A 109,377-nucleotide genomic window follows, 5' to 3' on the forward strand; every position below is an offset into this window, starting at 1 on the left:
TAAAGCCGTTGGTACTTACGTTCGCGAGGTTGTTGGAGATGACGTCCATGTTGGTTTGCTGAGCGTCAAGACCGGTTTTGGCGATCCATAAAGAACGAATCATGGTGTTTTCCTTACGCCTTAGCTGCTCATGTTGAGCAAGCTGTTAGCTTTTTGTTCGTTTTCATCGACGTTGGAGATCACTTTCATCTGCATCTCAAAACGTCGGGCGTTGGCGATCATATCGACCATGGTTTCCACCGGCTTGACGTTACTGCCTTCCAGCACGCCAGGCATCACCGTCATGGTGGCATCATTTGCCAGCGCAGCGCCGCGCGTCGCCTGGGTTTGCTGATTAGGACGGAACATGCCGTCATCACCGCGCTGCATCTCTTTACCGGTGGCGCGCACCAGCTTCAGGCGACCAATCTGCACCGTGGCATTGGGTGCATCACCGGCGTTACGCGAGGTGATGGTCCCGTCTGCCGCGATGGTCAATTCAGCGCCTTGCGGGATGGCGATCGGACCTCCATCGCCCATTACGGGATTGCCCTGAATAGTCAAAATACCGGTCGCGCTGATCTGCATGTTGCCGTTGCGGGTATAAGCTTCAGTACCGTCAGCGGCACGCACCGCCAACCAGCCGTCCTGCGCGACGCCCACATCCAGCGTGCGGCCGGTGTTGTCCATCGAGCCCGGTGACATATCGGCGCCCGGCGTGGAAGCGGCAACCAGCGTACGCGTCGGCAGCGACCAGCCGCTGACCGGCACCGCGCGCAACGCGTTGAGCTGAGCACGAAAGCCCGGCGTTGAGGCGTTGGCGAGGTTGCTGGCCGTTACCGACTGCTGATCCAACGTCTGACTGGCCGCGCCCATGGCGGTATAAATTGCGTGATCCATAAAGCAATCCCGTTAGCGAATTAACGTAAGTTAACCAGGGTGTTAAGAATCTGGTCCTGAGTTTTGATGGTCTGGCTGTTGGCCTGATAGTTACGCTGCGCAACGATCATGTTCACCAGCTCTTTGCTCATATCGACGTTGGACGCTTCCAGCGCACCTGAAGTCAGGTTGCCGTAAGTACCGGTGCCTGCCAGACCAATAGCTGCCTGACCTGATGAGCTGGTGGCAGACCAGACGTTGTCACCTTCAGACTTTAGACCTTCCGGGTTAGAGAAACTCGACAAGACAATTTGTCCCAGAAGTTGGGTTTTTTGGTTGGAGTAAGTGCCGGTAATGGTGCCGTCATCATTGATGGTGTAGCTGGTCAGATCGCCAGGCTGATAACCGTCTTGCGTTGGGTTACCAAAAGTGGTCGCACCAGTGTTTTGCTGCAGGCTACCCAACATGCTCAGGCTGATGTTCATGCCATTCGCCCCGTTGGTGCCGTCCACAACCAGGTTTGCCAGGGAAGCGCTGGTGTCAGCAACACCCGTTGCAGTGATTTTCCCCACCTGCGTCAGCTTACCGTTAGCATCAAATTGCATCTGATAACCCAGGTTGTCACCGCCCGCAGTATTACCAACTTCATTACCGGTGGTGGAGTCAACCATATGCACGGTCCAGGTGTTATCCGCCGTTTTGATGTAGTACATGTCTAACTGGTGATCGTTACCCTGCGTGTCATACACCGTCATGGTGGTTTTCGCGTTGTAGCTATCAACGTTGGACTTATCAAACGGGGTGACTGTCGGGGTGGTGCTGGTGGAGTTCAGGTTGGCAACCTGGGTAGCAGTTGTTGTTGCACGTGCCCCCATCTGCGTGGTTGGAATACTCAGCGCCACTGGGTTGGCACCGGTCTGAATGGTTGGCGGTGTGCCGCTGGCCGGATAGCCGGTGACGTTCAGACCCTGGGTGTTCACCAGGTTACGGTTGGCATCCAGCGTGAACTGGCCGTTACGGGAATAGAACACGCCGCCGCTGGCGTCGGTCATGCGGAAGAAACCGTTGCCGCTCAGTGCCACATCCAGTCCACGACTGGTTGACGTTGTACTTCCATCACCAAAGTCCTGAATGACGGCGGCAACTTTGGTACCTAAACCCACGTTAGAGCCGGCAAACATATCGGCAAAAGCAATGGTGCTGGATTTAAAACCGGCTGTGGCGGAGTTGGCGATGTTGTTACCAATCACATCCAGATTGCTGGAGGCAGCATTGAGGCCGCTCACCGCTTGTGAAAAAGACATGTAATCTCTCCTGCTAAAAGGTTAATCAGAGAATCTGACGAATTTCATCGAGGGTTGCGGAGCCCATGGTGCCGAGATCCAGTTTTGTGGTGCCATCAGTGGTGCTGACGCCATTGACGTAGGCATAGTTCAGCGGCTGCGCCACCAGTTGCGTGCTGCCATTGCTGGCGGCCAGCGAAACAGAATATTTGCCATCCGCGGCGGTAGAACCGTCATCCAGCTTGCCGTCCCACGAGAAGGTGTGGACGCCAGAGCTCAGTTTGCCGAGGTCAATGGTGCGGACCGTGGCGCCGTTACTGTCTTTAATCGTGACACTGGTGGCCGTGGACGCTGTCGCCAGCTCAATGCCAAACGGCGTAGTCGTACCGCTGCCCACCAATACCTGCGAACCATTGACCATCACACCGTGACCAATCAGCGTTGAACTCTGCAGCGACTGGCTGGTAGTGATCTGGCCGGAGATGGATCCCAGCGTGGTATTCAGCTTTTCAATACCGCTTAGGGTGTTGATCTGTGCCAACTGCGTGGTGAGCTGGCTGTTATCCATAGGATTAGTGGGATCCTGGTTTTTCAGCTGCGCCACCAGCATGTTCAGGAACTGATTCTGCAGGTCGGCGGAAGAGTTACCGCTCGAAGCGCTACTGGAGGTCAGTACCGTTGGGTCCAGACTGTCTTTAATTCCTACTGCTACGCTCATATTCGTTCTCCGTTACTGACCGATAGTGAGAGTTTTCATCATCATTGACTTCACCGTGTTCAGCACTTCAACGTTGGCCTGGTAGCTGCGCGACGCGGACATGGTGTTAACGGTTTCGGACACCACATCAACGTTTGGCATCTTGACGTAGCCCTTCTGATCCGCCAGCGGATTGCCTGGGTCATACACCAGTTTTGCCGGGGTAGGATCGTTCACCACGCCAGCGACCTTCACGCCGCCGGTTGCTGCACCTTGTGCGGCGTCGGTCTGGAAAATCACCTGCTTCGCCACGTAAGGCTGGCCATCTGGGCCGGTCACGCTGTCGGCGTTGGCCAGGTTACTGGCGCTGACGTTGAGGCGCTGTGATTGCGCTGTCATCGCAGAACCGGCGATATCAAAGATATTCAGCAATGCCATGCTTATTGCCCCTGCAGAACGCTCATCATGCCTTTGATCTGGCTACTGATGAGGGTGAGATCGGTTTGGTATTTCAGGCTGTTATCAGCAAACTGCGTACGTTCGCGATCCATATCCACGGTGTTGCCATCCGCGGCGGGTTGATCGGGAATGCGGTACAGCAGATCCAGTGACGGCTGAGAGTTGGTTTGCGCTTCAATGTGGCGTGAGGACGTCACATTCAGCGCCAGACTGCTGCCTTCGGCGCGACCGTTTTGCATCACCTTGCTCAGCTGGCTGGCAAAGTCGATATCCCGCGCCTGGTAGCCCGGGGTATCGGCGTTGGCAATGTTTGACGCCAGGATTTCCTGACGCTGAGCACGTAGGTTTAACGCTTCAGTACCAAATCGCAGCGCGGCATCGAGTTTGTCGAGCATGCTTCCTCCGCGAATGAGAATTTCGAGCTGACAGCTTAAGTGGACAAATGCAAGGGTGATCGTCTGAATAGCAGCAAAAATGACGGCTATTTTTGACATTGATTTTTTTGCGCGAGGCGTAGACTCAGTGCCATCTTCTCGTCCGGAGGCGTTATGCGCAGATATTCCACCTTGCTAGCCACACTTTTGCTGGCACTGGCGCTACCCAGTTCTGCTGCGGACCTTACTGCGCAGTTGACCCAATTTTTTAAAGCACGCGACCCGCAACATGCCGCAGGCATGACGGTGGTGGTGCGTACGCCACAGGCGCAGTGGCCAAACTGCGAAACCCCTGAACTGCAGCTGCCGGGCAATAGCCGTCAGTGGGGCAACATCAGCATCGCCGCCAACTGCGATCAAAATCGTCGTTTTCTGCAAGTCCAGGTGCAGGTTACCGGGCAATATCTGGTGGCGAGCCGTCAGGTGGCGCGCGGCAGCAATCTCAGCCCGACGGACGTGCGTCTGGCAACCGGACGCCTGGATGAACTGCCAGCACGCGCATTGATGGATAGCAGCGGCGTCATCGATGCGATCGCGCTACGCGATATCCCGCCAGGACAGCCGGTTACCGCCACCATGGTACGTCAGCCGTGGCGCGTAAAAGCCGGTCAAAATGTGATGGTAGTCGCCAGTGGAAACGGGTTTAATGCCAGCAGCGAAGGACGTGCGCTGAACAACGCCAGCGCGGCACAAATGGTGCGCGTGAGGATGGGAAATGGTCAGGTTGTCAGTGGTCGCGTCGACGCGGATGGGAATATTCTGATATCGCTATAAAGCGTTAAAGAACCCTGTTGTTCTGCCGATAGAGATATCAACAAAGACATTACCCTATGCTGATTCAGTTGGCTGACCCCCAACTGACCTTACAGGAGCCTTACCATGAGCATCGACAGAACGCAGCCTACGAATCCGGTTAGCACTGTTCAAACACGCGACAATAACGATAACAGCAGCAAAGTGCGTCAGAGCGCGACGCCCGCAGCCAGCACCACCAGCGAAAGCGGTGCGGAAGTGAAGTTGAGTACCGCGCAGGCGCAACTGATGCAGCCTGGCAGCAAAGATATTAATACAGCGCGCGTTGAGCAGCTGAAGACGGCCATTCGTAATGGCGAATTGAAAATGGATACCGGTAAGATCGCCGACGCGCTGATCGCCGATACCAAGGCGTATTTAGAGGGTAACTAATCCCAATGGACCATCTGCTGATCACCTTAGACAAAATGCAGGACGTGCTGACATCCCTTGCGGTGGTAATGGATGAAGAACAACAGCAACTTTCTGCCGGCCAGATCAATGGCAACCTGCTGCAGCGTATTTCTGAAGATAAAAGCGCGCTGCTGACGACGTTGAATTATCTGGACGAGATGCGCCGCACCACCGAGAAAACGCTCGGCACGCAGGCGCCCTATGGTGATCACAGCGTTCGCGAAAGCCGCTGGATGCGTATTCAGCAGCACACGCGCCGCTTGCGCGATGCCAATACGCATAACGGGATTTTGTTGCAGCATCAAATTGGCTACACCAATGAAGCATTGGCGGTGTTGCGACCCCACCAAACCCAGGCGTTTTATGGCCCGGATGGTTTGGGTAAAGGTCAGGCGACGCTAAGTCGTAAAGGGTAGAAAATGTGGGTTTGAAGAGGCTGCTATCTTTTGGGATGGCGGCCTTTTTGTTGTGCTTTTAAGCACAGCGCACCAGTGATAAGCAGCAGACGGAAGTTTGTTTTGGGCAGGCATCCGCAGCGCTGAACGGAGAAAGGAAGCCAGGATTTGCCCGCAGGACGCGGGCGAAAGGCTCAGCCGGGACAAGGAAGTCCCGTCTGAGCCGGTCCGTCAGGCTGACGTACGCAGTGAAGGTACCGCGAAGCGGCGCGAGGACCGCCGGACCAAAACAAACTTCCGTCTGCGTGGGAGCATAATTTTATACCAGCGTGCGGCGCGCGAAGTCGCGCGGACGGAAGCCGAGCAGACCAAGCATCACAAAGTATGCGCCGCCGCCAATGGCGCAAACCGCCGCCAGACGAATCAGGCGCCACCACATCTGCCCCTCTTCCCAAGCCGGCATCACCTGCAGAATGCCAAACAGTGCTGCGGCCATTACCACTACGGCAATCAGCAAACGGGTCAGGAAACTGAACCAGCCAGGCTGCGGCTGGAAGATATCCTGCTTACGCAGTTGCCAGTACAGCAGCGCAGCATTCAGGCAAGCGGCCAGACCGATCGACAGCGACAAACCGGCATGTTTGAGCGGGCCGATAAACGCCAGGTTCATCAGCTGCGTCACAATCAGCGTCACGATGGCAATTTTCACCGGAGTTTTGATGTCCTGACGAGAATAGAAGCCGGGTGCCAGCACTTTCACCACGATCAGCCCCATCAAACCCACTGAATAGGCAATCAGCGCGCGCTGCGTCATCAGGGCATCAAACGCGGTGAATTTTCCGTACTGGAACAGCGCGACCGTCAGCGGCCCGGACAAAATGCCCAACGCCACCGCGCTCGGCAGCGCCAGCAGGAAACAGAGGCGCAGGCCCCAATCCATCAACCGTGAATACTCTTCCTGATTGCCGCTGGCAAAACTCTTTGCCAGCGAGGGCAGCAAAATGGTGCCCAGCGCCACGCCCAGCACGCCGGACGGAAACTCCATCAGGCGATCGGCGTAATACATCCACGAAACCGAACCGGAAACCAGAAAGGAGGCGAAAATGGTGTTGATGATCAGTGAAATCTGGCTCACCGACACGCCAAGGATCGCCGGCCCCATTTGACGCATTACGCGCCATACGCCCGCATCGCGCAGATTCAGGCGCGGCAAAACCAGCATGCCAATCTTTTTCAGGTGCGGCAGCTGATAGAACAGCTGCAACACGCCGCCCACCACCACGGCCCACGCCAGCGCCATCACCGGCGGATTGAAATGCGGCGCAGCGAAGACGGCAAAACCAATCATGCTGATGTTCAGCAGCGTCGGCGCAAACGCCGGCACGGAAAACCGGTTCCAGGTATTGAGGATCGCGCCCGCCAGCGAGGCCAGCGAGATCAGCAGAATATAGGGAAAGGTGACGCGCAGCAGTGCGCTGGTTAAGGCAAATTTATCGGCGGTATCGGCAAAGCCTGGCGCCGTCACCACAATCACCCAGGGCGCGGCGATCATCCCCAACACGGTTACCACCGCCAGCACCAGCGTCAGTAATCCGGAGACGTAAGCGACAAACACGCGCGTGGCATCTTCGCCCTGCTTGCTTTTATATTCCGCGAGGATCGGCACGAACGCCTGAGAAAACGCGCCTTCAGCGAAGATACGGCGCAGCAGGTTAGGCAGTTTGAAGGCAACAAAGAAGGCATCGGTTGCCATTCCTGCGCCGAAAACGCGCGCCACAATGGCATCGCGAGCAAAGCCCAGCACGCGGGAAAACAAGGTCATCGAACTGACCGCAGCCAGCGATTTCAACAAATTCATATTGAGTGGCGCATCCTGAAAAGTGTCGGAGAAATGAGCGACTTAGCGCGGACATCCCGTGATGTCCGGCGATAGTCTACTGCCACGGCGGGAAATGACCAGCATTGAGTGTTACAAGGAATTATTCACGTTCGGCGTCGCGCCACAATTTTTCCACCAGACGCTGCGCCGCCAGCGCCTGTTCGCCACTGGTTTCAGGCATCGTCTGATTTTCAACACACTGAATGAAATGGTGCGCTGCGCCGCTAAAACCGCGCTGGGTAAGATGGCTTTGCCACGCGGGCGGCACATCACGCACCATGCCGCCGCGGTTTTCCTGCTGCCAGTCGCGCATCTCGTTAATTTCGATGTAATCACCGTCGCAGATGGCGCTGACGACTTCGCGTTGCGTCCCGGCGCGACGATGCATGCTGGTGGTGATTTGCAGCGATCCAGCGGAGAAATGGTGTTCGGCGTACAGCATCGCGCCATCATCATTGGTCTCGATATGTCCCAGCTCGCGCGTCAGGCTGCCGCCCGCCAGCCACAGCGCGGTGTCCACCACGTGCAGATAATCGTCCAGCAGGGTAAAACGCAAATCCTGTGGACCCACGCTATCCGCGCGGTGCTTTTCAATGCGCAGCGAGGCGGCGCGTGGCATGTCACTTTTCAGCTGCTGATAACGCGGCGCAAAGCGGCGGTTAAATGCCACCATCAGCTTGCGCTTCTGCTTGTCCGCCAGCGCCACCAGCGCTTCGGCCTGTTGCAGCGTTTCGGCTAACGGTTTATCGACGCACACATCTTTGCCCGCCAGCAGCAGCGCTTTAACCACTTCGTAATGGCTGGCGGTGCTGCTGTGAACAAACACCGCATCACTGGCGGCGGCCAGCGCATCCAGTTGACCAAAATAAGGTATGCGATAGCTATCGCAGATCGGTTGCGCCTTTGCCTGATTGGGCGAAAACGCGCCAGCCAATTGCCAGCCGCTGGCCTGCGATAACACCGGCAGCCACGCTTTCTGCGCGATACCGCCTAATCCTACAATACCAATACGCAGCGTCATTTCAGTGGTCCTTTTGCAGCAGCTGTTGCAGTAGCGACTGCAACTCAGCAACCGTTTCTTCAAGTTGCGCGACACGCGCGGTTAAATCGCCGTTGTCACTGGCGGTTTCTGCGCTGGCCGCGTCTTCCACTACTTCGCCACCAAACAGATGCATATAGCGGCTTTCACGTTTGCCCGGTTCGCGCGCCAGTCGCACCACCATTGGGCCATCCTCGCGCGTGCTTAAACCGTTAAGCGTCTGCTCGACTTCATTCATATCGCTGAATTCATGCAGACGACCGCTGCGAGTGCGCAGTTCGCCCGGCGTCTGTGCACCGCGCAGGAACAGCAGCGTCAGCACGGCGACTTCAGCGCTGCTCAGTTGCAGATTGCCGAAAGCGGAATTGCAGAAGCGCTGTTCATACTTGCTGACGCGTTGACCGAAGCCGTTATTGGCGGTCACCAGATGCTTTTTCACCAGCTCATCAAGCTGCGCTTGCACCTCCATCTCGCTGAGATTGAGCACCGGTTCGCGGTTAGATTTCTGATTACAGGCGGTGACAACGCCATTAAGGGAGAGCGGATATTGATCCGGCGTGGTGACCTGCTTCTCCAGCAGGCATCCAATCACGCGCAATGCCTGCGCGGATAAGGCCATTTTCATTGAGGTGATCCTTTATTATTGTCCACGACGATCCGGGGTCCACTCCCGACAGGTCAACGCGGTGAGTACATGATCCTGCCAGCGCCCATCGATCAACAAGTAATCTTTGGCGTAACCCTCTTTTTCAAATCCGAGGCGCGCCAGCAGATCGCCACTACGCTGATTGTGCGGCATATAATTAGCCATAATGCGGTGAATACGTTGCTGGCGTTGCATATAGCGAAGGGTGGTAGTGAGCGCTTCAAACATCAGTCCCTGACCTTGCCACTTCTCGCCCAGTGAATAGCCGAGATAGCAGGCGTGAAACGAGCCGCGCAGCACGTTGCTGTAATTCGCCACACCACGCACTTCGGTCTCTTCCGGGTCCATCAGCACAAAATAGTAGGCTGAGCCCTGTTTATGCATGTCGGCGATCAGTCCGAGGCGCGCTTGCCAACCCGAAGGATAACAATGGCTCTCGTCGCGCACCGGTTCCCACGGCTTAAGAAACGCACGATTTTCAGCGTAATAATCCGCTAATCGCCAGGCATCGCGTTCATGTACTAAACGCACCACTAAGCGATCGGTAGTGAGGCGCACGCGTGGGCCAGCAGAACGATAGCCAAACATCATGACTCCTGAAATCCATAACTTAAGAAAGATGTACGCCAGCGGCGATACTTCTCACTATAACCGTCACCCCGCTTGCGGTAAAACCCTTGAACGCGTTCCTCAGGATTCATCCTGATTTAGGATTAATATTTCTGCGGATTCGATGAAAAAATATCATCCTGAGAAAGCTGTTTTTCGCCGCTGAGCAGGCGGAAAATAGACCAATTGGTCTCTTATCTCCTCTTATTTGCTCAGGAATTAGCATGTCTCGGGTTGCGCAGGCACGACGCCTCGGTAAAACATTTCTTTTAGTGGATAACATGCTGGTTGTGATGGGCTTTTTCGTGGTGTTTCCCCTCATTTCCATCCATTTTGTCGAACAGCTGGGCTGGGCCGCGTTGATGGTCGGTATTGCGCTTGGCTTGCGCCAGTTCGTCCAGCAGGGATTCGGCATCTTCGGCGGTGCGATTGCCGACCGTTTTGGCGCGCGTCCGCTGATCGTCACCGGCATGCTGATGCGCGCGGCGGGTTTTGCCTGCATGGCGCTGGCGCATGAACCCTGGCTGCTGTGGTTTGCCTGTTTGCTTTCCGGTCTTGGCGGCACGCTGTTTGACCCGCCACGCAGCGCGCTGGTGATGAAACTGGTACGCGCACGCGATCGCGGCCGCTTCTTCTCCCTGCTGATGATGCAAGACAGCGCCGGTGCGGTGCTGGGCGCACTGATTGGTAGCTGGCTGCTGGCGTGGGATTTCCGTCTGGTGTGCTGGGTTGGCGCGGCGGTGTTTGTCACTGCTGCGCTGTTTAACGCCGTTTGGTTACCGGCGTGGCGCATCTCGACCGAACGCATTGCGATGCGTGAAGGGATGCAACGCGTCTGGCAGGACAAGCGTTTTCGCCTGTACGTGCTGACATTGACCGGCTACTACATTCTCGCCGTGCAGGTGATGTTGATGCTGCCGGTGATGGTGAATCAGGTAGCCGGGGCACCTGCTGCGGTGAAATGGATGTACGCGATTGAAGCGCTGCTGTCATTAAGCCTGCTCTATCCGCTGGCGCGCTGGAGCGAAAAACGCTTCCGCCTCGAAACGCGTTTGATGGCCGGCTTGTTCCTGATGACGTTCAGCCTGCTGCCGGTTGGCATGACCGATTCGCTGCCGTCGCTGTTTATGCTGATCGCCCTCTTTTATCTGGGCTCAATCATCGCGGAACCGGCGCGAGAAACGCTCAGCGCTTCGCTGGCCAGTTCGCGTGCGCGCGGCAGCTATATGGGCTTCAGCCGACTCGGCCTCGCGATTGGCGGTTTGATCGGCTACTCCGGCGGCGGCTGGATGTTCGATATGGGCCAGCAATGGGCGCTGCCGGAACTGCCGTGGATGCTGCTGAGCAGCGTTGGCATGATTACCCTTTTGGCGCTTTGGTGGCAGTTCCAGCCGCGTTCGGTGGCGCCAGCGATTTTCAGCAGCTAATTTGCCCCCGCCAAAGATCTCTTCCATACTTCCCGCACGTCCGAAAAAAGGGTGACCTCCGCCACCCTTAGAACCACAGGAGAAACGGGATGAAACTCTACATCTACGATCACTGCCCTTTCTGCGTCAAAGCACGCATGATTTTCGGCTTAAAAAATCTGCCATTAGAACTCATCGTTATGCTAAATGACGACGAGCAAACGCCGAAAAAATTGATCGGCCAGAAAATGGCGCCGATTCTGCAAAAGGCCGATGGCAGCGCTGTACCGGAAAGTATGGATATTGTGCGGCTGGTAGATAAACACGATCACCAACCGCTGCTCAATGGCAAAAGCAATCCTGCGATCAGCGACTGGCTGCGCCACGTGAATGGCTACGTCAATAAGCTGCTGCTGCCGCGCATCGCCGATGCCTCCTTCGCCGAATTCGCCACGCCGGAAGCGCGTAGCTACTTCAGCGAGAAGAAGCAAGCCAGCGTGGGCGATTTCAGCGAGTTGCGTAAACACGCGCCAGGCTTAATCAAAAACATCAGCGACGATCTGCGTCAGCTCGACAAGCTGATCGTCAAACCCAATGCGGTGAATGGCGAACTGTCGGAAGATGATATTCATCTGTTCCCGCTGCTGCGCTCCTTAACGCTGGTCAACGGCATTGAATGGCCAAGCCGCGTTGCCGATTATCGCGACAACATGGCGAAACAAACCCAGGTTAATCTGCTCTCCTCCATCGCCGCATAATCTTCATCCCTGAGAGGCGCTGCGGCGCTTCTCATCTCTCTCCTGGTGACACATGCCGCTGATTCAGGCAGGCTATCGCTGTTTTGCCGTTTCGATCAGGATGAGGACAATATGAAAAAGGCGTTTACCGGGCTTTTCGCCCTGCTTTTTGCCGTGCTACTCAGCGGCTGTAACCAATTGACGCAATACACCATCAGCGAACAGGAAGTGAATCAGGCGCTGCAAAAGCGCAATAACTTCGAAAAAGATATCGGCGTTTCCGGGCTGGTGAATGCGCACATTGTGCTGAGCGATCTCAACAGCCAGATTGGCCGTGAAGAACCCGGCAAAATAACGCTCTCGGGTAAAGCCAACATCAATGTCAGCTCGCTGTTTGGTCCGCAGCAGGCCGAAATGCTGCTGAAGATGAAGGCGCAGCCGGTTTACAACGCACAGGAAGGCGCGATTTATCTGCATGACATGGAGATTGTCGATGCGCAGGTGCAGCCAGAGAAAATGGCGTCGATTATGAAAACCCTCACGCCGTATCTCAATGAGTCGCTGAAGCGCTACTTTAATGAGAGACCTGCTTATGTGCTGAGTGCAGACCGCAGCAAAGGCGAAGCGCTGGCGAAGAAACTTGCTAAAGGAATTGAAGTGAAACCGGGCCAATTGGTGATTCCGTTTACAGATTAATCCGCGCAACCGCACCTTCCGGTGCGGTTTTTGTTTGTCACAATAAAATCCCGTGCAAACGGTTGCCCACATCCTTATGATTACTCCCCGGCCTAAACGTGCCTCTCGTTTTCTTCTCAGCCGGAGTCTTTTTGAATGACAGCCCAACCTCAGCACATTACCATCCGCCGCCCTGACGACTGGCACATCCATCTGCGCGATGGCGCGATGCTTAACGCCGTACTGCCTTATACCAGCGCAGTAAATGGTCGTGCGATTGTCATGCCAAACCTGGTTCCACCGGTTATCAGCGTGGCCGCTGCCGTGGCGTATCGCGAGCGCATCATGGCTGCGTTACCTGCTGAGCACGCTTTTACTCCGCTGATGACCTGCTATCTCACCGATTCACTTGATCCCGATGAGATCGAGCGCGGCTTCCGTGACGGCACTTTTACCGCCGCCAAACTCTATCCTGCGCACGCCACCACCAACTCCAGCCACGGCGTGACCAACATCGCCGCCATCGCTAAGGTGCTGGATCGCATGCAGCAGATCGGCATGCCAATGCTGGTGCACGGCGAAGTAACCGATTCTCACATCGATATATTTGATCGCGAAGCGCGCTTTATTGAAACCGTGTTGGAACCGCTGCGTAAACAGTTCCCGGCGCTGAAAGTGGTGATGGAGCACATCACCACGAAAGAAGCGGCGGAGTATCTGGCAGCCGGTAATGATCTGCTGGGCGCCACCATTACGCCACAGCACCTGATGTTCAACCGTAACCACATGCTGGTGGGCGGCGTGCGTCCGCATCTTTACTGCCTGCCGATTCTGAAGCGCAATATCCATCAGGAAGCGCTGCGCAAGCTGGTCGCCAGCGGGAATCGTCGCGTATTCCTCGGTACCGATACCGCGCCACATCTGCGTCACCTCAAGGAAGCCAGCTGTGGCTGCGCCGGCGTGTTCAATGCGCCGACCTCATTGCCGGCGTACGCCACCGTGTTTGAGGAGCTGAATGCGCTGGACCATTTCGAAGCCTTCTGCTCGGAGAACGGCGCGAACTTCTACGGTCTGCCGCTGAATGAAGGCACGCTGACGCTGGTGCGAGAATCCTGGCAGGTTGAAGAGAGCATTGCGCTGGCGGATGACACGCTGGTGCCTTTCCTTGCCGGTGAAACGCTGAACTGGCGCATCAAAGAATAATGATCTGCTGCTTGCCTTCGGGAAATTTATACTGTACAAATAAACAGTATATTATCCCGGAGGCTTCTATGCGTGTTGAAATTACCGTAGCAAAAACTTCGCCCCTTCCTGCGGGTGCACTGGATGCACTCAGCGTCGAACTGGTTCGTCGCATTACGCAGGATTTCCCCGACGATGATCATCACGTCAAAGTGCGTTATGCCGGCGGCAACCAACTCAGCGTGTTTGGTGGCTGTAAAGAGTCACGCGAACGCATCAGCGAACTGTTACAAGAAACCTGGGAAAGCGCTGACGACTGGTTTAATAACGATTAACTGCCACTGTGCCGTTTTTGCCGGGTATCGCTATCCGGCTTTTTTGTTTTTATTTCCCTCTCGCCAGAAAAACTTCCTGCATCTAGACTCATGTTAAACGATCCCCTATTCTTGCCTCGTCATGCTTACAGGAGGTGTTTTACATGACTACTGAAAAACCAGAAGAGGCGATGACCTTCGGAGAATTGCTGGCATTTATTGCTGAGCAACAGCGCCGCTTAACCGTATTAGAAAATGCGTTTGCCACCTTGACCTTCTGTCTCGACGATCGCGCCAATCAGTTGCTGGTCCACAACCTGACGCTGGAAGCGCAAAACCAGAACCATGACGAGCAGTTACAGCAGCATTTTACCCGGCTGGCGGAAGAGATTCAGAAACGTCACGGCCTGCTGCCGGTCGAGCCACACTCATAAAAGTGCCCCCTTTTTCGGCCTAAAGTTTTCCCTTATAAAAGCCGATAACTTCGTCAGTGTTGCCAGTAATAATTCCAATAAAATGCCTGACGCTGCGGGCATTTTATTATTCGATTAAACGGCAATGTTAACCGCGTTTATTTTTACTCTGTTTAGGTTCGTCATACCTTTTAACTATTGTACCCGCTATTTCATGTTATAATTGTTTCGCTAGTGCACGATACAGCCGCATTGAACCTCAAGAAGCACTTCGTTTAACGAGTAATACGGAGGTTATAATGGACAGAAATAAAGACGTCATCCAGACTCATCCGTTGGTAGGATGGGACATCAGCACCGTAGACAGTTATGACGCCATGATGATTCGCCTGCACTCGCTCTCCTCGCAGGGGCAGAAAGAAGAAGAAGCTGACGTGGGTCCGACCTACTGGCTGACTACCGACGTAGCCAGACAGTTCATCTCTCTACTCGAAGCTGGCATTGCAAAAATAGAGTCTACCGAGCAGTACCTACGCGACAATCAAAAGCATTAATTTCTACTATCGCGTGAAAGGGCACCCAACAGGGTGCCTTTTTCATGGGCGCTCTCTTTTGATATGCTGTTGAAAAATTTAACCGTTTTGCTGGAGTGATGTCGTTATGGTTTATGATCTGATTGTGGTGGGAAGCGGTTCGGTCGGCGCAGCAGCCGGTTTTTACGCCACGCAGGCTGGCTTATCGGTGCTGATGATTGATAGCGCCCATCCGCCGCACAGCCAGGGCACACATCATGGGGAAACCCGCCTGATTCGCCATGCGTATGGTGAAGGTGAACGCTACGTGCCGCTGGTGCTACGCGCACAGACACTCTGGGATGAGCTGGAACGCCAGAGCGGCGAGCGCATCATGCATCGCAGCGGCATCCTCAACTTAGCGCCCATCACCTCCTCCTTTATTCAAAATGTTATCGATAGCGCGAAAGCGTGGCAGCTGGATGTGAAAATCCTGCAAGCCGATGAAGTGCGCGCGCGCTGGCCGCAGTTCACAGTGCCGGATGGCTACATCGGCGTGTACGAACCCAACTCCGGCTTCCTCAAATGTGAGCAAGCGGTGCGCAGCTGGGTGCAGCTGGCGGAACAGGCCGGTTGCGCGCAGCTGTTTAACTGTCCGGTGACAGAGATAGGTCGTGACGGCGATCTGCAGCAAGTCACCACCAGCGATGGCATTTTCCGCGCGCGTAAACTGTTGGTCAGCGCCGGTACCTGGGTGAGCCAGTTGGTCGCCGATCTGCCGGTTGCGCCCGTGCGCAAAGTTTTCGCCTGGTATCAGGCAGATGGTCGCTACAGCGAGAACAATAAATTCCCCGGTTTTACCGTGGAGATGAGCGATGGCAGCCACTTTTACGGCTTCCCGGCGGATAACAACGCGCTGAAAGTGGGACGTCACGATGGCGGACAGCTGATGCAAACGCCGGCCGATCGCAAACCTTTTGGCAGCATCGCGGTAGACGGCAACGAATCTTTTAACTTCCTGCGTAAATTCCTGCCGGGCGTGGGCGTCTGTTTGCATGGTGAAGCCTGCAGCTACGACAATACGCCGGACGAAGATTTCATTATCGATACGCTGCCGGGCGAGCCTAATCGTCTGATCATCACCGGCTTAAGCGGACACGGTTTCAAATTCGCCAGCGTGCTGGGTGAACTTGCCAGTGAATTTGCGCAGAACAAACCGTTCTCTTTCGATATTGCGCCTTTCTCCCTCGCGCGATTTAACTAAACCATACTTGCCGGTACTAATCCTGTGCCGGCGAAATTGACACAAACTGACAGTTAATTACCTATATCAACATTCAGCGCAGCGCTATGCCGCATTTGGTGTAGTGAATATGCAATACTTCGCAATAAGCCCCGCCTTTTAAGCTATCCCTTCAATTATTCTGACTGAGTTTTAATTAAATCCTCATTTATTCCGAAGATGATTTTCAACTTTATAGAAAAGTAAGGTTAATTGATCTTTCATTGCAAAATGTAGATGCTCATTACCACTTATTTCATTCCAGGTGATTTTAATGTGGCGTAATTCCACACAGCATTTCGGCGCTGTCTCGATTTTATTGCATTGGCTTATGGCGCTGGTTATTTACGGCATGTTCGCGCTGGGTTTGTGGATGGTCGGATTGGGCTATTACGATGGCTGGTATCACGATGCGCCCGAAATTCATAAAGGCATCGGCATTCTGCTGTTCACTGCGCTGCTGCTGCGCCTCGGCTGGCGTTTTATTTCACCGCCGCCCAAACCGTTGGCGAGTTATTCGCCCGCCGTACGACGCAGCGCTACCGCCGCGCACTGGCTGTTATACGGCTTGCTATTGGTGCTGCTGTTCACCGGTTATCTCATCTCCACCGCCGATGGCAAACCGATATCCGTATTTGGCTGGTTCGCGGTTCCCGCCCTGTTCAGCGGTGCCGCGCAACAAGCGGATCTGGCGGGTGACATTCATCTTTGGTTGGCATGGGGTTTGGTGCTGATCTCTGCACTGCACGCGCTGGCAGCCCTGAAGCACCATTTTATCGACCGTGATGTGACACTGAAAAGGATGTTGGGTTACCGCATCCCGTTAACCTCTGAAAAGGAAAAGTAACATGCTAAAGAAGACATTATTGGCAGTAGCAGCGGCCGGATTATTGAGCGCCAGCCTGACGGCCAGCGCGGCTGATTACAAATTTGATAAGGAAGGCCAGCACGCGTTTGTGCAGTTCCGCATTCAGCATCTGGGCTACAGCTGGTTGTACGGCACCTTTAAAGACTTTGATGGCAGCTTCACTTTTGATGAAGCCAATCCTGCGGCAGATAAAGTCAACGTGACCATCAACACCAACAGCCTCGATACCAACCATGCTGAGCGTGATAAACACCTGCGCAGCGCGGATTTCCTCAACACCGGTAAGTTCCCGCAGGCAACCTTTGCTTCTACCGCCGTGAAGAAAGAGGGTAAAGATTACAAGATCACCGGTGACCTGACGCTGAATGGCGTGACCAAGCCTGTCACGCTGGATGCAAAATTGATCGGTGAAGGCAAAGATCCGTGGGGCGGCTACCGTGCAGGATTTGAAGCCAGCGGTGAGATCGTGCTGAAAGAGTTCAACATCAGCAAAGATCTTGGCCCGGCATCGCAGAAAGCTGAACTGATTATTTCAGTGGAAGGCGTGCGTAAGTAAACGAAATACAGCCTGAAGTCCGCAGACCTCAGGCTGTTTTACGCTTATTTTTTATCTGGCGCCGGAATCGCCATCGTCATGTTCAGCAAACCACGTGATTTGTTGAACACTTTGTTGCCATTTTCACGGCCCGCACGGCGTGCGCGCTGCTCCTCTGGCGACAACGTTGACTCTTCCATGCAGATTGGGCTGCAGCAGTTGTTGTACTTTTCAGCGCAGCTTGGGCACTGAATAAACAGCAAATGACAGCCATCATTGATGCAGTTGGTGTGGCTATCGCAAGGCGTGCCGCACTGATGACAGCTGGAAAGAATATCGTCGGAAATACGCTCGCCCATGCGCTCGTCAAAGACAAAGTTTTTGCCCTTGAAACGCACCGGTAAGCCCTGTTCGCGCGCCCGACGGGTGTATTCAATAATCCCGCCTTCGATGTGATAAACATCTTTGAAGCCGTTGTGCTTCATCCAGGCGCTGGCCTTTTCACAACGAATGCCACCGGTACAGTACATGACAATCTTTTTGTCTTTCTGATCCTGCAGCATATCAACGGCCATCGGCAGTTGATCGCGGAAGGTATCGGCCGGCACTTCCATGGCGTTATCGAAGCGCCCCACTTCATATTCGTAGTGGTTACGCATATCCACAAACAGCGCATCCGGATCATCGAGCATTGCATTAACGTCCGCGGCTTTCAGGTAAGCACCCACATCGCTGGCATCAAAGCTGTTGTCTTCAATCCCATCCGCTACAATGCGTTCACGCACTTTCAGGCGCAGCACCCAAAAAGATTTACCGTCATCATCCAGCGCAATGTTCATGCGCAAGTTATTTAGCGCCGCATCAAAGGCATACAAAGCGGCCTTCATCTTTTCGTAGCGGCTGGCGGGCACACTGATTTGTGCGTTGATGCCTTCATGCGCAACATAGACGCGACCAAACACCTTGAGTTTGGTTAACTCAACGTAGAGGGCATCACGGAAGGCTTTAGGATCGACAATCTGGAAGTATTTATAAAAAGAGACTGTGGTACGTGGTTCGGTTTCCGCCAACATACGTTCCTTCAGCTCTTTATTGGAAACAAGGTTATGTAACACTGGCATGGTGTTCGTCCTGTTAGCAATCAGAGAAATTTAGCGCGCGTATGATACCCGAATTCTGCCTGATACAAAAATTTTGGTTTGATAAGCCTGCCGGCTGAAATTACACACGCATTTGTGCGCCACAATTGCGTTTTCGTGCGCATACCTGCTGTCGGAAAGCCGTCCTCGGTCTATGCTTGATTTCAGCCAGAATGAAAAAATGGCATAATGACAAAAAATTACAGAAACCGGACTCTCTGGCATAAGACGCAGGATACTGACATTTCCATGACTCAACTTCCCCAACTCACCCGTGAACTCTTCTATCCACGCTATTGGCTGACCTGGCTCGGCATTGGCTTTCTTTATCTGCTGGTGCTGTTGCCCTATCCGGTACTGCATGCAATTGGCTGCGGATTGGGTCGCGTTGCCATGCGCTTTATGAAGCGGCGCGTTGAAGTGGCGCAGCGTAATCTTGAAGTGTGCTTCCCCACTATGCCGACCAATGAACGCGACGCGATGGTAAAGCACAACTTCGAATCGGTAGGCATGGGGCTGATTGAAACCGGGATGGCGTGGTTCTGGCCGGACTGGCGTATTCGTAAATGGGTCACCACCAGCGGGCTGGAGCACGTGACTAACGCGCTGGCAGAGAAGCGCGGCATATTATTAATTGGTATGCACTTTCTGACTCTGGAGTTGGGAGCGCGGGTATTTGGTATGCACAACCCAGGCATTGGCGTGTATCGTCCCAACGACAACAAGTTGATCGACTGGCTGCAAACCTGGGGCCGGATGCGCTCCAATAAAAGCATGCTGGACCGCAAAGATCTGAAAGGCATGATTCGCGCCATGAAGAACAACGACATTATCTGGTATGCACCGGATCATGATTATGGCCCGCGCAGCAGCGTGTTTGCGCCATTCTTCGCGGTTCAGGATGCGGCGACCACCACCGGCACTCATATGCTGATTCGACTGGCAAACCCAAGCGTAGTGCCGTTCCTGGCGCGACGTCTGCCGAACGCGCGCGGCTATGAGCTGAAAATGATGCCAGATATCCGCGACAAATTTACGCTGGAATCTGAACTTGATACCGCTGTGGTGATGAATAAAGTGGTGGAAGAGACGGTGCTGCTGGCTCCAGAGCAATACATGTGGCTGCATCGCCGCTTTAAAACGCGTCCGCAAGGCGAACCATCAGTTTATTAATATTGGTCGGGGCACCCTGTGTGCTCCACGGTTTATATGCACTAATTTGCCTTTTGGCGCGATCACATGCGGTAATTTATTAGTGAGCCGTGCCAGCCTGAACTTAGGCTGATAGTTGGCTTAGCGCCGCATTTAATCAGACATCACTTTTCTTCAGCACGCAATGTTGACGTAAAATTAACCTTTCCTTGCGCCATAGCAGCCAAATTCTGCGTTGATGCAGGATTACCGGAATTGTCACTCATTAATATTTATTCACCAAAGTTTAGCGTTTCGGACCTGATTTCTACAACTTCCAGGGCTATTCCTATTTAATATTGCTAAATCCTTCGGCATCACTTATCAATGAAGTAAAATTAACTTACTAAACAAGGTATTGTCTGATTAAAAAACCCCATATTCCTTTTCATTAAAATAATCGCTTCGCTTATAACTTTATGGAATTGGTTCGTAAAATCGAATCCAGTTAATTTCGATTACAGCACTTAGCTTCATCCGTTCACTTTTAAAAAATATAAAAAGATTACACACAGCAAATATATCTCAGGACAATATAATATGAATAAAGGTATCTACTACTACGTGACGATCAGTACCGATCAGGAAGGTTATCATCTTCTGCATCGGAAAGAGTGCAAACGCTTACCCGTAAAGGAGGACATGGTATTTATTGGCACTCTATATAATTTAAATCAGGCATTATCAACCGCGCGTATTAATTTTAAAAAGGTTAAGCCCTGTATTAAATGTTGTATTCGTTACTCTGCTCCAATTATTCACGAATCAGTACGCCCGGTATTGCATTTCCCGCAGAAAATAGCCTGACCGGTTGGGCGGTTGAATTTCACGCAACCGCCCAACTGATATTTCCTCTCTGCCCTGCACTTCACGATTTTTCGTCTATCCTTCTGTGAAATCCCTTTTTTACAGACATGGAGTTGATGATGAGCCTGTTTACCACCCTTGAAGAAGCCATTGAAGCCGCTCGTGAAGAGTTTCTCGCCAGCCAACCAGAGATCGCTGAAGAAGATGCCAGCGTGAGCCAGTTCGCCCTGCAGAAGTACGTGATGCAGGATGGCGACATTATGTGGCAGGCCGAATTTTTCGCGGAAGAGGACGGTCAGGGTGAATGCCTGCCAATCTCAAGCGGAGACGCCGCACAAGCCATCTTTGATGGCGATTTTGATGAAGTCGAACTGCGTCAGGAGTGGCAGGCGGAAAATACGCTGCACGAATGGGATGACGGCGAGTTCCAGCTGGAACCACCGCGTGACCTTGAAGAGGGCGAAGCGGCGGCACAAGAGTGGGAAGACGACAACAGCCCTTCTGACAACCTGTAATAACGTTTATTCGTACGGACCGTGACTGGCATCGACGGGCAGTAACAGCGTGTCCATCACCAGCGACAGCGGCAAATCGATAATGGTTAGCACGCGCCACGGTCCGTCACGAACGTCCCACTGCACGCCGGGATAATATTGGTTGCCGTGACCTTGTCCGGGAAAGGTGCGGCTGATGATACTGCCACAACCGGTGAGCAGAAGAATGGCGGCGCTAAGCGCGGTTATTTTCAGGAAATAATTCACAACATTTACTCACAATGAACTGGCGTTAGTTTAACCATCTCGCAGGGACGATGACCACTCCTTAACACGTAAAGATTGCGTCATATTTCTGGCGAAAAAAAAGCGGCATTTCTGCCGCTTTCTACTTTCTCATCCTCAGCGCTGTGGCAGCGCCTCTGGATTGAGCTTCAGCTTCTGATAGCTTTCCACCCACTGATGATATTTGTCTGCGCTTTCCCACAGGCGTGAGTGCACACGAGCCAGCACCACCGGATCGCTAATAAGCTGCAAACGCTGCTCGCGATTCAGTTTCTCTGGCGCATCGCTCAGTGCCTGATCGACACGACGGTCACGCGCATGATCCAGTAAATCGCTCTGCTTGTGACGCGATGTTGCCATTGCCGTCGCCAGCGCGTTAAACGCCGGGTTAAACAGTGCATGCATAAAGCCATTTTTCAGCGCGCGTTGACGATTGATCTGCAGATAGTGATCGGTATCAACCAGCTCTTTAGGTGGCTCATACTCTTCCGGAATCAGGAACAGTTTGGCGTTCTTACTCTTCTGCCCTACCGTTGCACGGCTCGACATCACCGACACAAACGGCGACAGGATCAGTGAGACGACGATCGGCGACAGCCACCACAGGAAGTTCAGATCGAGGAAGCCCATACCGCCCGCCCACACCAGACCCAACAGCATCTGTGAACCATGACGACGGAAAGCTTCGCTCCACGGCGTCGCATCATCATCACGCTGCGGCGAGTTCCACACCACTTCCCAGCCAAGGAACGCGCTGACCACAAACACGGTGTGGAACAGCATGCGCACCGGCGCCAGCAGCACTGAGAACAGCATCTCCAGAATCAGCGAGAAGAACAAGCGGATGGCGCCACCATAAGGTTTCGCTCCCTTGAACCAAATCAGCACCACGCTCAACAGTTTCGGCAGGAACAGCAGCACCAGCGTAGTTGAGAACAAGGCTATCGCCAAGTCGGGACGCCACTGCGGCCACACCGGGAACAGCTGGCGTGGTTGCAGGAAGTAGGTCGGTTCCATCAGCGTGTGCACCACCTGCAAGGCAGTAGAAAGCGCGAGGAACATGAACCACAACGGCGCAGAAAGATAGGACATTACGCCCGTCAGGAACACCGCACGGTGAACCGGATGCATCCCTTTTACCAGGAACAAACGGAAGTTCATCAGGTTACCGTGGCACCAGCGACGGTCACGCTTCAGCTCATCCAGCAGGTTCGGCGGCAGTTCTTCATAGGAGCCTGGCAGATCGTAGGCGATCCACACCCCCCAACCGGCACGACGCATCAGCGCGGCTTCAACGAAGTCATGCGACAGGATCGAACCCGCGAAGGAACCTTCACCCGGCAGCGGTGCCAGCGCACAGTGCTCGATAAACGGTTGCACACGAATGATGGCGTTATGGCCCCAATAGTGTGATTCACCCAACTGCCAGAAGTGCAAACCAGCGGTGAACAGCGGACCGTACACACGGGTAGCAAACTGCTGGCAACGCGCATACAGCGTATCCATGCCTGACGCTTTCGGCGAAGACTGGATAATACCGGCGTTCGGGTTAGCATCCATCATGCGCACTAAACCGGTAAGACACTCACCGCTCATTACGCTGTCGGCGTCCAGCACCACCATGTAGCTGTAGTTGCTGCCCCAGCGACGGCAGAAGTCATCGATGTTGCCGCTTTTACGCTTCACACGACGACGACGACGACGATAGAAAATCTTGCCGGCGCCACCGACATCACGCACCAGCTCCATCCAGGCTTTCTGCTCGGCGATGGCAATATCGGCATCATAGCTGTCGCTCAGAATGTAGACGTCGAAGTGTTCGGCATTGCCAGTACGTTTGACCGATTCCCAGGTCGCACGCAGGCCAGCAAACACGCGTTCTACATCTTCATTACAGATCGGCATGATCAGCGCAGTACGGTGTTCCGGATTCAGCGGCTCATCGCCGGTAGTCGAATACGAAATGCTGTATTTATCGCGACCGATCAGCAGCTGCAGGAAGCCCATTAGCGCAGTCCAGAAACCGGCAGAAACCCAGCAGAACAGAATGGCGAACAGGAACAGAATCCCGGTCTGCAGGATGTACGGCAGGATCAGCTCAACCGACTGCAGCCAGTTCTGGTTGAACATTTCGATCGGATCAATCAGCGTCCAGCCCTGATACGGCAGAATGGTTTTCATGTACCAGGTTGCCACCACGGTCTGCAGAATCGTCAGAATCAGCAGTACGTAACGACGCATGGAGCCAACGTGGCGCCACTTGTCCTCGTTTTTCTGCTCTTCAACGGTGGCATAGCGTGGAGTGGATTTCTGGCCGCGCAGGGAATCCCAGGCGCGCGCAATTGGGTTGGTGCGCCAGATCTCCGGGAACATCAGCGAACGCTTCACTTTCGGCATCGCCTTCAGTGTGGTGCGATCGAGATAATCCTTGCTGAGCTGCTGACCATCCGCCAGTGAGTCCGGCCAGGCCATTTGCACACGGGATGACACCGATTTCAGCGGTGCATCATCCGGGCGCTCGCTGGCGGCGTTATCTTGCCCCAGCGACGTATGAATAGCGTGGAACGCCTGCGCATTCTGCAGCGAATCGCTGAGACGGGCGCGCCCTGCCGCATCAAGCGGCAGAGCCTCCACGTAAGATTGAGGTAGAAATATCGATTTATTCATTGGCAGGTAGCTGATAGCTCCAGGTTTCCGTCAATGTCTTGTCGCCGCTCACCAGCGCCGCACGCATCTCAGTCGGCTGCTTGTTATCTTTCACTCGCAGACGCAACACCAGACGCCAGCCTTTGGTCACCGGGTTGTAGCGCACACTCTGCTCAACCACGTCAGCGTTGTTACCCACGCTCACCTGCGGCGCCACTTGCGTATCTTCCGGCAGCTTGCTCATCGCTTTGCCAACGAAATCCACGGTGAAGGCGATAGAACCATCCGGCTGACGCACCAGATTCGACTGTTTCACATCACCGGCAGAGCGCAGCGTGTCTTTTACCCAGGCGATGTCGTCTGAGTGCAGCTGATTCTCGTCACGGGTGAAGTGCAGACGATACTGGAAGTTCATCTCTTTGCCCGGCTCTGGCAGTTTTTCCGGCGTCCAGAACGCAACGATGTTGTCGTTGGTTTCATCGGCAGTTGGAATCTCTACCAGTTCAACGCGGCCTTTACCCCAATCACCCTGCGGCTCAACCCAACCACTTGGGCGCAGGTCGTAGCGATCGTCGAGATCCTGGAAACGGCTGAAATCACGCGTGCGCTGCAGCAGACCAAAACCTTTCGGGTTCTCAACGGTAAAAGTGCTAACCGCCAGATGTTTCGGGTTATTCAGCGGACGCCAAATCCACTCACCGTTACCGGCATGAATCGAAAGACCATTCGAATCGTGCAGCTCTGAACGGAAGTTGGTCACCGGCGAAGGCTGGTTAGCACCAAACAGGAACATACTGGTCAGCGGCGCAACGCCCAGTTTGCCGACGTTATCACGCAGATAAACTTTGGATTGCACATCAACCGTCGATTCTTTGCCCGGTTTGATGATGAAACGATAGGCACCGGACGCGCGTGGCGAATCCAGCAGCGCATAGATCACCAGCTGTTTGTCCTGCGGTTTTGGACGCTCAATCCAGAACTCTTTAAAGCGCGGGAACTCTTCGCCCGACGGCAAGGCGGTATCAATCGCCAGTCCACGTGCCGAAAGACCGTACACCTGGCCTTCGCCAATCACACGGAAATAGCTGGCGCCGAGGAAGCTGGTGATCTCGTCGTCTTTGCCCTTTTTATTTAAAGGATACAACACCTTAAACCCAGCAAAGCCGAGGTTTTTGACTGCATCAGCATCGTGTTTTACGTTGCCGAAATTGAAGTAGTCAGGGTTATATTTAATTTCACGTACTGAAGACGCCGTCACTTCGTTGATTTTCACCGGCGTATCGAAATACATGCCCTGATGATAGAACTCAAGCTTAAATGGCGTGCGCAGTTTGCCCCAATAAGCTTTGTCGTGGTTAAACTGGATCTGCTGATAGTCAGCAAACTTCATTTCACGAAACTGAGAGGGTAAATTGCTTTTTGGCGCTTCGAAACTTTTCCCTGCCAACGCCTTGGCTTGTTTTGCAACATCATCAATGTTAAACGCCCAACTATTGTTGGCATACATAGCCAGCAGAACTGCCGCGCCTACCCAGCGCATCTTTACCAGTCCCACTTTATTATTCACATTATTCAGCACATCCCCCCCTTTCGTGTGCTTAGATCAAACCCGATTATCTTAAAGGATTATTCGGTTTTCCGACAGCGTATGTAATAGATTGTTCCGCTGATTTGTAAGCTGAAAATGTGCTTTTAGGATAATTAAACCCCGCAAAATCACATACAGATTCACCTGATAGTATACCCTGTTTACAGCCGGTAGAATTTTCCTTCGGCATAATCCGGTTTCAGGGCGAAACCGGCAAGTAAACTGACTATTGGAAGATTATGAGTTCAGCTAAACCCGAACGTGAATATTTCCTCGATTCGATTCGCGCGTATTTAATGTTATTGGGCGTACCTTTTCACGTCTCTCTGATTTACTCCACGCAGAAATGGGCCGTGAACAGTCATGACGCCTCAATGTGGTTGACGGTGCTGAACGACTTTATTCACGCCTTCCGCATGCAGGTTTTCTTTGTTATCTCAGGCTATTTTTCCTACATGCTCTACTTACGCTACCAGCCGCAGCACTGGTTGAAAGTGCGTCTGGAGCGTGTCGGCATCCCGATGTTGACTGCCGTGCCGCTGATTACCTTGCCGCAGTTTTTCATCACCAAAAATCTCACCGATAAAATCGGCGACTGGAACAGTTTCTCGCTGTACGACAAGTACAACACGCTGGCGTGGGAGCTGATATCTCATCTGTGGTTTTTATTGGTACTGGTGATTCTGACGACGTTCGGTATGGTGGCGTTTCGCTGGCTGAATAAGCAGCAGCGCAGCATCGATTATCAGCAAATTGGCTGGGGTAAATTGACGCTGGCGCTACTGACTTATGCCATAATTTGGTGTGCGTTCCGCCGCGTGCTGTTTTATTTCGTTCCGGCCGTGTTTGCCGATGGCCTGTTCAGCATTGCCGTGATGCAAACGCTGATGTTCCTGCCGTTCTTTATGCTGGGTGCGTTGAGCTGGAAGCATCAGGCGCTGAAAGCGTTGTTTGTGCGCTTTAATCCGGTGATGTGCTTTGGCGCTATCGCAGTATTCATCGCCTATAGCCTGAATCAGCGTTACAGCAGCGGTGAAGGTTGGCTGTACGAGATCGATATGATTATTTCGACACTGATGGGTTTGTGCATGCTAAACGTCTGTTTTAGCTTCGGCCATAAGCTGCTGAACAGCCATTCGCCGCGCATCATGTATCTGGTGAATGCCTCGCTGTTTATCTATCTGGTACACCATCCGCTGACCATTTTGTACGGCATCTACATCACGCCGCACATCGGCAATAACACGCTCGGCTTCTTCGTCGGCTTACTGATGGTATTTGGCGTGGCGTTTACGCTGTATGAAATCCATCTGCGCATTCCGCTGCTGCGCTTCCTGTTCTCCGGTAAGCCGCAACGCAAATGAAAAAAAAGGGCCCGCTACGCTGGCCCTTTTTATCTAAAGCAACCACTCAACCGGCAAGCGCCACACCAGCCGCACCAGCAAGCGCTGCAGCAGCGTGCATTGCGGTTCGTGTTTGTGCACCACTTCGCCCTGCTCGTTAGCAAACTCGACCCAATTGACGCGTCCCCACTTATCCAGACGCAGCGTCCAGGCGCGATCGCGCATCCCGGCAATAAAGCGCTGATGCGTTTGCTGCGCCAGGGTTTCACTCTCAATCACCAACCCCATTTCGGTGTTCAGCATGGCGGAACGCGGATCGAAATTGAACGAGCCGATAAATACTTTGCGATTGTCCACGGTGAAGGTTTTGGCATGCAAACTGGAGCCTGAATTACCGGTGATACCGCGATCGTGTGGCGCGGTATGCGGATTGTCCTGCGGCTTCAGTTCATACAGCGCGATGCCGTGGCGCAGAAGTTTTTTGCGCCAGCGCGCATAACCGGCGTGCACCACCGTGACGTCATTGGCCGCCAGCGAATTGGTAAGGATGGCAATCTTCACCCCGCGCCGCTTCAACGCCAGCAGCTGCGCCACGCCAGATCGCGTCGGGACAAAATAGGCCGAGATAATATCGAACTGCTGCTGCGGCGTGCCGATGACCTCCAGCATGCGCTGCGGCAGCAAACTGCGGCGTTTTGCTTTGCCGAGCCCTTTACGCGGATCATCACTCAGCAGGCGCGATTCCGCCCACGTCATCTCCAACTCGCCCTGCTCCATCTGGCTGATAAACGACGAGTGCTCCAACCGTGCCAGATAGCGCTCCACCGCTTCACTCTGCTGCCACTCTTGTGGCAAGCGCACTGCCTGATGCGCATCGCCGCTCACATCAACCACTTTGCGCAGCGGCGATACCGCTTTACTGCGCCAGTAGCGTTCGAAATCCTGCGTCACTTCGTCGACCACCGGACCAATCGCCAGGACATCGAGATCGGTAAACAGTGGTTCATCGCCGGTGCCAAAATATTCGTCGCCGATATTGCGCCCGCCCACCAGCGTCGCCGCGCCATCCACTGTCAGACTCTTATTGTGCATACGTCGATTGAGGCGGGAAAAATCGGTGAGATAACCGAGCGCGCGCAGCGTGCGGAACGAGAACGGATTAAACAGGCGCACCGCGATATTAGCGTGGCGATCGAGTTCCGCCAGCGTCTCATCCAAACCCGGCGTGTTATTGTCATCCAGCAGCAATCGCACTTTCACCCCGCGCTCGGCGGCGTCCAGCAGCGCGCTGAACAGCAAGCGGCCGGACATGTCGTTGTGCCAAATGTAGTACTGCACATCAATGGTGTGCTGCGCCATGCTCATCAACTGATAGCGCGCAGCAAAAGCGTCCAATCCATCGTTAAGCGGATGGATGCCGCTCATGCCCGGATGTCGCGCGCAACGCGCCTCAACACTCGGTTTCAGCCGGTTGCCCGAATGTTCCTCAGGCGGCAAAGAGGTTGCTGCTTCACTCATAGTGAATCCCTGAAAGCTGTGGACCTATTATTGTTGGTATCAATGCGCTAAGAAGCAATCGGAGGCTTCCTTTTCTGCCCGATGGCGCACCGTCAATTTAGTCTAGACTTAGCCAGGCGTTCTGCATTCTGCATCCGGCGTTCACCGTGAGGAGAGGATTATGACTCAGCAATCCCTGCGCCATCACCCTCAGCTGTTCCGCAGTTTCTTTCAGGGCAGTTTTCCCTGTTCAACCGCCCGTCGCGCAGGCGGACGTCGGCTCGATATGGTGATCAGTAGCGGCCACGACATGCTGCTGGAGAAAGATTATGCCGCACTGGCGCAGGAAGGTTTGCACACCGCGCGCGATGGCGCTCGCTGGCATCTGATTGAAGCCGTGCCCAATGAATATGACTGGCGCACCTTTCTGCCGATGGTGCACGCCGCGGCGCGTCACGATATGCAGATTATCTGGGAGCTGGCGCACTTTGGCTATCCCGATCACTTAGATATCTGGAAAGCCAGCTTTGTCGATCACTTTGAACGCTTCGCCCGCGCAATGGCACAACTGATGCGCGATGAAGGTATCGAAAAGCCCTTTTTCACGCCGATCAATCAGATCTCATTCTGGTCGTGGGCCGGCGCGGACGTTTCCTGGCTCGATCCCTACGCCAGCGATCGTGGTCGCGAGCTGAAGCGCCAGCTGGTACGCGCCTCGCTGGCGGCGATGCACGCCATTCGCGAGGTTTATCCCGATGCCCGCTTTGTGCTGACCGATCCGCTGGTGCAGGTGGCGACGCATCCCGATAATCCTGACAGCAAACCCTACGCCGACGCGCAGCATCAGGCGCAGTTTGAAGCCTGGGATTGGATTGGCGGACGCGATGCACCGGAACTGGGTGGCCGCGCGGATTTCCTCGATATTCTGGGGCTCAATTACTATCCCGACAATCACTGGTTTTTCTCAGGCGAAACCATTCCGTTCGACCATCCGACGCGGCTACCGCTGCACCGTTTGTTAATGCAGTGCTGGCAACGTTATCAGCGCCCGATGATTCTGGCCGAAACCGGTGCCGAAGGTGATGCGCGTGCGCCCTGGCTACGGCAGATCAGTGAAGAAGCGCGTCTGGCGCTGGATCACGGCGTGGCGCTGGAAGGAATTTCGCTCTATCCGGTGGTGGAGTATCCGGCGTGGGCCGACGATCGGCGTTCACCGGGTGCGCTGTTTGGCCTCGGCGATCCCAATGGCAATCGCACCCTGCATGAGGCGCTGGCGCTGGAGTTGCGCAGTCAACAGATTAAGTGGCAGAACTGGCAGACAAAAAGCTAAGACTGTTGCGTAGTGGCGGGTTTTTGCGGGCAGGTTTGCACATCGAGTGAAGGATCCGCGGGGTGGCGCACGTCGGTGAGCCAGGTCATGGTGAAGAGAAACACCACGCCAATTAAACAGGCGGAGAGCAGGCCAATTATGGCGATCAGTTTGTCATCGCTGGATTCCATCGACATCTCCTTACAGGCTTCCTTTTCCCGGTGCTGACCTTAACTCATCCACAGCGTAATCATCAGGACGAAGATTATAAGCGTAACCGAAGTGACTGCAAGCACCACAATGGCGAAGAGCGCGTCGTCGAGCGGCTGCCGATAAGGTTCGTCGTGGTCGTCTGGTGGTGCAGGTGAACTCATGATGACTCAAAAATAAAGGCGAGTTTTCGCGCAGGATTGCCGCACAGAGTGTAATGCAATGCGCCCTAAGTTACAGGAAAATTTCTGGCGGAGAAATAATGGGGCGCAGGCGCGCCCCATTGGAGAGCAGATTAGAAATCGTAGCTGAGTGAAACCTTCACCGTGCGTGGTTCACCCTGCGACAAATAGGTGCCGCTGTCATCAACATTGGCCCAATATTTCTCATTGGTGACGTTATCCACGCCCACGCGCCACACCATATCGTTCTGGTTAACCTTCATGCGGTAACGCAGTCCCAAATCCAGCGTGGTGTAATCATCCAGCTTCATGTTGTTTGCCAGGTCGGCATATTGTGAACCGGTGTAGTTCAGCAATGCTGTGGCGGTCAAACCGTCCACCGGCTTGATGTCATACTCCGCACCCAGCGCCGCAGTGAAGCGCGGTACGCCGATGGCGTTTTTGCCATCCTGATCGCTGTCACCGGTTTTGGTCATATCCGGATCGATCCAGGTGGCGCTGCTGTTAAGACGCAGGCCCAGCACCGGCTCACCGAATACGTTCAACTCCACGCCACGGTTGCGCTGCTCGCCATTCAGCTGGTAGACCGAATTGTTCAGCACGCCAACCGGCTGTTTGATTTCAAACAGCGCCAGCGATCCGCCGACGCGACCAAAGTCCGCTTTGACACCCACTTCGTTTTGCTTAGCATGTACGATGCCGGTCACGCTACCGTAGTTGGTGGCGGTAAACGGCGCGGCGGTGCCCGGCGTCAGCGATTCAGTATGGTTGGCATACAGCGAGATATTTTGCGTGGCTTTATACAGCAAACCGTACGCCGGCAACCAACGGCTGCTGTCGAAACGTGTCGCGGTATCTTCAACGCCGTCATAACCGTAGTTACGCACCACCACTTTTTGATGACGCGCGCCGACGGTTGCCAGCAAGGTGTCATCAAAGAAGCCCAGCGTATCGCTCAGCAGGTAGCCTTGCGAACGTGAACGGTAAGTGGTCAGCGGATCGCTGAACTTAGCGCCACCGGCGAACACGCTATCCGGTTCAGCCACATCCTGCGGGTGATAAATATTTACGTTGGCATCGTTGCCCGACGACATGCGATAGCTGTTTTTCGCATTCGTGGTCATCGCCGAATAACCGAAATTCACTTTATGCGTCACCGGACCGGTGGTGAAATCACCACGCAGGCCAACCATGCCGCTCATGTTGTCCTGCACGCGATTGGTGCGGAAGCGACCAATGGTGGCGTTGCCGGCGCTGTCGAGGATCTTCGGAATGCCGTAGTTGCCCACTTCATGTGTGTGCTGCGCGCCGAGGCCCGCATAGGCGGTCCACTGATTGGTCAGATCGTATTCGGCTTTCGCCAGACCAAACTCCGACTCGATATCGCTGAACACCCACTTCTGGCTGTAGTTTTTCGCGTTGGACGGCACATCAGGAATGAAATCGATGCCGCTGATGTTGACGCCGTTACGCGCATCGTGGAAGGTCTTTTTCTGGTAGCCAACGTCGAGCGACGTACGCAGACGATCGCCACGATAATCCAGGCCGAGTGACGCAGCGGTGGTGCGTTTTTTCTCGCCATCTACCTCGGTGCCGCCTTCGCGGTTAACCGCATTCAGACGCACGCCAAACTGATTATCGTCGCCAAAACGACGACCAATATCGGCGGTGCCGCCCACCTGGGAACCGGACGTGTAATCCACCCCGATGCGCGTCAGCGGCGTATCATCAGCGTGCTTCGGCTCGAGGTTAATCATGCCGCCGACGCCGCTCTCCGCCGAACCGTTCAGCAAGGCGTTAGCCCCTTTAAAGATCTCCACGCGATCAATCAGCGAGGCATCCATCACCTGACGCGGCACGATACCCGCCAGGCCGCCGTAGGTCATGGCATCGCCGTCCAGCTTGAAGCCACGAATGCGATAGCTCTCGGCAAAGTTGCCGTAGCCTTTCAGATTCTGCACGCCAGCATCGTTGCGCACCACGTCACCGATGGTTTGCGCCTGCTGATCCTGAATCATTTTCGAGGTAAAACCAATGACGTTAAACGGCACGTCCATGGCGTTTTGCTCACCCAGCATGCCAAGGCGGCCGCCGTGTGCAACCTGGCCATCGAGGAAAGCCGGTACCAGATCGTTGCCGCCTGGTTTGAAATCGGTTTGCGGTGTCGCGGTCACGGTCAGCGTCTGCTGCTCGTTTTTCGCGTCAGTGGAGGTTGTGGTGTTGGTGGTAGCAGCCATCACTGGCAAACAACCGGCGCTGACCATTACGGCCAACAGCGTCGGTTTCAGTCCGGGATTGAAAGGCATAGCGCGCATGGGATCCCCTAATGCAAACGAAGTGATAATCATTATTATTGCGGTTTGCGATTATGCGCAGTCGTTGCCCGAAAGCAAGAAAAATCCCACTTTTTGCGTTCATATCATGGAGGAGTGGTGCAATAGGTACCCTGCCCGGTCTTGTAGGGTCACCATTCATGGCGACCAATGCTTATCACTGAAGAAAGGGTTTTGCTTTGACTAGGTAGCGGGCTCTGACACATCTGCTGCGTCACGGGCCGTCCTCGCGCCGCTAGCGCGGTGCCTCTGGCAACTGTGCCCTTTTCAACAACATGTACCGAAGCTTACGAGCAGGCCGGGTGCGCTTTTGGTCAGGCAATCCGCAGCGCTGAACGAAGCGAGGAAGCCAGGAGAGCCCGCAGGACGCGGGCGAAAGGCGGAGCCGGGACAAGGAAGTCCCGTCTCCGCCGGTCCGTCAGGCAAACGAGCTAAGTGAAGGTACCGCGTAAGCGGCGCGAGGACCGCCGGACCAAAAGCGCATCCGGCATGCGTTCGTCGCGGACTTAACTAACAAGCGCCATTCATGGCGACCTGCTATCAGCCTTCGCGCCAGCGTTTAAACACCAGCGAAGTGTTAATCCCGCCAAAGGCAAAGTTATTGGATTGGATGTAATCTGTCTCAATCTGGCGCGCTTCACCGATGATGTAATCAAGTTCACCGCATTCAGCGGCCGGTTGCGACAAATTCAACGTCGGCGCAAACCAGCCTTCACGCATCATCTCAATGCTCATCCAGGCTTCCAGCGCCCCGCACGCGCCCAGCGTATGGCCAAAGTAGCTTTTCAGCGAAGAGATTGGCGTGCTGTTGCCATAGATCGCTGCGGTGGCCTGACTCTCGGCGATATCGCCGCGATCGGTGGCGGTGCCGTGGGCATTGATATAGCCAATCTGCTCCGCCGTGACGCCGGCGGTTTTCAGCGCGCGCTCGATACAAATCTGCATGGTTTCACGCTGCGGCTGGGTGATATGCGCGGCATCGCAGTTGGTATGGAAACCCACCAGCTCGGCATAAATGGTGGCTCCGCGCGCCTGCGCATGTTCCAGCGATTCGAGGATCAAGGTGCCTGCACCTTCGCCAATCACTAAACCGTCGCGCTGCTGGTCGAACGGCGCGGGCGACGTGTGCGGCGCGTCGTTGCGCTGGCTGGTGGCGAACAGCGTGTCAAACACCGCCGCTTCAGACGGGCACAACTCTTCCGCGCCACCCGCCACCATCACGGTTTGATAACCGTGACGAATCGCTTCCCACGCATAACCGATCGCCTGGCTGCCCGACGTACAGGCGCTGGACGTCGGGATCACCCGGCCGCGCAGGCCAAAGAACAGGCCCGCATTGACGGCGGTGGTGTGCGGCATCATCTGCACGTAAGTGGTGCCGGTGATGTTGTTGGTGTGCTTTTCCGTCAGCATGGTGGCGAATTCACTCACCGGTCCGGTGCTGCCGGTTGAGGAGCCATAAGCAATGCCGGTTTCACCGCTGGTTAGCACCGGATGATCGATCAAACCGGCCTGCTCTAACGCGAGTTCGGTGGCGCGCGTCGCCATCAGCGAGACGCGCCCCATCGAACGAATGCGTTTGCGCGTGTAATGCGCTGGCGGCGTAAAGTTGTCCACTGGCGCGCCGAGCAGCGTGTGCAAGCCGTCGTACACCTGCCATTCCGGCATATGGCGCACCGCATTTTTGCCCTGTTTGATCCGCTCAGCCACCGCGCTCCAGCGCTCACCAAAAGCGGTCACGCCGCCCATGCCGGTTACCACTACGCGCTGAATCACAGCATACCTCCATTGATTGAAATCACCTGACGCGTGACGTAGCCCGCGATGTCCGACATTAAGTAGCTGGCCAGTCCGGCGACTTCATCCGCCGCGCCCATGCGCTTCATTGGGATCAGCTTCATTGCCTCGTCAATCACCAGCGGCTCAAGATCGGTCATGCCGGTATCAATCAAGCCAGGTGCGATGCAGTTCACGGTAATTTTGCGTTTCGCCAGCTCAATCGCCAGCGCTTTGGTGGCACCGATAATGCCGGCTTTGGCCGCGCTGTAGTTGACCTGGCCACGATTGCCCATGATCCCCGAGACCGAGGAGAGCGTAATAATGCGTCCGCCCTTGCGCAGGCCAATCATCGGCATCACGCACGGATGAATCACGTTGTAGAAGCTGTCGAGATTGGTGTGGATCACGCTGTCCCACTCATCATCGGTCAGCGCCGGAAACGCCGCATCGCGCGTGATGCCCGCATTGCTCACCACGCCGTAATAGGCGCCATGCGCGGCGATATCCTGTTCCAGTGCGCTGCGTGTGGCATCGCGCTGCGCCACGTCATACTGCAAGGTGCGCCCACATCCGCCCGCCGCCTCAATCTCAGCCAGCGTCTGCGCGGCACCGGCGCTGTCGCGGTGATAATGCACCACTATCTCAAAGCCATCCTGCGCCAGACGCAGTGCGATGGCGCGGCCAATACCTTTACTTGCGCCGGTCACTAAAACGCTGCGTGTCATGGCTGAACTCCCTGTTGCAATTGAATTAACTCGTGTTCATTGGGCTGATAGGTATTCAGCCGCCCGCTGGCGATGATCGCCTCGCCGCAGCGGATCTCCCCTTCGAAGCTGCCCAATCGGTCGTCACGCATCAGCAGGCGCATCTCAACGCGCAGCGTGCTGTTGGCGGCGAAAGCGGCGCGGCTGGCACGATAACCGCGTCCGCCAAGCAGCATGCCGGGACGAATCTCACTGTCGCCGCGCTGACGCGCATGAAAGCCCGACCAGACGCCAACGGTCTGCGCCATGATTTCCACACCGTACCACGCCGGTAAATCGCCCTGTGCGGTGAGAAAAGGGGCCAGCACGCCTGTCGCGTTGATACTGACTTCGCAGATCACGCTGTCGTCGCTAACCTGGATGACGCGATCCAGCAGCAGCATCGGTGCACGATGCGGCAGATAAGCATCTACCGGCAGAAAATCACTCATGAGGCTTTCCTACAATCAGGCAGGTATTGTTCCCGCCAAAAGCAAACGAATTTGAGGCAATCACCGGGCGCGCCAAAGGCTGCGGCGTGGTGATCAAACCGCACGCCGGCAGCGAAGTATCGTGTGCCGCCAGCGAGAAATCCTGCGGCGGCAGCGGCAGCTGCTGCTGCAGAATCAGTGCGGCTAAAGCCGCTTCGGTCGCGCCCGCCGCGCCCAGCGTGTGGCCGGTCAGGTGTTTGGTTGAGCTGCACGGCACGCGTTCGCCAAACAGGCGATGAATCACCGCAGATTCCACCTGATCGTTCAGCGGCGTGGCGGTACCGTGCAGGTTGATGTAACCGACATCCTGCGGCTGTAAACCCGCCTGTTGCAGCGCCATCAGCATAGCGCGCTCAGCGCCGACGCCTTCAGGATGCGGTGCCGACATGTGCCACGCGTCCGACGATTCACCGCAGCCGAGCAGCGCCAGCGGCTGCTTTTCGCGCGTCAGCAGCAGCAGCGCGGCAGCTTCACCAATCGAAATGCCGTCGCGATCGGCGCTAAACGGCGCGCAGTGACGTTCAGAAAGCGAATCCAGGCTGGCGAAGCCGTTAATCGGCATGCGACTCAGCGAATCCGCGCCGCCCACCAGCGCCACGTCCGCTAAACCAGCATCAATCAAACGTTGGCCGCTAATTATGGCGCGCGCACTGGATGAGCAGGCAGTCGAAATGGTGTAAGCCGGACCGTCCAGCGCTAAAAAATGCGCCAGGAAGCGTGATGGATCGCCAAGCTCCTGCATGCGGTAATCGTAGCCCGACAAGGCGTCATCCACCTGACGATCGCCTTCATCAACGCCGGAGGTGCTGGTGCCAAGCACAATCGCCACGCGATCGCGCCCATATTGCGCGATCGCCGCATCCACTACCGGGCGTATCTGCGCCAGCGCGGCCAGCAGCAGCTGATTGTTGCGGGTGTTATGCGCCGCCAGCGCGGCAGGAATCAGCGGCAACGCGCCCTGCACTTCACCCAGCCAGCAGCGTTTGCCGTCTTGCAGCCAGCCGTCGCGCGGTTGCATGCCGGGCGCGTGGCCCGCTTGCAACTGCGCGGCAATTTGCGCCAGGTTGTTGCCCAGCGCATTCACCATGCCAAAGGCGGAGATGTAAATCATGATGAGGCATCCAGATGTTGGATTTGAATCTGATAGCCAAAAGCGCGTTGATCGATGCTGATCGGCTCACGCAACTCGCCACGCTGCAGATAACGAATCAGTGTCACTACTTTGCCAGACGCATCGCGCAGCTCGCGGCGATCGTCGATGTCGGTCAGCGTCCAGCCGCGCGGCAGCTGCGGCTGCCATGCGCTGATTGGCCAGTGGCTCAGCATCACATCCGCCAACACCTGGCTGGCGGGCGGCATTTCCGGCAGCGCCATCATCTGCTGCGTGTGAATGCCGTTCTTATCATAGGTGACGCGGAACAGGCGAATGCCAAGCGATGACAAACCGGCGAGGCTCAGCTGCTGTGAATCCGCGCTCAGCAGCACCAGCAGCGACTGGGTTTTGCCTTTGGCGTGGCCGGTCAGCAACTGCTGCTGCTGAAACGCCGGCGAGATGCCCGGCGCCGGCAGCATGACGCGCACGCCCGGCTTCAACCAGGCGGTTGGCCGATTGAGGTCCCTCTGATGCTGCGCGCAGCCGCTTACCAGCAGGCTCAACAGCAGCAAAATGCCCATTTTCATCGTCGCTTCCTTTTTCCCGGGGCCAGCGCCAGCGGCGCCAGCAAGAATGCACAAAAAATCCCGCTGCACAGCACGGTGCCAAAACCGCTGATGGCGGCGGTGCTGCTGAACACCAGCATGCCGAGCGTTAACAGCGTGGTCATCATCGCCAGCGTCACCGCCAGCATGGAGGTTAACGGCGTGCCGCGCGGATTGCTGAAGAACAGCGTGTAGTTGATGCCGATGCCCAGCACCAGAATCAGCGCCAGTAAGGCAAACAGATTGAGGCTCGCGCCGATCCAGCCCAGCGTCGCCAGCGCCGCCGCCAGCGACAGCCACGACGGCAGCGCGCTGCGCATCCCGGCTTTCACGCCCAACCGTAGCATGTAGCTGCCGGTAATCAGCAATAATGCCAGCGCCAGCAATCCGCTCAGCAGCGTGCGCCAGAAGCGGAACAGTTCATCATAGCTGGCCTTGCGATCAACCCAACTGACACCCGCCTGCTGGGATGCCAGCTGCTGCAACGCGGCGCTGTTCTTAACGCCGCCGATCGGCACCAGCACGCTGCTGCGTCCGTCCGGCAGCGACAGCCACAGCAGCCGCCAGCCTTCACTCAGCGGGCTCGCCAGCCAGTCGGCGGCGGTCACCGGCATGGCGCTGAGATTAGCATCCGCTACAGTAATGCCCGCCTGCTTCAATCGATCCAGAATGGTTGGTGCAGCCTGCTGTAGGAGCGCTACATCCTGCTGCTGCTGCGCCAGCGAACTGAGCGGCAGCACGCGATAACTTTTGAACCAGCCTTGCTGCTGCGCCTGCTGCAGCTTCGGTGTTAGCGCGCTCAGCCGTTGCAGTGCTTGCTGTTCATCATCGCCCCACACCACAAACCAGGTTTGATCGGCCTGCTGACCGGTGAGCTGCGCCAGCTGACGATCCTGCGCTAACAGTTGCGCCGGCGCACTTTGCAGATGGGCAATATCATCATCGACCTTGAGTTGCAGCATGCCGCTTAGCGCATAGATCGCCACCAGCGCCGGTAAGCCGCGCTTCAGCCCGTTATTGCGTCGCCACGCGGCCAGCCAGCGCGCCAGCCATACCATCGCCGGAATCGGCCGCACCGGTAAACCGCGTACCAGCCACGGATAAAAACAGATCACCGTCAGGCAGGATGCGCTTAATCCGCTGGCGGCAAATACCGCCAGCTGGCGCAAGCCGGGGAACGGTGCCAGCAGCATCAACAGCCAGGCAATCGCCGTGGTGCCGAGCGCCAGCAGCAGCGTGCCGCGCACCTTATGCAAACTTTGCCACGGCGTGGCTTGCTCGCCGTGCACCATGCGTTCCGTCAGATAGTAGAGCGTATAATCGGCCGAAATACCGACAATGCTGAGGCTCATCACTAAGGTGGTGAGATGCAGCTCACCAAAACAGAGCAACGTCAGCACCGTGCCCGCCATCGCACCTATCGCCACCGACAATGCACAGAGCGCCAGCGGCCGTAATGAACGGAACACCAGCCACACCAGCAGCAGCAATCCCGCTAACGTTGCGCTGCCGAGGGTTTCGACATCATGCTGCGCGCGCTGACTGGCATCGTCGCTAAACAGCACCGTGCCACGCGTCAGCAGTTGCGCATCCGGCCAGCGGGTTTTCAGCTGTTGCTCCAGCTGATTAAGCGCGGTCACCAGCTGATGGCTCTCTTTGATACTGAAAGCATTGCTCGCCAGCTCGCCGTGCAGGAAATACCAGCGGCGCTGCTGCGCATCCTTGACCGTCAGCCAGCCGTTATGCAGCAGCATTTTATTGGCGTTCTGCTGCATCGCCAGCTGTGCGCCGCGCACCAGAAGCAGCGGATCGTGGCCGATCTCTTTGCTGCCGACGCCCGCGAAAGCCGAGAACAGCTGCGCCAGAATCCAGTCGGCCTGCGCGTCACCGCCGTTCTGCAAGCGCGCGCGCGTGGCCGGATCGATCAAGCCGTTGCGATGTTGAAACGCATAGGCGCCCCAGCGCTGCATCTGATCGTCATCCAGCGCGCCGCTTACCTGTGTCAGCATCGGCAAGGCTTGCAGCTGCGCTTGCCACCAGGCCGCAACCGCATCGCCGTGGTGATCGTTGGCACTTACCAGCCACACCAGCTGACGATCGAGGCGCTGCATAAAGCCGTGCTGGATCTCCGCTGGTGCCTGGCCGAGGTTTTGCTGCGGCAATAACGCCAGCACGCTGCTGTTCAGCTGGCTGCGCGGCAGCAAAACCGCCAGCGCCAGCGCTAACGTCAGGCACACCGCCAGCCACAGCAGCGCAACGGTTTTTTCACTGCGCTGGGGCAAAACGGGCTCGCTCTTCATCGGTTAACTGTTTCGGTTCGGTGCGGGTAGCGCTAAGGGTGATCTCGGTTTTATCGCCCTGCTTATCATCCAGCGTGATGCGATTAAGAAACGCCTCGCCTTGCAGATCGATACGGTTAAAGATCTTATTCAGCGGCGCGGCTTTCGGCGTCAAACCAAGTTGCCAGCGGTTGTTGCCCAGATCGTGGAAATCGAGCGCAAAATTCTCACGCAGCACCTTTTCATCTGCCTGGAACAGCGCGCGCAACAGATGGTTGAACTGGAACATCTGCGGATTGCTGTCGGCGGTGATCACCTGCGGCGGCTGGCCGCTCATGCTCTGCACCATGCGCTTGTCATCAAGGATCAACATCAGCGGGAACGGCGTGGCTTGCTGCCACCACAAACCCTGCTGCTGGGCGATCAATAGCTGACCGCGTGACACCAGCGGCTGCGCCATGCCAGCAATGGTGCGCACCTGAACAAAATTGGCGCGGATCACCGGTTGGCTGGCGAAGCGCTGTTGCAACTGCTCGAGCGTAACCGCGCTGGCGTTGGCGCAGATCACCAGCAGCAGCAGACAAAGGGTTCTGATCACGGTTTCACTCCCAGGCGTTCAAACAGAATATCGGGCGAGACAAAACACATCTCTTGGGTCGCTGCATTGACCGCCACCTGCAGCGTGTGTGCTTTGGTGGTCACCTGACCCGCCGCGTTGCGGATCACATAATCAATGCGTAAACGGTTTTCGTATTCGCTGATACTGGCGATGACGCGCACCACCTCTTCGCAGCGCAGCGGCTGGCGGTATTTCACATGGGTATCGACCACCGGCCAGACGTAGCCGCTGGCGGCCATTTCGCCGTAGCTGTAATTGACGCTGCGCAGCAAGGCTTCGCGCGCCACTTCAAAAAAGCGGAAATAGTTGCCGTGCCATACCACGCCCATCGGGTCGCAGTCGTGAAACGACACGGTTATGTCCACCTCAGCGCGGTAGTTGCTTTCACTCATCGCGGCTTTTCTCCTCGGGCAACGTCCAGAAATCGTAAAAGTTAAACCAATCCAGCGGCGCCATCAGCGCGTGCTGTTGTAACCGTTCGGCGTAGCGATCGACGGTGGCCTGTAACGCCTGCTGGCGCTGGGCGCGCGGCAGCGAGAGCGGATCGGCAAAGGCTTCGCAGTGCACCCGCAATCGCCCCTGTTCGCGCAGGGCAAACATCAGCAGCACCGGACAGCGCAACGCCGCCGCCAGCACAAAAGGTCCCTGGGGAAACGGTGCAGGATGGCCCATAAATTCACTCCACACCACGCGACGCTCGCCGCCGCGCTGGCGATGCACGGCGGTACGATCGCCAACAATCGCCACCCATTCACCGGCATCGAGTTTTTGCTGCAGCAGAATGGCGGTGTCCGGACCGATATCGGTGACCGGCAGCAGATTGACGCCCGCCTGCGGTGCAATGCTCTCCAGCACCTCGCGGAAGCGTTGCGCATTGTCAGTAAACACCAGCGCATTAATCACCAATCCGCTGACCTGTTTGGCCATCGCGCGGCAGGCTTCGATATCACCGAGATGCGAGGCCAGAATCAGATGGCCTTTGCCCTCGGCGGCGCGAATGGTGGCTTCCGCACCCGGCGCGAAATCAATGTCGCGTCCCCATTGCAGATCGCCGCGCCAGCTAGCGACTTTATCCAGCATGCTGTAGCCGAAACGCAAAAAGTGACGATAGCTGCTGAGCGGCGCAGGCAGCGCGATGTTCTGCCGCTGCGCCATCGCCCGCACTCGCGTCAGCCACTGCTGCGAGGCGGCGCGCGCGGTGCGTCCGGTTAGCCAGTAAACCGCCACCACCGGCCACAGCAGCAAGATAAAAGGCAAGCGTCCGGCGCGGCGATAGAGCCACAGCATAAAGCGCAAACCGCTCTGCCCGCGTCGTTCCGGCTTTGCAGACCAGTGTTGCGCATCACTACGCTGACGCAGCAACTGCGGGATGCGTGGCAACATGCCGAAGAACAGCCGCGTGTGCATCCATGAGATGCGCAGGTTGTCCCGCAGCGCATCAAAGTGCGATACGCCGCTGGCCGGATAGGTCACGCGCGTGGTGATAAAACGGCTCGGCGTGCCCTGCCAATAGAGGCGCACCATGATTTCGGTGTCGAAATCCATGCGCTGACCAATTGGATGGCGATCGCACAACGCCAGCGATGGCGCGAGCGGATAGACGCGGAAGCCGCACATGCTGTCTTTCAGCGAGAACGACAGCGTTTCCACCCACACCCAGAAATGGGTGATGTAGCGGCCATAGAGGCGCGATTTGGGAATCGAGGCGTCGTAAAGCGGCTGACCGGAGATCAGACAGTGCGGATAACGCTGCGCTTCGGCCAGCATACGCGGCGTGTCTTCCACCTGATGCTGGCCATCGGCATCGAGTTGCAGCGCGTGGCTGTAACCCGCCGCCGCCGCCGCGCGCATCCCGGCAATCACCGCCGCGCCTTTGCCCTGATTGTGGGGTAGCGTCAGTACCCGCAACTGCGGTGCCTCCAGCGCCGCAATCTGCTGTTTGGTGGTGGCATCGCTGCCGTCATCCACCAGAATCACCGGCAAGTTGAACGGTGCCAGCCGCGCCAGCACCGACGCCAGCATCGCGCCGTGGTTATAGCAGGGAATCAGCACACAAGGCGTGAAGTGAGAACTCAACACAGGCGGATCTTCCCGCTGCTGGCCACCGTCGCCACGTCGCCGTTGATCAGGCTGTAGCTGAAACTGAGCAGCGATTTTTCTGCCTGCCACTGCAGCTGTAAGGCCAGCTCGGCATCCGGCGGCACCGGCTGCTGGAACTTGATATTGTCAATCGCAGCGAAAGATTTACCGATGGCTAAACGCGTCAGGCCGTAATGCAGCGCCCAGTCGAGCTGCGCCACGCCGGGCAGGATTGGCAGCGTCGGGAAATGGCCGCGAAACCAAAACAGATCGGCAACAACGTGCAGGCGCAATGTCAGTGCATCGCCCTGCTGTTCGGCATGCAGTTCAACCGGCAGCATCAAATAACTCCTCAATTTGTGGCCAGGCGCGTTTACTTTGTGCGGTGACAGGAATCGATGTCACCACGCGCCAATAGCGCGGAATCGCCACCGGCTCCAGCCAGGGTTGCAGCGCGCGTTTCCACTCAATTTTTAGCTGATGCAGCGTCGCCGCATCCAGCATCTCAGGCAGCGCCAGTACCACGCCAATCGCATGACGACCGTGACGCTGAATCGCCAGCGCGGCGGCATCATCCACGCCGGGCAACGCCAGCAGGCGGCGTTCAATTTCACTCAGCGAGACGCGCTTGTCTTCAATCTTCACCACGCGATCCTGACGCCCTGCCAGCTGAAACTGGCCGGACGGCTGCTGCACAATACGATCGTCGAGCGCGCAACCGGCATCGGTTTCCAGCAAAGCGGAAAACACCCGCCAGCGTCCGGCGTCCTGCTCACGCAGGGTAATCTGCGGGAAACAGTGCCACAGCGCGTTCTCCTCGCGTGCGCAGCGCCAGCCAATCACGCCGGTTTCGGTGCTGCCATAGATTTCATCAACCGTGCAGCTCAGCGTCTGTTGCGCATGCTGCGCCGCCGTCCACGGCAACGCGCCACCGGCGGACACGATCAGCTCGCAGCGCGGCCCGGCCAACGCAGGATCGAGACGCCGCAGAAACGCCGGACTGCTGATAAACGCGTAGCGACGATCGGGTGATTGATCGGCCAGCTGTTCACTGTAGAAAATTTGCTGCGCGGCAAAGGGTAAACCCAACGCCATCGGTAGCACGATGCGAAAACTCAGGCCATACAGATGTTGATGGCTGACGGAGGCAATCACATGGCAATCACGTAAGCGTGGGCCCCACAAGCTGGAGAGCCAGCGGGCTTCAAGATCCAGCGCGCGCAGCGATTTCACTACGCGACGCGGCGTGCCGGTCGAACCAGAGGTGAACAACACCAGCGTGGCGTCGGCGGCGATTGGCGGTAACGCGCCGCTCGCCAGTGCGTCGTCCCAGCGCAGCTGCGGCAGCGCGAATGCCAGCGGCATATCGCTGATCACGCCATCCAGGCTGTCGGCCATCTCTTCCAGCTGGGCCGCGCGACAGTGTCCGGGGATCACCGGCGTTTTACCGGCGTGCCACAGCGCCAGCAGCGCGGCGGTAAACGCATAGCTGTTATCAAAGCACAGCGCCCAATATTGGCCGGGCTGGTTTTGCAGCCGATCGGCCAGCGCCCGTACCTGCTGACGCAAGGTGTGCAGCGTATGTTGCTGTTGGCCGTGCCAGGCCACCATGCGATCCGGCGCGCTGAGCCAGTCGCGGAGGCTATGTAGGTTCATGCCTGTTTCCTTATGCGCTGACGCAGCAGCCATTCGCCGCCCATCAGCGTGCCCATCAGCAGATAGCTGATGCACCCATTCCAGAGTGTCCAAAGCGTGACATCATTGAGCAGGCAGGTGAGCAACGCCACGCTGCCGTTGAAGATGAAAAAGCCGCACCACACTTGCGTCACGCGGCGAGTATAACGCACCGCGCGCGGTGGCAGATCCGGTTCGCGCAGCCGTGCCAGCCGCTCTACCAGCGGCATGGGGCTCCACAGCGACGCGCCAAACAGCAGCAGCATCGATGCATTGACCACCAGCGGATACCACAGCAGCAGATGTTGCGATCGCAGCAGCAGGCTGGCGAGGCATAACGCGCTGCCCACCAGCGCCAGCAGTAGCATCACGCGCGCCATCGGCCCGGCGGCGCGGCGCAGCGTCCAGACGCGCAGCACAAACATCAGCGCCAGCAGGCCCGTCACGCCGCGCCACTGTGGCTGGGTGAGGGTTAACCACACCAGAAACGGCCACGCCAGCAGCGCCGCTCCGTTTAGCAGCCGCAGCAGCATGCGATCAGGCTTCGTCGCGCATCAGTTGATCGACGGCATCCACCACATCCTGCACGGTACGCACCGCGCGGAAGGTTTCCGGTTTGATCTTACGGCCAGTACGCTTTTGCAGATGCACCACCATATCGACCGCATCGATGCTATCCAGCTCGAGGTCTTCATACAGGCGGGCGTCCGGACGAATATCATCCGGCTCAATTTCAAACAGCGAGGTGAGCAGCGAAGCCACTTCCTGGTAAATTTCGTTTTTGTTGATCATGTTGACTGTTCTCAGGCTTGCTGTTGTTCAACAAACGCGGCCAGTGTAGCCACGGAAAAAAAGTGCGCGCGCAGCGTTTCGCTCTCGGCGGAGAGCTGTACGCCGAAGCGATTTTTCACCGCCAGTCCCAGCTCCAGCGCATCGATTGAATCGAGGCCCAGCCCCTCGCCAAACAGCGGTGCGTCGGTTTCGATGTCGTCAGGGCTGATATCTTCCAGATTCAGCGTGTCGATAATCATCTGTTTGATGTCGTTAATCAGTACTTGCATAACTTAGTTGGTCTCGTCAGGCACCAGCGCCTGTTGCAGATGACGCGTCAGACGACGTGCGGCCAGCGGCTGCGCATCCTCTTCGGCTTCACAAAAGGCGTGGCTGGCAATACGCGATTGTACGCGTACAGTAAAAATCGGTTTAACCAGCGGAATCTGATACCAGCGGCTTTGCTTATCGAGCATGCGCTCGGTGCAGCTGATGTGCACCACACGCAAATCGCAGCCCGCGCGCACCGCAATGTTGGCGGCACCGCGCTGCAGCTTCAGCGGCTCGCCATAACGTGTGCGCGTGCCTTCCGGGAAAATCAGAATGGTATCGCCGCGCGCCAGTCGCTGCTGGCTGTCTGGCAGCAGCGTATCGGCTTCGCTGTTAATCAGGTAATCGGCGGCGCGAATCACGCCACGGAAGAAAATGTTGTGCTGCAGCTCGGCTTTCACCAGGCAATCCATCTCCGGCAGCACCGAAGCGATCATCACGTAATCGATCAGTGACGGATGGTTGGCGACGATCAGGCAGCCGCGATCCTGACGCAGCTGTTCTGCGCCGATGATTTGGTAATCGTAAACCCCGACAAAGCGGCAGAAACGCAGGAAGCAGCGGAAGCTCCAGGCGATGCTGCTGCGGGCGATATGGCGACGGCGCAGGCCATCACGCTGCACCAGTAACAGCAGATTGAACCAAATCAGCGACAGTAGCAGGCCGCCCACGCTGAACAGCGTAAAGCTGACGGCGGTCATCACCAGCCGCCAGTAATAGTTGAAACCGGGACGCGCCTCGGTCAGCGAATTATCCACCATGCAGACGCTCCCAGTGCCACTGATGGCGCTCGCCGGCCACGCTAAAACGTGGCGTGTTGTGCAGCATCGCCGCCAGAAATTGCAGACTTTGCGGCAGAGGGTTGTGCAGCTCAGCGGGTTTGCCGGCCTGCGCTTCGCAACGCCATGCCTCGCCTGCGCGTAGCAGCAGCGCTAGCGCGTACGGCGCATTAAAGCGATCGATTTCCGGTAGCCACGGACGGTAGTAATCCGGCACCACGCCGTCAAAATCCACCAGCAGCACCTGCGCATAACCCGCCTGATGCAGCGCCGCCACTTCTATCAATCCTTGCTGGAAGCTATCAATACCGGCCGAAACCGAGGATGAAACCAGCGGCTGACGCGCGGCGATGGTCAAACTGCCCACCGCTGAGTTGTGAACCGACATGGCGAAATCGGTGGGCGACAGCGCTTGCTGTTCCGCCAGCGCGGTGAGAATGCGCAGATTACGCTCCAGTTCGCCGTGGCGACTGGTGAAGACGATGGCGTCCACGCTTTGCCGCGCCAATAACGCCAGCCCGCATTCAACCGCAGCACGGCTGCCGGCGCTGAGACGACGCGCGGTCATCATCGGCAAAAATTGGGGTTTCGCGATAGGTTGCGTGGCCTCTAACACCGGTGCCTGTTGCGCCCAGCGTTGCCACTCTTCTGCGGTGCTGTTGCCCGGCGCGATGGCGTGCCAGTCAACAAGGGAGTAAGCGAGTTTCATACCTGTATTCTTTCTTCAGCCTCAGGGATGGTCCGGTTTTCGCTGCGCGGCATCCCTTCCTTGCTCTCTATACCCGTCATCCCATGCGGATGTCGCCGATTAACAAGGCGGGCACATGGCCCGCCTGTTTCTATTTCGGCAGCGTTACGGCTAACTTTACAACATTATGTCAGCAATCACGCTTCGCGCTTATTTAGCGGCTTCGACCGCCAGACGCGTCTGGATGCCCTGGCTCAGGTTCTGAATCCAGCGGTTATAGTTGCGGTGAATCTGACCGCTGCCTGCTTTCAGATTCTGGCTGCTGACATACTGGATTTGATAGCTGTTCGCGGTGTAGTTCACGCGAATATCTGCGGTATGTCCGCGCTCGGCCAGGTGACCATTCATCACGCCCGGACCGGCTGGCGTCATCACCCAATGGTTAGCGGCACCCGCCTGGACGATAGCTTGTTTCATTTGCTCATCCGAGTAGCTCTGACCCACGGTCTGGCTCACATTCTGGATCGGCGCAGTACGCGGCGCACAGCCGGTTAACAGGACCGCAGTAACTAACAACGCAAAACCGATTTTTTTATTCATCATTTCCTTTTCTTCCCCTGTCTTTGCAAGCCGCCTGGATGAGCGACCGCGCTGGTAAACTTACCAACACTGTTCCGTTCAGACTGTGTAAAGCGGGCGGATAATAACATTATTTGTAAAGACAAGTAAAAAGAAGCATGAATGACTTTAGAATCGTTTACTGCCGATTTAAAACCAGACGCAGGCCGTTTTACGGCGGAATTTCTACCGAAAAATGGCCTTGCGACATGATGTTTAACCCTGCCAGCCGCCGCCGAGCGAACGATATAGATCGATTTGCGCTAACAGCAGCGTATTTTTTACTGACACGATATTCAGCTGAGTGCTGAACAGCGTGCGCTGGGCGTCCAGCTCATCCAGATAAGAGGCGTAACCATTTTGGTAACGGTTGTGGGCAATGCGATACGCTTCCGCCACATAACTCTCCTGTTTCTGCAACTCCGCCAGCTGCTCCTCGCTACGGCGAATGGCATCCAGCGCGTTATCCACGTCGGAGAAGGCGTTACGCACCACTTTTTCATAACCGTACAGCGCCTGATTACGCGTCGCCATCGCCACATCCACCTGAGCAGTTAGCGCTTCGCGATTCAGCAGCGGAGCCAGAATGCTGCCGCCAATGCTCCACAGACGGAACGGATTATCCAGCAGCTGATGCAGTTCGCTGCTTTGCAAGGTGCCGCTGGCGGTGAGATTGAGCGACGGCAACAGTTTGGCATGGGTTGACGCCAGTGACGCGTCGGCGGCCAGCAGCTGGCGCTGCGCCTGCACAATATCGGGACGGCGATTCAGCAGCTGCGACGGCAGCAGCGATGGCAAGATTTGCGGCTTGATGTGGTCGAACTGGCTGCTGCGCGCAATTTGGCGCGGGTTCATGCCCACCAGGACGCTAAGCGCGTTCTCCTGCTGCTCGATCTGATGCTGCAACTGCGGAATCTGCACTTTGGCGGTTTGATATTCCGAGGCGGCCTGCATCCATTCAAGCCGCGAGGTGTAGCCGGTTTCAAACTGGCGCTGCGCCAGGTTGAGCGAGTTTTTACGCGTCGCCAGCGTTGCCTGGGTTACGCGCAGCTGTTCATCCAGCGCACACAAGCTGAGGTAGCCCGAGGCCACCGAACTGGCGACGGTGAGCTCAGCGGCAGAAGCGGCAGCACGCTGCGCATCCAGCGAAGCTTCTGCGGCGCGAATGCTGTTGCTGCGGCTGCCCCATAAATCCACCTCGTAGTTAGCCTGCAGCAATCCCTGAAATACCGCGTTTTCATACGGCTGACCGGTGGCCGCCGACAGCGCACGCTGATGCGTAGCCGCCACGCCCGCCGACAGCGTTGGAAAATTATCGCCCTGCGCGGCACGCAACTCGGCACGGTATTGATCCACGCGCGAACGCGCGGTGAGGACATCGCTGTTGTGCTGCAGCGCCTGCGTGACGAGGCGATTAAGATTGGCATCGCCGAAATTCTGCCACCATTGCGCCTCCGGCAGCGCATGCGGGCCCACCTGCTGACGCCAGCTCTCAGGAATCGGCAACGATGAGGGCGCTTTTTCCACTTGCGTTGCACAGCCGCTCACCATCAATGCCACACAGGTGGCTAGCAATAAGCGCCTCATGGCGTATCCTTGTGCGGCTCTGCGGCGGTATCAATGCTCACTTCCACTGACATGCCCGGACGCAGTGCTTGCAGATCGTCATTCAAAATTTTGATGCGCACCGGAATGCGCTGGGCAATTTTCACAAAGTTGCCGGTGGCGTTATCCGGCGAGATAGCACTGAATTCGGATCCGGCGGCAGGCGAAATAAACTCGACGCGGCCATCGTAATGCTTACCGTCCAGCGCATCGACGCGGATGTTCACCGGCAAGCCGGGACGCACGCGCGCCAGTTGAGTTTCCTTGAAATTCGCGATGATCCATTTGTTTTCTGGCACCACCGAGGTCAAACGCGTGCCGGCGGTCACATAGCTGCCTTTGCGCACCGACAGCTGACCGAGCTGGCCGCTGTCTGGCGCGATGATGCGTGTATTCGCCAGGTCGATATTTGCCAACTCCAGCGCCGCCTGCGCACTGGCAACATCGCCTTGCAGTGACGCGCGATTCACCACCACGGTTTGCAGATTCTGTTGTGAAACGGCCACCTGCGCATCCGCCTGTCGCAACTGCGCCTGCGCCTGGGCATTCGCCGCGCGTGCGGCGTCGCGCTCACGCACCGACAGCGAGCCATCAGCCGCCAGATTCTCGACGCGCTTGAGATCGAGGCTGCTTTTCAGCGCCTGCGCTTTAGCATTTTCCAGCGCCGCTTTGTTGCTGAGAATGTTGGCTTCGGCACTTTTACGCTGCTGCTGGTTGTTGTTCTGCGCGGCGATTTTCATATCCAGCTGCGCCTGCGCCTGATGCACGCGCTGACGATAGATACGATCGTCGATGGTCATCAGCAGCTGGCCTTTGGTCACTGGCTGCAAATCCACCACGTTCACTTCGGTCAGATAGCCATTCACCTGCGGGCTGATAAAGGTTACCTGGCCACGCACGTAGGCGTTTTCCGTGGACTGAACGGTGCTGGTGAACGGCCACAGCTGCCAGGCATAGAGGATCACCAGCACGCCGACGATGACAATGCCGCTGCCAGCGGCGATAGAAAGAATGCGTCGGCGGTTGGTGCGCTCGCGCTCCGCCGCCTGAATGTCGTCCTGTTGGCTCATGAATTCTCCGTCGGGGTTACTGGTTGTGCCGCATTCATTTTAGTCTGACGCCAGTTGATATAGCGTAAGCGCGTCAGGCGATACAGCACCCAGATTAAGGTGATGAAAGCCAGCGCGGCGGTAAGAAGATAAGTATCGTTATAGGCCAGCACGTTGGCTTGCAGCGTCGCCACCGTTTGCAGCTGGCTGCTGCTTTGCGCGCTGAGCAGCACGCTATCCGGCAACTGGCTGCTAAACAGCGAGCTGTACTGGCTAAGGCGTTCGGTCACGTTGGGATCCAGCTGCGACAGCTGATCGCCCAGCAGGCTGGAGTGGTATTTTTCGCGCCACGTCTGGAACGTGCCGAGAATGGCCGCGCCGATCAGGCCGCCTAAGTTCTGGCTCATACCGAACAGCACCGAGAAGCTGACCAGGTTTTTCGGCTGCGTCACCACGCCGCCAATCCCCAGCAGCATAGCGGGCCCGAGGAAGAAGGCGCTGCCGAAACCGAGCAGAAACTGGCTAAAGTAGAGATTGTGGGCGCGCGTCAGCGGGTTGGATTGCGCATCCATCAGCGAGGCGACGATCATCACCACCAGCGACACGACAATTGGCCAGCTCAGATGCGTGGGTTTGATGGTTAATGCGCTGGCGATCATGCCGCAAATCACCCCGGCAATGATCGCTAACGCCAGACCGCGCATCTGATCGTTGAGTAAGCCAAGCTGCTGCAGGAAACCCACCGCGCCGGTGTTTTGCTCGGCCAGCAGAATACGCATCATGATCATCACAATGCCCAGCCGCACAATCGTGCCGTTGCTGAGCCAGCGGGTATTCAGCAACGGATTCTTACGGTTGTGCTCGACGACAATCGCCGCCACGATCAACACCAGCGCCAGCGCTAATGCCACACCGAGCCACGGCGTGCTGAACCACCATTCGATGCGGCCCAGCGACAGCACCGCGCACAGCAGCGCCATGCCCGGCGCCATCAGCATAAAGGTGAGGAAATCCATCTTTTCAAAGGCTTTGATGCGGTCGCCGGGCGGCAGTTTCACCACCAGCACGCAGCCCAGCGAGATCATCGCCAGACCGAGTTCAAACAGGTATAAACCGCGCCACTCTTGCAGCTGCAGCAGTTCGGTGGAGAACAATCGTGCCAGCGGAATCGCCAGCTGCGACGCGGTGATGCCAATCACCAGGGCTTTAAGCCGATGCTTCGCCGGCCAGGCCTGAATCTGGTAATAGATGCCGAGCGAACTGAGCGCCGCGCCGACCATGCCGTGCGCGGTGCGGACAATGATCGCCGAGCTGAGATCGTTAGCCAGCAGGTGGAAAAATGCCACGATCACATACAGCACTAGAAACGCTTCGGTGAACAGCCGCAGACCAAACTGCTGGCGGAACTTCACCAGCAGCAGGTTGATGGAGATGTTGCCCATCACATATACCGCGGGCAGCCAGGCGATCTCATTGCTGTAAGCGCCGAAGGTGCCTTGCAGATTGGTGAGGTTGGCAGAGACCAGCGCGTTACTCAGCGCGCCGGTAATCGAGATCAATAAGCCAATGATGCCAAATGCGATGCGCTTCGAAGGCGAATGCAGCGGCGTTGAGGGCGAACCCGGCAGCATCGGCTTTTCATGCGGCAGCCATTCGCGCGGGGCATAAGGATTACGTTTTGCCACGGTTAAACGCTTCCCAGACGCGCGAGCAGCTGTTGCAGCACCTGTTCCGTTATCGCCAACGATGCAGGATCGATATCCGCCAACAACTGTGCACGTAGCGCATCGGCCTGCGTTTTCACTTCGGCAAAGGCCACGCTGCCCTGCTCAGTCAGAATCAGCAGGCGTTTGCGACGATCTTCCGGCGGCTGCACGCGCGCTAATAGCTGCTGCTTCACCAGACGATCCACCAGCGGCACGACGCTGGCCTCTTCCAGACCAAGCAACTGCGCCAGCGCTTTTTGCGTTGGCGGCTCGGCGGCGGTGGCAACGCTGGCAATCGCCATCCAGCTGCTCATGCTCAATCCGCTCTCTTTGAGGCGACGATCAACAGCCAAACGCCATGCGTGCGCGGTGAGATGCAGCAAACGAGAAAAGGGTTGGGGATAGTCGCTCAAAACGTAGTGGCCTAATGGTTAGGTATCTAACTAAACGGGAGCGTTATTATAAGGTAAGCCGCTCGCCAATGAAAATTTTGCTTACACCTGCAAACGTAGTTGGCAGGACAAAAAATCTCCAGCTTTCCTTATCAGTTGTACAACTCACCGAAAATTTGGCGGTTTTCGCCCATTCTTGTATAGCTTTTAGAAAACATTACAAATCATAACTAACTGTTAAATAAGGACTAGCACAAATTGCTTAAAATCAAGCTTGTACAAGTTGTGCCGGATTGTATAAGTTTACGTCCCGTGAGCCAGCTGACGGCTCCGTAACGAATGATGCACTTTGCGTCGCCTCTGAAGGTGTTGTGGATTTCCACCTTCAGAGGTGTCTTTTTGCGTTGGTTGATGAGTTGGGTGTTGCGCGCCTGTCCGCGTGCAAATTTTTTCATCATGGAGCTGAAGGCACATTGCCATCAGGCCGATCTTAAGGGCTTCACATATGCAAAACGCCGCAAACAGTAGCGCTGCCATCGCTGACTATTTCAAACTGGCCGGTAATAGCGACAGCAGTGAAATGGAAGTTTTCGGGCAGATCATCGCCGAAATCCTGCAAGCCGGTATGCCGGTTTCTAATAAAGCGATTATTGCTTCGCTGATTAACCGTCTTGAGATGGAAAGCGATGTGATTCAGCTGGATATTTATCGCCATCTGCTTGAATTAGTTGTGAATAAAACACCTGACGATCTCGCGGTCTAAAGCCGGATTCCAGGGATGGAATCACCCTCACCTGCCCCAACGCGCTAGCGTCTCACCTTATTGCCCGGTAACATCCCTTCTCGGAAAATCCTAACTGGTTACTGCCATACCGCGACGGTATGCGCACAATAATAAAAGAGCCTGCACAATCTATGAGTCAACCAACTGAGCGCACCACTGCGGTGGAGAGCGATATCACTGTGGGGCGCGTTTTACGTTCGCCTGCCCTGCTAACCCGCGAGTGTCTGGCCGGCATTATTACCGCGCTGGCGCTGATCCCGGAAGTTATCTCCTTCTCCGTGATTGCCGGTGTCGATCCTAAAGTCAGCCTTGTGGCCTCGGTGGTGCTGTGCCTGACGCTGTCGATTCTGGGCGGTCGTCCGGCAATGGTCACTGCAGCGGCCGGTTCGGTGGCGCTGGTGATCGGCCCAATGGTGCATGCGCACGGCGTTGAATACATTCTGCCGGCGGTGGTTATGGGCGGCATTATCCAGATTATCTTTGGGCTCGCTGGGTTGTCGCGCATGATGCGCTATATCCCGCGTTCGGTGATGATCGGCTTCGTTAACGCCCTCGGCATCCTGATCTTCTTTGCGCAGGTCCCGCACGTTTGGGGACAATCCGCGTTGGTGTGGGTGCTGTTCGCCGTTACGCTGGCCATCGTGCTGCTGCTACCGAAAGTCTTTAAAAGCGTCCCTTCACCGCTGGTGGCGATTGTGGTAGTGACGGCGGTGGCGTTGCTGCTTGGCTATCGCGTACCGAACGTGGGCGATGAAGGGCCAATGACCGCCGGTCTGCCAGGCTTCACGACGTTGCTGGTGCCAATCAATCTGCACACGCTGCAAATCATCTGGCCCACCGCCTTGAGCATCGCCTTTGTGGGTTTGATGGAGTCGCTGCTGACCGCCAAACTGGTGGATGACATTACCGATACGCCTTCCGCTAAACGCCGCGAATCCTGGGCGCTGGGCGTCGGCAATATTCTTGCGGGCTTCTATGGCGGCATCGCCGGTTGCGCGATGATTGGCCAAACCATCGTTAACGTCGAGCTGGGCAAAGCACGTACGCGTGTTTCGACGGTCGCGGCGGGTATCGTGCTGCTGTTATTAGTGACCGGACTGAGCCAGATTATGGCACAGATCCCGATGGTAGTACTGGCGGGCATTATGATGGTGGTAGCGGTGAAAACCGTGAACTGGCACAGCCTGCATCCGGCTACGCTGAAACGCATGCCGTGGTCGGAAACCTTTGTGATGGTGCTGACGGTTGCTGTCACCGTGTGGACCGGCAACCTGGCGATTGGCGTGCTGGTTGGTGTGATTCTGGCGATGATGCTGTTCGCACGCCGCATCGCTCACGTCATTCACGCTGAACGCCAGCTGAGCGAGGATGGCCAACAGGTCAATTACACCGTGCGCGGCCCGCTGTTCTTTGGTAGCAGCAATGATTTGTTTGAACACTTCAATTACGGCCACGATCCAAAAACTGTCACCATCGATTTGACGCATGCGCAGATTTGGGACGCTTCCAGCGTGGCGGCCCTTGATGCTATCGAATATCGCTATCAGCGCCATGGAGCGAACGTCACCTTTATCGGGCTGGATAACCGCAGCAGCGATTTCCGCGAGCGGCTGAGTGGCAATCTGGGATAGAAATATTAGGATTGAGACGAAAAACGCCGGAAATCCGGCGTTTTTTATGGTTACTGCCGCGCTTCGCTTGCGAAATTTGCTGTCACTGACTTTGCTTAGCTCATGGTCAATCCTTTGATCTCTTTGGGATTGGTTACTCAATCACTTAATTATAAGGAGCAGCAGATGAACGTTTTAACAAAAGCAGCATTGGTGACGTTAACCTTGGTATCGCTGTCGGGTTGTATGCACAAGAGTGATGCGGTCGGCAACGATGGGCGCCCACATGCGCCAAGTAACCAACCGGTGCCAGGCGCCAGCGAAGGAGCAGGTCCGGTGGGACAACCGCAATCGTAATGACTTGCCCGGCTTTGCCGGGTTTTTATTGGCGATGAGGTAAGGACAAAAACAAAAAAACCGCCCTTAGGCGGTTACGACATTACTGCTTATTGCTTTATTTTATTCGTTTTATCGACTGCAAATATGGTGCCCGGGGCGGGACTTGAACCCGCACAGCCATAAGCCGAGGGATTTTAAAGACTTTTCACAGACTTTTAAAATCATGCACTTACAGTAAATCAAAGAGTTATAGACGGTAAAAATGGGTTAACTTGGGTTTAACCGTCTGCTGGTAGTCACAACAAATTGACCTGCCCACACCTAAAAAGAGATTGTTAAGTTGGCGTTTTTAACGATCAATCGCTTATGGTTGATGATAAGTAATGATGTGTCTCCCACGCCAGTAAATAGCACATCGCCATAGAAGAAAGATTGCCCACTGTTACCTGTCAAATGCCTTGCCATTTCTAAATCGTTATCTTTTAACAAAAACGTGGCGTCATTTTTCTTAACTCCGATAACTCCCATAGCAGAATCATTTAAAATTTCGCCCATACCGGAAAAAAGTAAAAAGATAAAAACCATAAATCCGACAAATGCGACAGTCATTTTTCTCTTTTTCTCTCTGGTTAACAATTTTTCAAAATTCACATTTGCAATTAACAGAATCCCTACCGCAACCAATAAAAAAGAGGAAATAACCGGAAGTACCTGAAGTTTTCCATATAAGACTAACTTAGCTACAAAAATCCCAATTAAAATGGACACCATGATCAATGCGAACATAGGTTCAAATAAACCCATTTTTCTTGCAGTTCTATAAGAACCTTTAGCGTTTCTATAGAATTTACTTTTTGTTCTCTTGGTGAATCGGCAAATAAACAATGAAATCTTAAGAAAAACCCAAACCAGAATACACGAAACTGAGTACCAACCGGTAAAAGTGAAAGCCATTAGAAGTGAAAATGAAAATATTACAAGCAGGAAAAATATTGCATCAGACAGTGACATCCCCGTTGGAAAAAAATTTATTCTCAGACAGTAGAAAAGGAATACAACTACGCCTGCGGCAGTTACGCATAGATAAAAGTTCTTAGCCGCATTCATGTTGAAATATTGCCTAAAAGAAATCAATTTACGTTCTCCTTTCCTAATCGATCGAATGGGTTAAGATTGATTGCTGCTTCTAAATGTTCTGGTGAAAAGTGGCTATAACGCATCGTCATCTGAATGGTTGAGTGTCCTAGTATTTGTTGCAACACTAGTATATTTCCACCATTCATCATGAAGTGACTTGCAAACGTATGTCTCAAAACATGGGTGCGTTGGCCGTCTGGCAATTCAATGTTCGCACTTTCAATCGCAAACCCGAAAGCATCATAAGCATTGTCAAATAGTCGACCACGACTTTTAGGAATTAATGCATGAAGTTCTTTCGATATTGGAATAGTGCGATTCTTTTTACTTTTCGTATTGGTATATGTGATTCGAAATGGCATAACTTGAGATTGCCTCAACTGCTCGGCTTCACTCCAACGGGCGCCGGTTGCGAGGCAAATACGCACAATAATGCCAAGATCTTTATTTGATGATGCGTCACACTCTTTGAGTAATCTTTTAATATCTTCATCGTATAAGAATGACAGTTCGTTTTCACTCTCGCGAAAGAGCCGCATACCATCGAGTGGATTATCACCTTTCCAACGTCCCAGCCTTTTTAGTTCATTAAACACTGCACGTAAGTAAGCGTGTTCACGGTTTACTGTGGCTTCTTTCGGTAGTTTCTTGATGCCATGCTTTGGATTAGCGGTGAAGTCCCCCGCCAACCGCTGCTTACGATAGCCCGCAAACATTTCTTGGTTAAGTGTGAAAGCATCTGGATCACCCAAGTTATGACAGAGTGATTTCAATTTTTGCAGCCTTGCATCGCCATCGGTCAAAGACCTTCCATGTAATTCATACCAATCATTAACTAACTCACTAAGGCGAACCGCGCGGGCTTCCGCCTCAATCGTGTTTATGCTGGATTCGCTGCTTTTAGCGAGCTGCTCTCGCTCGTAACGTAAAGCCTCGCCGCGAGTTGCAAAGCTTTTGCGAATTCGCTTACTTCCTCTGCCAGCCGAGTAAAAATCACAAACCCACTTTCCGTTTTCGGCTTTTCTAACAGACATACAATTTCCTCAAAAAACAAATGAGGACTTTTTACTGTATATAAAAACAGTGGTCAATGTTTGATTTCTGGCTTTTAAACATGACCACATAATGAGCATCAAGCAGAATGCTGACGCCAATGTTCTTCGCCTATGATTTTTAAAGAGTGTCCCTTTTCACGGTACTCGATGGCTTTTTCTATTTTTCGGCCATAGCTTTGATAGCGCCAATCTCTTGAACTCAACGTCCCTATAATTAGGTAGTCTAATTTTTGAGTGATGTCATCGATTACAATTCCGCCTGCCGCTTCAATTTCAGCGGCACATGAGGAACGCGATCCGCAAAGAAACTTTCCTGTAAGACAAATCACAGAGCCTTTGATTTTTAACTCATCCACATGTTCAAGCGGTGAACGAATTGAAAGACCATCAACAGCTCCAGTGGCTAAATCGCATCCCGTAAAGGCTATCATGGCCTCTTTCAATTCTTCTCTTTCATCAGGTGTTACAAAACCATCAGCCAAGATGCTCTCAATCAGAAGATAAAGATCTTTACCGGGGAAGTTAGTTTTTAACAAACCATTATTGGATAACCACCAACGAAGATAGCGGATCTCATCTTCTGTAAGCTCATGATTGGCTAGCATGCCTTTACACAGACCTTCAAGAAGGTGTTTATCAGATTCGGTCGAATAGAAGTCAACATCAGGGATATCGAGAAGGTTTTGTTGAATATTTAGTAAGTCATCTTTGAATTGCTTCAATTCAACTTCTTCGATGACGCCATCTTCTAAAATGGCTGCAATTTTATCCCGAATAACTTGGACGCAATAATTTTCGCTGGTTGCTTCTGCTTCCAATAACCAAGTATCAAGGTAAAGTAATTCTTTGGCATCAACCTGCCCGTCACATGTCATACCCTCTATGATATTGACAAGATTTGCCAGTAACTTATCTCTGTTGCGTGTGTAGTTATAAACACTGAGTTTTCTATCCATAGCGCCCCCAATTAAATTTTATGTTTGATACTTCCTATAACCTTCGCGATTAATTTAACTTCATCAACAGGCCAATCCACACCTTCGATACGCCAGTGATTGCCCGGCGTTCTCTGCAACGTTTCACATCGCACAACATCAGCGCGCTGAGTGATCCATATTCCATCGGTCGGTTTGGCAAAATCTTTATCGACCAAATAGAACGTACTGACTTCCGCCACCTGAATCACTTCAACTTTTTTATGACCTGAAGGCAGCAAAGAAGCTTGAATTGAAACCGGCTCTCGCAGCTGCAGATGCCCAGAATCGATAGAACTAAATGGCAGGTTTTCAACTTTAGAGGACTGTTGTTCACTTTCGCGAACAACAGCGATTGCTGGCTCACCTTTTCCCGTGGCAAGCCATTTAAGTGAAACTCCAGTATCTAAGGCGCATTGCACTACGGCTTCACCGGCAAAGTATTCACGGCGAATCCATGTACTGACCGTGCCATGACCGACACCAATCTTTTCGACTAATTCTCTCTGCGTGGAAAAACCGTAGGCTTTCAATAACCTATCAACTAAAGCTTGCCCGCCTGAAAATTCCATTCAACTTTTCCACCATGTGAACGTTGACTGATTCAAATTTGAAATGTAACGTAGTCAATATTGAATCAACGAACGCAATTACCCGCATTTACCTTTACGAACAAGGATGCACGATGAATTCTCCACTTTCAATTACCTTGAGCAGCCCTTATTTGTCGCTGCCGGAATTCGCAAAAGTGACCGGTATACCTTACGAAACCTGCCGCCTGATGGTGAAAGATGGTCGCCTACCAATCAGGTCAAAAGCTCGCAAGATGGAAAAAGTGCTCATCAACATGATCGCTTTAACGAAAGAAGCTGACTTTCAGTCACGTTAACATTCAACTTTGCCAATGATTGTGTTCGGCAGTGAGGAATTTGACTATGTTTGATTTCAAAGCTTCTACCCATAACTATTACGACGATGCATGCCGCAAGTTCGCGCTAACGCACAACATGGAAGACGTTGCGCAGCAGGCAGGCATGCGAGCACAAACGCTGCGTAACAAGCTGAATCCCGATCAGCCTCATCAGCTCACCGTACAAGAAGTGTTAGTGCTTACCGATGTCACCGAAGATGCGACGCTCATTGATGGCTTACTTGCGCAAATCCAGTGCTTGCCATGCGTGCCGGTCAACGAAGTTGCCAACGACAAACTGCCGCTGTATGTGATGAAAGCCACCGCTGAGGTTGGGCAGTTAGCTGCTGGCGCGATCTCCACAGAGCAATTAAGCGCTAGCTGCAAACGTAGCCTGCTACAAAACGTTAACAGCGGTATTCGTTGTTTAACCCTCGCCGCACTGGCCGTTCAAGCGCGCATACAGGCTAACCCGGCTTTGTCTTCAACTGTCGATGCGATCAGCGGTCTTGGCGCGTCATTTGGCGTGGTCTGAGGTGCAGTCATGATTTCATTTGCTGCACAGCTCAAAAGACGCAGCCCATCAATGTCTTACGGACATGGCTGGATTTTAGGTGACAACGGTAAGCGCTGGCATCCGGTTAAAGAGGTTTCAAGCGCACCACGAACTCAAGCAACACCCAAGAGAGGAAAATCATGGCTATCGAAGGCGATTCAATGCTTGTCGAACTGAGCGCCGGTCAACGTGTCGCGGCACTCAATCACGTTGCGTTGTTGCGATCGCAATTTAAGGGCCGCGACAGTGAACAGGATTTATCGCGATTCTTCGACTCAATGCGTGATGTTAGAGACAACAATTATCAGGACAATAAGCGCGCACTGAGCGCCATCTTTTTCCTGGCAAATATTGGCAAAGACCGACACAGCGCCAATTTTAGCGAATTAAGCACTGATGAAAAAACCGCCGTAATACGTGCAATGAACCAATTAAAAGCCGTCGTGAGTTTATTCCCCAAGCGAATGACGCTTTCTAACTAAATAACCCAATGCAATTAACTGGCGTAAACCCGCCGGGATTCACTTTGCCCAAAAACAGGAAATTACATGCAACGCAAATTATTGGAAGCCACACAAACTGCGTCGTACATCGAACTCGACATGATGCTCAATGACGCGCGAAGAGAGGAGCGTCACAACCGAGCAGAATTAATGATCTCACGCCTCAATGTGCTTGCCTGGACTATTCGCCGTGAGGAAATGTCATGTGTTGAGGCTGCTGAGTTGTTACAGCAAGAAGTTGAAAAACTGCAGACACAAATCGCGGAGGCGCACTAATGGCCGATTCAATGGATATAGTGCAGCAGCGTACCGAGGAAATGCTCGAACGTAACATCGCGCTCATCGTTAACCGCGCCCCTGCGATTAGCGCTTCTTTCTGCGAAGACTGTGACGCCCCAATTCCGGAATTGCGTCGGCGAGCCTATCTTGGCGTTACTCGCTGCGTTTCTTGTCAGGAGATTGAAGAGCTGCGCGGAAAACATCTGCAGGCAAAAGCCTGATGACCGAGACATATGCTTACCCGTGGAATGCTCCACGGGAAGCCATTGCCAGCCCCTATCCTACTTATAAGGAACTGCGAAGCCGCGATCAGTTGATTGCAGCTTTGGCGCATGCTGAGCAGTTACTCGCTCAGCAGCCGACGCTGATTCAGATCGATGTCAGGCGGCGCATCGCCGAACTGGAAAAATCACAGGGCATTGCCCGTGCCAATGCGTACTTAACAAAGACTTTTGTTGAGCGCACATTGCCACGCGTCGAATGTGTGAATGCAAAATATCGGCTCGACGAAATGAAGGCCGGCACGTTTAATGTGCTGACAGAAAACGCCACTAAGGATATCGGTGCGGCGAGAGTGTGCGGCGCGCTATGGGAGTTAATGCGTCGTTTTAACCGCTTGCCGGATATGGCTCGCGCCGATGTTGATTTGCTGGCTGGCGACATTGCCAACTTTGCCCTGGCTGAATTAGTGCAGGCGCATGCTCAATCTGACAACGAATCAGATTATAAATACACGCACCGCATTTACATGACCGCCGCCACCATCACTCGCGAGTTTAATCAGACACCGCCATTGTGGGAAAAAGTTACATCACGCCTATTCGATCCGGAAGAAGTCACCCCCGCGATCATGCGCATGCAAACCGAGAAATGGTGGAAAGGCCGCCTGCGTCGTATCGCAGCATCATGGCGTGAACATCTGCAAATCGCCCTCGCCAACGTCAGCAAAAAACATACGCCCTATGCCAGCAATATGACGGTGTCGGAATGGCGCGAGCAAAAGCGCCGCACGCGTGAGTTTCTTAAAGGGCTTGAGCTGGAGAATGAGGAAACCGGCGAGAGGATCAGCTTAATCGACAAGTTTGATTCCAGCGTGTCGAATCCCGCCATTAAACGCTGCGAGTTGATGAATCGCATTCGCGGATTTGAAAATATCTGCAACGAGATGGGTTTTGTCGGCGAGTTTTACACGGTCACTGCCCCTTCTCGCTACCACGCCACTATCAAGACCGGTCATCGTAACCGCAAGTGGAATGGTGCCAGCCCGGCAGATACGCAGCGTTATCTGTGCAACGTGTGGCAGAAAATTCGCGCCAAGCTGCATCGCGAAGAAATCCGCATCTTTGGCATCCGTGTTGCCGAACCCCATCACGATGCAACTCCACATTGGCACATGCTGATGTTTATGCTGCCTGAAAATGTTGATCGGGTGCGTGAGGTGATCAGCGACTATGCATGGCGCGAAGATGGCACTGAACTAACCACCGAAAAGACCCGCAGAGCGCGCTTTCATGCTGAAGCCATCGATCCCGATAAAGGCAGTGCCACCGGCTACGTGGCGAAATACATCTCAAAAAATATCGATGGCTATGCGCTCGACGGCGAGCTGGACGACGAGAGCGGCAAAGAGCTGAAAGAAACTGCCTCAGCCGTTTCAGCATGGGCGGCACGTTGGCACATTCGCCAGTTCCAGTTCATTGGCGGCGCACCAGTTACTGTCTATCGCGAGTTGCGCCGCATGGCAGACAGCGAAACCGCGCACGGACTCAGCATCGAGTTCGCTGCTGCACATGACGCAGCAGATGCTGGCGATTGGGCTGGCTACGTTAACGCACAAGGCGGCGCATTTGTTCGTCGTGATGAACTGGCCGTACGTACATGGTATCAACCGAGTGAAGACCTAAATGCGTATGGCGAGGAAACCATGCGCATCAAAGGCGTGTATGCAACAGACGCTGGCGCCGATACGCCGATTCTAACCAGACTGACGCAATGGAAGATTGTGCCGAAGCGTGCCGTTGATTTGGCTGTTGACGTTAAGGGCGCGTCCGCGTCCTCTTGGAGTTCTGTCAATAACTGTACGGCCCCGCCGGATGATGATCCCCCTATCGACTTCACGCGCTCGCCGACCCGTGCCGAGAGAAGACGTATTTTGAAAAGATTTCATGAAAGCACGCCTGCAAAACCGCGAAAAAAACGACAGGCGCCGGTTTCTGATAAATATCGCGATCAACGTAAGCAGCTCAAAGACAGTTTTTATGATGTCTCACGTCTTACCCTTTCCGAAGGCGAAGTTACACGCATGATGATGGGGCACAAGCTCAAAGTTGGCGCGCAAATATTCTGGAGTGGAACAAGCGGCCATCTTTTCGTTGAGCGTAGAAGACCTTCAACAGCCCTGCAGCGGTTTGAGACATTGGCCGCTCAACATCGTAAAAGCCGTAATGTTCAATAATCCATCGGTCGGACAAATCCGAGCCATACGATTGTTTACGATTCCTTAACGCCATGATACTGTTTATACATACAGTGTATTTTATTGATAAGGAGTTAATTATCTGATGGATATCGATAAACTGAGCGAGACCGTTGCCAGAATCCAATTTGTAGCCGACGTATCACTCATCGCACACTGCAAGGAAGATGAATTGAAAATGGCACTGTCGATGATCAGTGACATGGCCGGTTCGATTGACACCTCATTTTACCAGGACGCTATCTACTGCCAGGCAGAATGATCGCCAGTAGTTTCAGCACTGCGACTAAGCCACCGTTTCGGTGGCTTTTTTGATGCTGCAGCAAAACGCATGTAGGTGCGTGATTTCGCATGATCCAAACAGGATCGCTTATCGCCCTTCTCCCCACGGCTGGCGCGGTATGAGGTGAGGCATGCAGATGCATTAAAAACGATGCACGAAGCGGGCTGGCGTGGCGGGGAAAGCATTGCGCGCCAGGGGTGTAAACATGTATGCGGAGGCTGAGCCAGTCGCACGGTGGCGAGCGCTCGTGATGGCAGTGAGTTGGCAAAACCCCGCAAACTCATCTGAGAGCGTCTGAAGATGTCGGAGCGATGCTTGAAATCTGAATGGGTATGAAGTGGTAGGATTTTAGCGCTCAAGAAGCTAACTTTGTGAGCGAGATTATTGATTTTGAGGTGTCAATGAATTTATTGTTTAAACACCCAAATAGTAGTTTTAAATCATTTGATTGAATTTTAGGCCTGATGCTCTTAGTTCCTCTTATCTAACTCTTAGCTGAATTGTAAGGAAGCATATGAGATTCCCTAGATATCAAAGAGATTTTTTTCAAGCAGCATCGATGATTAAAGCGCTCAAAGCTGATCCTGACAACATGGAGCTGATATTAGAGTTACATCGTTTCCTGATTAGAAAGATAGTTAGTGAAGAAAAAAGGATTAAAAGGCTTAAGCGCATTAAGAGTCGCTTCACCAGAATTAAAAAGGGTGGAAGGCTTACTAAGGATGATTCAATTAAAATTAAAGGCTTGTTGAATATGATAGAGCCTAGATTAAAAGCCAGGAGAGTAATGATATATACATGGAAGTTTTTTGGTGATGGAATTGCTAATATTTATCAGCCAACGTGCAATCTCAAGCATCTTTACTATGATTCCAACTATAATGTGAAGGAGGATGCCGGTTTTATTTCTGGAAAGGAAGGATTCAAAAATGAGTGGAAAATATTTCGAATGGGGCTTGATAAAAAGGTGCCTGTTATACTCTCCGATATTACGAATGTTATCCGGCATGGGGATGTATGTGCTATGGGGTGGAGTGATCCTGTACCCATTGAAGTTAAAAAAACGAAACATGCAAACCCAGGTGGACGCGTTAATAGACAGCTTAGGGATCTTAAAAAACTGGCTCTTTTTTACGGAAACGATTATGCACCAAACTTCAGGAACGGCTTTGATGCATACCGTGTTGCTAAAAAAGGCAGAGATGTTGCCTATTACAATGAAATAAATCTAGTTATTCGGAATGCTCTAGAGGATGGGTATAGCAGTATGGAAGTTGAGCGCGGCTTAACTTATTTTTGCTCCCGTATCACCAGAGGTGGTGACGTTGATGTTAACGTGGTTAATTACCTCGAGAGCGTTTGCGGTTTGAATAATTCAGTTATGGTTCATGAGTTGACACCTGAAGAGGATTGGGGCGTAGCATATCCTTTTACACTTTCACTTGAGAATGAATGTTTGGTCGCGTTCATTCAAAATGAAATTTCTATTCTGATACTTACTAATTTAGAAGAAGTGCGTAGAGAGTTTTTTAAGCATGGTGTTTTTGCAAAGTTCATCATGGATGGTCAGTCAGCTATACAGATTAGCCTTGATGAAAATGACCTTATGAAAGGTGCTTATAGAATCGGGGAGCAATATTTCAACAGGGAGGTTATAGGGTTTAATTCTGTGAAGGCTTTCGTTGAAAGTAGCTGCGTGTTGCTCAAGGAATTGCCTGAATTTAAAGTAAAGGATGCTGATTTTATTGAACGGGCAATAAGTTTTGACGAGGCATTGATGGAAGAATGGAAAAATGCGAAAGATGTATTGATTGATGCAAGGCTAGAAATATTTAATACAAAGGAGAGCTAAATGTCAGACGAAATCAGAAAAAGATTTAACATTCCTGAGGGGCATGTTTTAGAGCAGGTCTCGATGGACTGGAAGGGTTTACGTAAAGGCAGGGATAACGATGAGTATGTCTTTAACCAGTTAGATGAGAGTGGAAATGTTGTCGCTACCTATGACGAGATCCACTCAACATCAGCCTATCCACCTTTCGCGACAAGTATAACTGTCAATAAAAGATAAAGACTTGCCTAATTTAGAGATGAGTCTTTTAGGGTTCCAGTTCATAGGGCCGGAACCCAATAACCTTCTCACCAATCCAGTAGTTGATCTCCTTCATGCGCTCCTGCAGCGGTGTCAATTCGTTGCGCACAAACACCTGTGACGCCTTCACCGCATCCCCAAACCCGCCCGTGTTATCCGGGATAATCCCCATCATCTGCGGCGGTACGCGGTGCGCGCTTAGCAGATCGTCACGACTCGCCTTCTTGATGTTGAAAAAATCATCCCGCGTTGCCACTTCGCTGAGCGGTAAAATCTTTATTCCGTCCGGCTTGCCGTTGGGTGCGTACATGAAGAGGTTGCGAAAGTTGCCGATCCCTTTGGTGTCACGCATTGCCTGCCGCATGCGCTCAATGTCACTGCTGCTCTGTGCCGCATCGGTCATATACAGGATGTACCCGGCGTGCGCGCCGTTCTGGTAATACTTGCGGCGGAACAGCGTAGCCGACTCATTCAGCCAGGCGGAATTTAACGCGCTGAGATATTCAGGCAGGCCGTATAACTCCTGATTAATATCCGGTTCGATAAGGTGGAACACCTGATCCGTATCGAACTGGTGCGCCTCCTTCCATTCCCCCACAAACCAATACACGCCCTCCTCCACCCCTCGCCGCGTATATTTAGCCGGTGACATTTCAAGGCGCAGCGGCTGACCAAGCGTGTTGCGACGCAGCTCGGCGAAGGCGTTTCCAAACACCAGATAATCCAGCGCAAACTTGCTGAACTCCTGCTGGCTCAGCAGCGGGTGCGGGATAAACGTTGAGGCCAGAATGTTGCGCTTAACGTACAGCGGCGAGCTGTGGTGCACCGCCGAGCGCAGGCTTTTGGCGAGGCCGTGAAAGCTAACTGGCGGCTCGTACCAGCGCCCGTTATGGATGCATTCGGTGTAATCCATAATATCGCGCTTATCGAGTACTGCCGTTGGCTCGCCGAAGCTGAACGCCTCGAACGGCTGATGCGCTGCCGGTGATGGCTGGGATTGGGCGGTGAATGCCCTGCGGTCTTTGCGTTTGCTCATTAATAAAATTCCATAAATGAAGGGTTATCGCCGCCGCTGGCAGCGGTAAGCGGTTCGTTTAAGAGTGCGTGCATGATTGCCCAGGCGACGTCGGCGTGGCTGGCTTCCTCGCTGCGGCTGGCTTCGTAGGTTGAACGGTTGCCGCTGGCGGTCATGGTTTTGCGGATCGCCATAAATGACTGTGTGATATCGGTCTGGCCCGCGTCGTATTCGAGTCGCCCGCTGCTGATGGTGTCTTTCGCTTTCAGCACCATCGCGGTTTTTACTTCGGGCGAATATTTGATTTCGCGCGCCGCCGGGAAGAACTGGCGCACAAGCTGGAACACCCCCTGCCCGATGCCGGTGGCATCCACGCCGATGTATTCGACGGTGTATTTTTCGGTGAGCTGCTTTATCGACTGCGCCTGCGCGGCGAAGTCCATACCGCGCCACTGATGACGCTCCAGCACGCGGAATTTGCCGCCCTTCACCAGCGGCGGCGCGATAACGGCACATCCGGCGCTGTCGCCGGTATGCGAGGGATCGTACCCAATCCACACCGGGCGATAGTCGAACGGGCGCAGCGCGTAAGGGTTAAAGTCTGTCCATTCCTCCAGACTGTCGACCATGCAGGTCTGCAGTTCGGCGAACGGGAACACGCTGGCCTCGTCGTCGACAAATTCACACATCAGCAGGTTTTGATACTCCGACGGGCTGTATTCGAGCTGCAGCTGATCGATATCGAACAGGTTGCAGCCGCCGGTCAGCGCATCCTCAACCGTGACAATCTGCCGCCACTGGCCGTCGCCGCAAAGCGCGCCTTTCGCCAGGTATGAATGCGAGAGATCCAGCTCGATGCGGTCATCTTTGTTACGGCGCCCTTTGTTAAACAGCTCGCCAGACCAGAACGGATAAGCGCTGTGCGACAGGCTCGACGGCGTGGAAAAATAGGTCGTGCGCCACTTCTTGTGCAGTGACATGCCGCTGGCGACTTTGCGCAGCTCCTGAAACTTCGGTATCCAGAAATATTCATCCAGGTACAGATTGCCGGTGTAGCTCTGCGCAGTGCGCACGTTGGTACCGAGGAAAATCAGGCGCGCGCCGTTGGGCAGCACAATCGGATCGCCTTTCAGGTCAACGTCCACCTGACGGGCAAAGTCGAGGATGTAGTTTTTGAAAACGTGCGCCTGCGCCTTGCTGGCTGACAGGAAAATCTGGTTGCGCCCGGTGGTCAGCGCATCGATCAGCGCCTCGCGGGCAAAGTAGAACGTCGCGCCAATCTGGCGGGATTTGAGGATATTGCGAATGCGGTGCGCGAGTCCGGCCTGATGCCAGCCGAGCTGGTACGCAAAGCAGCCCTCCATAAACAGGCCGGTAAGTTTGTCGGTCTGCTCGTCGCTGAATACGTTTTTGATCACCGGCTGGCGCTCGCCTTTATTTCGGTTGCGCACGTTGGGATTGAGATCCGCCTCGTTGCCGCTGCTGCGGTAGCGCTCGACGCGCGCAAGCCGTTCAATCTGGCGACCGAGCGCGTCTATCTCCTTGTAATCACCATTCCCCTTGACCTCTTTCATGATGAGCTGAATCAACCGTGCTTCCATGCTGGCTTCCACGCGACTGATGGGCGCGATGCTGTCCCACTCGTCGCGCAGCTTCCAGCTCTGCACGGTCGGCGTTTTCTGTCCGAGCGTCTCCGCAATCTGGCGCACGGAAAATCCCTGCCAGTAAAGCAGCGCGGCCTGACGGCGCGGATCGCTGATGATGGTGCCGGGTGTCATGTTCATGCCGGTAAGGCTACCGGTGGCAAATTGGGCGCGCCTGCACTCGCTGTTTGCTGATACATGAGCGGGCGGGCATGCATTGAGGGATTAGGTGGCGGCGGGGAAACTGGCCCCGAACCGAACCAACCCACTGACCGGAGCCTGATTAATGGCAACTAAAGCAAAGCGTTTCCGCATCGCTGTGCAGGGCGCAACCACCGACGGCCGCGAGATTTCCCGCGACTGGATTTCGCAGATGGCGAAAAACTATGACCCCACTGTGTACGGCGCACGCGTCAACATGGAGCACATCAAAGGCTATGCCGCCGACAGCACGTTCCGCCGCTTTGGCGACGTAACGAAGGTGGAAGCCGAGGAAATCACCGAAGGCCCGCTGGCGGGTAAACTGGCGCTGTTTGGCTACATCGATCCCACCCCTGAGCTGGTCGAGCTGACTAAAGCACGCCAGAAGGTTTACACCTCGATTGAAGTGAACCCGAAATTCTCCGACACCGGCGAAGCCTATCTGATTGGTCTGGCCGTGACCGACGATCCGGCAAGCCTTGGCACGGAATACCTGAGCTTTAGCGCCACCGCCAAAGCCAGCCCGCTGGCCTCACGCAAGCAGGACAAAGAAAACCTGTTTACCGCCGCCGAAGAAACCCTGATCGAGTTTTACGACGAAGCCGACGCAGGCCCGTCGCTGCTGTCCCGCGTGAAAGAGCTGTTTACCCGCAAAGAAAAAACCGACGACGAGCGCTTTAGCGACGTGAGCGCAGCGGTAACGGCCGTCGCGGAGCAGGTGCAGAAGAACGGCGAAACCCATTCGCAGCAGGTGGCAGCGCTGGAAAAAACCTTTTCCGATCGCATCGCGGCGCTGGAGCTGGAAGCCGGTAAAGACCGCGAAGCACTGAGCACCCTGCAGGAGACGCTGGCGAAAACTGACGGCGGCTTTAACCGTCGCCCGCCTGCAACCGGCGGCGACAACAAAGGCAGCGTGCAGACCGACTGCTAATACACCGGATTGAGTAAACCCGAATACCGATTAACAGGAGCGCCAATGCGCAAGAATACCCGCTTTAAATTTAACGCCTACATGTCCCGCGTCGCCGAGCTGAACGGCGTAGAAATCGACGATATGAACAAAAAATTCAGCGTCGAACCGTCTGTCACGCAAAAGCTGATGACCCGCGTGCAGGAGTCATCTGCGTTTCTGACCCGCATCAACATCGTGCCGGTGCCGGAAATGAAGGGTGAGAAAATCGGCGTCGGCGTGTCCGGCTCAATTGCCAGCACCACCGATACCGCTGGCGGCGATGAACGTGAAACCGCTGATTTCTCTTCGCTCGACAGCCAGGGCTATGAGTGCGCGCAGGTCAACTTCGATTTCCACATTCGCTATAACACGCTCGACCTGTGGGCGCGCTATGACGATTTCCAGACCCGCTTACGCGATTCCATCATCCAGCGCCAGGCGCTGGACCGCATCATGATTGGCTTTAACGGCACGCACCGCGCTAAAACCTCTAACCGCGCCGCCAACCCGATGCTGCAGGACGTGGCGGTGGGCTGGCTGCAGAAGTACCGCAACGAAGCGCCGAGCCGCGTGATGAGCAAAATCACGGAGGAAGACGGCACGGTGATTTCACCCAAAATCCGCGTGGGCAAAGACGGCGACTACGCCAACCTCGACGCGCTGGTAATGGACGCCACCAACAACCTGATCGAGCCGTGGTATCAGGAAGACCCGGAGCTGGTCGTCATCGTTGGCCGTCAGCTACTGGCCGACAAGTATTTCCCGATTGTGAACAAAGACCAGGCGAACACCGAGCAGCTTGCCGCTGACGTGATTATCAGCCAGAAGCGCATCGGCAACCTGCCAGCGGTGCGCGTGCCGTACTTCCCGGCCAACGCCATGATGATCACCCGCACCGACAACCTGTCGATTTACTGGCAGGAAGGCACGCAGCGCCGCCACATCGAAGAGGTGCCGAAGCGCGACCGCATCGAAAACTACGAGTCGGCAAATGAAGACTACGTGGTGGAAGACTACGCGGCGGGCTGCGTGATTGAAAACATCGAACTCGGTGATTTCAGCGAACCGGCTGAAGCCAAAACTGAAACCCCGGCAGCGGGAGAGTAACGCATGCTGAGTCCCGCCCGCCGTCACCGGATGCGCGTCCAGGCCGAAACCGAATCGCAGCGGGATGCGAACCCGCTGCGCCACGCCACCGGCTATGAGCAGATGCTCGTGAAACTCAACGAGGACAAGCGCCGCCTGAAGAAAGTCCACTCGGTAGAGCGCAAGGCTGAGCTAAAGCGCCAGCTCCTGCCCGACTACCTGCCGTGGATTGCAGGCGTGATGAACAGCGGGCGCGGCGCGCAGGATGCCATCGTGATGACCGTCATGATCTGGCGGCTGGACACCGGCGACGTAACCGGCGCGCTCGAAATCGCCCGTTACGCATTAACGCACGGTCTGGTGCCGCCCGACGGATTTAAACGAGACAGCCTGCCGTATCTGCTGGCCGAAGAAGTGGCCAGCGCCGCGACACGCGCCTGGACGGCAAAAGAGGCGGTCGATATCGCGCCGCTGCTTGAAACCATCCGGCTGACCGACGCCGAAGACATGCCCGATCAGGTGCGCGCCAAGCTGCACAAAATCGCCGGGTATGTGTATCGCGATTCGGGCGGGACTCTGGAAGCCATGCATCACCTGAAACGCGCGCTGCAGCTGCACGAGGGCTGCGGCGTGAAAAAAGACATAGAGCGGCTGGCGACTGCCATGAAAAAGCAGGCGCAGGCCAGCCGCTGACCGGACGCGACCCCGCGCAGGGCGGCAGGACGGCAACGCACTTTCAGTGTCTGCGCCGTCCTCCACCGCCCACCTATTTCTGAGGCCAACTATGAGCACGCTGGTAATTGCAGCACAGCGACCGGCAGAGACTGCCGAGCCGCCGGTAAAGAACACCTTTTTCTGGCCTGATATCGACCTGCAGCAGCTGCGCGAGTCACTGCGCTACGAGGGAACCGTCACCGCGCAGCGCCTGCGGCTGGCGGTGAAAACGGCGATTAGCGAAGTGAACGCCGAGCTGTACGACTGGCGCGCCGACCAGATGGCGGCGGGTTTTAAAACGCTCGCTGACGTCCCGGCGGAAGCGCTGGACGGCGTGAGCGAAAAAATCACGCACTACCTCGCCGCCGTCGAGGCGATCACCGCCGCCACCATCGCCGAGCGCTATCGCGGCTATGACGCCAGCGGCACGAAGAAGGCCGGAGACGTTGAAGCCAGCGCCGACGAATACTGGCGCGACGCGCGGTTCAGCATCAGCCGCGTCGGTGAGCGCCCTAACTGCATCGTGAGCCTGCTGTGACGCGGGTTTACGCGCTGCAGGGCGATACCGTCGACGATATCTGCTACCGCCATTACGGGCGCACGGAGCAGGTAATGGAGTCGGTCTTTGATGCCAACCCCGGCCTCGCCGACGCCGGGCCGATACTGCCGCACGGCTGGCCGGTCGATCTGCCTGAGCTGCCGGAATCGTCAACGGGTGAGACCGTTAACCTTTGGGACTGAATCATGAACATCACGATGGAGCGCATCAGCGCCTTTATCACCTACAGCATTGCCGTGGTGATGGGCTGGCTCGGTAAATGGGATTTGCAGGATGTGGCGACCATTCTCGGCATGGTGCTCGGCGTCGGCATGTTTCTGGTGAGCTGGTATTACCGGCGCAAAACCTACCAGCTCTTTGCAACGGGCCGCATCAGCCGGAGTGACTATGAATCTGCAAACCGTTAAGCGCTGCTCGATTGGCGTGGTGCTGGCGATTGCCGCCACGCTGCCGGGCTTTCAGCAGCTGCACACCTCGGTAGAGGGACTGAAACTTATCGCCGATTACGAGGGCTGTCGCCTGAGTCCCTACAAGTGCGACGCGGACAAATGGACGGATGGCATCGGCAATACGGTTGGCGTGGTGCCGGGCAAAGCTATCACCGAGCGGCAGGCGGCGGGCACGTTTATCGCTAACGTGCTCCGCACGGAAAAGGCGTTAACGCGTTGCCTGTTCGTGAAGGTGCCGCAAAAGGTTTACGACGCCGTGGTGTCGCTGGCCTTCAACGTCGGCACGGGCAATGCCTGCAGCTCAACGATGGTGAAGCTGTTGAACCAGAGCCGCTGGCGCGAAGCCTGCTATCAGTTGCCGCGCTGGGTGTACGTGAAAGGCGTGTTTAATCAGGGGCTGGATAACCGTCGCGTGCGAGAGCTGGCATGGTGCCTTAAGGGGGCGTTGTGATCCGCATTACGGGAACCCTTTTAGCCGTGGCGCTGCTGGCGCTGGCACTAACCGGCTGGCGATGGTCGGTTGCCAGCGATGAGCTGGCGAGTGCGCAGCGGGTTATCGGCACACTGTCCGCCGGTATCGAGAGCCGGGATAAAGCCATCACCCGGCTTAAAACTGAAAACAACGAAGGGCAGAAACGCGAAGCCACGCTGCGGCTGATGCAGGGTAAAGCCAGCGCCGGAGCGCTGACGCGAGAGGCACACATACAGAGGGAAACCGATGCAAACCCGATACTCCGTGACTGGTCTGTTACTGCTTTGCCTGATGATGTTATTAGGCTGCACACCCGCCCCGCCTTCACCAGCGCCAGAGATTATCTGGATTGGCTGTCCGCGCGTGACAAGCTGCCCGGTGCCGGGAAATAGCCTGAGAACGGCGGGCGATCTGGCGGCGGATAACCGCCAGCTTGATGCTGCGCTCGCCTCCTGCGGGCTGCAGGTCGAAATCATTAAAGAGTGCCAGGAGCAACACGATGCTGAAACCCCAACAACTCCGTAAGGCGCTGACCGCCAGTGTGCCGCTGCTGCAGCGCAACCCTGACAGCCTGAATGTGTTCATCGATAGCGGGCGTATCGTGTCAACGCTCGCCACCTCGCTGTCGTTTGAGTATCAGTACCGGCTGAACATGGTGATCACTGATTACACTGGCGATATCGATTTGCTGATCGTGCCTATGCTGGAATGGCTGCGGATGAATGAACCTGACATCATGGCGACCAAAGACAGGCAGCAGAACGGCTTCACGTTCAAGGCGGACGTGATCAGCGATACCGCGAGCGACATCAGTATTGACCTGCAATTAAGCGAGCGGGTGATCGTCAAGCGCGTGGGTGATGAACTGCACGTTAAACACGTTGGCGAAAATCCATTGCCGGAGAACGATACGCGGCCCGTGCAGCTCTATGCTGGCGGTGATTTGGTTAGCGAGTGGCGAACATGAGTGACTTACAACTGGTCAATGACCGGCTGAATGCGTTGATTGGCAACCTTTCGCCGTCTTCACGTAAAGCGATGGCGCGCAACATCGCGAAGAAACTGCGTGCCAGCCAGCAGCAGAATATCAAACGCCAGCAGGCACCGGACGGCACTCCCTTCAAGCCGCGCAAGGCACAACCCATACGCAGCAAAAAGGGCCGGGTTAAGCGTGAGATGTTCGCCAAACTCCGTACCGCGAAATACATGAAAGCGCAGGCAACTTCAAATGAGGCGGTAATTGAGTTTACCGGACGCGTGCAGCGCATGGTGTGGGTACATCATTATGGCCTGCTAGACAGTCCAACATTAAATTCTAAAAAAATAAGGTATCCTCAAAGACCACTAATAGGCCTAAACTTAGAAATCACGAAAGAAATTCACAAAATTATTATCGAAGGGCTAAATAAATAGCCCTCTTAAATTTAAGCACTAGCTTTATGTTGAGTGACTACAGTAGTAGTATATTTATCCAAGTAATGAGAAGGAATTACGGGCCAGTGCTGGAAAGCATAGTAATATGAAAAGTCATTATTAATTATTTCATCCATTAATCGTCTTGCGGGGACTTCTTCACCAAGTAAGATATGCGCAGCAACACTCGCCGGACCTTTTTTATCTTTTCCAATCACATTTTGTATATCTACTCTGTTAATTTTAATACCTAATCGCTGATTAGCCAACTCCCTGTTAATTATCAAAGCATCTTTATCAGTTCCTGCTGGAAGTTGGCCAATGCCAGTAGTAAGTAGGTTGACAACTTTTTGATTTGCGCCTTCATGTAAGTAAATGAAGGACTGGTTAACAAGGTAACTTGCATAATCCAAGGTGGAGCCTAATGATTGCTCCATTAATCGACTTGCAGTTTCATAATCCTTAGCGCTTAAAGAAATTTGCGCCTTCATAAATAAATAGCTACAGTCCTCAATATCTGGCTTGCATTTTTCCAGCATTCTGCTGGCATTGTATAAATCAGGTTCGCCATGTAACAGTATATCAAGAGCTGACTGTGAGCACTTACAAATACCTTGTAATTCAATCGCCTTAACGATTACTTCTTTTGCTTGCTTTAAATCCCGGTCAAATACAATCATACTTTCTGCTTTAAAAATACTTGGTAAAGCAAATTCTGATTCTTCAAACTCTTTAACATAGACTTCTTGTGTTCGCTGGCTACTTACTAGAGCTTTATCACGGCATTTAAAAGATGGCAGCTTTCTATTAATCGCAATAATAAGACTAAATATAGATTTTTTCTTCTTCTGCGATGAAGACAAATAAATTGAATCCAACTCACTCAAGAGAGCTAGCGCTAGTTCAATATCCACATCAATCAAACTGAGTTCCATTTTCACCTTTAGTGTATTAAGGTGAATAGGACTCATTTCGCTCATTTTGTCAATTAACTTAATTAAGGCCTCTTTATATTCTTTAGGATTATCCTTAACATTTTTTATTACACCTAATGTTTTTTGCATCAAGATCCAAGCATGATTGTCCAAGCTTGGATTCAACTTGAGGCTTTCCTCTAGCTTTTCAATTATAAACTCCAACTTTACATCATTTTTAAACTGCTTTGATTCTCTATATCTTAGAGCTTCACTAGCATAACGGTTTCTGATGTCAGGGCTATATTTAAACTTTTCCAATAATTGAGAAATAAAATCTATTTTTTGAATTGGATTTTTGTAAAGTGATAATTTCCTCAAATTATTATTAATGCTATACTCATCCATATCAAGTATTTTATCAGCTTGTTCTAAAGCAAGTTCATATTGTTCTTGCTGCTGATAAACACCGGTAAGCCTAGATAGATAAGCTTGCTTAAGGTTATTATCTTTACATGTTGACAAGAGTTTTTGCGCTTCCTTTTCGGCCTCATCATATTTTTTGTTTTTAATTAGTGAATCCAGAGATAGTAAGTTTCTAAAATCAACTTCCGTGAACGACTTATCATCAGTATAATTTTCACCTGAAAGTTCATTTATAAGATTTGATATGTCCAGCTTATTTGTGTGCGTTTTTAACCTTTTAATATCCTGAGCAATAAATGAGTTTGCCGCAAGCTGGTATTTATCCTCTGTAAAACTTGCCAGCATGCTCTCTCTCTTAGTAGATTTAAAGTTTGCTTCAAGTGAGAGGCCTTCCCCGTTTATATGGTAATGTAGCTCCGCTAAAGCCTGATCAAACCCATCAATCTTGACATAATAAACCCTTTCTTTTTTTAGAATTTTATGAAGATCAGGATTTATTTCATCACCATCCCTCAAGCACCAATAGATACCATTTCCTAAAAATTCGTCCTGTCGAAGAAGATAGTTAATCACATCGATGATTGATCTATCATTCCCTGCATACCCCATGAAAACCAAACCATATTTTTTAGTAAACTCTATAAGCTTTTCTCTGGTATTGGTTTCAAGAGATTCTGTTTCATTCAACGTACTTTTAATACTATCAAAAAGATAATCACCATGTACCTTGATTATTTTTGGTCGAGATGAATTTACTGAAACCCCTTTTATAGATGAATCATGTGCGCACAGTGTTGGCCTTTCTCTCGAGAACTGATAAAAAGCCTCGTTAATTAAGTCATCAAAATTTGTTGTGAACACCGTATCAAAATATCCGCTTTGAAATAAGCTAACCATATATGAATAACCTATTGACGGGAGCTTTGAATCCACTTGTTTTTCTACAAATCTTCTTCTTTGAGATGGCAAGTCAAATTTCTTTTGAAATAAAGATGAGTATTCATTTGAAGGATCGAACCAGGATGACTCTTTATCAATGAGATATTGCCTTGCGGTTTTCACATCCTCGTAAGGCAGCCCCGATAGAAGCTCAAATATTTCCTTTCTCCATTCATCAACCAATTGGGCACCTGAACTAATACCTGAAGTAACAGATGCTCCTGCGCCAAGAAAGAGACTGTAATTTGGGCTATTACCTGATTTCGTTTTTATGTAGGTAGCTAGATCTTTGATAGTGCGCTGTTTATTTGGCATTAGTTCAGAGAGGTCTGCAATATTCATCATCATTTTCCATTGATTGATAAGTCAAGCTTTAGTTTTTACAACCTAGACAAGTTTTGATCAATAGTATTTTTAAGAATACTCCCAAAAAAAACATTCTTAGTAATCAACAGACAAACACTAGCTAGTTGAGGATTGCACTGGTCTTGTTGATTCTATTGATATGAACTCGAAACTTAATGAAATCCTGCGCTTGCTGCGCAATCTGATCCGCATTGGCACCGTGTCCGCTGTAAAACTGGACGACGGGTTATGCCGCGTGGATACAGGAAACAACACAACCGGCTGGCTTCACTGGCTGTCTGCGCGTGCGGGTAAAACCCGTTCGTGGAATGCGCCGTCGGTGGGTGAGCAGGTGCTCGTTTTATGCCTCGGCGGTGAACTCGATACGGGGTTTGTACTGCCGGGCATTTTCTCCGATGACAACCCCGCCCCATCCGCATCGGCTGATGCGTTGCACTGGTCATTCCCTGACGGCGCCGTAATTGAGTACGAACCGGAAACCGGTGAGCTAAAAGCAACCGGCATACAAACCGCCACCATAGAGGCGGCTGTCAAAATCCTGCTGAGTACACCAGAGGTTGAATGCTCTGCTCACCTGAAAGCCAAAACGTTTGAGTTTTCAGAGGGCGGAAAGATGACCGGCAACGTCGAGCACAGCGGCGGGAAATTCGACTCGAACGGCGTTGTTGTGGATGACCACGATCACGGTGGCGTCCAGCGCGGCGGAAGCAGAACGGATGGCCCTCAATGACGACAGCAAAATACATCGGCATGAACCGGGAGACCGGCGAGGCGCTTAACGACCTCGACCATGTCCGCCAGTCAGTGCGCGACATTCTATTAACGCCGCTCGGCTCCAGGGTGATGCGGCGCAAATATGGCTCACTGCTGTCTGCGCTTATTGACCAGCCGCAAAACGAATCGCTTCGCCTGCAGATTATGTCGGCCTGCTACATGGCGATCCTGCAGTGGGAGCCGCGGATAAAACTCACCGGCATCAATTTCGATTCTGATTTTAACGGCGGCATGGTGGTCGAACTGACCGGCAACCGCGCCGACACGACACAGCCTTTTTCCTTAACCGTTCCTGTGAGCTGAGAACATGGCAACTATCGACCTGAGCCAGCTTCCCGCCCCCGACGTGGTGGAAACGCTGGACTATGAAATCCTGCTGGCCGAGCGCAAAGCCACGCTGATTTCGCTCTACCCGGAAGAACAGCAGGCCGCTATCGCCCGCACGCTGGCGCTTGAATCTGAACCCATCGTGAAACTGCTGCAGGAAAATGCCTATCGCGAAGTGATTCTGCGACAGCGCATTAACGAAGCGGCTAAGGCGGTCATGGTGGCTTACGCACTTGACGACGACCTCGACCAACTCGGTGCGAATAACGGCGTTGAACGCCTGACCATTACAGCGGCAGATGAAACGACTATCCCGCCCACGGCGGCGGTGATGGAAAGTAATGATGATTTTCGCGCCCGTATCGCCGCTGCATTCGAAGGCTTAAGCGTTGCCGGGCCAACTGGCGCATATGAGTACCACGCCCGAAGCGCCGACGGCAGAGTGGCGGATGCGTCCGCCATCAGCCCATCGCCCGCCGTTGTTACGGTAACTGTGCTGGCGCGCGAGGGTAATGGCACCGCTGCCGACGACCTGCTGGCCGTGGTGGATGCCGCGCTGAACGATGAGAACGTGCGCCCGGTAGCTGATCGCGTAGGCGTGCAGTCGGCGCAGATCGTTGATTACGCCATCGAAGCTGAGCTTTATCTCTATCCGGGGCCGGAGGCTGAACCCATCCGCGCGGCATCAGAGGCAAAGCTCGCGGCCTACGTGACGGCACAAAAACGGCTGGGGCGCGATATTCGCCTGTCGGCATTATATGCGGCTATCCATGTTGAAGGTGTGCAGCGAGTAAACCTGATTCAGCCTGTCGCTGACATGGTGCTCGACAAAACGCAGGCGGCATATTGCACCGGCTACACGCTGACCGTGGGAGGCTCGGATGAATGATCGACTGTTGCCCACTGGCTCGTCGTCACTGGAAGTTGCAGCCGCTGAAGCGCTGGCAACTCTCAGCACGATGAATGTGCCACTGCGCCAGCTATGGAACCCGCAAACCTGCCCGGTGCAGTTATTGCCCTATCTGGCGTGGGCATGGTCTGTTGACCGCTGGGATTCTGGCTGGAGTGAATCAACCAAGCGCGCAGTTGTGGCGGCAGCGCGATACGTGCATCGCCATAAAGGAACCATCGGCGCAATCCGTCGCGTGGTTGAGCCGCTGGGCTATCTGGTCCGCGTCATCGAATGGTGGAAGACTAACGAAACGCCAGGCACATTCCGGCTTGATGTGGGTGTGCTGGATACCGGCATTACCGAAGAAATGTACAACGAGCTGGAACGGTTAATTACGGATGCAAAGCCGTGCAGCCGCCATCTGATCGGGCTGTCTATCAATCTCGATGCAAACGGCGCAATCCCGGTTGCTGTCGCCAGCTACAGCGGCGACGAGTTGACCGTTTATCCCTACACCCCAGAACTAATCAGCGTCGGCGGGCCGGTGTATTCCGGTGCGGCGGTGCATCTTATCGACCTGACGGAAGTGAGCGCATGACGACAAAATATTTTGCCCTGCTGACCAATCAGGGCGCGGCTAAGCTGGCGAACGCTGCCGCGCTCGGCACTAAAGTAGACCTTAAGGAAATGGCTGTTGGTGACGGCGGCGGCACGCTGCCGACGCCAGACCCGGCGCAGACGAAACTTATCGGCGAGAAACGCCGCGCACAGCTTAACTCACTGTCGGTTGACGCGGCGAACAACAGCCAGATTATTGCCGAGCAGATAATCCCGGAGAGCGAGGGCGGTTTCTGGATTCGTGAGATTGGGCTGTATGACGCAGACGGCGTGCTGATTGCGGTGGCGAACTGCGCCGAGACCTACAAGCCGCAGCTTGCCGAGGGCAGCGGGCGCACGCAGACGGTACGCATGATTATCATCGTCAACAGCTCCAGTGCAGTGACGTTGAAAATCGATCCCGCCGTGGTGCTGGCGACGCGCAAATATGTAGATGACGCGGTAATTTTGGTCAAAGCGTATTCCGATAAGCTTCTGAAAGAACACGTAGATGATTCAGATCCACACACGCAGTATCTGAAAAAAATTCAGCTCAGTAATGCGACAGATAGTGACAGCGAAACGCAGGCAGCAACCTCTAAAGCTGTTAAATCCGTGGTGACAGAAGTCAGCAAAAAAGCACTACTTAACGGAAATGCAAACGAGCAGTTTGCAGCTAAAGATGCAAGTGCTGATGCACACGTCGTCAACCGGGGGCAGATGAACACGGGACTTGGCAAGCGGGCATGGTATGGCGGGGACTCTAATCAGGACTTCGCCGTGCTGGGTGGCACGACAGAGCACAGCGCCGTGGCTAACTGGCAGCTTGTTCAGGCACTTTCCAAGTATGCGGCTCTGACAGGAAATGCCAGTCAAAAGTTCTGGGTACTTAGCGCACCAGGCGACGGCAATGCAGCAGTACCTGTTTCACTTCTCAATAGTGGGCTTGCGGGCAAAGCCAACCTTGCAGGAAATCAATATCAAAACTTTGATATCGCTCAGGCTTCATCATGGGCGCATGCCGTGCGGCTTGATCAATTTCAGTCTGGCTCAAATGGTAATGGTGCCTGGAACAAGCTTCCCGGCGGAGGACAGTGGTGCCGAACAAATATGACTATTGGGGCAAAATCCAATGCCACCTGGACGTTTCCTGCAGGTTTTTCAGCTGCACCCTGCGTACTTATAGGGGCAATAAATGGCGCTCCTTCCGTGTGGCTGACCGGTGTTGGGCCAAATAATTGCGGCATCTATAACAATAATGACGGGCCTTTAAACATTAACTTATTAGCATTCTGGTGATAATTATGAACGATGAAAATGAAGTAATCACTGATACAGCAACGCAGCTGCCGCACGCATACGAGAACCGCTACTTTATCGCTTTAAACGACCAAAAATACATAGTCGGGATGCTAATCGCCTTCACTCCTGAACAAGCTGACGCATATTCGGAGAGCAAACTCGCAGAGATTACGCAGCAGGAATTTGAATCTATCGGGCCAGACTGTCAGTACGTTAAAAGCAAAATAGTTCATGGTAAGCCAATGGTGGCTGTTCTGTCGGCTGAGGCCAGCAAAGCGATTTTATCTGCGCGTCTGAAAGATGCAGGCGAAAAAATTCAGACATTACAGGATGCAATTGAGTTTGGTATGGAAAAAGACGGAGATAATGAGATGTTAACCGCGATGAAGAAATATCGTGTGTTGCTGAGCCAGTCCGATATTACACAGCCTTTAGAAAACTGGCCAGCAGACCCCAGCGCTTTTGATGCTGAATAACTTATTAATACCCCTTGTGAGGGTTTCCTTTTCTGTCCGATAGTTGGCCAGCAAACCGCAACGACATGCACCGTCCCGCCTGAGCTGACATCCTGAGCACACCTTTAACCAGGAGTGTAACAGATGGCAGATTATCATCACGGTGTGCGCGTCGTCGAAATCAACGACGGCACGCGCACCATCTCCACCGTATCAACCGCAATTGTCGGCATGGTCTGCACGGCGCAGGACGCGGATGCGGCAACGTTCCCGCTTAATACGCCGGTACTAGTCACCAACGTGCAGGGCGCAGTTGGCAAGGCTGGCGTGAAAGGCACGCTCTCTGCCTCGCTACAGGCTATCGCCGATCAGTCAAAGCCCGTCACCGTGGTGGTGCGCGTGGCAGAAGGCGCGGACGAAGCTGAAACCATTTCCAATATCATCGGCGGCACTGACCAAAACGGCCAGTACACCGGCATGAAAGCGCTGCTTGCCGCACAGACGCAGCTCGACGTTAAGCCGCGTATTCTCGGCGTGCCGGGCCTCGACTCGCTGGAAGTTGCCACCGCGCTAGCCAGTATCGCGCAGCAACTGCGCGCCTTCGCTTATGTGTCGGCGTGGGAGTGCAAAACCATTTCCGAAGCCCGCCTGTATCGCGAAAACTTCAGCCAGCGTGAGCTGATGGTGATCTGGCCGGATTTCCTCGCATGGAATACCACCGCAAATAAATCTGATGTGGCTTACGCCACCGCCCGCGCGCTGGGCCTGCGCGCCAAAATCGACAACGATACCGGCTGGCATAAAACCCTGTCGAACGTTGGCGTAAACGGCGTGACCGGTATCTCCGCGTCGGTATTCTGGGATCTGCAGCAGACCGGCACCGATGCCGACCTGCTCAACGAGGCGGACGTCACCACGCTAATTCGCAAAGATGGTTTCCGCTTCTGGGGCAACCGTACCTGCAGCGACGATCCACTGTTCCAGTTTGAGAACTACACCCGAACCGCACAGGTGCTGGCTGACACGATGGCCGAGGCGCATATGTGGGCGGTAGATAAGCCGCTGACGCCGGTACTGGTGCGCGAAATTATTGCGGGCATCAACGCGAAATTTCGCGAGCTGGTCAACGCCGGTTATCTGCTGGGCGCGTCCGCCTGGTACGACGAAAGCGCCAATGATAAAGACACGCTGAAAGCGGGCAAGCTCTTTATCGATTACGACTACACGCCGGTGCCGCCGCTGGAAGACCTGACTTTACGCCAGCGTATCACCGACACCTATCTGGCGAACTTCGCCGCATCCGTTAACAGCTAAGGAGCCGGATAAATGGCACTGCCACGCAAACTAAAGGCGATGAACCTTTTCAATGATGCAAACAGCTATCAGGGCATCGTTACCGCCGTCACGCTGCCGAAGCTGGCGCGCAAGCTCGATCCATACCGCGCGGGCGGCATGAGCGGCGCGGCGCACATCGACAACGGTCTGGAAGATGACGCGCTTGATGTTGAATGGAGCATAGGCGGGCTTGATGAACTAGTGCTCACGCAGTGGGGCGCATCCGCCGTGCCGCTGCGTTTCACCGGTTCTTATCAGCGCGACGATACCGGCGAAGAGATCGCGGTAGAGGTTGAGGTGCGCGGTAAGCACCAGAGCTTTGACTTTGGTGAAGCCAAACAGGGCGAGGATACCGAGACCAAAATCACCTCGAAGTGCACCTACTACAAACTGACGTGGAACGGCAAAGAGCTGATCGAGATCGACACCATCAACATGGTGGAGAAGGTTAACGGCGTTGATCGCCTTGAACAGCGCCGTAAAAACATCGGCCTGGTATAAACCTGCAACCAGCGCCAGCGCGGCGCTGGCTTAATTAAAGAGATAACCTAGATGGAACAGAACGAAAACACCGTGGTATTTGAAACCCCGCTTAAGCGTGGTGAAAGCGAAATCAAACAGGTTGAACTGATTAAACCAACGGCTGGAAGTCTGCGAGGCGTGCGCCTGGCCGACCTGTGTCAGTCAGACGTTGACGCGTTGCTGACCGTTTTACCGCGCATCACCCTGCCCTCGTTAACGAAAGCTGAGTGCAATGCCCTCGACCCGATTGACCTGATCTCGCTCGGCGGAAAGGTGATCGGTTTTTTGCAGACGAAGTCGGACGAATAGAGTGGCCGCCCGGCCTGACGGTTAATGATCTGATGGCAGATGTGGCAACGATATTCCACTGGCCTCCTTCTGAAATGTACGACATGCCGCTAGCCGAGCTAATGGGCTGGCGGCATAAAGCCTTTATCCGCAGCGGAGCAACCCCGGATGAGCAATAACCTCAGAGTGCAGGTGCTGCTAAACGCGGTAGACAAAGCATCTCGCCCCTTCAAAGCCGTCGAGCGTGCCACTAAAGGGCTTGCCACTGAGATCCGCCAGACGCAGAACAACATCAAAGCCCTCGATGCGCAGGCGGGTAAAATCGAGGGGTTCCGCAAGACCAGCGCACAGCTTGCTATCACCCAGCAGAAACTCAAAGATGCCAAGGCCGAAGCGGCAGCGCTTGCGGTGGCATTCAGAAGCACCGAGCGCCCAACGGCACAGCAGGCGCGTGCGCTTGAGAAAGCTAAGCAGGCAGCGGCAGAGCTACAAACCAAGTCGAATTCTTTGCGCCTGTCAGTTCAGCAGCAGCGCGAGGCATTAAAATCTGCAGGTATTTCTACGCGCAATCTTAGTAGTGAACAGCAGCGCCTCAAGAGCGCTTCGGCACAGGCTACGCTCGCGATGAACCGGCAGAAACAGGAACTGCAACGGCTCAACGCGCAGCAGGAACGCTTAAACCGAACCAGCGAACGCTACCGCCGTGGGCAGGAGCTATCAGCGAAAGTGCGCAATATCGGCGCGGCAGGCTTTGCCGGTGGCAGCGCTGAACTCTATGCAGAAGGCAGGCTGATTGCACCGGGTATGGAGTTCGACAAGCAGATGTCAGAAACGCAGGCGTTGCTCGATACCGGTAAAAACGATCCTAAGCTGGCAGCTATCCGCAAACAGGCGCGAGACATTGGCGGCAGTACGGCATTTTCTCCAACGGATGTGGCGCGTACGCAAAGCACGCTGGCCCGTTCCGGCTACGATGCCGATGCCATACTGGCGTCAACGGAATCGACGGTAAACCTGTCACTGGCGTCTAAGGTCGATATTGCCGAGGCGGCTGACATCGTTACCAACATGCAGACCGCTTTCAAAATCCCGATGGCGGAGATTCAGCGCGTTTCCGACGTAATGACGAAGGGTTTCACCAAGTCCAATACCAACCTGCTTGAACTGGGCGAGGCAATGAAATATGTCGCGCCGGTTGCGCGCGCAGCTGGTGCCAGCATCGAAGACACCACCGCCATGCTTGGTGTGATGGCAGATAACGGTATCAAAGGTTCGATGGCGGGAACCGGTGGCAGCGTCATATTTACCCGATTACAGGCACCGACCGGCAGAACTTCCGCTGCCTTGGGCGAGTTGGGAGTTGAAACCCGTGACAGCAAAGGCAACATGCTGCCGGTGTTTGGCATCCTCAAAAGCATTGATGCCTCATTCAAAAAGAACCGGCTCGGCACGGCGCAGCAGGCGGAATACATCAAAACCATTTTTGGCGAAGAAGCGATGAAAGGTGCCATCAACCTTATCGACGCAGCCGGGAACGGTAAGCTTGATGAAAAGCGCGGCTACCTGATGAGCGCAGGCGGAGCCGCCAAGCAGGTGGCAAACGTTCAGGTTGATAATCTGGATGGCGATCTGCTCAACCTGTCATCTGCATGGGAAGACGTGCGCATTGAGGTATTTGAACAGCAGGATAAATCTCTTCGCAAGCTGACGACCACCGCCAATAAATGGCTTGTCACCGCTGGTAACTGGGTGAAAGCCAATCCTGAACTGACAACCAAAATCGTCGTGCTCACCGGCGCGGCGACTGCACTTGTCGCGGGGCTGGGATTGATTGGTCTGGTTGCATGGCCGGTCGTCGCGGGAATTAACGCACTGATCGCAGGCGCGGCATTTCTTGGCACAGCATTCAGCATCGCTGGCGGTGCAATAACAGCGGCGCTTGGTTTAATCACGCTGCCGGTCGTCGCTGTCGTGGCGGCCGTCGTGGCGGGTGCATTAATGATCCGTAAATATTGGGAACCTATCTACGCATTTATGGCTGGCGTTGCTGAGGGATTTACCGCCGCGATGGGGCCAATCAGCGAGTCATTTGGCACGCTAAAGCCGCCGTTTGAATGGCTGGGCAGCAAGGTCAAGGAGCTTTGGGGCTGGTTTGGCAAGCTGCTGGAGCCGGTGAAATCCACGCAAACAGAGCTGGCCTCAGCGGGTGAGATGGGTAAGAAGTTCGGCAACATGCTGGCGGAGGCTTTGAAGATACCAGGAGAAGCGCTTGATCAGCTGCGCGGTGGCATTGATTGGGTGCTGGAAAAACTCGGCATCATCGACACCAAATCTGATGGTCTGAAAAACAAAGTCCCTTCACCTGATCCGATAGCAACGGGCGGCGCTGGCGTAAATACGGACGGGTTGCAATACAGCCTGGCAACGGGTGGTGCGCCTTATCGACCTGTGTCGGCACCGTCCGCAGGCGGCGGATTTACCGACCGCAGTCAGAACAGTTACCAGTATGAAATCAACATGCATGAAGGAATGAGCAAAGACGATGCGCTGGCACTCATGGCGCAGCATCAGGCGCGTGAGCAGCGTAACCGACAGGCGCAGAATCGCAGCAAAATGAGCTGGGAGGATTAAGCGATGATGATGATCTACGGCATGATGCCGTTTATGCGACAGACGCTGCCTTATGGCGAACTGCAACAGAATATTGATTACCGTTGGCCGACTAACAACCGCGTAGGTCAGCGACCGGCGGCGCAGTTCATTGGGCCGGGTGATGAGAAAATTACGCTGTCGGGAGAGCTTCGACCGGAGATTACTGGCGGCGCCATTTCTCTGATGACGATTCGGCTGTTGGCCGATCAGGGCATGGCATGGCCGCTAATTGGCGGCAGCGGCATGATTTATGGCATGTACGTTATCGAGAGCATTTCAAATACCCACAGCGAATTTTTCCCTAACGGTACAGCCAGCAAAATCATGTTTACGCTGAGCCTCTTGCGTGTGGATGAGTCTCTTACGTCAATGTTTGGCGATCTGAAAAAACAGGCTGATGGGCTTATCAGCGGTGCGGGAAATCTGCCAGAGCAAATCACATCGGCCATAGGCAGCGTTAAGTCAGCGGCCGGTAATCTCATTTCACAGGCGGGAGGATTGATCGGATGACCGGTATCAGTGGCCTGCCGGTGCAGATGGGCGCGCGATTAACACCTGATTTTATGCTGACGGTCAATTCAAAGGATGTCACAGCAAACATACGGGATCGCCTGATATCGCTCACGCTGACCGACAACCGCGGCTTTGAGGCTGACCAGCTCGACGTCGAGCTGGATGATGCAGACGGCCAACTGGCAATGCCGGTACGCGGTGCTGTGGTAACGCTGTTTCTCGGCTGGAAAGGACAGGCGCTTATCGGGAAAGGAAGTTTTACCGTCGATGAGGTCGAGCACCATGGCGCGCCGGACACCATGACGATTCGCGCCCGCAGTGCTGATTTTCGCGGCTCGCTGAATTCCCGCCGCGAAGTGTCCTACCACGAGACAACCCTGGGCGACATTGTCACGCAGATTGCCGGTCGCAATAAACTTAAACCTATGCTAGCCGATGGCTTTGCCGGGATTGCGGTGGCGCATATTGACCAGACACAAGAGACCGATGCCAAATTCCTGACGCGCCTAGCCACGCTCTATGGCGCGGTCGCTGCAGTAAAAGCCGGTCGTCTGTTGTTTATCCGACCGGGCAATTGCGTCACCATTAGCGGCAAACCCATCCCACAGATGACCATCACGCGTAAAGATGGTGATCGGCACACTTTCAGCATCGCTGACCGTGGCGCCTATACCGGCGTATCAGCAAGCTGGCTTCATACCAAAGACCCAAAGCCAAAGAAAGTGAAGCTGCAGCGTAAAACAAAAGTGCGGCAGCTTCGCGCGTTAGAACATCCTGCAGCGAAGAAATCAAAAGGAAAGGCGGCTAAACCACCGGAGGCGAAAGAAGGCGATTATCTGGCAGGCAGTGAAGACAACGTGTTTTCGCTAACGACAGTCTATTCCAGCAAAGCAACGGCGATGCGCGCTGCTAAAGCTAAGTGGGAAAAACTACAGCGTGGCGTTGCTGAGTTCTCGCTTACGCTGGCAATGGGCCGGGCTGATCTCTATCCCGAAACACCGGTCAAAGTTAGCGGCTTTAAATCGGTGATCGATGCGCAGCCGTGGCTAATCAGTAAGGTGACTCATAGCCTGAGCAACAACGGCTACACCACACAACTCGATTTTGAGGTGTTACTTAATGACGTTGAGTATGACTCATTCACAAATGACTAGTTATTTGTTTGCAAATGCCTACTCTCGTAGTCAAAATAGTAATTGATACTTCTAATTATTCAGGTAGCGCCTATATGATGCATTGTCCGCTTTGCCAGAACGCAGCACACACCAAATCTAGCCGTTATATCTCGAAGGAAACGAAGGAGCGTTATCATCAGTGCCAGAACATCAACTGCAGTTGCACATTCAAATCACATGAAACTGTGGCACAGATAATCGTTTCACCTGGTCAGATCAAATCTGTCCCGCCTCACCCGCAGCGTGGAAGTCAGCAAATTTCCTGGTGGTAAAACTAAGCCCGCATCGCGGGTTTTCTTTTGCCTGTAGAATGGGAAAGTATGGGGGGCAAAAAGTGTCGTGGACGCAATGTAGTCATTTTGTAGTCATTTCCAAATATGGTGCAGACTCTAGAAACGAAAAAACCGCCCTTGGGCGGTTACGACATTGCTTATACTGCTTTGTTTTAATTAGTCTTTTGAATATGGTGCCCGGGGCGGGACTTGAACCCGCACAGCCATAAGCCGAGGGATTTTAAATCCCTTGTGTCTACCGATTTCACCACCCGGGCAGGGTGTAAATTGGAGGCGCGTCCCGGAGTCGAACCGAGGTAGACGGATTTGCAATCCGTTGCATGGCCACTCTGCCAACGCGCCTTTAATCTGATATGTAATTCGTTGAATACGAACCACTAAATTTGGAGCGGGAAACGAGACTCGAACTCGCGACCCCGACCTTGGCAAGGTCGTGCTCTACCAACTGAGCTATTCCCGCATAATCTTCGTCTTTCAATTTGTTGCTGCGTTAGCTTCCTTCACTCACACAGGTCACTTACTGAAGTAAGCTCTCTGTGATTCGTTCAGTTGCTGCCTTGCTACAAATTGAAATACTCGATTCTGAATTTCTTCATCGAACTTGCTGATTTTATTCAGCTTCTTGCAGACTCGCTGCCGTTCGATGCGATGCATTCTACTTATCTGACGCAGTGAGTCAATAGAATTATCCACACACTGCGTCCGTTTGCTGCTTTTTAAATCGCATCGATCAGCTATCGAGCAAATCACCGCGCGCTGCGCTTAAATACTGGAACATTGACCAGAACGTCAGCACGGCTGCGATGTACAGTGCGACCACACCCACGCCAACCACCGTGGCTTCTGGACGCCACAGCAGGGCAAACAGCGAGAACATCTGCGCGGTGGTTTTCACCTTGCCGATCCACGACACCGCCACACTGCTGCGTTTGCCAATCTCCGCCATCCACTCACGCAGCGCAGAGATAATGATTTCACGGGCGATCATCGTTGCCGCAGGCAGCGTAATCCACCACGCGTGGAAATGCTCCGCCACCAGCACCAGCGCAATCGCCACCAGCACTTTATCCGCAACCGGATCGAGGAACGCGCCAAAACGCGTGGTCTGCTTCCAGCGACGCGCTAAAAAACCATCAAACCAGTCAGTGACCGCAGCAATCACAAAGATCAGTGCAGTAGCAAAGGGAGCCCATTGAAATGGCAGATAAAACGCCAGGACAAAAAAGGGAATAAGTACGACTCGAAACAGGGTAAGACACGTCGGAATGTTAAATTGCATATGCCAGTAACTGTCTGGTGTGAGTAGGGTTTCATGTATGTTGCTACATTGCCCCCCCTCTTTCAACGTTAGTGTTTCAGTGAGTAGTAGATTTTTTCCGCCAGCGCGGTGGAAATTCCCGGCACTTTAGCAATCTCGTCGACGCTGGCATTCATCAGCGGTTGCAGGCCCCCCATATACTTGAGCAGCTGCTGGCGCCGTTTGGGCCCCACGCCTTCAATACTTTCCAATGCGCTGGTGTTCTTCACTTTGGCGCGTTTTTTCCGGTGACCTGAAATCGCATGATTGTGAGAGTCATCACGAATATGCTGAATCACATGCAGCGCAGGCGAGTCCGGCGGTAAGGAAACGCCCTCACCTTCCGCTTCAAAGAACAGCGTTTCCAGCCCGGCTTTACGATCGCTACCCTTCGCCACGCCGAGTAAAATCGGACGATCTTTATCCCAGGGTACATTCAACTCGGCGAAAACCTGTTTCGCCTGCGCTAACTGACCTTTACCGCCGTCGATGATGATCACGTCGGGGATTTTGTCCTCTTCCAGCGCTTTGCCGTAACGACGGCGCAGCACCTGATTCATCGCCGCGTAATCATCGCCCGGCGTGATGCCCTCAATGTTGTAGCGACGGTAATCCGAACGCAGCGGACCATCACGGTTGAACACCACGCACGACGCAATGGTCTGCTCGCCCATGGTGTGGCTGATGTCAAAGCACTCCATGCGATGAATGGTGTCGAGCTCAAGGAACGTCGCCAGCGCCGCCAGACGCTGCTGAATGGTCGAATGCTGCGACAGCTTGGTAGTCAGTGCCGTTGCCGCATTGGTGCGCGCCAGTTTCAGGTAGCGTGCACGGTCACCACGCGGCTTACTTTGAATATTCACTTTACGTCCCGCCAGCGCGCTCAGCGATTCCGCCAGCAGCTCACGTTCCGGTAGAGTAAAGTCCAGCAGAATTTCCGCCGGCAAAGTGCGCGCTTCACTGCCTTGCAGATAGAACTGCCCGACAAAGGTTTGTACCACTTCGGTCAGTTCGGTATCGGCAGGTACTTTCGGGAAGTAGCTGCGGCTGCCGAGCACTTTGCCCTGACGGATAAACAGCACGTGCAAGCAAGCCATGCCAGCATCAAAGGCCACGCCCATCACATCCAGGTCTTCACCTTGATTGGAGACAAACTGCCGCTCGGTTACGCGCCTTACCGCTTGAATCTGGTCGCGTAAAATCCCGGCCTCTTCAAAACGCAGTTCCTCACTGGCATTTTCCATGCGCTTGACCAGCTGATTGATCACCTGATCATCTTTCCCCGCGAGGAACAAACGCACGTAATCGGTTTGCTGCGCATACTCCTCTTCGCTAACCAAGCCGGAAACGCAGGGTCCAAGGCAGCGGCCAATTTGATACTGCAAACACGGGCGCGAGCGGTTGCGATACACGCTGTTTTCACACTGGCGAATCGGGAATACCTTTTGCAGCAGCGCGAGGGTTTCACGTACCGCATAGCCGTTCGGAAACGGGCCAAAGTATTCGCCTTTGGCGTGCTTCGCGCCACGGTGCATCGCCAGACGCGGATGGCTATCGCCACTGAGGAAAATGTAAGGATAGGATTTGTCATCGCGCAGCAGCACGTTATAGCGCGGCTGGTAGAGCTTGATGTAGTTATGCTCCAGCAGCAGCGCTTCCGTTTCGGTGTGCGTCACGGTGACGTCGATGTTCTGGATGTTGCTGACCAGCACTTCAGTTTTGCGACTGCCCACCTGCGTACGGAAGTAGCTGGTCAGGCGCTTTTTAAGGTCTTTGGCTTTACCAACATAGATCACCGTACCGGCCGCATCGTACATACGGTAGACGCCGGGTTGGCTGGTCACGGTGCTGAGAAAGGCTTTGGAATCGAAAACGTCACTCACTACTGATTAATGGCTCCGCATTGAACAGGCCATGTCGAATGGCCAAATGCGTTAACTCGACGTCGCCACTGATATTCAACTTGCTGAACATGCGATAGCGGTAACTGTTAACGGTTTTCGGGCTGAGACTGAGTTGTTCGGAAATTTCCGTCACTTTCTGCCCGCGTGTGATCATCAGCATAATCTGCAATTCCCTTTCCGACAAACAGCTGAAGGGGGATTCGGCTTTTTGCGGTTCGATCTGGCTAAGTGCCATTTGCTGAGCAATATCCGAAGCGATATAGCGTTGCCCTGAATGCACCGAGCGAATCGCACTCACCACTTCCTGCGGCGCGGCGCCTTTACTGAGATAACCCGCTGCGCCCGCCTGCATCACCTTCGCCGGCAGTGGATTTTCGGTATGAATGGTGAGCATGATGATGCGGATATCCGGGTTAAAGCGCACAATTTTGCGTGTCGCTTCCAGGCCGCCAATACCTGGCATGTTCATATCCATCAGCACTACGTCAACCGGATTGCTGCGGCACCATTTCACGGCGTCTTCACCGCACGCCGCTTCACCCGCAATAACGAGTCCTTTCATATCTTCCAGAATGCGGCGAATACCGGCGCGTACCAGTTCATGGTCATCAACAAGAAGCAGGCTGATCAACGGGACGTACTCCGCAGGTTAAGAAAGGGAAATATATTTCAGAACGGTCATCTTACCGGTTTTCAGGTGGAAAAAACATCTACAGTCACAGATAAATCTCAAATGAACTGATGCAAATCAATAACATTTCTTTGATGCAGTTTTTACTGCACAGGGCAATAAGATGCAAAATGAGATAAGTTAAATTGTTATTAATATCATTAAGTTATAATTTATAGCTCGATTTTATTGTCGCATTCCGATCGCCTGGTAAATAACAGCTAAACGCTAATTCTGGTTGCTGATAAATAGCGCAATGCGCAATTAAAAAGCGGTCTGACTTTTACCGCTTCGCTTCATTAAAATTCATCTGAAAACCCTATGATATACTCTCTTTCTTACGCACAGGAAGAATGTGTCAACATTGAGTAACACCCCCAAGGAGTCAATTATGAGTGATGAAGATTTCGCAACTTCACGAGACACGCAGGCGCTGGCCGACGAAGTCGCCTGTCTGAAAATGATGGTGACGCTGATTCTGAAAGGAATGGGTCAAGCCGATGCCGGTAAGGTGATCATCAACATGGAGCGTTATGTGCAAGCTTCGTTAGGCGATAAGCCGCAGGCGGAAGTGTTTAATAATACAATTCGTCAGATCAAAACCGCTTACCGTCAATAAGCGATATGCCCCGCGCGAAATGCGCGGGGTATCTAGCTGTGTGATTGCCAGTTTACTGAAACACCCAGCGACGGCAGTACCTCTTCCGGGCTAAAGCGTCGTGTACCCCGATATTTCTCCGCCAGCGCCGGTTGATCAACCGGAATGCGAATAGCAAACAGATTGTCTTCAGATTGGATCAAGCCCGGTGAGAGCGGCTCGTAGACTACCTGATGCTGTTCGAACATCTTCTCAAGCATTGGCGTCGCCGAACTGATCAAATACTCCATGCCGCTCAGTTCTGCTAATTGCACCGAGTGCCACAAAATACTCAGCGGCAGCTCCGCGTCCACCTCAAGGCGCGCCGAGAAGCGCGACATTTCCCATACCTTTTCCTGATCGAAAGGCAGAATAAAACCTTCCGGCACCTCAGGTTCATGCCACGGCAACAGACGTGCGCAGCCGCAAATACCCTGACGAGCGTTCCAGGCAATCAACCAGGTGACATCCGAACGATCAAAACGATCGTACTCTTGCCCTGGCGTACTCAATCGCGGTGGAATCGACCACCCTTCGCCGCGCGCAAACACGCTATAGCGATACGTTCCCAGTTCTGCCAACAGTGAGGACGGCATATCCTTAAGCTGTGTTTGAATTACTTTCATCATGCGCCTCTGACATCCCCATGTATGCAATGATTTCTTTGAGCCAGCCTGGCAACGTTGCGCGCAGGGTAGACAACTGACACGGGAGAAGGAACTACTAAAATTAGTAGTTGCTTTTTCGCTATATCAGGCCAACCGCAGCGGCATAACAGGCAATCTGCGTTTTATTGGAAACATTAAAACGCTTTTGCATATTCTTTTGGTGAAAATTCACCGTATGTTCAGATATGGCTAAAATAAGTGAAATTTCCGCCGACGTTTTTCCTTCCGCCGTCCATTTCAGGATTTCTAATTCACGCTGACTAAAATCGTTAGATAAAACGACCATAGAATCGTCATTCAAACGCTCCAACACGCGCAAACTCAGTTCCGCCAGAAGATGCAGTTTCACCTCAAGCTCTATGCGCAAGTGTTGGGTCTTACTGTGAAGTGTCGATGCAATAGATAATATACCAATGGTACGATTTGGTGCCATTGCTGAGCAGGAAAAGCCGCTCATTAATCCCGCAGCGTTGGCTTCTGCCCACAAATTACCCGCACCGGTAAATAAATCGCGCGTCCATTCAACACCCCGTCCCGGCCGCTGACAGAGTAATAGCACCGGATCGACCTTATAATAGTTCTCGCTTTCGTAGCGTTTCACCCAGCCTTCCGGGTATGTACTGAACAAAAACAAGCGCGGCCGGGTAAAGGGCACCGGATGCTGAACCAAAAAAGCGAAGTAATCGAAACCCAGCTTTTCAATCTGCTGTTGCAACAGGGATTTCAATTGCGTCACTTGCGTTAGCGCCAGAAATTCATTTTCCATTTCGCCTCGCCAGACGAAATAATTATCGGTCGTCATTATTGCCTTAGCGCTGTTTCACGCTTTTACATTCTGAAATTAGTTCGTGTTAACGCAAAAAATAAATTAGCCAGACAAAAAATATTGATTGAAAAAGGAGCAAACTTGCCAGCAGCTAGCATAACTCTTCTACTGTCAATGCGTTAACGTAATGGAAATGTGTAAGTTCACGTTAATTGTTAACAGGTTCACAACTTTAATTCCTCAGCAGATTAGAATAGGATTTTTCTGAAGTAGTTTCAATCATCCAGTTGATTGAAAATGATCGTTAGATTGATAAATTTTTAGCATCGTCATTAACTAAAATTATTGATGCAAAAAGCAGATTGTTTTGCTGTGAAAGGGGTTTGTACGGTGAATGAGTTTTGACTTAATGTTAATCCCACCTATTTCTGCGGTTAAGATAATACATTAAGTAATGATGTGATTTCTCTCACGCTGATTAACGGCTACGCTTAATGCTAGCGGAGTGAAAAGATGCATTGGAAGACAGTGCTGCAGTAAGGCTCAGGCGCATTGTCGCATGTTGGTGGGAAACTTAGCGGAACTGACTATGTTGAACCAGTTTGCATTACCTTTCCTTTTTCTGGGCGTCTGCACTGCCCTGATGATTTTAAAAGATCTTTTTCGCCATCCACATCCGGTGGCGGTGATGAATATCATTTGGCCATTAACCGGTTTGTATATGCCTTTTATTGGCTGGATCGTCTGGTGGTACTTAGGCCGTAAACCATCACAACAGCAAAAACTTGCGCTGTTGGTTCCACAAAAAATACGCAGTAACGCCAGCTGGCAAACTATATTTATTTCCACGTCATTATCCGCAGCGGCTTGTATATTTGGCGATATAATGACAATCCCGATAGTCACTTTACTAAAACACTTTGCCATTAATCCGACGATAGGCATGCAGGCGCTTATTTGCGTTATCGCTTCATTGTTTATGGGATTACTTTTTCAATTTCTGGCGATTCGCCAACGTGAAAAACATTCATTTGGCAGCGCATTATATTTGGCGCTGAAAACCGAAATTTTCCCCCTGCTGATTTTTCAATTAGGTATTTTTATCTTTATGGCGTTGGCCCTAAAGTTTGTGCTGAACGAGCAGGTCAATCCGCTGCTGGCGGCATTCTGGTTTATGCTGCAACTGGCCATAATGATTGGCTTTATTTTCTCCTGGCCGGCTAATCATTTCCTGATAAAACGTGGGCTTAATCCTGCGGTATAGCTAACGGCAGTAACCCGAACCGCGCATGCCAAGATGAAAATGGCTGGCATGCGCGGCGTTATAATCGGGCCCCAGCGCGTTACCGAACGTCGCACAGCCGTTACGCCACAGCGCATGCAGTCCTGACGCCGCATCCTCAGGCTGTTGCCAGTTTTTTCCTACCTGCAACCAACGCCCATTTGCCAGCTGAAATCCGGTAATATCCCAGGCATCGGCGCTGGCGTGCTCACTCAAACGCCCTTCCTGACGATGATAAATATTGCGACAGGCGTAGCTGCCAACATGGGCAATGCGTTTCAGCGGACTGTTGAAACCGGCCTGACGTAATGCGCTGTCGCTGTTAATCACAAACATGGTGCTGGCCACCGCCATCGGACAGCTGGCGAGAAAACTGCTGCTCAGCGTGACGTCACCGTAGCCGCTGATGCGTAGCGGTTGCTCAATCGGGCAATTCCCTTGAATTGGCGGCACGGCACGAAACTGCACCAGCCGCTGTTCACTGGCTTGCCGCATCACCGCCAGGCAGGCAGCCGGATCGCCACTCAGCTTTTTTAGCTTGTAACGCGTCATCCAACCGGGCGGATCGGTAACGTTGAGCGGTGTAAAGGGGTTCCACTGAGGCGGCAGATGCGTTTTCAACCACGGCAAACTAAACCAGCCGCATACAGCCAACAACGCGACGGCGAACAGAGCGCGCACAATGCCTCACTTTTCCTGATGAAATGAACTAACAAGTGTAGAAGTCATGTGCGCGGAAAGTGACGTAAATCGCTTAATTGTTGAAGATTTACGCAAAATGACTGCGCTTTAAACTCTGTAAATAATTACTGACAGAGCAAAGCACGTAAAAGGTCACAAAGGGGGAAAAACCATTACCGAAACGGGTTGGCTTTCCACTATCTTATGCCACTTGCCTGGACAAAGGCTCATAACGAATGCCCTAAATAATGTGAGCCGCAGGAAGGCGGCAAGAGTGTGAATCATGGGGAGCTTAATTTAGTCAGTTCCTGGAGTGAACACGCGTAGCCAACGCATCTGCGGCTCAAAGTATGACGGGCAAAACAGCCAATAGAGCTGACACAACATCTCGACAGGAAAGAAAAATTTATGGTTGATCAATCAAAAGAGGCGCTCGCTACGGCCGAACAGCCGGATAAACTCCAGCGTAACCTGCATAATCGTCACATTCAGTTAATTGCTATCGGTGGCGCCATCGGCACGGGGTTGTTTATGGGCTCGGGTAAAACCATCAGCCTCGCGGGCCCGTCGATCATTTTCGTCTACATGATCATTGGCTTTATGCTGTTCTTCGTCATGCGCGCCATGGGCGAACTGCTGTTATCCAACCTCGAATACAAATCCTTTAGCGATTTCGCTGCCGATTTACTCGGTCCGTGGGCGGGCTATTTTACCGGCTGGACGTACTGGTTCTGTTGGGTGGTGACCGGCATTGCCGACGTGGTGGCCATCAGCGCCTATTTCCAGCTGTGGTTCCCGGACTTCTCCATCTGGATGAGCGCCCTGCTGTGCGTCTTTGTCTTCCTGGCTTTGAACATCGCTACGGTGAAGCTGTTTGGTGAGATGGAGTTTTGGTTCGCGATTATCAAAATCGTCGCCATTGTGGCGCTGATCATCACCGGCATTGTGTTGGTGAGCATGCATTATCCATCGCCGAACGGTGGCACCGCGTCCCTGAGCAACATCTGGGATCACGGCGGCATGTTCCCGAAAGGCTTGAGCGGCTTCTTTGCTGGCTTCCAGATTGCGGTTTTCGCCTTTGTCGGCATTGAGCTGGTCGGCACCGCGGCGGCAGAAACCAAAGATCCGCACAAAGTTCTGCCGCGTGCGATCAATGCCATTCCGCTGCGCATTATTATGTTTTACGTGCTGGCGCTGATGGTGATCATGGCGGTGACGCCTTGGAATCAGGTGCTGGCGAATCGCAGCCCATTCGTTGAGATGTTTGTGCTGATCGGCTTGCCTGCCGCCGCCAGCATCGTCAACTTCGTGGTGCTGACCTCCGCCGCCTCGTCCGCCAATAGCGGTATCTTCTCCACCAGCCGCATGTTGTTCGGCCTGGCGGAACAAGGCGTAGCGCATAAAGCCTTTGGTCGCCTCTCGGCACGCGCGGTGCCAACCACTGGCCTGTTCTTCTCCTGCCTGTGTCTGCTGGCGGGCGTGGCGCTGATCTACCTGATTCCGGATGTGATGACGGTGTTCACCATGGTCACTACGGTGTCGGCGATTCTGTTTATGTTTGTCTGGACCATCATCCTGTGCAGCTATCTGGCGTATCGTAAGCAGCATCCACAGCGTCATGCTGAATCGAAGTTCAAAATGCCGCTGGGCAAGTTTATGTGCTGGGTATGCATGGCGTTCTTCGCCTTTGTGCTGGTGCTGCTGACGCTGCAGGAAGATACCCGTCAGGCGCTGATGGTCACGCCGCTGTGGTTTGTGATGCTGACCATGGGCTGGTTGTTACGTCGTCGTAAAGCCTGATTTATTACGGCTACGTTAAGGCTGCCTTTTGAAAGAAAGTGCAGCCTTTTTCTTTTTTGACAGAAAGCGCACCTCATTAGCAAATTCGCTTCACCACGAAGTCACAATCTCTCCCGCAGCTTACTCCACGCCTCACCCAATGCAGGACGCACCGAAGGCTCTCGCTGTGGTGCTAGCTCCGGCGACTGCGGTGATCCCAGATTAAAGGTAAAGGTGTAACTCGGCTCTTCCCCCATCCTTAAATCGCTGATCAACGTGCGATCGCCCTGCTGCTTCATTGCGTAAAACCCATGACTAAACCACGCCACACGCTCGGCATGCCATTGCCCTTTGAACGGCGCAAACAGCGCGGGTTGACGATCGTGCCAGCTTATCTGCAGCGGACGCCCCGGTGATAACAGCGACCAATAGGCTTCGCCGTAACGCTCTGGCGTCATGATCACCGTGCGCCATACCAGCGTATTAAACGCGGTCGGCGTCACCAGCAGTTGCTCCGGCTGCACTGATTGCTGCGCCAGCGCTTGCTCAATGTGCTGCGTCGCCATGCTTTGTGCCACCATGCTCCAGCCGAGATAGAGCGTACTCACCAATAATCCCGCCTGATTCCAGCGCAAGCCTACAGCGTCACGTCGCCACAGGGCGATGAGCAGCGCAATTAGCAATGGCAAGGTATACAGCGGATCGATGATATACATGCTGCCAATGGCATAAGGGAAATCGGTGAGCGGCAGGCCCAGTTGCGTACCGTAAACGGTGGTGAGATCCAGCAGCGGATGCGTCACCAGCGCCAGCCACATTGCCAGCGTCCAGCCGCGCCAGTGCGCGCGACTGTGTGTCGCACCGGCCACCAGCCAGCCGAGCAGCGGTGCAATTAAGGTGAGGATTATCAGCGCATGACTTTCGGTACGATGCAGCGTCATATTGCGGATGGCATCGCCGTGATCGATAAACACGTCGAGATCCGGCAAGGTGCCCGCCACCGCGCCCACCAGCGCCGCTTGCCACAGCGGGACGCGCTTGCCCATCACCGCAACGGTGACCGCCGCGCCTAACGTCAGTTGTGATAACGAATCCATGCACTCTCCTTGAAAACGCGGGATCAGCGCACGCGAATCCCTTCAATTATCATGCGCTGCACGTTTTCCAGCGTCTGTTCAAAAAACGCCGCATCGTTCAACGTCTGGCCGGTAATCGCTTCCACCTGTGAGGCGAAATCCGCATAGTGCTGCGTAGTCGCCCATAGCAGGAAAAACAGGTGCTGCGGCTGCACGCCCGCCAACCGACCTTCGGCGATCCACTGTTCGATAATCGCCGCTTTCTCATCCACCAGCGCTTTTAAATCACCGGCCAGTTCACCTTTCAGCAGCGGCGCGCCCTGCAACATCTCAAGGCAGAACAACCGTGAAGCTTGCGGATGATCGCGCGAGACTTCCAGCTTAAGGCGAATGTATTGACGTATCGCGGTCAGCGGATCGTGATCGTGCTGCAGCGCGCGCAGCGGCGCCAGCCACACATCAAGAATCTCTTTTAAAACCGCCACATACAGCACTTCTTTCGACGGATAGTAATACAGCAAATTGGTTTTGGAGACGTCGGCGCGCTCCGCCACTTTATCCAGGCTGGTGCCGTGAATACCGTATTGCGAGAAGAAGGTTAACGCCGCTTCCAGAATGGCTGCCCGCTTTGCGGCGACCGCTCGCGAACGGCGTCCCGGTTTTTTTTCATCGCTTTTCACACTGTTACCTCTTCCGTCCTGCGTCAACGCATCATAACAAAGGCCTTCTTTCCTGCCTAATCGCCCGCCTGCACCTTTTTTGACCACGCGGCGCATGAAAAACGTGCAGAACGTTTTGACCAAATGGTCTGAAATGGACCAATTACTCCAGTTTAGAACAGGCGATACTTTTAACACATTGTTATTTATCTCTTTTAAAAATGTGGCACAGCATTTGCAATTTTGTGATGGAGCGCCGCCCGCAGGATGCGTGCAGGAAGCAGCGCAGCGCGTGAAGCAGTCCCCGTCTAATGCAGAGAGGTTTCACATGAAAATTGGCGTCTTTATCCCGATTGGTAATAACGGCTGGCTGATCTCCACCCATGCGCCGCAGTACAAACCGACTTTTGAACTGAACAAAGAGATCGTGCTGAAAGCAGAGCATTATCATTTCGACTTTGCCCTTTCGATGATCAAACTGCGCGGCTTTGGCGGCAAAACCGAGTTTTGGGATCACAACCTCGAATCCTTCACGCTGATGGCGGGACTCGCGGCGGTGACCTCACGCATCGAAATCTACGCCACCGCCGCCACGCTGACCTTGCCGCCCGCGATTGTGGCGCGTATGGCCTCCACCATTGATTCCATCTCGAATGGCCGCTTCGGCGTCAACCTCGTTACCGGCTGGCAGAAACCCGAGTACGAGCAGATGGGCTTGTGGCCGGGCGATGCTTACTTCTCCAGCCGCTACCAATATCTGACCGAATACGTCACCGTGCTGCGCGATTTGTGGGGCACCGGCCAGAGCGACTTCAAGGGCGAGTTCTTTACCATGAACGATTGCCGCGTCAGCCCGCAGCCGCAGAAACCGATGAAAGTGATTTGCGCCGGTCAGAGCGATGCGGGCATGGCGTTCTCGGCGCAGCACGCCGATTACAACTTCTGCTTTGGCAAAGGCGTCAACACGCCAACTGCCTTCGCGCCAACTGCCGCGCGTATGAAGCAAGCTGCCGATAAAGCGGGGCGCGACGTCGGTTCCTATGTGCTGTTTATGATCATTGCCGCCGAAAGCGACGAAGCCGCACGCGCCAAATGGGAACACTACAAAGCCGGTGCCGATGAAGAGGCGCTCGCCTGGCTCACCACGCAAAGTCAGCAGGACACCAAATCTGGCAGCGACACCAACGTGCGCCAGATGGCCGATCCAACCTCCGCTGTCAACATCAACATGGGCACATTAGTGGGTTCTTACGCCAATGTGGCACGAATGTTGGATGAGGTTGCTTTAGTCGATGGCACGCAAGGCGTGTTGCTCACCTTCGATGATTTCCTGCAAGGCATCGAAGATTTCGGTGAACGTATCCAGCCCTTAATGCAGTGTCGCCACGATTTAATCGCATCCCAGCAGGAGGTTGCCTGATGAGTACCGTTGTTTGCGCCCATACCTCAAGTTTACCGAACGTCACCTTGCCGGCGCGCCCGGAAGCCATCGCGCTGCCGCCCGCGCAAAGTGCGCTGATTGTGGTGGATATGCAGAACGCCTACGCCACGCAAGGCGGCTATCTCGATCTGGCGGGCTTTGATGTCTCCGCTACCAAGCCGGTGATTGCCAAAATCCATCAGGCGGTCACCGCAGCGCGGGCCGCCGGGATGCAGATCATCTGGTTTCAGAACGGTTGGGACGACCAATACGTTGAAGCAGGTGATGCCGGATCCCCCAACTTTCACAAATCTAATGCGCTGAAAACCATGCGCAAGCGCCCGGAGTTACAGGGCACGCTGCTGTCGAAAGGCGGTTGGGATTATGCGCTGGTCGATGAACTGGTGCCGCAGGCCGGCGATATTGTACTGCCGAAACCGCGCTACAGCGGCTTCTTCAACACCTCGCTCGACAGCATGCTGCGCAGCCGTGGCATCCGCCATCTGGTGTTTACCGGCATCGCCACCAACGTCTGCGTGGAATCGACGCTGCGTGACGGCTTCTTCCTGGAATATTTCGGCGTGGTGCTGGAAGACGCGACCTATCAGGCGGGTCCGGCGTTTGTCCAACAGGCGGCCATTTTCAATATCGAAACGTTTTTTGGCTGGGTCAGCGATACCGACACTTTCTGCGAAACGCTGAAAAGCTAACGCCTCGATTCACCTGCAAACCGATAAGAAGAGGATTTCGCTATGCCTAAAAGTGTGATTATTCCGCCCGGCACCGGTACGCCCATTGCGCCATTCGTGCCCGGCACCTTAGCTGACGGCGTCGTCTACGTCTCCGGCACCTTGCCGTTCGATGCCAACAACAACGTGGTGCACGTCGGTGATGCCGCCGCGCAAACGCGTCACGTGCTGGAGACCATTAAAAAGGTGATCGAAACTGCCGGCGGCACCATGGAAGACGTGACCTTCAACTCGATTTTTCTCACCGACTGGAGCAACTACGCAGCGATTAACCAGATCTACGCCGAATACTTCCCCGGTGATAAACCGGCGCGCTTCTGCATTCAGTGCGGCTTAGTGAAACCGGATGCGCTGATCGAAATCGCCACCGTGGCGCATATCGGCAAACAGGAGGCCTGATGCATCTGGAGATCCAGGGTTTAACCGCTGAAGATGCGCCGACGCTGGTGCTCGCTTCCGGTTTAGGCGGCGTAGCCGGTTTCTGGCAACCGCAGCTGGCGGCGCTGACGCCGCATTATCGCGTGGTGACATACGATCAGCGCGGTACCGGCCGCAGTACCGATACGCTGCCGGACGGCTACAGCATGACGATGATGGCGGCGGAACTGGCAGAAACGCTGGAACAGCACGGCATTCAACATTACGACATTATCGGCCATGCGCTGGGCGGCTTAATCGGCCTGCAACTGGCGCTGGACTTCCCGCAGCGCGTGGGCCGCGTGGTGGTGATCAACGGCTGGCTTTCGCTGGATGCGCACACGCAGCGCTGCTTCCAGGTGCGTCAGGATCTGCTGATGAATGTCGGCGTCGAAGCCTTTGTGCGTGCGCAGCCGCTGTTCCTCTATCCCGCGGAATGGCTGGCGCGCAATCAGGAGCGCATTAACGCTGAAGATGCGCACCATGTCGCCCATTTCCAGGGCATGGAAAACCTGCTGCGTCGCTTGCATGCATTGAAAAGCGCGGATTTCCGCGCACATGTGGCGCGCATCTCCCAGCCAGTGTTAGCCATCTGCAGCCATGACGATCTGCTGGTGCCGTGGAGCTGCTCACCGCAGCTGGCGCAGGCGTTGCCCAACGGCAGCCTGATTGAGATGGCCTGGGGCGGACACGCGATGAGCGTCACCGATGCCGACAACTTTAATGCGCTGCTGCTGCGCTGGCTGGCCGATACGGCTGCGCCTGCCCAGCGAGCGGCCAGCTAATCACAGGAGCCGCCAATGAGCGTGCATGAACTGCCAATTTTACCCGGTGTAGAACGCGATGCGTTTCGTAACGCGATGGCGTGCTTAGGCGCGGCGGTGAATATCATCACCACCGACGGTCCCGCTGGACGCGCCGGATTTACCGCCTCGGCGGTGTGCAGCGTTACTGATACGCCGCCTACGCTGCTGGTTTGTCTTAATCGCTCAGCGTCGGTGTGGCCGATTTTTCGCGACAACGGTTATCTCTGCGTTAACACCCTGGCCGCCGGGCATGAAGATCTCTCGACGCTATTTGGCGGCAAAACGCCGATGGCAGAACGCTTTGCCGCCGCTGACTGGCACACGCTGGCCAGCGGTTCACCGCTATTAGACGGCGCGCTGGTGTCGTTTGATTGCAAAGTGGCGCAAGTGGTCAGCGTGGGCACGCACGACATTCTGTTTTGCGAAGTGCAGGCGCTGGTACGCAATGATGAAACGCACGGTCTGGCATGGTTTGACCGTGGCTATCATCACCTTTTACGGCAGGACGCCCGCTAACACCGCCTTGTGCGGCCCGCTTTCACTGACACCCTGGAGATGACGATGGCGAGTTCCTGGTTCCCCCGCTGGCAGAAAAAGTCAGCCATGACCGATGATGGGCTGATTGCGCCGGACGAAACGCTGCCGTTTGCGCAGACGGTCGTGCTTGGCCTGCAGCATGCTGTGGCAATGTTTGGCGCAACGGTGCTGATGCCGTTGCTGATGGGACTGGACCCCAATCTGGCGATTCTGGTTTCGGGCATCGGTACGCTGCTGTTCTTCCTGGTCACCGGCGGGCGCGTACCCAGTTATCTCGGATCCAGCGCGGCGTTTGTCGGCGTAATCATCGCGGTAACCGGCTTTAACGGTCAGGGACTTAACCCCAACCTGGCGCTGGCGCTGGGCGGCGTGATTGCCTGCGGCGCGCTCTATACGCTGATTGGCCTGATCGTGATGAAGGTCGGCACCGGCTGGATCGAGCGTCTGATGCCGCCGGTGGTCACGGGCGCGGTGGTGATGGCGATTGGTCTGAACCTGGCGCCAATTGCGGTGCACGGTGTATCCGGCTCGATGTTTGACAGCTGGATGGCAGTGATGACGGTGCTGTGCATTGGTCTGGTGGCGGTATTCACGCGCGGGATGATCCAGCGCCTGCTGATTCTGGTCGGTCTGATTGTTGCGTGGGCCATCTATGCACTGCTAACCAACGTGATGGGCTTCGGCAAACCCGTGGATTTCAGCGGCCTTGCCAACGCACCGTGGTTTGGCCTGCCGCACACCACCGCACCGATCTTTGATATGCAGGCCATCGTAATGATCGCGCCTGTGGCGATCATTCTGGTGGCGGAAAACCTCGGGCACATTAAAGCCGTGGCGGGCATGACCGGGCGCAATCTCGATCCCTGGATGGGCCGCGCCTTTGTCGGTGACGGTCTGGCAACCATGCTGTCGGGCTCAATCGGCGGCAGCGGTGTCACCACCTACGCGGAAAATATCGGTGTGATGGCGGTGACCAAAGTCTATTCAACGCTGGCCTTTGTGGCCGCCGCGGCGATCGCTTTGGTGCTTGGCTTCTCACCGAAATTTGGCGCGCTAATCCACACCATTCCCGGTCCGGTGATTGGTGGCGCATCGATTGTAGTATTTGGTTTGATTGCGGTGGCAGGCGCACGCATTTGGGTGCAGAACCATGTGGATTTTAATCAGAATGGCAATTTGATCATGGTGGCGACCACGCTGGTGCTGGGCGCCGGTGATTTTGCCCTGAAGATTGGCAGCTTCACTCTTGGCGGCATCGGCACCGCCACCTTTGGTGCCATCATCCTGAACGCGATTTTACAACGTCGCGGCGCCGCGCTGGCGAACCAGGCGGCACGGCAACACCCTTAAGGCTCGAGCGGTGCCTGATCGGGCACCGCTTTCTTGCGGCGTATACGCAGTTCGCTGACGATCACCCCACAAACAATCAGTGCCGCGCCCAGCAGCGCAGCAGCAGGTAGACGCTCGCCCGCCAAACGCCCTACCACGCCCGCCCACACCGGTTCACCGGCGTAAATCACCGTGGCACGCGTCGGTGAAACGCTGCGTTGCGCCCAGTTCATCGTCACCTGAATCAAGGCGCTGGCCGCGCCCAGACCCAACACGCTCAGCAGCAACGGCGTTGACATGGCAGGAGCCGATTCGCCATTCGGGATCATCAGAACAAAGGCGCAGGCCGATGCCACCATCAGCTGAATCAGCGTGACGCGGCGCACATCGACCTGTCCGGCATAACGGCTGATCAGGATGATCTCCGCCGCGATTGCCAGCGTGCTCAGTAAGGTGGCGATTTCACCGGCATTCAGCGTCAAACTGCCATCCTGCGGACCCGCCACCAGCACTAAACCGGTAAACGCCAGCAAAATGCCCAGCCACGCCATCAATCCCGGCGGACGGCGCAGGAATAACCATTGCAGCAACGGCACCACCGGCACGTAGAGCGCGGTGATAAACGCCGACTGACTGCTGGAAATGGTTTGCATGCCCCAGGTTTGCAGACCGTAGCCGCCGGCAATCGACAGGCCAATCAGCGCGCCGGCTTTGATTTCCAGCCAGGTCACTTGCTTGAGATAACGACGGAAGAAAAAGGCCAGCAGCAGCGATGCCGTAGCAAAACGTAATCCCACAAAAAAGAACGGACCGGAATGGGCCATCGCCCGGTGTACCACCAAAAAAGTGCCACCCCAAACCATGGTAATAAATATGAGCACCAACTCCTGACGCGAAATACGCAGGCTGAGACGAGACGAAGAAGCGGACATAACGCACCAGAATAATCAGTTGGCGGTCAGTTTGCTCAGAGAGCGGGGGAAATTGCAATGCCTGTCACCGCCGGGCGAACCCGGCGGCCGGGGAATAACGGTCAGTCGCGCTATTTCTTGCCGCGGCTGCGTCCCCCTTTTTCACCGGCTACAGACGCGCGCTGTGGGTCGTTTCTAAAATTACCTCCGCTGTTTTTGCCGCCTTTGCGACCCGCTTCTGCGGCCCTTTCACGGTCCTCTGCGAAATTGCCTGATCCTCCACGATGTTCGGCCATCATTTCCTCCACGGATTGAGCATCCAGATTAGGGGCTTATCACGATGCTGCCGTGAAAAGCCTGGCGGCGGATATTCCGCACACCTGATTAAATAATAGACACCGTAGCGGTGAGATCGGCCTGATATTCACAATTTGAAACAGATAATTCACTCATTTCACTGCGAAAAAGCAAATTTACCGCCGCGTTACAAGCAGTTAGCCGACACTTATTGGCACCTGCTTAACCTCTGTACAGCAGCCTGCGCAGGCTCTTCTATACTTTTGATTACTCACCACCCTAGCAGGATGAAAACCATGGCAAAGATTTTGGTGCTCTATTATTCGATGTACGGACATATTGAAACCATGGCGCAAGCCGTGGCCGACGGTGCAAAGAGCGTGAGCGGCGCGGAAGTTACGATATTGCGTGTGCCGGAAAGCATGGATGCCGAGCGTTTCGCCCAGGTTGGCGGCAAAGTGAACCAAGCCGCGCCTGAAGCGAAACCGGAAGATTTGCCGCAGTATGATGCCATCATCGTTGGCACGCCCACGCGCTTCGGCAACATGGCGGGGCAGATGCGTAACTTCTGGGATCGCACTGGCGGCCTGTGGGCTTCGGGCGCGCTGTACGGCAAAATCGCCAGCGTCTTTGCTTCCACCGGTACCGGCGGCGGCCAGGAGCAAACCATCACTTCCGTCTGGACCACCCTCGCCCATCACGGCATGGTGATTGTTCCCATCGGTTATGGCACTAAAGAACTCTTCGACATCTCCCACGTTCGCGGCGGAACGCCCTACGGCGCCACCACGCTGGCGGGCGGAGATGGATCACGTCAACCTTCGGCGGAAGAACTGGATATTGCCCGTTTTCAGGGCCAACACGTCGCCGGACTGGCGGTAAAGCTACAGGGATAAAATCCACAACAGGAGACCTTCATGACAACAGAACAGTCGAAAGAGCATCACGTAGGCGAATGGGCATCACTGCGCCACACTTCACGCGAAATCGCTGAAGCCATTTTTGAGGTAGCCAACTACGACGAACGTTTAGCCGAGCAGATCTGGAGCCAGCAAGGCAGCGATGAAGTGCTGATTCGCGCCTTCAAAAAGACCGACCAGGATGTTCTGACCTGGGACGATAAAACGGTCGAGCGCAAAAACGTTTAAATTGCAGGCGGGCATTGTCCCGCCTTTGTTACCTTTACATCACCAAGGAGCCTTGTATGTCAGCCTATCAAAGTATCAATCCAGCCAATAACCAACTGCTAAAAGCGTGGAACGAGCACGATGATGCCTATGCACAACAGGCGCTGGAAACCGCAGATGCGCTTTATCATTCCGCGTGGAGTAAAGGCGATATTCAACCGCGTCTGCAGGTGCTGCACCGTTTAGCCGATTTGATTGACCAACGGGCCGAAGAGCTGGCGACCATCGCCAGTAAAGAGATGGGCAAACTGATTGGCCAGAGCCGTGGTGAAGTGAAAATCTGTTCGCAGATCGCCCGCTACTACGCTGAACATGCCGCGACATTTTTACAGCCGCAACCCTACGCCAGCGATGTGGGCGATGCCTGGCTTGAGTACCATCCGATTGGCGTGATCGTCGCGGTTGAGCCGTGGAACTTCCCTTACTATCAGCTGATGCGCGTGCTGGCGCCAAACCTGGCGCTCGGCAACCCGGTGCTGGCGAAACACGCCAACATCGTGCCGCACTGCGCCGATGTGTTTGAAAAGCTGGTAGAAGAAGCCGGTGCGCCAAAAGGCGCATGGACCAACCTGTTTATCTCCACCGATCAAGTCGCGGATTTGATTGCCGATCCGCGCGTGCAAGGCGTGGCGCTGACGGGTTCCGAACGCGCCGGTAGCGCCGTGGCGGAACAGGCCGGTAAACACTTGAAGAAATCGACGCTGGAGCTGGGCGGTAACGATGTGTTTGTGGTGCTGGACGATGCCGATATCGATGAAGCGGTACGTCAGGGTGCGCAAGCTCGCCTCAGTAACTGCGGCCAGGTCTGTACCGCCGCCAAGCGCTTTATTTTGCATGAGAAAATTGCCGATACGTTTATGGCCAAATTTAGCGCGGCTCTGCAATCGGCCACGCCGGGCGATCCGCTTGATGAGAAAACCACGCTTGGCCCGCTCTCTTCAAAAGATGCGCGCGATCGTTTAGTGAAGCAGGTTGAGGAAGCGGTGCAAAATGGCGCGCGCGTGGAGTTTGGTGGACGCGCCATTGATGGCGTCGGCTGCTATTACCAGCCAACGGTGCTCACCGGTCTGACGCCAGACAATCCTGCTTACTATCAGGAGTTCTTTGGCCCGGTAGCACAGGTGTATGTGGTGGCGGACGATCGTGCCGCTGTGGCACTGGCGAATGATTCAAATTACGGCCTGGGCGGTTCAGTCTGGACCAAAGACATTGCGCGCGGCCGTAAGATGGCATCGCAGATTGAAACCGGCATGGTGTTTATCAATTCGCAGAGCGATACCTCCGCAGAGCTGCCGTTTGGTGGCGTGAAGCGTTCCGGATATGGACGTGAGTTATCGGATCTGGGGATTAAAGAGTTCGCCAACCAAAAATTAGTGGTCGTCGCCGGTTAACAGGCACAAAAAACCCCGCCGCGGCGGGGTTTTCTTTAAGCAGCAAACTCAGTTACTGGTCGCTGCTTTGGCTGGCTCTTCTGATTTGGCCGGCGTTGCATCGGCTTGCGCTTTCTGTGCCGCTGCCGCATCAGCCTTGGCTTTGTCATCCGCTGCTTTCTGGGCAGTGGCTTTCTCCGCTTTGGCTTTCTCGTCTGCCGCTTTCTGCGCGGCCGCTTTATCCGCCTTCACTTTCTCTTCAGCCGCTTTCGCGTCTGCAGCCTTCTGTGCTGCGGCTTTATCCGCTGCTGCTTTGTCTGCGGCTGCTTTATCCGCAGCAGTCTGATCGGCTTTCTGCTTAGCGTCATCTGCGGCTGGTGCTGCGGCCGCAGGTGCTGGCTGTTCTGCCGCAGCCGGTGCCGCAGCAGGCTGCAGTGGCGTACCTTGCAGAGCACCGTTCAATGCGCCGGTGAATTGATCCCAACTGCAGTAGCCGTTGGCATCCGTTTCGCAGCCCGCCAGTTGCAGCGTGACGCGCTTCGGTGGATTTTTCAGGCTCAGCACATCGGCATCGCGCAGCTGATCGGCCGTTTGATAGACATACTCAACTTTCAGCAGATCTTTGTTGTTCTTCACATCGTGCCAGCGTTCGAATACAACCTGGCCGCCAATCGGCGTTTTCTCATCGTTGCCCGGCAGTTCATAAGGCTTAACCTGCAGCGCGCTGAGCAAGGAGGCGATGTTGGAATCATGACCAACCATCAGCGTCACTTTTGGCGCGTTGGCTTTATCCTGATCGACTAACTGGCTGCGGATGTAATCCACCAGCGGTGCGGCCACTTCGCGCGCCACTTCAGGAGAGGCGAACAGCGCATCCTGATAACCGTTTTTGATCGACGCCAGCTCTTTCCACTGTTCAGGCGTTTTGATCTGGCCCCAGGCAACCTGATCGGCCGGGAAACCTTCGTAATATTGCAGCGTAAACGCATCCACCAGGGAGTTGCCGATTTTCAGCGGACCGCTTACGTTCGGCTCTTTACCGTTATCCGCGCTGAAAGTGTTATCGCCGCTGCTCAAATCACACTGCTTTTTGCCGTTACAGGCCGGGGCAGATTTGTAATCGACGATTTTTTCCAGATGCTGGAAGGCAGGCTTCAGTGCCAGCTTTTCATTGGCGGCGGTCATAGCAGCCAAGGCTTTCTTGTTGAATTCATCGCTGCCGTCGGTGACGACCGGATTGAAGATCGGATCCATGGTGCCCATCGCATCCTGATGCGTGACCGCGATATCACAGCCAGGGAAGGCGCCAGTGATAAAGTACTGCGCGGTCGCCACGGTGCGCTGCAGGCTGTTGGCGTAGACAAAGATGTTGCTGCTGTCCGGACAAGTCCCGTTCTGGACTAAGCCCTGCTGTGCCAGCCACTGACGGGTATAATTCCCCATGTAGACTTCCAGCACGCCACCTTTGGTGGTGAGCTCACCGCCCGCGACATCCCACTGCGGCCAGCTCTTCCTGGTGGATTGTTCCAGTACGCTGCCGTTGTTGGCGAGCGGCGCACGCAGGTTATGACGGCTTAACATCAGCACCTGCTGGAGTTGCATATCTCCATCCGCAGCATAGGCGGACATGCCCATCGGGAGCGCAGCGATGACTGACAACGCGCAAAGACTCAGTTTCTTGATCATTGTGCCTATTCCATAATTCATCAGTGAAACACTCTGGCTTTCAAACGATTAGCCCGCCAAAGAGCGAATTGCCGCACAGTGTAACTCAGCTTGCATCGGAAAATCGCCAGATGTTTGCAAAAAACCGTGCATGGAATATAGCAGTTAACGCGCGTGGCGTCGGGGAACGGCAGCAGATGGAAAAGCAACGCGATGTTTTTCGGAATTTATGAACGCAGAAAAGC

At 54.4% G+C, this 109,377-nt stretch carries 124 protein-coding genes and 3 tRNA genes (1 of these 127 running past the window's edge); 68 read left to right on the plus strand and 59 right to left on the minus strand.

Annotated elements, in window-relative coordinates:
* The 6 genes in view from flgG to flgB are tightly spaced (at most 25 nt apart) and all read right to left on the minus strand, a layout consistent with a single transcriptional unit that may run on beyond the window.
* Positions 1-103: the 5' portion of a flagellar basal-body rod protein FlgG gene (flgG, locus tag K5Y30_RS04590; protein ID WP_007885801.1), read on the minus strand. It extends 680 nt beyond the left edge of the window; 103 of the gene's 783 nt are visible here — the first part of the coding sequence; it begins with the start codon at positions 101-103; the stop codon falls past the left edge of the window.
* 17 nt (positions 104-120) lie between these two features.
* Positions 121-879, minus strand: a complete 759-nt coding sequence (locus K5Y30_RS04595) for a flagellar basal body rod protein FlgF (RefSeq protein WP_101760847.1) — start codon at positions 877-879, stop codon at positions 121-123.
* Between the two features lie 20 nt (positions 880-899).
* Positions 900-2,162, minus strand: coding sequence for a flagellar hook protein FlgE (gene flgE / locus K5Y30_RS04600; protein ID WP_222210590.1), 1,263 nt, complete (start codon positions 2,160-2,162; stop codon positions 900-902).
* 25 nt (positions 2,163-2,187) lie between these two features.
* On the minus strand, positions 2,188-2,859 hold the full coding sequence (gene flgD, locus K5Y30_RS04605; RefSeq protein WP_110865917.1) for a flagellar hook assembly protein FlgD: 672 nt from the start codon (positions 2,857-2,859) through the stop codon (positions 2,188-2,190).
* 12 nt (positions 2,860-2,871) lie between these two features.
* Positions 2,872-3,276, minus strand: coding sequence for a flagellar basal body rod protein FlgC (flgC, locus tag K5Y30_RS04610; protein ID WP_064740862.1), 405 nt, complete (start codon positions 3,274-3,276; stop codon positions 2,872-2,874).
* Between the two features lie 2 nt (positions 3,277-3,278).
* A complete protein-coding gene (gene flgB / locus K5Y30_RS04615; protein WP_008103091.1) occupies positions 3,279-3,692 on the minus strand; it encodes a flagellar basal body rod protein FlgB in 414 nt (137 codons plus the stop codon).
* 153 nt (positions 3,693-3,845) lie between these two features.
* Between flgB and flgA the strand changes: the two genes are divergently transcribed.
* The 3 genes from flgA to flgN all read left to right on the plus strand — a co-directional run bounded on the left by flgA (position 3,846) and on the right by flgN (position 5,353).
* A complete protein-coding gene (gene flgA / locus K5Y30_RS04620) occupies positions 3,846-4,505 on the plus strand; it encodes a flagellar basal body P-ring formation chaperone FlgA (protein ID WP_101760850.1) in 660 nt (219 codons plus the stop codon).
* A 105-nt stretch (positions 4,506-4,610) separates the two neighbouring features.
* Complete coding sequence (gene flgM, locus K5Y30_RS04625) at positions 4,611-4,916, plus strand: flagellar biosynthesis anti-sigma factor FlgM (RefSeq protein ID WP_101760851.1); 306 nt, start codon at positions 4,611-4,613, stop codon at positions 4,914-4,916.
* A gap of 5 nt (positions 4,917-4,921) precedes the next feature.
* On the plus strand, positions 4,922-5,353 hold the full coding sequence (flgN, locus tag K5Y30_RS04630) for a flagellar export chaperone FlgN (RefSeq protein ID WP_222181797.1): 432 nt from the start codon (positions 4,922-4,924) through the stop codon (positions 5,351-5,353).
* Between the two features lie 298 nt (positions 5,354-5,651).
* On the opposite strand, the gene murJ is transcribed toward flgN, so the two are convergent.
* From murJ to rimJ, 4 genes are all read right to left on the minus strand, one after another.
* Positions 5,652-7,190, minus strand: a complete 1,539-nt coding sequence (murJ, locus tag K5Y30_RS04635) for a murein biosynthesis integral membrane protein MurJ (RefSeq protein ID WP_101760853.1) — start codon at positions 7,188-7,190, stop codon at positions 5,652-5,654.
* 121 nt (positions 7,191-7,311) lie between these two features.
* The gene (locus K5Y30_RS04640) at positions 7,312-8,232 is read right to left on the minus strand and encodes a Gfo/Idh/MocA family protein (protein ID WP_137385551.1); all 921 of its coding nucleotides are present in this window, start codon (positions 8,230-8,232) and stop codon (positions 7,312-7,314) included.
* A gap of 1 nt (position 8,233) precedes the next feature.
* A complete protein-coding gene (locus K5Y30_RS04645; protein ID WP_222210591.1) occupies positions 8,234-8,875 on the minus strand; it encodes a DUF480 domain-containing protein in 642 nt (213 codons plus the stop codon).
* A gap of 15 nt (positions 8,876-8,890) precedes the next feature.
* Positions 8,891-9,484 carry a ribosomal protein S5-alanine N-acetyltransferase gene (gene rimJ, locus K5Y30_RS04650; RefSeq protein ID WP_101760856.1) on the minus strand — a complete coding sequence of 198 codons (594 nt, stop codon included), beginning with the start codon at positions 9,482-9,484 and terminating at the stop codon, positions 8,891-8,893.
* A gap of 245 nt (positions 9,485-9,729) precedes the next feature.
* Here rimJ and mdtH point away from each other — a divergent pair, with 245 nt between their 5' ends.
* The 10 genes from mdtH (at position 9,730) to K5Y30_RS04700 (ending at position 17,450) form a co-directional block, all read left to right on the plus strand.
* Positions 9,730-10,932, plus strand: a complete 1,203-nt coding sequence (mdtH, locus tag K5Y30_RS04655) for a multidrug efflux MFS transporter MdtH (protein WP_192234313.1) — start codon at positions 9,730-9,732, stop codon at positions 10,930-10,932.
* Positions 10,933-11,021: 89 nt separating this feature from the next.
* Positions 11,022-11,669 carry a glutaredoxin 2 gene (grxB, locus tag K5Y30_RS04660; RefSeq protein WP_110865912.1) on the plus strand — a complete coding sequence of 216 codons (648 nt, stop codon included), beginning with the start codon at positions 11,022-11,024 and terminating at the stop codon, positions 11,667-11,669.
* 111 nt (positions 11,670-11,780) lie between these two features.
* Positions 11,781-12,344 carry a lipoprotein gene (locus K5Y30_RS04665; protein WP_192234317.1) on the plus strand — a complete coding sequence of 188 codons (564 nt, stop codon included), beginning with the start codon at positions 11,781-11,783 and terminating at the stop codon, positions 12,342-12,344.
* 135 nt (positions 12,345-12,479) lie between these two features.
* Positions 12,480-13,526, plus strand: a complete 1,047-nt coding sequence (gene pyrC / locus K5Y30_RS04670) for a dihydroorotase (protein WP_222210592.1) — start codon at positions 12,480-12,482, stop codon at positions 13,524-13,526.
* Positions 13,527-13,594: 68 nt separating this feature from the next.
* A complete protein-coding gene (gene dinI, locus K5Y30_RS04675; protein WP_101760861.1) occupies positions 13,595-13,840 on the plus strand; it encodes a DNA damage-inducible protein I in 246 nt (81 codons plus the stop codon).
* 143 nt (positions 13,841-13,983) lie between these two features.
* A complete protein-coding gene (locus K5Y30_RS04680) occupies positions 13,984-14,253 on the plus strand; it encodes a hypothetical protein (protein WP_101760862.1) in 270 nt (89 codons plus the stop codon).
* 278 nt (positions 14,254-14,531) lie between these two features.
* A complete protein-coding gene (gene bssS, locus K5Y30_RS04685; RefSeq protein WP_008103119.1) occupies positions 14,532-14,786 on the plus strand; it encodes a biofilm formation regulator BssS in 255 nt (84 codons plus the stop codon).
* Positions 14,787-14,892: 106 nt separating this feature from the next.
* Positions 14,893-16,008, plus strand: coding sequence for an N-methyl-L-tryptophan oxidase (gene solA, locus K5Y30_RS04690; protein ID WP_222210593.1), 1,116 nt, complete (start codon positions 14,893-14,895; stop codon positions 16,006-16,008).
* 292 nt (positions 16,009-16,300) lie between these two features.
* The gene (locus K5Y30_RS04695; protein ID WP_222210594.1) at positions 16,301-16,873 is read left to right on the plus strand and encodes a cytochrome b; all 573 of its coding nucleotides are present in this window, start codon (positions 16,301-16,303) and stop codon (positions 16,871-16,873) included.
* 1 nt (position 16,874) lies between these two features.
* Entirely contained in the window at positions 16,875-17,450 is a 576-nt protein-coding gene (locus tag K5Y30_RS04700) for a YceI family protein (RefSeq protein WP_101760864.1), read from the plus strand.
* 44 nt (positions 17,451-17,494) lie between these two features.
* Here K5Y30_RS04700 and K5Y30_RS04705 read toward each other — a convergent pair whose 3' ends face one another.
* Entirely contained in the window at positions 17,495-18,550 is a 1,056-nt protein-coding gene (locus K5Y30_RS04705; RefSeq protein ID WP_222210595.1) for a rhodanese-related sulfurtransferase, read from the minus strand.
* Between the two features lie 267 nt (positions 18,551-18,817).
* Between K5Y30_RS04705 and K5Y30_RS04710 the strand changes: the two genes are divergently transcribed.
* From K5Y30_RS04710 to K5Y30_RS04720, 3 genes are all read left to right on the plus strand, one after another.
* The gene (locus K5Y30_RS04710; RefSeq protein ID WP_101760866.1) at positions 18,818-19,741 is read left to right on the plus strand and encodes a Kdo(2)-lipid IV(A) acyltransferase; all 924 of its coding nucleotides are present in this window, start codon (positions 18,818-18,820) and stop codon (positions 19,739-19,741) included.
* A gap of 558 nt (positions 19,742-20,299) precedes the next feature.
* Complete coding sequence (locus tag K5Y30_RS04715; protein WP_008103132.1) at positions 20,300-20,566, plus strand: hypothetical protein; 267 nt, start codon at positions 20,300-20,302, stop codon at positions 20,564-20,566.
* A 119-nt stretch (positions 20,567-20,685) separates the two neighbouring features.
* Positions 20,686-21,081 (plus strand): MysB family protein, encoded by a 396-nt coding sequence (locus K5Y30_RS04720; RefSeq protein WP_101760867.1) that lies wholly within the window; start codon positions 20,686-20,688, stop codon positions 21,079-21,081.
* A 6-nt stretch (positions 21,082-21,087) separates the two neighbouring features.
* On the opposite strand, the gene K5Y30_RS04725 is transcribed toward K5Y30_RS04720, so the two are convergent.
* From K5Y30_RS04725 to K5Y30_RS04735, 3 genes are all read right to left on the minus strand, one after another.
* Positions 21,088-21,327: a YceK/YidQ family lipoprotein gene (locus K5Y30_RS04725; protein ID WP_110865906.1), complete on the minus strand. Its 240-nt coding sequence runs from the start codon at positions 21,325-21,327 to the stop codon at positions 21,088-21,090.
* A 135-nt stretch (positions 21,328-21,462) separates the two neighbouring features.
* Entirely contained in the window at positions 21,463-24,012 is a 2,550-nt protein-coding gene (gene mdoH / locus K5Y30_RS04730) for a glucans biosynthesis glucosyltransferase MdoH (RefSeq protein WP_101760869.1), read from the minus strand.
* On the minus strand, positions 24,005-25,540 hold the full coding sequence (locus K5Y30_RS04735) for a glucan biosynthesis protein G (protein ID WP_192234533.1): 1,536 nt from the start codon (positions 25,538-25,540) through the stop codon (positions 24,005-24,007). The genes mdoH and K5Y30_RS04735 overlap by 8 nt, the downstream gene beginning before the upstream one ends.
* Before the next feature lie 278 nt (positions 25,541-25,818).
* On the opposite strand from K5Y30_RS04735, the gene mdoC reads away from it, so the two are divergent.
* Entirely contained in the window at positions 25,819-26,943 is a 1,125-nt protein-coding gene (mdoC, locus tag K5Y30_RS04740) for a glucans biosynthesis protein MdoC (protein WP_222181789.1), read from the plus strand.
* A 33-nt stretch (positions 26,944-26,976) separates the two neighbouring features.
* Here the strand turns inward: mdoC and K5Y30_RS04745 are convergent, their stop codons facing one another.
* Entirely contained in the window at positions 26,977-28,440 is a 1,464-nt protein-coding gene (locus tag K5Y30_RS04745) for a phosphatidylserine/phosphatidylglycerophosphate/cardiolipin synthase family protein (protein ID WP_304623895.1), read from the minus strand.
* A 160-nt stretch (positions 28,441-28,600) separates the two neighbouring features.
* Here K5Y30_RS04745 and K5Y30_RS04750 point away from each other — a divergent pair, with 160 nt between their 5' ends.
* The gene (locus K5Y30_RS04750) at positions 28,601-29,749 is read left to right on the plus strand and encodes a beta-glucosidase (RefSeq protein WP_222181788.1); all 1,149 of its coding nucleotides are present in this window, start codon (positions 28,601-28,603) and stop codon (positions 29,747-29,749) included.
* Here the strand turns inward: K5Y30_RS04750 and K5Y30_RS04755 are convergent.
* The 23 genes from K5Y30_RS04755 to K5Y30_RS04865 all read right to left on the minus strand — a co-directional run bounded on the left by K5Y30_RS04755 (position 29,746) and on the right by K5Y30_RS04865 (position 51,774).
* Positions 29,746-29,919, minus strand: a complete 174-nt coding sequence (locus K5Y30_RS04755; protein ID WP_167391168.1) for a hypothetical protein — start codon at positions 29,917-29,919, stop codon at positions 29,746-29,748. The genes K5Y30_RS04750 and K5Y30_RS04755 overlap by 4 nt on opposite strands.
* 314 nt (positions 29,920-30,233) lie before the next feature.
* A complete protein-coding gene (locus tag K5Y30_RS04760; RefSeq protein ID WP_222181787.1) occupies positions 30,234-32,435 on the minus strand; it encodes a TonB-dependent siderophore receptor in 2,202 nt (733 codons plus the stop codon).
* A 558-nt stretch (positions 32,436-32,993) separates the two neighbouring features.
* Positions 32,994-34,229: a beta-ketoacyl-ACP synthase gene (locus K5Y30_RS04765; protein WP_210080538.1), complete on the minus strand. Its 1,236-nt coding sequence runs from the start codon at positions 34,227-34,229 to the stop codon at positions 32,994-32,996.
* A complete protein-coding gene (locus K5Y30_RS04770; RefSeq protein WP_222181786.1) occupies positions 34,226-34,957 on the minus strand; it encodes a 3-ketoacyl-ACP reductase FabG2 in 732 nt (243 codons plus the stop codon). Before K5Y30_RS04770 ends, K5Y30_RS04765 begins: the two co-directional genes overlap by 4 nt.
* The gene (locus K5Y30_RS04775; protein WP_222181785.1) at positions 34,954-35,427 is read right to left on the minus strand and encodes a hotdog family protein; all 474 of its coding nucleotides are present in this window, start codon (positions 35,425-35,427) and stop codon (positions 34,954-34,956) included. Before K5Y30_RS04775 ends, K5Y30_RS04770 begins: the two co-directional genes overlap by 4 nt.
* On the minus strand, positions 35,420-36,577 hold the full coding sequence (locus tag K5Y30_RS04780) for a beta-ketoacyl-[acyl-carrier-protein] synthase family protein (RefSeq protein ID WP_222181784.1): 1,158 nt from the start codon (positions 36,575-36,577) through the stop codon (positions 35,420-35,422). The genes K5Y30_RS04775 and K5Y30_RS04780 overlap by 8 nt, the downstream gene beginning before the upstream one ends.
* Positions 36,574-37,146, minus strand: a complete 573-nt coding sequence (locus K5Y30_RS04785) for a DUF3261 domain-containing protein (RefSeq protein ID WP_222181783.1) — start codon at positions 37,144-37,146, stop codon at positions 36,574-36,576. The genes K5Y30_RS04780 and K5Y30_RS04785 overlap by 4 nt, the downstream gene beginning before the upstream one ends.
* On the minus strand, positions 37,143-39,464 hold the full coding sequence (locus K5Y30_RS04790) for an MMPL family transporter (protein WP_222181782.1): 2,322 nt from the start codon (positions 39,462-39,464) through the stop codon (positions 37,143-37,145). Before K5Y30_RS04790 ends, K5Y30_RS04785 begins: the two co-directional genes overlap by 4 nt.
* Positions 39,430-40,038: an outer membrane lipoprotein carrier protein LolA gene (locus tag K5Y30_RS04795; RefSeq protein ID WP_370445552.1), complete on the minus strand. Its 609-nt coding sequence runs from the start codon at positions 40,036-40,038 to the stop codon at positions 39,430-39,432. The genes K5Y30_RS04790 and K5Y30_RS04795 overlap by 35 nt, the downstream gene beginning before the upstream one ends.
* Complete coding sequence (locus K5Y30_RS04800; protein WP_222181781.1) at positions 40,038-40,454, minus strand: thioesterase family protein; 417 nt, start codon at positions 40,452-40,454, stop codon at positions 40,038-40,040. Before K5Y30_RS04800 ends, K5Y30_RS04795 begins: the two co-directional genes overlap by 1 nt.
* A complete protein-coding gene (locus K5Y30_RS04805) occupies positions 40,447-42,141 on the minus strand; it encodes a glycosyltransferase family 2 protein (protein ID WP_222181780.1) in 1,695 nt (564 codons plus the stop codon). The genes K5Y30_RS04800 and K5Y30_RS04805 overlap by 8 nt, the downstream gene beginning before the upstream one ends.
* Complete coding sequence (locus K5Y30_RS04810) at positions 42,135-42,482, minus strand: beta-hydroxyacyl-ACP dehydratase (RefSeq protein ID WP_110865895.1); 348 nt, start codon at positions 42,480-42,482, stop codon at positions 42,135-42,137. The genes K5Y30_RS04805 and K5Y30_RS04810 overlap by 7 nt, the downstream gene beginning before the upstream one ends.
* On the minus strand, positions 42,469-43,797 hold the full coding sequence (locus K5Y30_RS04815; protein ID WP_222210596.1) for an AMP-binding protein: 1,329 nt from the start codon (positions 43,795-43,797) through the stop codon (positions 42,469-42,471). The genes K5Y30_RS04810 and K5Y30_RS04815 overlap by 14 nt, the downstream gene beginning before the upstream one ends.
* On the minus strand, positions 43,794-44,348 hold the full coding sequence (locus K5Y30_RS04820) for a hypothetical protein (protein ID WP_222210597.1): 555 nt from the start codon (positions 44,346-44,348) through the stop codon (positions 43,794-43,796). The genes K5Y30_RS04815 and K5Y30_RS04820 overlap by 4 nt, the downstream gene beginning before the upstream one ends.
* A 4-nt stretch (positions 44,349-44,352) precedes the next feature.
* Positions 44,353-44,607 (minus strand): acyl carrier protein, encoded by a 255-nt coding sequence (locus K5Y30_RS04825; protein WP_222181778.1) that lies wholly within the window; start codon positions 44,605-44,607, stop codon positions 44,353-44,355.
* Positions 44,608-44,618: 11 nt separating this feature from the next.
* Entirely contained in the window at positions 44,619-44,876 is a 258-nt protein-coding gene (locus K5Y30_RS04830) for a phosphopantetheine-binding protein (protein ID WP_007887282.1), read from the minus strand.
* A gap of 3 nt (positions 44,877-44,879) precedes the next feature.
* Positions 44,880-45,677, minus strand: a complete 798-nt coding sequence (locus tag K5Y30_RS04835; protein ID WP_222210598.1) for a 1-acyl-sn-glycerol-3-phosphate acyltransferase — start codon at positions 45,675-45,677, stop codon at positions 44,880-44,882.
* The gene (locus K5Y30_RS04840; RefSeq protein WP_222210599.1) at positions 45,667-46,404 is read right to left on the minus strand and encodes a beta-ketoacyl synthase chain length factor; all 738 of its coding nucleotides are present in this window, start codon (positions 46,402-46,404) and stop codon (positions 45,667-45,669) included. The genes K5Y30_RS04835 and K5Y30_RS04840 overlap by 11 nt, the downstream gene beginning before the upstream one ends.
* 189 nt (positions 46,405-46,593) lie before the next feature.
* Entirely contained in the window at positions 46,594-46,983 is a 390-nt protein-coding gene (locus tag K5Y30_RS04845) for a hypothetical protein (protein WP_167391170.1), read from the minus strand.
* Between the two features lie 234 nt (positions 46,984-47,217).
* Positions 47,218-48,588 (minus strand): efflux transporter outer membrane subunit, encoded by a 1,371-nt coding sequence (locus K5Y30_RS04850; protein ID WP_222210600.1) that lies wholly within the window; start codon positions 48,586-48,588, stop codon positions 47,218-47,220.
* Positions 48,585-49,676: an HlyD family secretion protein gene (locus K5Y30_RS04855; RefSeq protein WP_222181774.1), complete on the minus strand. Its 1,092-nt coding sequence runs from the start codon at positions 49,674-49,676 to the stop codon at positions 48,585-48,587. The genes K5Y30_RS04850 and K5Y30_RS04855 overlap by 4 nt, the downstream gene beginning before the upstream one ends.
* A complete protein-coding gene (locus K5Y30_RS04860; protein ID WP_101760892.1) occupies positions 49,673-51,340 on the minus strand; it encodes an MFS transporter in 1,668 nt (555 codons plus the stop codon). The genes K5Y30_RS04855 and K5Y30_RS04860 overlap by 4 nt, the downstream gene beginning before the upstream one ends.
* A gap of 2 nt (positions 51,341-51,342) precedes the next feature.
* Positions 51,343-51,774 carry a MarR family winged helix-turn-helix transcriptional regulator gene (locus K5Y30_RS04865; protein ID WP_101760893.1) on the minus strand — a complete coding sequence of 144 codons (432 nt, stop codon included), beginning with the start codon at positions 51,772-51,774 and terminating at the stop codon, positions 51,343-51,345.
* A gap of 484 nt (positions 51,775-52,258) precedes the next feature.
* Between K5Y30_RS04865 and K5Y30_RS04870 the strand changes: the two genes are divergently transcribed.
* The 3 genes from K5Y30_RS04870 (at position 52,259) to K5Y30_RS04880 (ending at position 54,504) form a co-directional block, all read left to right on the plus strand.
* Positions 52,259-52,516: a biofilm/acid-resistance regulator YmgB/AriR gene (locus tag K5Y30_RS04870; RefSeq protein ID WP_008102310.1), complete on the plus strand. Its 258-nt coding sequence runs from the start codon at positions 52,259-52,261 to the stop codon at positions 52,514-52,516.
* A gap of 152 nt (positions 52,517-52,668) precedes the next feature.
* Positions 52,669-54,168, plus strand: a complete 1,500-nt coding sequence (locus K5Y30_RS04875; RefSeq protein ID WP_222210601.1) for a SulP family inorganic anion transporter — start codon at positions 52,669-52,671, stop codon at positions 54,166-54,168.
* 165 nt (positions 54,169-54,333) lie between these two features.
* Positions 54,334-54,504, plus strand: coding sequence for a hypothetical protein (locus K5Y30_RS04880; RefSeq protein ID WP_222181771.1), 171 nt, complete (start codon positions 54,334-54,336; stop codon positions 54,502-54,504).
* Between the two features lie 303 nt (positions 54,505-54,807).
* Here K5Y30_RS04880 and K5Y30_RS04885 read toward each other — a convergent pair whose 3' ends face one another.
* From K5Y30_RS04885 to K5Y30_RS04900, 4 genes are all read right to left on the minus strand, one after another.
* Positions 54,808-55,593 carry a hypothetical protein gene (locus tag K5Y30_RS04885; RefSeq protein WP_222210602.1) on the minus strand — a complete coding sequence of 262 codons (786 nt, stop codon included), beginning with the start codon at positions 55,591-55,593 and terminating at the stop codon, positions 54,808-54,810.
* 23 nt (positions 55,594-55,616) lie between these two features.
* On the minus strand, positions 55,617-56,657 hold the full coding sequence (locus K5Y30_RS04890; protein WP_222210603.1) for a tyrosine-type recombinase/integrase: 1,041 nt from the start codon (positions 56,655-56,657) through the stop codon (positions 55,617-55,619).
* Between the two features lie 98 nt (positions 56,658-56,755).
* Positions 56,756-57,634, minus strand: coding sequence for a BRCT domain-containing protein (locus K5Y30_RS04895; RefSeq protein ID WP_222210604.1), 879 nt, complete (start codon positions 57,632-57,634; stop codon positions 56,756-56,758).
* Between the two features lie 11 nt (positions 57,635-57,645).
* Positions 57,646-58,224, minus strand: coding sequence for a helix-turn-helix transcriptional regulator (locus K5Y30_RS04900; RefSeq protein WP_222210605.1), 579 nt, complete (start codon positions 58,222-58,224; stop codon positions 57,646-57,648).
* Between the two features lie 113 nt (positions 58,225-58,337).
* On the opposite strand from K5Y30_RS04900, the gene K5Y30_RS04905 reads away from it, so the two are divergent.
* The 10 genes from K5Y30_RS04905 to K5Y30_RS04950 all read left to right on the plus strand — a co-directional run bounded on the left by K5Y30_RS04905 (position 58,338) and on the right by K5Y30_RS04950 (position 64,730).
* Positions 58,338-58,541, plus strand: coding sequence for a DNA-binding protein (locus K5Y30_RS04905; RefSeq protein WP_154152823.1), 204 nt, complete (start codon positions 58,338-58,340; stop codon positions 58,539-58,541).
* Positions 58,542-58,587: 46 nt separating this feature from the next.
* Positions 58,588-59,097, plus strand: a complete 510-nt coding sequence (locus tag K5Y30_RS04910; RefSeq protein ID WP_222210606.1) for a phage regulatory CII family protein — start codon at positions 58,588-58,590, stop codon at positions 59,095-59,097.
* 9 nt (positions 59,098-59,106) lie between these two features.
* The gene (locus K5Y30_RS04915) at positions 59,107-59,295 is read left to right on the plus strand and encodes a phage filamentation protein Fil family protein (protein ID WP_222210607.1); all 189 of its coding nucleotides are present in this window, start codon (positions 59,107-59,109) and stop codon (positions 59,293-59,295) included.
* Positions 59,259-59,600, plus strand: a complete 342-nt coding sequence (locus K5Y30_RS04920; RefSeq protein WP_222210608.1) for a DUF5347 family protein — start codon at positions 59,259-59,261, stop codon at positions 59,598-59,600. The genes K5Y30_RS04915 and K5Y30_RS04920 overlap by 37 nt, the downstream gene beginning before the upstream one ends.
* Positions 59,601-59,666: 66 nt before the next feature.
* Entirely contained in the window at positions 59,667-59,897 is a 231-nt protein-coding gene (locus K5Y30_RS04925) for a DUF2732 family protein (protein WP_222210609.1), read from the plus strand.
* On the plus strand, positions 59,897-60,121 hold the full coding sequence (locus tag K5Y30_RS04930) for a TraR/DksA family transcriptional regulator (RefSeq protein ID WP_222210610.1): 225 nt from the start codon (positions 59,897-59,899) through the stop codon (positions 60,119-60,121). Before K5Y30_RS04925 ends, K5Y30_RS04930 begins: the two co-directional genes overlap by 1 nt.
* The gene (locus K5Y30_RS04935) at positions 60,121-62,355 is read left to right on the plus strand and encodes a replication endonuclease (protein ID WP_222210611.1); all 2,235 of its coding nucleotides are present in this window, start codon (positions 60,121-60,123) and stop codon (positions 62,353-62,355) included. The genes K5Y30_RS04930 and K5Y30_RS04935 overlap by 1 nt, the downstream gene beginning before the upstream one ends.
* 106 nt (positions 62,356-62,461) lie before the next feature.
* A complete protein-coding gene (locus K5Y30_RS04940) occupies positions 62,462-62,638 on the plus strand; it encodes a hypothetical protein (RefSeq protein ID WP_222210612.1) in 177 nt (58 codons plus the stop codon).
* A 580-nt stretch (positions 62,639-63,218) separates the two neighbouring features.
* Positions 63,219-64,511, plus strand: a complete 1,293-nt coding sequence (locus K5Y30_RS04945; protein WP_222210613.1) for a hypothetical protein — start codon at positions 63,219-63,221, stop codon at positions 64,509-64,511.
* Positions 64,512-64,730: a hypothetical protein gene (locus K5Y30_RS04950; protein WP_222210614.1), complete on the plus strand. Its 219-nt coding sequence runs from the start codon at positions 64,512-64,514 to the stop codon at positions 64,728-64,730. It abuts the gene before it with no gap.
* A gap of 28 nt (positions 64,731-64,758) precedes the next feature.
* On the opposite strand, the gene K5Y30_RS04955 is transcribed toward K5Y30_RS04950, so the two are convergent.
* Both K5Y30_RS04955 and K5Y30_RS04960 read right to left on the minus strand, forming a co-directional pair.
* Positions 64,759-65,787, minus strand: coding sequence for a phage portal protein (locus K5Y30_RS04955; RefSeq protein ID WP_222210615.1), 1,029 nt, complete (start codon positions 65,785-65,787; stop codon positions 64,759-64,761).
* Positions 65,787-67,550 (minus strand): terminase ATPase subunit family protein, encoded by a 1,764-nt coding sequence (locus K5Y30_RS04960; RefSeq protein WP_222210616.1) that lies wholly within the window; start codon positions 67,548-67,550, stop codon positions 65,787-65,789. Before K5Y30_RS04960 ends, K5Y30_RS04955 begins: the two co-directional genes overlap by 1 nt.
* Positions 67,551-67,695: 145 nt before the next feature.
* On the opposite strand from K5Y30_RS04960, the gene K5Y30_RS04965 reads away from it, so the two are divergent.
* From K5Y30_RS04965 to K5Y30_RS05010, 11 genes are all read left to right on the plus strand, one after another.
* On the plus strand, positions 67,696-68,541 hold the full coding sequence (locus K5Y30_RS04965) for a GPO family capsid scaffolding protein (RefSeq protein WP_222210617.1): 846 nt from the start codon (positions 67,696-67,698) through the stop codon (positions 68,539-68,541).
* Positions 68,542-68,586: 45 nt separating this feature from the next.
* Positions 68,587-69,669: a phage major capsid protein, P2 family gene (locus tag K5Y30_RS04970; RefSeq protein ID WP_222210618.1), complete on the plus strand. Its 1,083-nt coding sequence runs from the start codon at positions 68,587-68,589 to the stop codon at positions 69,667-69,669.
* Positions 69,670-69,672: 3 nt separating this feature from the next.
* Positions 69,673-70,341: a terminase endonuclease subunit gene (locus K5Y30_RS04975; RefSeq protein WP_222210619.1), complete on the plus strand. Its 669-nt coding sequence runs from the start codon at positions 69,673-69,675 to the stop codon at positions 70,339-70,341.
* 91 nt (positions 70,342-70,432) lie between these two features.
* Positions 70,433-70,900 carry a head completion/stabilization protein gene (locus tag K5Y30_RS04980; protein WP_222210620.1) on the plus strand — a complete coding sequence of 156 codons (468 nt, stop codon included), beginning with the start codon at positions 70,433-70,435 and terminating at the stop codon, positions 70,898-70,900.
* The gene (locus tag K5Y30_RS04985; protein WP_370634174.1) at positions 70,897-71,103 is read left to right on the plus strand and encodes a tail protein X; all 207 of its coding nucleotides are present in this window, start codon (positions 70,897-70,899) and stop codon (positions 71,101-71,103) included. Before K5Y30_RS04980 ends, K5Y30_RS04985 begins: the two co-directional genes overlap by 4 nt.
* 9 nt (positions 71,104-71,112) lie before the next feature.
* Positions 71,113-71,328, plus strand: a complete 216-nt coding sequence (locus K5Y30_RS04990) for an HP1 family phage holin (RefSeq protein ID WP_254773233.1) — start codon at positions 71,113-71,115, stop codon at positions 71,326-71,328.
* Complete coding sequence (locus K5Y30_RS04995) at positions 71,309-71,821, plus strand: lysozyme (RefSeq protein WP_222210621.1); 513 nt, start codon at positions 71,309-71,311, stop codon at positions 71,819-71,821. Before K5Y30_RS04990 ends, K5Y30_RS04995 begins: the two co-directional genes overlap by 20 nt.
* On the plus strand, positions 71,818-72,234 hold the full coding sequence (gene lysB, locus K5Y30_RS24815) for an Rz-like lysis system protein LysB (RefSeq protein ID WP_343552660.1): 417 nt from the start codon (positions 71,818-71,820) through the stop codon (positions 72,232-72,234). Before K5Y30_RS04995 ends, lysB begins: the two co-directional genes overlap by 4 nt.
* The gene (gene lysC / locus K5Y30_RS05000) at positions 72,134-72,367 is read left to right on the plus strand and encodes an Rz1-like lysis system protein LysC (RefSeq protein WP_255606560.1); all 234 of its coding nucleotides are present in this window, start codon (positions 72,134-72,136) and stop codon (positions 72,365-72,367) included. The genes lysB and lysC overlap by 101 nt, the downstream gene beginning before the upstream one ends.
* Positions 72,342-72,809, plus strand: a complete 468-nt coding sequence (locus tag K5Y30_RS05005; RefSeq protein WP_222210623.1) for a phage tail protein — start codon at positions 72,342-72,344, stop codon at positions 72,807-72,809. Before lysC ends, K5Y30_RS05005 begins: the two co-directional genes overlap by 26 nt.
* Positions 72,806-73,255: a phage virion morphogenesis protein gene (locus tag K5Y30_RS05010; RefSeq protein ID WP_222210624.1), complete on the plus strand. Its 450-nt coding sequence runs from the start codon at positions 72,806-72,808 to the stop codon at positions 73,253-73,255. Before K5Y30_RS05005 ends, K5Y30_RS05010 begins: the two co-directional genes overlap by 4 nt.
* Positions 73,256-73,266: 11 nt before the next feature.
* Here the strand turns inward: K5Y30_RS05010 and K5Y30_RS05015 are convergent, their stop codons facing one another.
* Positions 73,267-75,876, minus strand: a complete 2,610-nt coding sequence (locus K5Y30_RS05015) for an SIR2 family protein (RefSeq protein WP_222210625.1) — start codon at positions 75,874-75,876, stop codon at positions 73,267-73,269.
* A gap of 163 nt (positions 75,877-76,039) precedes the next feature.
* On the opposite strand from K5Y30_RS05015, the gene K5Y30_RS05020 reads away from it, so the two are divergent.
* From K5Y30_RS05020 to K5Y30_RS05085, 14 genes are all read left to right on the plus strand, one after another.
* Positions 76,040-76,630, plus strand: coding sequence for a phage baseplate assembly protein V (locus tag K5Y30_RS05020; protein WP_222210626.1), 591 nt, complete (start codon positions 76,040-76,042; stop codon positions 76,628-76,630).
* Complete coding sequence (locus tag K5Y30_RS05025; RefSeq protein WP_222210627.1) at positions 76,627-76,977, plus strand: GPW/gp25 family protein; 351 nt, start codon at positions 76,627-76,629, stop codon at positions 76,975-76,977. The genes K5Y30_RS05020 and K5Y30_RS05025 overlap by 4 nt, the downstream gene beginning before the upstream one ends.
* Positions 76,978-76,981: 4 nt before the next feature.
* On the plus strand, positions 76,982-77,890 hold the full coding sequence (locus tag K5Y30_RS05030) for a baseplate assembly protein (RefSeq protein ID WP_222210628.1): 909 nt from the start codon (positions 76,982-76,984) through the stop codon (positions 77,888-77,890).
* Positions 77,883-78,491 carry a phage tail protein I gene (locus K5Y30_RS05035; protein WP_222210629.1) on the plus strand — a complete coding sequence of 203 codons (609 nt, stop codon included), beginning with the start codon at positions 77,883-77,885 and terminating at the stop codon, positions 78,489-78,491. The genes K5Y30_RS05030 and K5Y30_RS05035 overlap by 8 nt, the downstream gene beginning before the upstream one ends.
* The gene (locus K5Y30_RS24820) at positions 78,488-79,789 is read left to right on the plus strand and encodes a phage tail protein (RefSeq protein ID WP_255606561.1); all 1,302 of its coding nucleotides are present in this window, start codon (positions 78,488-78,490) and stop codon (positions 79,787-79,789) included. Before K5Y30_RS05035 ends, K5Y30_RS24820 begins: the two co-directional genes overlap by 4 nt.
* A 5-nt stretch (positions 79,790-79,794) precedes the next feature.
* A complete protein-coding gene (locus tag K5Y30_RS24825) occupies positions 79,795-80,268 on the plus strand; it encodes a tail fiber assembly protein (protein WP_255606562.1) in 474 nt (157 codons plus the stop codon).
* Positions 80,269-80,391: 123 nt separating this feature from the next.
* Entirely contained in the window at positions 80,392-81,561 is a 1,170-nt protein-coding gene (locus K5Y30_RS05050) for a phage tail sheath protein (RefSeq protein WP_222210630.1), read from the plus strand.
* A gap of 12 nt (positions 81,562-81,573) precedes the next feature.
* Positions 81,574-82,083 carry a phage major tail tube protein gene (locus tag K5Y30_RS05055; protein ID WP_222210631.1) on the plus strand — a complete coding sequence of 170 codons (510 nt, stop codon included), beginning with the start codon at positions 81,574-81,576 and terminating at the stop codon, positions 82,081-82,083.
* Positions 82,084-82,134: 51 nt separating this feature from the next.
* The gene (locus tag K5Y30_RS05060) at positions 82,135-82,413 is read left to right on the plus strand and encodes a phage tail assembly protein (RefSeq protein ID WP_222210632.1); all 279 of its coding nucleotides are present in this window, start codon (positions 82,135-82,137) and stop codon (positions 82,411-82,413) included.
* A gap of 32 nt (positions 82,414-82,445) precedes the next feature.
* On the plus strand, positions 82,446-82,571 hold the full coding sequence (locus tag K5Y30_RS05065) for a GpE family phage tail protein (RefSeq protein WP_091003473.1): 126 nt from the start codon (positions 82,446-82,448) through the stop codon (positions 82,569-82,571).
* Positions 82,561-85,023, plus strand: a complete 2,463-nt coding sequence (locus K5Y30_RS05070) for a phage tail tape measure protein (protein ID WP_222210633.1) — start codon at positions 82,561-82,563, stop codon at positions 85,021-85,023. The genes K5Y30_RS05065 and K5Y30_RS05070 overlap by 11 nt, the downstream gene beginning before the upstream one ends.
* 3 nt (positions 85,024-85,026) lie before the next feature.
* A complete protein-coding gene (locus K5Y30_RS05075) occupies positions 85,027-85,554 on the plus strand; it encodes a phage tail protein (RefSeq protein WP_222210634.1) in 528 nt (175 codons plus the stop codon).
* Positions 85,551-86,711, plus strand: coding sequence for a phage late control D family protein (locus K5Y30_RS05080; RefSeq protein WP_222210635.1), 1,161 nt, complete (start codon positions 85,551-85,553; stop codon positions 86,709-86,711). The genes K5Y30_RS05075 and K5Y30_RS05080 overlap by 4 nt, the downstream gene beginning before the upstream one ends.
* 74 nt (positions 86,712-86,785) lie before the next feature.
* Entirely contained in the window at positions 86,786-87,004 is a 219-nt protein-coding gene (locus tag K5Y30_RS05085) for a DNA-binding transcriptional regulator (RefSeq protein ID WP_154152917.1), read from the plus strand.
* A gap of 192 nt (positions 87,005-87,196) precedes the next feature.
* Here the strand turns inward: K5Y30_RS05085 and K5Y30_RS05090 are convergent.
* From K5Y30_RS05090 to uvrY, 6 genes are all read right to left on the minus strand, one after another.
* Positions 87,197-87,282: transfer RNA gene (locus K5Y30_RS05090), tRNA-Leu, on the minus strand.
* Between the two features lie 11 nt (positions 87,283-87,293).
* Positions 87,294-87,367: transfer RNA gene (locus tag K5Y30_RS05095), tRNA-Cys, on the minus strand.
* A gap of 42 nt (positions 87,368-87,409) precedes the next feature.
* Positions 87,410-87,485, minus strand: a tRNA-Gly gene (locus K5Y30_RS05100).
* Between the two features lie 270 nt (positions 87,486-87,755).
* The gene (pgsA, locus tag K5Y30_RS05105) at positions 87,756-88,304 is read right to left on the minus strand and encodes a CDP-diacylglycerol--glycerol-3-phosphate 3-phosphatidyltransferase (protein ID WP_008102316.1); all 549 of its coding nucleotides are present in this window, start codon (positions 88,302-88,304) and stop codon (positions 87,756-87,758) included.
* Between the two features lie 68 nt (positions 88,305-88,372).
* Entirely contained in the window at positions 88,373-90,205 is a 1,833-nt protein-coding gene (gene uvrC, locus K5Y30_RS05110) for an excinuclease ABC subunit UvrC (RefSeq protein ID WP_110865886.1), read from the minus strand.
* Complete coding sequence (gene uvrY, locus K5Y30_RS05115; RefSeq protein WP_008102320.1) at positions 90,198-90,857, minus strand: UvrY/SirA/GacA family response regulator transcription factor; 660 nt, start codon at positions 90,855-90,857, stop codon at positions 90,198-90,200. The genes uvrC and uvrY overlap by 8 nt, the downstream gene beginning before the upstream one ends.
* Positions 90,858-91,287: 430 nt before the next feature.
* On the opposite strand from uvrY, the gene K5Y30_RS05120 reads away from it, so the two are divergent.
* Positions 91,288-91,515, plus strand: coding sequence for a DUF2594 family protein (locus K5Y30_RS05120; protein ID WP_007887303.1), 228 nt, complete (start codon positions 91,288-91,290; stop codon positions 91,513-91,515).
* 32 nt (positions 91,516-91,547) lie between these two features.
* Here the strand turns inward: K5Y30_RS05120 and K5Y30_RS05125 are convergent, their stop codons facing one another.
* Together K5Y30_RS05125 and sdiA are read right to left on the minus strand one after the other, a co-directional pair.
* Complete coding sequence (locus K5Y30_RS05125) at positions 91,548-92,159, minus strand: acyl-homoserine-lactone synthase (protein WP_101760897.1); 612 nt, start codon at positions 92,157-92,159, stop codon at positions 91,548-91,550.
* Positions 92,160-92,280: 121 nt separating this feature from the next.
* On the minus strand, positions 92,281-93,003 hold the full coding sequence (gene sdiA, locus K5Y30_RS05130) for a transcriptional regulator SdiA (RefSeq protein WP_101760898.1): 723 nt from the start codon (positions 93,001-93,003) through the stop codon (positions 92,281-92,283).
* 553 nt (positions 93,004-93,556) lie between these two features.
* Between sdiA and K5Y30_RS05135 the strand changes: the two genes are divergently transcribed.
* Positions 93,557-94,231, plus strand: a complete 675-nt coding sequence (locus tag K5Y30_RS05135; RefSeq protein WP_222181770.1) for a DUF4396 domain-containing protein — start codon at positions 93,557-93,559, stop codon at positions 94,229-94,231.
* Here K5Y30_RS05135 and K5Y30_RS05140 read toward each other — a convergent pair whose 3' ends face one another.
* On the minus strand, positions 94,232-94,930 hold the full coding sequence (locus tag K5Y30_RS05140) for an extensin family protein (RefSeq protein ID WP_222181769.1): 699 nt from the start codon (positions 94,928-94,930) through the stop codon (positions 94,232-94,234). It lies immediately after the preceding gene.
* 408 nt (positions 94,931-95,338) lie between these two features.
* Here K5Y30_RS05140 and cycA point away from each other — a divergent pair, with 408 nt between their 5' ends.
* Positions 95,339-96,730 carry a D-serine/D-alanine/glycine transporter gene (gene cycA / locus K5Y30_RS05145; protein ID WP_101760901.1) on the plus strand — a complete coding sequence of 464 codons (1,392 nt, stop codon included), beginning with the start codon at positions 95,339-95,341 and terminating at the stop codon, positions 96,728-96,730.
* 101 nt (positions 96,731-96,831) lie between these two features.
* Here the strand turns inward: cycA and K5Y30_RS05150 are convergent, their stop codons facing one another.
* Both K5Y30_RS05150 and rutR read right to left on the minus strand, forming a co-directional pair.
* Complete coding sequence (locus tag K5Y30_RS05150) at positions 96,832-97,806, minus strand: metal-dependent hydrolase (RefSeq protein ID WP_222181768.1); 975 nt, start codon at positions 97,804-97,806, stop codon at positions 96,832-96,834.
* Positions 97,807-97,829: 23 nt separating this feature from the next.
* Entirely contained in the window at positions 97,830-98,465 is a 636-nt protein-coding gene (gene rutR, locus K5Y30_RS05155) for an HTH-type transcriptional regulator RutR (RefSeq protein ID WP_110865882.1), read from the minus strand.
* Positions 98,466-98,772: 307 nt separating this feature from the next.
* Between rutR and rutA the strand changes: the two genes are divergently transcribed.
* From rutA to rutG, 6 genes are read left to right on the plus strand one after another with little or no spacing between them, the layout of a single operon-like run.
* Positions 98,773-99,864 (plus strand): pyrimidine utilization protein A, encoded by a 1,092-nt coding sequence (rutA, locus tag K5Y30_RS05160; protein ID WP_049851054.1) that lies wholly within the window; start codon positions 98,773-98,775, stop codon positions 99,862-99,864.
* Positions 99,864-100,574 (plus strand): pyrimidine utilization protein B, encoded by a 711-nt coding sequence (gene rutB, locus K5Y30_RS05165; protein ID WP_222210636.1) that lies wholly within the window; start codon positions 99,864-99,866, stop codon positions 100,572-100,574. The genes rutA and rutB overlap by 1 nt, the downstream gene beginning before the upstream one ends.
* A 42-nt stretch (positions 100,575-100,616) precedes the next feature.
* Positions 100,617-101,012: a pyrimidine utilization protein C gene (rutC, locus tag K5Y30_RS05170; RefSeq protein ID WP_137385529.1), complete on the plus strand. Its 396-nt coding sequence runs from the start codon at positions 100,617-100,619 to the stop codon at positions 101,010-101,012.
* Positions 101,012-101,815, plus strand: a complete 804-nt coding sequence (rutD, locus tag K5Y30_RS05175) for a pyrimidine utilization protein D (protein ID WP_222210637.1) — start codon at positions 101,012-101,014, stop codon at positions 101,813-101,815. Before rutC ends, rutD begins: the two co-directional genes overlap by 1 nt.
* Before the next feature lie 15 nt (positions 101,816-101,830).
* Complete coding sequence (rutF, locus tag K5Y30_RS05180) at positions 101,831-102,352, plus strand: NADH-dependent FMN reductase RutF (protein WP_110865878.1); 522 nt, start codon at positions 101,831-101,833, stop codon at positions 102,350-102,352.
* A 45-nt stretch (positions 102,353-102,397) separates the two neighbouring features.
* Complete coding sequence (rutG, locus tag K5Y30_RS05185; RefSeq protein ID WP_137385526.1) at positions 102,398-103,723, plus strand: pyrimidine utilization transport protein G; 1,326 nt, start codon at positions 102,398-102,400, stop codon at positions 103,721-103,723.
* On the opposite strand, the gene K5Y30_RS05190 is transcribed toward rutG, so the two are convergent.
* Together K5Y30_RS05190 and K5Y30_RS05195 are read right to left on the minus strand one after the other, a co-directional pair.
* Complete coding sequence (locus tag K5Y30_RS05190; RefSeq protein ID WP_222210638.1) at positions 103,720-104,634, minus strand: DMT family transporter; 915 nt, start codon at positions 104,632-104,634, stop codon at positions 103,720-103,722. The two genes, rutG and K5Y30_RS05190, sit on opposite strands and share 4 nt — an antisense overlap.
* A 110-nt stretch (positions 104,635-104,744) precedes the next feature.
* Positions 104,745-104,909: a general stress protein gene (locus K5Y30_RS05195; RefSeq protein ID WP_061717065.1), complete on the minus strand. Its 165-nt coding sequence runs from the start codon at positions 104,907-104,909 to the stop codon at positions 104,745-104,747.
* 297 nt (positions 104,910-105,206) lie between these two features.
* Here K5Y30_RS05195 and wrbA point away from each other — a divergent pair, with 297 nt between their 5' ends.
* The 3 genes from wrbA to K5Y30_RS05210 are packed head-to-tail and all read left to right on the plus strand — an operon-like array spanning position 105,207 to position 107,488.
* Complete coding sequence (wrbA, locus tag K5Y30_RS05200) at positions 105,207-105,806, plus strand: NAD(P)H:quinone oxidoreductase (protein ID WP_222181764.1); 600 nt, start codon at positions 105,207-105,209, stop codon at positions 105,804-105,806.
* Between the two features lie 21 nt (positions 105,807-105,827).
* Entirely contained in the window at positions 105,828-106,058 is a 231-nt protein-coding gene (locus tag K5Y30_RS05205; protein WP_007887329.1) for a YccJ family protein, read from the plus strand.
* Between the two features lie 56 nt (positions 106,059-106,114).
* Positions 106,115-107,488, plus strand: a complete 1,374-nt coding sequence (locus K5Y30_RS05210) for an NAD-dependent succinate-semialdehyde dehydrogenase (protein WP_101760910.1) — start codon at positions 106,115-106,117, stop codon at positions 107,486-107,488.
* A 48-nt stretch (positions 107,489-107,536) separates the two neighbouring features.
* Here K5Y30_RS05210 and agp read toward each other — a convergent pair whose 3' ends face one another.
* Positions 107,537-109,153 (minus strand): bifunctional glucose-1-phosphatase/inositol phosphatase, encoded by a 1,617-nt coding sequence (agp, locus tag K5Y30_RS05215; RefSeq protein ID WP_222210639.1) that lies wholly within the window; start codon positions 109,151-109,153, stop codon positions 107,537-107,539.
* Positions 109,154-109,377 lie beyond the last annotated feature (224 nt).

Source organism: Pantoea sp. DY-5, from assembly GCF_019795955.1.
Taxonomy (GTDB): domain Bacteria; phylum Pseudomonadota; class Gammaproteobacteria; order Enterobacterales; family Enterobacteriaceae; genus Pantoea; species Pantoea leporis.

What these genes read in the sequence shown, in the direction of transcription:
- K5Y30_RS04595 (WP_101760847.1), bottom strand. Translation starts at nt 879, where the DNA reads ATGGATCACGCAATTTATACCGCCATGGGCGCGGCCAGTCAGACGTTG.
- flgE (WP_222210590.1), bottom strand. Translation starts at nt 2,162, where the DNA reads ATGTCTTTTTCACAAGCGGTGAGCGGCCTCAATGCTGCCTCCAGCAAT.
- flgD (WP_110865917.1), bottom strand. Translation starts at nt 2,859, where the DNA reads ATGAGCGTAGCAGTAGGAATTAAAGACAGTCTGGACCCAACGGTACTG.
- flgC (WP_064740862.1), bottom strand. Translation starts at nt 3,276, where the DNA reads ATGGCATTGCTGAATATCTTTGATATCGCCGGTTCTGCGATGACAGCG.
- flgB (WP_008103091.1), bottom strand. Translation starts at nt 3,692, where the DNA reads ATGCTCGACAAACTCGATGCCGCGCTGCGATTTGGTACTGAAGCGTTA.
- flgA (WP_101760850.1), top strand. Translation starts at nt 3,846, where the DNA reads ATGCGCAGATATTCCACCTTGCTAGCCACACTTTTGCTGGCACTGGCG.
- flgM (WP_101760851.1), top strand. Translation starts at nt 4,611, where the DNA reads ATGAGCATCGACAGAACGCAGCCTACGAATCCGGTTAGCACTGTTCAA.
- flgN (WP_222181797.1), top strand. Translation starts at nt 4,922, where the DNA reads ATGGACCATCTGCTGATCACCTTAGACAAAATGCAGGACGTGCTGACA.
- murJ (WP_101760853.1), bottom strand. Translation starts at nt 7,190, where the DNA reads ATGAATTTGTTGAAATCGCTGGCTGCGGTCAGTTCGATGACCTTGTTT.
- K5Y30_RS04640 (WP_137385551.1), bottom strand. Translation starts at nt 8,232, where the DNA reads ATGACGCTGCGTATTGGTATTGTAGGATTAGGCGGTATCGCGCAGAAA.
- K5Y30_RS04645 (WP_222210591.1), bottom strand. Translation starts at nt 8,875, where the DNA reads ATGAAAATGGCCTTATCCGCGCAGGCATTGCGCGTGATTGGATGCCTG.
- rimJ (WP_101760856.1), bottom strand. Translation starts at nt 9,484, where the DNA reads ATGTTTGGCTATCGTTCTGCTGGCCCACGCGTGCGCCTCACTACCGAT.
- mdtH (WP_192234313.1), top strand. Translation starts at nt 9,730, where the DNA reads ATGTCTCGGGTTGCGCAGGCACGACGCCTCGGTAAAACATTTCTTTTA.
- grxB (WP_110865912.1), top strand. Translation starts at nt 11,022, where the DNA reads ATGAAACTCTACATCTACGATCACTGCCCTTTCTGCGTCAAAGCACGC.
- K5Y30_RS04665 (WP_192234317.1), top strand. Translation starts at nt 11,781, where the DNA reads ATGAAAAAGGCGTTTACCGGGCTTTTCGCCCTGCTTTTTGCCGTGCTA.
- pyrC (WP_222210592.1), top strand. Translation starts at nt 12,480, where the DNA reads ATGACAGCCCAACCTCAGCACATTACCATCCGCCGCCCTGACGACTGG.
- dinI (WP_101760861.1), top strand. Translation starts at nt 13,595, where the DNA reads ATGCGTGTTGAAATTACCGTAGCAAAAACTTCGCCCCTTCCTGCGGGT.
- K5Y30_RS04680 (WP_101760862.1), top strand. Translation starts at nt 13,984, where the DNA reads ATGACTACTGAAAAACCAGAAGAGGCGATGACCTTCGGAGAATTGCTG.
- bssS (WP_008103119.1), top strand. Translation starts at nt 14,532, where the DNA reads ATGGACAGAAATAAAGACGTCATCCAGACTCATCCGTTGGTAGGATGG.
- solA (WP_222210593.1), top strand. Translation starts at nt 14,893, where the DNA reads ATGGTTTATGATCTGATTGTGGTGGGAAGCGGTTCGGTCGGCGCAGCA.
- K5Y30_RS04695 (WP_222210594.1), top strand. Translation starts at nt 16,301, where the DNA reads ATGTGGCGTAATTCCACACAGCATTTCGGCGCTGTCTCGATTTTATTG.
- K5Y30_RS04700 (WP_101760864.1), top strand. Translation starts at nt 16,875, where the DNA reads ATGCTAAAGAAGACATTATTGGCAGTAGCAGCGGCCGGATTATTGAGC.
- K5Y30_RS04705 (WP_222210595.1), bottom strand. Translation starts at nt 18,550, where the DNA reads ATGCCAGTGTTACATAACCTTGTTTCCAATAAAGAGCTGAAGGAACGT.
- K5Y30_RS04710 (WP_101760866.1), top strand. Translation starts at nt 18,818, where the DNA reads ATGACTCAACTTCCCCAACTCACCCGTGAACTCTTCTATCCACGCTAT.
- K5Y30_RS04715 (WP_008103132.1), top strand. Translation starts at nt 20,300, where the DNA reads ATGAATAAAGGTATCTACTACTACGTGACGATCAGTACCGATCAGGAA.
- K5Y30_RS04720 (WP_101760867.1), top strand. Translation starts at nt 20,686, where the DNA reads ATGAGCCTGTTTACCACCCTTGAAGAAGCCATTGAAGCCGCTCGTGAA.
- mdoH (WP_101760869.1), bottom strand. Translation starts at nt 24,012, where the DNA reads ATGAATAAATCGATATTTCTACCTCAATCTTACGTGGAGGCTCTGCCG.
- mdoC (WP_222181789.1), top strand. Translation starts at nt 25,819, where the DNA reads ATGAGTTCAGCTAAACCCGAACGTGAATATTTCCTCGATTCGATTCGC.
- K5Y30_RS04745 (WP_304623895.1), bottom strand. Translation starts at nt 28,440, where the DNA reads ATGAGTGAAGCAGCAACCTCTTTGCCGCCTGAGGAACATTCGGGCAAC.
- K5Y30_RS04750 (WP_222181788.1), top strand. Translation starts at nt 28,601, where the DNA reads ATGACTCAGCAATCCCTGCGCCATCACCCTCAGCTGTTCCGCAGTTTC.
- K5Y30_RS04755 (WP_167391168.1), bottom strand. Translation starts at nt 29,919, where the DNA reads ATGGAATCCAGCGATGACAAACTGATCGCCATAATTGGCCTGCTCTCC.
- K5Y30_RS04760 (WP_222181787.1), bottom strand. Translation starts at nt 32,435, where the DNA reads ATGCGCGCTATGCCTTTCAATCCCGGACTGAAACCGACGCTGTTGGCC.
- K5Y30_RS04770 (WP_222181786.1), bottom strand. Translation starts at nt 34,957, where the DNA reads ATGACACGCAGCGTTTTAGTGACCGGCGCAAGTAAAGGTATTGGCCGC.
- K5Y30_RS04775 (WP_222181785.1), bottom strand. Translation starts at nt 35,427, where the DNA reads ATGAGTGATTTTCTGCCGGTAGATGCTTATCTGCCGCATCGTGCACCG.
- K5Y30_RS04780 (WP_222181784.1), bottom strand. Translation starts at nt 36,577, where the DNA reads ATGATTTACATCTCCGCCTTTGGCATGGTGAATGCGCTGGGCAACAAC.
- K5Y30_RS04785 (WP_222181783.1), bottom strand. Translation starts at nt 37,146, where the DNA reads ATGAAAATGGGCATTTTGCTGCTGTTGAGCCTGCTGGTAAGCGGCTGC.
- K5Y30_RS04790 (WP_222181782.1), bottom strand. Translation starts at nt 39,464, where the DNA reads ATGAAGAGCGAGCCCGTTTTGCCCCAGCGCAGTGAAAAAACCGTTGCG.
- K5Y30_RS04800 (WP_222181781.1), bottom strand. Translation starts at nt 40,454, where the DNA reads ATGAGTGAAAGCAACTACCGCGCTGAGGTGGACATAACCGTGTCGTTT.
- K5Y30_RS04810 (WP_110865895.1), bottom strand. Translation starts at nt 42,482, where the DNA reads ATGCTGCCGGTTGAACTGCATGCCGAACAGCAGGGCGATGCACTGACA.
- K5Y30_RS04815 (WP_222210596.1), bottom strand. Translation starts at nt 43,797, where the DNA reads ATGAACCTACATAGCCTCCGCGACTGGCTCAGCGCGCCGGATCGCATG.
- K5Y30_RS04820 (WP_222210597.1), bottom strand. Translation starts at nt 44,348, where the DNA reads ATGCTGCTGCGGCTGCTAAACGGAGCGGCGCTGCTGGCGTGGCCGTTT.
- K5Y30_RS04825 (WP_222181778.1), bottom strand. Translation starts at nt 44,607, where the DNA reads ATGATCAACAAAAACGAAATTTACCAGGAAGTGGCTTCGCTGCTCACC.
- K5Y30_RS04830 (WP_007887282.1), bottom strand. Translation starts at nt 44,876, where the DNA reads ATGCAAGTACTGATTAACGACATCAAACAGATGATTATCGACACGCTG.
- K5Y30_RS04835 (WP_222210598.1), bottom strand. Translation starts at nt 45,677, where the DNA reads ATGGTGGATAATTCGCTGACCGAGGCGCGTCCCGGTTTCAACTATTAC.
- K5Y30_RS04840 (WP_222210599.1), bottom strand. Translation starts at nt 46,404, where the DNA reads ATGAAACTCGCTTACTCCCTTGTTGACTGGCACGCCATCGCGCCGGGC.
- K5Y30_RS04845 (WP_167391170.1), bottom strand. Translation starts at nt 46,983, where the DNA reads ATGAATAAAAAAATCGGTTTTGCGTTGTTAGTTACTGCGGTCCTGTTA.
- K5Y30_RS04850 (WP_222210600.1), bottom strand. Translation starts at nt 48,588, where the DNA reads ATGAGGCGCTTATTGCTAGCCACCTGTGTGGCATTGATGGTGAGCGGC.
- K5Y30_RS04855 (WP_222181774.1), bottom strand. Translation starts at nt 49,676, where the DNA reads ATGAGCCAACAGGACGACATTCAGGCGGCGGAGCGCGAGCGCACCAAC.
- K5Y30_RS04870 (WP_008102310.1), top strand. Translation starts at nt 52,259, where the DNA reads ATGCAAAACGCCGCAAACAGTAGCGCTGCCATCGCTGACTATTTCAAA.
- K5Y30_RS04875 (WP_222210601.1), top strand. Translation starts at nt 52,669, where the DNA reads ATGAGTCAACCAACTGAGCGCACCACTGCGGTGGAGAGCGATATCACT.
- K5Y30_RS04880 (WP_222181771.1), top strand. Translation starts at nt 54,334, where the DNA reads ATGAACGTTTTAACAAAAGCAGCATTGGTGACGTTAACCTTGGTATCG.
- K5Y30_RS04885 (WP_222210602.1), bottom strand. Translation starts at nt 55,593, where the DNA reads ATGAATGCGGCTAAGAACTTTTATCTATGCGTAACTGCCGCAGGCGTA.
- K5Y30_RS04890 (WP_222210603.1), bottom strand. Translation starts at nt 56,657, where the DNA reads ATGTCTGTTAGAAAAGCCGAAAACGGAAAGTGGGTTTGTGATTTTTAC.
- K5Y30_RS04895 (WP_222210604.1), bottom strand. Translation starts at nt 57,634, where the DNA reads ATGGATAGAAAACTCAGTGTTTATAACTACACACGCAACAGAGATAAG.
- K5Y30_RS04900 (WP_222210605.1), bottom strand. Translation starts at nt 58,224, where the DNA reads ATGGAATTTTCAGGCGGGCAAGCTTTAGTTGATAGGTTATTGAAAGCC.
- K5Y30_RS04905 (WP_154152823.1), top strand. Translation starts at nt 58,338, where the DNA reads ATGAATTCTCCACTTTCAATTACCTTGAGCAGCCCTTATTTGTCGCTG.
- K5Y30_RS04910 (WP_222210606.1), top strand. Translation starts at nt 58,588, where the DNA reads ATGTTTGATTTCAAAGCTTCTACCCATAACTATTACGACGATGCATGC.
- K5Y30_RS04915 (WP_222210607.1), top strand. Translation starts at nt 59,107, where the DNA reads ATGATTTCATTTGCTGCACAGCTCAAAAGACGCAGCCCATCAATGTCT.
- K5Y30_RS04920 (WP_222210608.1), top strand. Translation starts at nt 59,259, where the DNA reads ATGGCTATCGAAGGCGATTCAATGCTTGTCGAACTGAGCGCCGGTCAA.
- K5Y30_RS04925 (WP_222210609.1), top strand. Translation starts at nt 59,667, where the DNA reads ATGCAACGCAAATTATTGGAAGCCACACAAACTGCGTCGTACATCGAA.
- K5Y30_RS04930 (WP_222210610.1), top strand. Translation starts at nt 59,897, where the DNA reads ATGGCCGATTCAATGGATATAGTGCAGCAGCGTACCGAGGAAATGCTC.
- K5Y30_RS04935 (WP_222210611.1), top strand. Translation starts at nt 60,121, where the DNA reads ATGACCGAGACATATGCTTACCCGTGGAATGCTCCACGGGAAGCCATT.
- K5Y30_RS04940 (WP_222210612.1), top strand. Translation starts at nt 62,462, where the DNA reads ATGGATATCGATAAACTGAGCGAGACCGTTGCCAGAATCCAATTTGTA.
- K5Y30_RS04945 (WP_222210613.1), top strand. Translation starts at nt 63,219, where the DNA reads ATGATTAAAGCGCTCAAAGCTGATCCTGACAACATGGAGCTGATATTA.
- K5Y30_RS04950 (WP_222210614.1), top strand. Translation starts at nt 64,512, where the DNA reads ATGTCAGACGAAATCAGAAAAAGATTTAACATTCCTGAGGGGCATGTT.
- K5Y30_RS04955 (WP_222210615.1), bottom strand. Translation starts at nt 65,787, where the DNA reads ATGAGCAAACGCAAAGACCGCAGGGCATTCACCGCCCAATCCCAGCCA.
- K5Y30_RS04960 (WP_222210616.1), bottom strand. Translation starts at nt 67,550, where the DNA reads ATGAACATGACACCCGGCACCATCATCAGCGATCCGCGCCGTCAGGCC.
- K5Y30_RS04965 (WP_222210617.1), top strand. Translation starts at nt 67,696, where the DNA reads ATGGCAACTAAAGCAAAGCGTTTCCGCATCGCTGTGCAGGGCGCAACC.
- K5Y30_RS04970 (WP_222210618.1), top strand. Translation starts at nt 68,587, where the DNA reads ATGCGCAAGAATACCCGCTTTAAATTTAACGCCTACATGTCCCGCGTC.
- K5Y30_RS04975 (WP_222210619.1), top strand. Translation starts at nt 69,673, where the DNA reads ATGCTGAGTCCCGCCCGCCGTCACCGGATGCGCGTCCAGGCCGAAACC.
- K5Y30_RS04980 (WP_222210620.1), top strand. Translation starts at nt 70,433, where the DNA reads ATGAGCACGCTGGTAATTGCAGCACAGCGACCGGCAGAGACTGCCGAG.
- K5Y30_RS04995 (WP_222210621.1), top strand. Translation starts at nt 71,309, where the DNA reads ATGAATCTGCAAACCGTTAAGCGCTGCTCGATTGGCGTGGTGCTGGCG.
- lysC (WP_255606560.1), top strand. Translation starts at nt 72,134, where the DNA reads ATGATGTTATTAGGCTGCACACCCGCCCCGCCTTCACCAGCGCCAGAG.
- K5Y30_RS05005 (WP_222210623.1), top strand. Translation starts at nt 72,342, where the DNA reads ATGCTGAAACCCCAACAACTCCGTAAGGCGCTGACCGCCAGTGTGCCG.
- K5Y30_RS05010 (WP_222210624.1), top strand. Translation starts at nt 72,806, where the DNA reads ATGAGTGACTTACAACTGGTCAATGACCGGCTGAATGCGTTGATTGGC.
- K5Y30_RS05015 (WP_222210625.1), bottom strand. Translation starts at nt 75,876, where the DNA reads ATGAATATTGCAGACCTCTCTGAACTAATGCCAAATAAACAGCGCACT.
- K5Y30_RS05020 (WP_222210626.1), top strand. Translation starts at nt 76,040, where the DNA reads ATGAACTCGAAACTTAATGAAATCCTGCGCTTGCTGCGCAATCTGATC.
- K5Y30_RS05025 (WP_222210627.1), top strand. Translation starts at nt 76,627, where the DNA reads ATGACGACAGCAAAATACATCGGCATGAACCGGGAGACCGGCGAGGCG.
- K5Y30_RS05030 (WP_222210628.1), top strand. Translation starts at nt 76,982, where the DNA reads ATGGCAACTATCGACCTGAGCCAGCTTCCCGCCCCCGACGTGGTGGAA.
- K5Y30_RS05035 (WP_222210629.1), top strand. Translation starts at nt 77,883, where the DNA reads ATGAATGATCGACTGTTGCCCACTGGCTCGTCGTCACTGGAAGTTGCA.
- K5Y30_RS24820 (WP_255606561.1), top strand. Translation starts at nt 78,488, where the DNA reads ATGACGACAAAATATTTTGCCCTGCTGACCAATCAGGGCGCGGCTAAG.
- K5Y30_RS24825 (WP_255606562.1), top strand. Translation starts at nt 79,795, where the DNA reads ATGAACGATGAAAATGAAGTAATCACTGATACAGCAACGCAGCTGCCG.
- K5Y30_RS05050 (WP_222210630.1), top strand. Translation starts at nt 80,392, where the DNA reads ATGGCAGATTATCATCACGGTGTGCGCGTCGTCGAAATCAACGACGGC.
- K5Y30_RS05055 (WP_222210631.1), top strand. Translation starts at nt 81,574, where the DNA reads ATGGCACTGCCACGCAAACTAAAGGCGATGAACCTTTTCAATGATGCA.
- K5Y30_RS05060 (WP_222210632.1), top strand. Translation starts at nt 82,135, where the DNA reads ATGGAACAGAACGAAAACACCGTGGTATTTGAAACCCCGCTTAAGCGT.
- K5Y30_RS05065 (WP_091003473.1), top strand. Translation starts at nt 82,446, where the DNA reads ATGGCAGATGTGGCAACGATATTCCACTGGCCTCCTTCTGAAATGTAC.
- K5Y30_RS05070 (WP_222210633.1), top strand. Translation starts at nt 82,561, where the DNA reads ATGAGCAATAACCTCAGAGTGCAGGTGCTGCTAAACGCGGTAGACAAA.
- K5Y30_RS05075 (WP_222210634.1), top strand. Translation starts at nt 85,027, where the DNA reads ATGATGATGATCTACGGCATGATGCCGTTTATGCGACAGACGCTGCCT.
- K5Y30_RS05080 (WP_222210635.1), top strand. Translation starts at nt 85,551, where the DNA reads ATGACCGGTATCAGTGGCCTGCCGGTGCAGATGGGCGCGCGATTAACA.
- K5Y30_RS05085 (WP_154152917.1), top strand. Translation starts at nt 86,786, where the DNA reads ATGATGCATTGTCCGCTTTGCCAGAACGCAGCACACACCAAATCTAGC.
- pgsA (WP_008102316.1), bottom strand. Translation starts at nt 88,304, where the DNA reads ATGCAATTTAACATTCCGACGTGTCTTACCCTGTTTCGAGTCGTACTT.
- K5Y30_RS05120 (WP_007887303.1), top strand. Translation starts at nt 91,288, where the DNA reads ATGAGTGATGAAGATTTCGCAACTTCACGAGACACGCAGGCGCTGGCC.
- K5Y30_RS05125 (WP_101760897.1), bottom strand. Translation starts at nt 92,159, where the DNA reads ATGAAAGTAATTCAAACACAGCTTAAGGATATGCCGTCCTCACTGTTG.
- sdiA (WP_101760898.1), bottom strand. Translation starts at nt 93,003, where the DNA reads ATGACGACCGATAATTATTTCGTCTGGCGAGGCGAAATGGAAAATGAA.
- K5Y30_RS05135 (WP_222181770.1), top strand. Translation starts at nt 93,557, where the DNA reads ATGTTGAACCAGTTTGCATTACCTTTCCTTTTTCTGGGCGTCTGCACT.
- cycA (WP_101760901.1), top strand. Translation starts at nt 95,339, where the DNA reads ATGGTTGATCAATCAAAAGAGGCGCTCGCTACGGCCGAACAGCCGGAT.
- K5Y30_RS05150 (WP_222181768.1), bottom strand. Translation starts at nt 97,806, where the DNA reads ATGGATTCGTTATCACAACTGACGTTAGGCGCGGCGGTCACCGTTGCG.
- rutA (WP_049851054.1), top strand. Translation starts at nt 98,773, where the DNA reads ATGAAAATTGGCGTCTTTATCCCGATTGGTAATAACGGCTGGCTGATC.
- rutB (WP_222210636.1), top strand. Translation starts at nt 99,864, where the DNA reads ATGAGTACCGTTGTTTGCGCCCATACCTCAAGTTTACCGAACGTCACC.
- rutC (WP_137385529.1), top strand. Translation starts at nt 100,617, where the DNA reads ATGCCTAAAAGTGTGATTATTCCGCCCGGCACCGGTACGCCCATTGCG.
- rutD (WP_222210637.1), top strand. Translation starts at nt 101,012, where the DNA reads ATGCATCTGGAGATCCAGGGTTTAACCGCTGAAGATGCGCCGACGCTG.
- rutF (WP_110865878.1), top strand. Translation starts at nt 101,831, where the DNA reads ATGAGCGTGCATGAACTGCCAATTTTACCCGGTGTAGAACGCGATGCG.
- rutG (WP_137385526.1), top strand. Translation starts at nt 102,398, where the DNA reads ATGGCGAGTTCCTGGTTCCCCCGCTGGCAGAAAAAGTCAGCCATGACC.
- K5Y30_RS05190 (WP_222210638.1), bottom strand. Translation starts at nt 104,634, where the DNA reads ATGTCCGCTTCTTCGTCTCGTCTCAGCCTGCGTATTTCGCGTCAGGAG.
- K5Y30_RS05195 (WP_061717065.1), bottom strand. Translation starts at nt 104,909, where the DNA reads ATGGCCGAACATCGTGGAGGATCAGGCAATTTCGCAGAGGACCGTGAA.
- wrbA (WP_222181764.1), top strand. Translation starts at nt 105,207, where the DNA reads ATGGCAAAGATTTTGGTGCTCTATTATTCGATGTACGGACATATTGAA.
- K5Y30_RS05205 (WP_007887329.1), top strand. Translation starts at nt 105,828, where the DNA reads ATGACAACAGAACAGTCGAAAGAGCATCACGTAGGCGAATGGGCATCA.
- K5Y30_RS05210 (WP_101760910.1), top strand. Translation starts at nt 106,115, where the DNA reads ATGTCAGCCTATCAAAGTATCAATCCAGCCAATAACCAACTGCTAAAA.
- agp (WP_222210639.1), bottom strand. Translation starts at nt 109,153, where the DNA reads ATGATCAAGAAACTGAGTCTTTGCGCGTTGTCAGTCATCGCTGCGCTC.